This is a genomic window from Desulfoluna sp. CYM3A (assembly GCF_056829965.1).
In genome coordinates this window covers 3813977-3928846 of sequence record NZ_CP186556.1, presented here as the reverse complement: position 1 = coordinate 3928846, position 114870 = coordinate 3813977, and the positions used below count along the sequence as shown (strand labels likewise).

100 protein-coding genes and 10 pseudogenes (2 of these 110 only partly in view) are annotated in these 114870 nt (G+C 58.2%); 33 read left to right on the top strand and 77 right to left on the bottom strand.

The genetic code is table 11. From position 1 onward, the window contains the following. The 8 genes and pseudogenes from cas8c to ACOYW1_RS19950 all read right to left on the bottom strand — a co-directional run. A pseudogene (gene cas8c, locus ACOYW1_RS19985) lies at nucleotides 1–915 on the bottom strand (type I-C CRISPR-associated protein Cas8c/Csd1); it reaches 430 nt to the left of the window's first position. Nucleotides 916–1092: 177 nt separating this feature from the next. Further along, nucleotides 1093–1610: pseudogene (gene cas5c, locus ACOYW1_RS19980) on the bottom strand (type I-C CRISPR-associated protein Cas5c). A gap of 232 nt (nucleotides 1611–1842) precedes the next feature. After that, entirely contained in the window at nucleotides 1843–2133 is a 291-nt protein-coding gene (locus ACOYW1_RS19975; RefSeq protein ID WP_482419437.1) for a hypothetical protein, read from the bottom strand. Continuing rightward, nucleotides 2126–2515 (bottom strand): helicase-related protein, encoded by a 390-nt coding sequence (locus tag ACOYW1_RS19970; protein WP_482423778.1) that lies wholly within the window; start codon nucleotides 2513–2515, stop codon nucleotides 2126–2128. The genes ACOYW1_RS19975 and ACOYW1_RS19970 overlap by 8 nt, the downstream gene beginning before the upstream one ends. Nucleotides 2516–2776: 261 nt before the next feature. Beyond that, nucleotides 2777–3916 carry a CRISPR-associated endonuclease Cas3'' gene (locus ACOYW1_RS19965; RefSeq protein ID WP_482419436.1) on the bottom strand — a complete coding sequence of 380 codons (1140 nt, stop codon included), beginning with the start codon at nucleotides 3914–3916 and terminating at the stop codon, nucleotides 2777–2779. Between the two features lie 509 nt (nucleotides 3917–4425). Beyond that, nucleotides 4426–4800, bottom strand: a complete 375-nt coding sequence (locus ACOYW1_RS19960; RefSeq protein WP_482423777.1) for a WYL domain-containing protein — start codon at nucleotides 4798–4800, stop codon at nucleotides 4426–4428. Then, nucleotides 4789–4899: pseudogene (locus ACOYW1_RS19955) on the bottom strand (WYL domain-containing protein); the annotation flags it as partial. The pseudogene ACOYW1_RS19955 and the gene ACOYW1_RS19960, both read right to left, overlap by 12 nt. Before the next feature lie 268 nt (nucleotides 4900–5167). Continuing rightward, nucleotides 5168–5437: a hypothetical protein gene (locus ACOYW1_RS19950; RefSeq protein ID WP_482419435.1), complete on the bottom strand. Its 270-nt coding sequence runs from the start codon at nucleotides 5435–5437 to the stop codon at nucleotides 5168–5170. A 2261-nt stretch (nucleotides 5438–7698) separates the two neighbouring features. Between ACOYW1_RS19950 and ACOYW1_RS19945 the strand changes: the two genes are divergently transcribed. After that, nucleotides 7699–9525, top strand: a complete 1827-nt coding sequence (locus ACOYW1_RS19945; protein ID WP_482419434.1) for a heavy metal translocating P-type ATPase — start codon at nucleotides 7699–7701, stop codon at nucleotides 9523–9525. Between the two features lie 9 nt (nucleotides 9526–9534). On the opposite strand, the gene ACOYW1_RS19940 is transcribed toward ACOYW1_RS19945, so the two are convergent. The 15 genes and pseudogenes from ACOYW1_RS19940 to ACOYW1_RS19870 form a co-directional block, all read right to left on the bottom strand. Beyond that, the gene (locus ACOYW1_RS19940) at nucleotides 9535–10050 is read right to left on the bottom strand and encodes a nucleotidyltransferase domain-containing protein (RefSeq protein ID WP_482419433.1); all 516 of its coding nucleotides are present in this window, start codon (nucleotides 10048–10050) and stop codon (nucleotides 9535–9537) included. Beyond that, nucleotides 10047–10474: pseudogene (locus ACOYW1_RS19935) on the bottom strand (nucleotidyltransferase substrate binding protein). Before ACOYW1_RS19935 ends, ACOYW1_RS19940 begins: the two are co-directional and overlap by 4 nt. A gap of 107 nt (nucleotides 10475–10581) precedes the next feature. Beyond that, nucleotides 10582–11397 (bottom strand): hypothetical protein, encoded by an 816-nt coding sequence (locus tag ACOYW1_RS19930; protein WP_482419432.1) that lies wholly within the window; start codon nucleotides 11395–11397, stop codon nucleotides 10582–10584. Nucleotides 11398–11410: 13 nt separating this feature from the next. Continuing rightward, nucleotides 11411–12286, bottom strand: a complete 876-nt coding sequence (locus ACOYW1_RS19925; protein WP_482419431.1) for a hypothetical protein — start codon at nucleotides 12284–12286, stop codon at nucleotides 11411–11413. 138 nt (nucleotides 12287–12424) lie between these two features. After that, a complete protein-coding gene (locus tag ACOYW1_RS19920) occupies nucleotides 12425–13975 on the bottom strand; it encodes an asparaginase domain-containing protein (protein WP_482419430.1) in 1551 nt (516 codons plus the stop codon). A 52-nt stretch (nucleotides 13976–14027) separates the two neighbouring features. Next, nucleotides 14028–14768: a hypothetical protein gene (locus ACOYW1_RS19915; RefSeq protein WP_482417506.1), complete on the bottom strand. Its 741-nt coding sequence runs from the start codon at nucleotides 14766–14768 to the stop codon at nucleotides 14028–14030. 547 nt (nucleotides 14769–15315) lie between these two features. Continuing rightward, on the bottom strand, nucleotides 15316–16491 hold the full coding sequence (locus ACOYW1_RS19910; RefSeq protein WP_482419429.1) for an FMN-binding protein: 1176 nt from the start codon (nucleotides 16489–16491) through the stop codon (nucleotides 15316–15318). 360 nt (nucleotides 16492–16851) lie between these two features. Further along, the gene (locus ACOYW1_RS19905; RefSeq protein ID WP_482417504.1) at nucleotides 16852–17148 is read right to left on the bottom strand and encodes a hypothetical protein; all 297 of its coding nucleotides are present in this window, start codon (nucleotides 17146–17148) and stop codon (nucleotides 16852–16854) included. A gap of 22 nt (nucleotides 17149–17170) precedes the next feature. Next, nucleotides 17171–18454 (bottom strand): reductive dehalogenase, encoded by a 1284-nt coding sequence (locus ACOYW1_RS19900; RefSeq protein WP_482419428.1) that lies wholly within the window; start codon nucleotides 18452–18454, stop codon nucleotides 17171–17173. A gap of 461 nt (nucleotides 18455–18915) precedes the next feature. Continuing rightward, nucleotides 18916–19119: a hypothetical protein gene (locus ACOYW1_RS19895; RefSeq protein WP_482423880.1), complete on the bottom strand. Its 204-nt coding sequence runs from the start codon at nucleotides 19117–19119 to the stop codon at nucleotides 18916–18918. Nucleotides 19120–19197: 78 nt separating this feature from the next. Further along, nucleotides 19198–19413: pseudogene (locus tag ACOYW1_RS19890) on the bottom strand (AAA-type ATPase lid domain-containing protein); the annotation flags it as partial. Next, nucleotides 19409–20299, bottom strand: a pseudogene (locus ACOYW1_RS19885) (sigma 54-interacting transcriptional regulator); the annotation flags it as partial. The pseudogenes ACOYW1_RS19890 and ACOYW1_RS19885, both read right to left, overlap by 5 nt. A gap of 42 nt (nucleotides 20300–20341) precedes the next feature. After that, nucleotides 20342–20551, bottom strand: a complete 210-nt coding sequence (locus ACOYW1_RS19880; RefSeq protein WP_482417501.1) for a helix-turn-helix domain-containing protein — start codon at nucleotides 20549–20551, stop codon at nucleotides 20342–20344. 69 nt (nucleotides 20552–20620) lie between these two features. Further along, nucleotides 20621–21163, bottom strand: coding sequence for a DUF2975 domain-containing protein (locus ACOYW1_RS19875; protein ID WP_482419427.1), 543 nt, complete (start codon nucleotides 21161–21163; stop codon nucleotides 20621–20623). Nucleotides 21164–21475: 312 nt separating this feature from the next. Further along, entirely contained in the window at nucleotides 21476–21739 is a 264-nt protein-coding gene (locus ACOYW1_RS19870) for a winged helix-turn-helix transcriptional regulator (RefSeq protein WP_482423776.1), read from the bottom strand. A gap of 208 nt (nucleotides 21740–21947) precedes the next feature. Between ACOYW1_RS19870 and ACOYW1_RS19865 the strand changes: the two genes are divergently transcribed. Next, nucleotides 21948–22502 carry an NAD(P)H-dependent oxidoreductase gene (locus tag ACOYW1_RS19865; protein WP_482419426.1) on the top strand — a complete coding sequence of 185 codons (555 nt, stop codon included), beginning with the start codon at nucleotides 21948–21950 and terminating at the stop codon, nucleotides 22500–22502. A 300-nt stretch (nucleotides 22503–22802) separates the two neighbouring features. On the opposite strand, the pseudogene ACOYW1_RS19860 reads toward ACOYW1_RS19865, so the two are convergent. The 9 genes and pseudogenes from ACOYW1_RS19860 to ACOYW1_RS19820 form a co-directional block, all read right to left on the bottom strand. Next, nucleotides 22803–23303 (bottom strand): annotated as a pseudogene (locus ACOYW1_RS19860) (small multi-drug export protein); the annotation flags it as partial. A 237-nt stretch (nucleotides 23304–23540) separates the two neighbouring features. After that, nucleotides 23541–24818: a double-cubane-cluster-containing anaerobic reductase gene (locus tag ACOYW1_RS19855; RefSeq protein ID WP_482419425.1), complete on the bottom strand. Its 1278-nt coding sequence runs from the start codon at nucleotides 24816–24818 to the stop codon at nucleotides 23541–23543. Nucleotides 24819–25177: 359 nt separating this feature from the next. Then, complete coding sequence (locus ACOYW1_RS19850; protein WP_482419424.1) at nucleotides 25178–26335, bottom strand: double-cubane-cluster-containing anaerobic reductase; 1158 nt, start codon at nucleotides 26333–26335, stop codon at nucleotides 25178–25180. Beyond that, nucleotides 26332–27306, bottom strand: coding sequence for an ABC transporter permease (locus tag ACOYW1_RS19845; protein WP_482419423.1), 975 nt, complete (start codon nucleotides 27304–27306; stop codon nucleotides 26332–26334). Before ACOYW1_RS19845 ends, ACOYW1_RS19850 begins: the two co-directional genes overlap by 4 nt. After that, nucleotides 27303–28049, bottom strand: a complete 747-nt coding sequence (locus tag ACOYW1_RS19840; RefSeq protein ID WP_482419422.1) for an ATP-binding cassette domain-containing protein — start codon at nucleotides 28047–28049, stop codon at nucleotides 27303–27305. Before ACOYW1_RS19840 ends, ACOYW1_RS19845 begins: the two co-directional genes overlap by 4 nt. Nucleotides 28050–28135: 86 nt before the next feature. Beyond that, on the bottom strand, nucleotides 28136–29041 hold the full coding sequence (locus ACOYW1_RS19835) for a substrate-binding domain-containing protein (protein ID WP_482419421.1): 906 nt from the start codon (nucleotides 29039–29041) through the stop codon (nucleotides 28136–28138). A gap of 45 nt (nucleotides 29042–29086) precedes the next feature. Beyond that, a complete protein-coding gene (locus tag ACOYW1_RS19830) occupies nucleotides 29087–29536 on the bottom strand; it encodes an acyl-CoA dehydratase activase (RefSeq protein WP_482423775.1) in 450 nt (149 codons plus the stop codon). 5 nt (nucleotides 29537–29541) lie between these two features. Continuing rightward, a complete protein-coding gene (locus tag ACOYW1_RS19825; protein ID WP_482419420.1) occupies nucleotides 29542–29844 on the bottom strand; it encodes a BadF/BadG/BcrA/BcrD ATPase family protein in 303 nt (100 codons plus the stop codon). Nucleotides 29845–30033: 189 nt separating this feature from the next. Further along, nucleotides 30034–31140 (bottom strand): GGDEF domain-containing protein, encoded by a 1107-nt coding sequence (locus ACOYW1_RS19820; RefSeq protein ID WP_482419419.1) that lies wholly within the window; start codon nucleotides 31138–31140, stop codon nucleotides 30034–30036. 591 nt (nucleotides 31141–31731) lie between these two features. Here ACOYW1_RS19820 and ACOYW1_RS19815 point away from each other — a divergent pair. Next, on the top strand, nucleotides 31732–33030 hold the full coding sequence (locus ACOYW1_RS19815) for a BamA/TamA family outer membrane protein (protein ID WP_482419418.1): 1299 nt from the start codon (nucleotides 31732–31734) through the stop codon (nucleotides 33028–33030). A 113-nt stretch (nucleotides 33031–33143) separates the two neighbouring features. On the opposite strand, the gene ACOYW1_RS19810 is transcribed toward ACOYW1_RS19815, so the two are convergent. The 3 genes from ACOYW1_RS19810 to ACOYW1_RS19800 form a co-directional block, all read right to left on the bottom strand. Beyond that, nucleotides 33144–33794 (bottom strand): hypothetical protein, encoded by a 651-nt coding sequence (locus tag ACOYW1_RS19810; protein ID WP_482419417.1) that lies wholly within the window; start codon nucleotides 33792–33794, stop codon nucleotides 33144–33146. Nucleotides 33795–34060: 266 nt separating this feature from the next. Further along, a complete protein-coding gene (locus ACOYW1_RS19805; RefSeq protein WP_482419416.1) occupies nucleotides 34061–34441 on the bottom strand; it encodes a hypothetical protein in 381 nt (126 codons plus the stop codon). Nucleotides 34442–34476: 35 nt separating this feature from the next. Further along, the gene (locus tag ACOYW1_RS19800) at nucleotides 34477–35688 is read right to left on the bottom strand and encodes an NADH:flavin oxidoreductase (RefSeq protein ID WP_482419415.1); all 1212 of its coding nucleotides are present in this window, start codon (nucleotides 35686–35688) and stop codon (nucleotides 34477–34479) included. Between the two features lie 429 nt (nucleotides 35689–36117). On the opposite strand from ACOYW1_RS19800, the gene ACOYW1_RS19795 reads away from it, so the two are divergent. The 14 genes and pseudogenes from ACOYW1_RS19795 to ACOYW1_RS19730 all read left to right on the top strand — a co-directional run bounded on the left by ACOYW1_RS19795 (nucleotide 36118) and on the right by ACOYW1_RS19730 (nucleotide 55257). Continuing rightward, nucleotides 36118–38034 carry an ATP-binding protein gene (locus ACOYW1_RS19795; protein ID WP_482419414.1) on the top strand — a complete coding sequence of 639 codons (1917 nt, stop codon included), beginning with the start codon at nucleotides 36118–36120 and terminating at the stop codon, nucleotides 38032–38034. A 12-nt stretch (nucleotides 38035–38046) separates the two neighbouring features. Beyond that, nucleotides 38047–39819 carry a sigma 54-interacting transcriptional regulator gene (locus ACOYW1_RS19790; RefSeq protein ID WP_482419413.1) on the top strand — a complete coding sequence of 591 codons (1773 nt, stop codon included), beginning with the start codon at nucleotides 38047–38049 and terminating at the stop codon, nucleotides 39817–39819. Between the two features lie 403 nt (nucleotides 39820–40222). Further along, nucleotides 40223–42223, top strand: coding sequence for a methyl-accepting chemotaxis protein (locus ACOYW1_RS19785; protein ID WP_482423774.1), 2001 nt, complete (start codon nucleotides 40223–40225; stop codon nucleotides 42221–42223). A gap of 290 nt (nucleotides 42224–42513) precedes the next feature. Then, on the top strand, nucleotides 42514–43842 hold the full coding sequence (locus tag ACOYW1_RS19780; protein ID WP_482419412.1) for a sigma-54-dependent transcriptional regulator: 1329 nt from the start codon (nucleotides 42514–42516) through the stop codon (nucleotides 43840–43842). A 491-nt stretch (nucleotides 43843–44333) separates the two neighbouring features. Further along, nucleotides 44334–46208, top strand: coding sequence for a hypothetical protein (locus ACOYW1_RS19775; protein WP_482419411.1), 1875 nt, complete (start codon nucleotides 44334–44336; stop codon nucleotides 46206–46208). 18 nt (nucleotides 46209–46226) lie between these two features. Beyond that, nucleotides 46227–46571 (top strand): STAS domain-containing protein, encoded by a 345-nt coding sequence (locus ACOYW1_RS19770; protein WP_482417478.1) that lies wholly within the window; start codon nucleotides 46227–46229, stop codon nucleotides 46569–46571. Further along, entirely contained in the window at nucleotides 46571–46927 is a 357-nt protein-coding gene (locus ACOYW1_RS19765) for a response regulator (protein WP_482419410.1), read from the top strand. Before ACOYW1_RS19770 ends, ACOYW1_RS19765 begins: the two co-directional genes overlap by 1 nt. Before the next feature lie 24 nt (nucleotides 46928–46951). After that, nucleotides 46952–48997 (top strand): chemotaxis protein CheA, encoded by a 2046-nt coding sequence (locus tag ACOYW1_RS19760; protein ID WP_482419409.1) that lies wholly within the window; start codon nucleotides 46952–46954, stop codon nucleotides 48995–48997. Then, a pseudogene (locus tag ACOYW1_RS19755) lies at nucleotides 48966–51665 on the top strand (methyl-accepting chemotaxis protein); the annotation flags it as partial. The gene ACOYW1_RS19760 and the pseudogene ACOYW1_RS19755, both read left to right, overlap by 32 nt. Before the next feature lie 496 nt (nucleotides 51666–52161). Continuing rightward, complete coding sequence (locus tag ACOYW1_RS19750; RefSeq protein ID WP_482419408.1) at nucleotides 52162–52668, top strand: chemotaxis protein CheW; 507 nt, start codon at nucleotides 52162–52164, stop codon at nucleotides 52666–52668. Between the two features lie 14 nt (nucleotides 52669–52682). Continuing rightward, complete coding sequence (locus tag ACOYW1_RS19745; protein WP_482419407.1) at nucleotides 52683–53588, top strand: CheR family methyltransferase; 906 nt, start codon at nucleotides 52683–52685, stop codon at nucleotides 53586–53588. Between the two features lie 14 nt (nucleotides 53589–53602). Then, a complete protein-coding gene (locus ACOYW1_RS19740; RefSeq protein WP_482419406.1) occupies nucleotides 53603–54490 on the top strand; it encodes a chemotaxis protein CheB in 888 nt (295 codons plus the stop codon). Further along, nucleotides 54390–54677 (top strand): CheB methylesterase domain-containing protein, encoded by a 288-nt coding sequence (locus tag ACOYW1_RS19735; RefSeq protein WP_482419405.1) that lies wholly within the window; start codon nucleotides 54390–54392, stop codon nucleotides 54675–54677. Before ACOYW1_RS19740 ends, ACOYW1_RS19735 begins: the two co-directional genes overlap by 101 nt. Beyond that, nucleotides 54670–55257 (top strand): chemotaxis protein CheD, encoded by a 588-nt coding sequence (locus tag ACOYW1_RS19730; RefSeq protein ID WP_482419404.1) that lies wholly within the window; start codon nucleotides 54670–54672, stop codon nucleotides 55255–55257. The genes ACOYW1_RS19735 and ACOYW1_RS19730 overlap by 8 nt, the downstream gene beginning before the upstream one ends. A gap of 157 nt (nucleotides 55258–55414) precedes the next feature. On the opposite strand, the gene ACOYW1_RS19725 is transcribed toward ACOYW1_RS19730, so the two are convergent. Next, nucleotides 55415–56281: a YitT family protein gene (locus ACOYW1_RS19725; protein ID WP_482419403.1), complete on the bottom strand. Its 867-nt coding sequence runs from the start codon at nucleotides 56279–56281 to the stop codon at nucleotides 55415–55417. A gap of 353 nt (nucleotides 56282–56634) precedes the next feature. Here ACOYW1_RS19725 and ACOYW1_RS19720 point away from each other — a divergent pair, with 353 nt between their 5' ends. Then, the gene (locus tag ACOYW1_RS19720) at nucleotides 56635–56946 is read left to right on the top strand and encodes a CC/Se motif family (seleno)protein (RefSeq protein ID WP_482419402.1); all 312 of its coding nucleotides are present in this window, start codon (nucleotides 56635–56637) and stop codon (nucleotides 56944–56946) included. 190 nt (nucleotides 56947–57136) lie between these two features. Here ACOYW1_RS19720 and ACOYW1_RS19715 read toward each other — a convergent pair whose 3' ends face one another. The 15 genes from ACOYW1_RS19715 to ACOYW1_RS19645 all read right to left on the bottom strand — a co-directional run bounded on the left by ACOYW1_RS19715 (nucleotide 57137) and on the right by ACOYW1_RS19645 (nucleotide 69106). Further along, entirely contained in the window at nucleotides 57137–57268 is a 132-nt protein-coding gene (locus ACOYW1_RS19715; protein ID WP_482419401.1) for a hypothetical protein, read from the bottom strand. After that, nucleotides 57265–57957 (bottom strand): class I SAM-dependent methyltransferase, encoded by a 693-nt coding sequence (locus ACOYW1_RS19710; RefSeq protein ID WP_482419400.1) that lies wholly within the window; start codon nucleotides 57955–57957, stop codon nucleotides 57265–57267. The genes ACOYW1_RS19715 and ACOYW1_RS19710 overlap by 4 nt, the downstream gene beginning before the upstream one ends. Before the next feature lie 294 nt (nucleotides 57958–58251). Then, a complete protein-coding gene (locus ACOYW1_RS19705; protein ID WP_482419399.1) occupies nucleotides 58252–59148 on the bottom strand; it encodes a linear amide C-N hydrolase in 897 nt (298 codons plus the stop codon). Nucleotides 59149–59520: 372 nt separating this feature from the next. Continuing rightward, on the bottom strand, nucleotides 59521–60120 hold the full coding sequence (locus ACOYW1_RS19700) for a hypothetical protein (RefSeq protein ID WP_482419398.1): 600 nt from the start codon (nucleotides 60118–60120) through the stop codon (nucleotides 59521–59523). Between the two features lie 293 nt (nucleotides 60121–60413). Further along, nucleotides 60414–61193: a hypothetical protein gene (locus ACOYW1_RS19695; RefSeq protein ID WP_482419397.1), complete on the bottom strand. Its 780-nt coding sequence runs from the start codon at nucleotides 61191–61193 to the stop codon at nucleotides 60414–60416. A gap of 491 nt (nucleotides 61194–61684) precedes the next feature. Continuing rightward, the gene (locus ACOYW1_RS19690) at nucleotides 61685–62233 is read right to left on the bottom strand and encodes a dTDP-4-dehydrorhamnose 3,5-epimerase family protein (protein ID WP_180140356.1); all 549 of its coding nucleotides are present in this window, start codon (nucleotides 62231–62233) and stop codon (nucleotides 61685–61687) included. A gap of 121 nt (nucleotides 62234–62354) precedes the next feature. Next, nucleotides 62355–62957, bottom strand: coding sequence for a flavin reductase family protein (locus tag ACOYW1_RS19685; RefSeq protein WP_482417464.1), 603 nt, complete (start codon nucleotides 62955–62957; stop codon nucleotides 62355–62357). Nucleotides 62958–62966: 9 nt separating this feature from the next. After that, nucleotides 62967–64034 (bottom strand): FmdE family protein, encoded by a 1068-nt coding sequence (locus tag ACOYW1_RS19680; protein WP_482419396.1) that lies wholly within the window; start codon nucleotides 64032–64034, stop codon nucleotides 62967–62969. Nucleotides 64035–64328: 294 nt separating this feature from the next. Continuing rightward, on the bottom strand, nucleotides 64329–66011 hold the full coding sequence (locus tag ACOYW1_RS19675) for a TonB-dependent receptor (RefSeq protein ID WP_482419395.1): 1683 nt from the start codon (nucleotides 66009–66011) through the stop codon (nucleotides 64329–64331). Further along, nucleotides 65917–66387, bottom strand: coding sequence for a TonB-dependent receptor plug domain-containing protein (locus ACOYW1_RS19670; protein WP_482419394.1), 471 nt, complete (start codon nucleotides 66385–66387; stop codon nucleotides 65917–65919). Before ACOYW1_RS19670 ends, ACOYW1_RS19675 begins: the two co-directional genes overlap by 95 nt. Before the next feature lie 120 nt (nucleotides 66388–66507). Then, nucleotides 66508–67104, bottom strand: a complete 597-nt coding sequence (locus ACOYW1_RS19665; RefSeq protein WP_482419393.1) for an FmdE family protein — start codon at nucleotides 67102–67104, stop codon at nucleotides 66508–66510. 263 nt (nucleotides 67105–67367) lie between these two features. Beyond that, nucleotides 67368–68087 (bottom strand): energy transducer TonB, encoded by a 720-nt coding sequence (locus ACOYW1_RS19660; RefSeq protein WP_482419392.1) that lies wholly within the window; start codon nucleotides 68085–68087, stop codon nucleotides 67368–67370. Continuing rightward, entirely contained in the window at nucleotides 68084–68494 is a 411-nt protein-coding gene (locus ACOYW1_RS19655; RefSeq protein WP_482419391.1) for an ExbD/TolR family protein, read from the bottom strand. Before ACOYW1_RS19655 ends, ACOYW1_RS19660 begins: the two co-directional genes overlap by 4 nt. Next, nucleotides 68491–69009, bottom strand: coding sequence for a MotA/TolQ/ExbB proton channel family protein (locus ACOYW1_RS19650; RefSeq protein WP_482419390.1), 519 nt, complete (start codon nucleotides 69007–69009; stop codon nucleotides 68491–68493). The genes ACOYW1_RS19655 and ACOYW1_RS19650 overlap by 4 nt, the downstream gene beginning before the upstream one ends. Continuing rightward, nucleotides 68948–69106: a hypothetical protein gene (locus ACOYW1_RS19645; RefSeq protein WP_482419389.1), complete on the bottom strand. Its 159-nt coding sequence runs from the start codon at nucleotides 69104–69106 to the stop codon at nucleotides 68948–68950. Before ACOYW1_RS19645 ends, ACOYW1_RS19650 begins: the two co-directional genes overlap by 62 nt. A gap of 113 nt (nucleotides 69107–69219) precedes the next feature. On the opposite strand from ACOYW1_RS19645, the gene ACOYW1_RS19640 reads away from it, so the two are divergent. Then, nucleotides 69220–69447 (top strand): hypothetical protein, encoded by a 228-nt coding sequence (locus ACOYW1_RS19640; protein WP_482419388.1) that lies wholly within the window; start codon nucleotides 69220–69222, stop codon nucleotides 69445–69447. A 1-nt stretch (nucleotide 69448) separates the two neighbouring features. Here the strand turns inward: ACOYW1_RS19640 and ACOYW1_RS19635 are convergent, their stop codons facing one another. From ACOYW1_RS19635 to ACOYW1_RS19615, 5 genes are all read right to left on the bottom strand, one after another. After that, on the bottom strand, nucleotides 69449–70015 hold the full coding sequence (locus ACOYW1_RS19635) for a methyl-accepting chemotaxis protein (RefSeq protein ID WP_482419387.1): 567 nt from the start codon (nucleotides 70013–70015) through the stop codon (nucleotides 69449–69451). Further along, nucleotides 69912–70757 (bottom strand): methyl-accepting chemotaxis protein, encoded by an 846-nt coding sequence (locus ACOYW1_RS19630; protein WP_482419386.1) that lies wholly within the window; start codon nucleotides 70755–70757, stop codon nucleotides 69912–69914. Before ACOYW1_RS19630 ends, ACOYW1_RS19635 begins: the two co-directional genes overlap by 104 nt. Next, nucleotides 70732–71430: a PDC sensor domain-containing protein gene (locus tag ACOYW1_RS19625; RefSeq protein ID WP_482419385.1), complete on the bottom strand. Its 699-nt coding sequence runs from the start codon at nucleotides 71428–71430 to the stop codon at nucleotides 70732–70734. Before ACOYW1_RS19625 ends, ACOYW1_RS19630 begins: the two co-directional genes overlap by 26 nt. 717 nt (nucleotides 71431–72147) lie before the next feature. Further along, entirely contained in the window at nucleotides 72148–72501 is a 354-nt protein-coding gene (locus ACOYW1_RS19620) for a DUF805 domain-containing protein (RefSeq protein WP_482419384.1), read from the bottom strand. 294 nt (nucleotides 72502–72795) lie between these two features. After that, nucleotides 72796–73140: a hypothetical protein gene (locus tag ACOYW1_RS19615; protein ID WP_482419383.1), complete on the bottom strand. Its 345-nt coding sequence runs from the start codon at nucleotides 73138–73140 to the stop codon at nucleotides 72796–72798. Between the two features lie 300 nt (nucleotides 73141–73440). On the opposite strand from ACOYW1_RS19615, the pseudogene ACOYW1_RS19610 reads away from it, so the two are divergent. Then, nucleotides 73441–73779: pseudogene (locus ACOYW1_RS19610) on the top strand (LysE family translocator); the annotation flags it as partial. Between the two features lie 44 nt (nucleotides 73780–73823). Beyond that, nucleotides 73824–74192 (top strand): LysE family translocator, encoded by a 369-nt coding sequence (locus ACOYW1_RS19605; protein WP_482419382.1) that lies wholly within the window; start codon nucleotides 73824–73826, stop codon nucleotides 74190–74192. Nucleotides 74193–74394: 202 nt separating this feature from the next. Here ACOYW1_RS19605 and ACOYW1_RS19600 read toward each other — a convergent pair whose 3' ends face one another. The 7 genes from ACOYW1_RS19600 to ACOYW1_RS19570 form a co-directional block, all read right to left on the bottom strand. Next, nucleotides 74395–75267, bottom strand: a complete 873-nt coding sequence (locus ACOYW1_RS19600; protein ID WP_482419381.1) for a DUF7973 family transport facilitator — start codon at nucleotides 75265–75267, stop codon at nucleotides 74395–74397. A 773-nt stretch (nucleotides 75268–76040) separates the two neighbouring features. Further along, entirely contained in the window at nucleotides 76041–77240 is a 1200-nt protein-coding gene (locus ACOYW1_RS19595; RefSeq protein ID WP_482419380.1) for a hypothetical protein, read from the bottom strand. A 9-nt stretch (nucleotides 77241–77249) separates the two neighbouring features. After that, nucleotides 77250–77897, bottom strand: a complete 648-nt coding sequence (locus ACOYW1_RS19590) for a flavodoxin family protein (protein WP_482419379.1) — start codon at nucleotides 77895–77897, stop codon at nucleotides 77250–77252. A 278-nt stretch (nucleotides 77898–78175) separates the two neighbouring features. Then, nucleotides 78176–79561: a hypothetical protein gene (locus ACOYW1_RS19585; protein ID WP_482419378.1), complete on the bottom strand. Its 1386-nt coding sequence runs from the start codon at nucleotides 79559–79561 to the stop codon at nucleotides 78176–78178. 268 nt (nucleotides 79562–79829) lie between these two features. Further along, a complete protein-coding gene (locus tag ACOYW1_RS19580) occupies nucleotides 79830–80177 on the bottom strand; it encodes an outer membrane lipoprotein-sorting protein (protein WP_482419377.1) in 348 nt (115 codons plus the stop codon). Further along, nucleotides 80134–80607 (bottom strand): outer membrane lipoprotein-sorting protein, encoded by a 474-nt coding sequence (locus ACOYW1_RS19575; protein ID WP_482419376.1) that lies wholly within the window; start codon nucleotides 80605–80607, stop codon nucleotides 80134–80136. Before ACOYW1_RS19575 ends, ACOYW1_RS19580 begins: the two co-directional genes overlap by 44 nt. After that, nucleotides 80604–83333, bottom strand: coding sequence for an efflux RND transporter permease subunit (locus ACOYW1_RS19570; protein ID WP_482419375.1), 2730 nt, complete (start codon nucleotides 83331–83333; stop codon nucleotides 80604–80606). Before ACOYW1_RS19570 ends, ACOYW1_RS19575 begins: the two co-directional genes overlap by 4 nt. Before the next feature lie 470 nt (nucleotides 83334–83803). On the opposite strand from ACOYW1_RS19570, the gene ACOYW1_RS19565 reads away from it, so the two are divergent. Both ACOYW1_RS19565 and ACOYW1_RS19560 read left to right on the top strand, forming a co-directional pair. Continuing rightward, entirely contained in the window at nucleotides 83804–85363 is a 1560-nt protein-coding gene (locus tag ACOYW1_RS19565; protein WP_482419374.1) for a sigma-54 interaction domain-containing protein, read from the top strand. A 273-nt stretch (nucleotides 85364–85636) separates the two neighbouring features. Further along, nucleotides 85637–86842 (top strand): SPL family radical SAM protein, encoded by a 1206-nt coding sequence (locus ACOYW1_RS19560; RefSeq protein ID WP_482419373.1) that lies wholly within the window; start codon nucleotides 85637–85639, stop codon nucleotides 86840–86842. Nucleotides 86843–86982: 140 nt separating this feature from the next. Here the strand turns inward: ACOYW1_RS19560 and ACOYW1_RS19555 are convergent, their stop codons facing one another. The 3 genes from ACOYW1_RS19555 to ACOYW1_RS19545 form a co-directional block, all read right to left on the bottom strand. After that, nucleotides 86983–88701: a methyl-accepting chemotaxis protein gene (locus ACOYW1_RS19555; RefSeq protein WP_482419372.1), complete on the bottom strand. Its 1719-nt coding sequence runs from the start codon at nucleotides 88699–88701 to the stop codon at nucleotides 86983–86985. A gap of 335 nt (nucleotides 88702–89036) precedes the next feature. Continuing rightward, entirely contained in the window at nucleotides 89037–89597 is a 561-nt protein-coding gene (locus ACOYW1_RS19550) for an NADAR family protein (protein WP_482419371.1), read from the bottom strand. 316 nt (nucleotides 89598–89913) lie between these two features. Further along, nucleotides 89914–90807, bottom strand: a complete 894-nt coding sequence (locus tag ACOYW1_RS19545; RefSeq protein ID WP_482419370.1) for a LysR family transcriptional regulator — start codon at nucleotides 90805–90807, stop codon at nucleotides 89914–89916. 442 nt (nucleotides 90808–91249) lie between these two features. Between ACOYW1_RS19545 and ACOYW1_RS19540 the strand changes: the two genes are divergently transcribed. The 3 genes from ACOYW1_RS19540 to ACOYW1_RS19530 all read left to right on the top strand — a co-directional run bounded on the left by ACOYW1_RS19540 (nucleotide 91250) and on the right by ACOYW1_RS19530 (nucleotide 95637). Next, complete coding sequence (locus tag ACOYW1_RS19540) at nucleotides 91250–92665, top strand: coniferyl aldehyde dehydrogenase (RefSeq protein WP_482419369.1); 1416 nt, start codon at nucleotides 91250–91252, stop codon at nucleotides 92663–92665. Between the two features lie 81 nt (nucleotides 92666–92746). Next, a complete protein-coding gene (locus ACOYW1_RS19535) occupies nucleotides 92747–93928 on the top strand; it encodes an iron-containing alcohol dehydrogenase (protein WP_482419368.1) in 1182 nt (393 codons plus the stop codon). A gap of 173 nt (nucleotides 93929–94101) precedes the next feature. Next, nucleotides 94102–95637 (top strand): arylsulfatase, encoded by a 1536-nt coding sequence (locus tag ACOYW1_RS19530; protein ID WP_482423773.1) that lies wholly within the window; start codon nucleotides 94102–94104, stop codon nucleotides 95635–95637. 114 nt (nucleotides 95638–95751) lie between these two features. Here the strand turns inward: ACOYW1_RS19530 and ACOYW1_RS19525 are convergent, their stop codons facing one another. Further along, complete coding sequence (locus ACOYW1_RS19525; RefSeq protein WP_482419367.1) at nucleotides 95752–96357, bottom strand: amidase family protein; 606 nt, start codon at nucleotides 96355–96357, stop codon at nucleotides 95752–95754. Nucleotides 96358–96420: 63 nt separating this feature from the next. Further along, nucleotides 96421–96966, bottom strand: a complete 546-nt coding sequence (locus ACOYW1_RS19520) for an amidase family protein (RefSeq protein ID WP_482419366.1) — start codon at nucleotides 96964–96966, stop codon at nucleotides 96421–96423. A gap of 610 nt (nucleotides 96967–97576) precedes the next feature. Here ACOYW1_RS19520 and ACOYW1_RS19515 point away from each other — a divergent pair. Genes ACOYW1_RS19515 through ACOYW1_RS19505 form a run of 3 tightly spaced genes read left to right on the top strand, consistent with a single transcriptional unit; the run spans nucleotide 97577 to nucleotide 99877 of the window. Continuing rightward, nucleotides 97577–98029, top strand: a complete 453-nt coding sequence (locus ACOYW1_RS19515) for a hypothetical protein (protein WP_482419365.1) — start codon at nucleotides 97577–97579, stop codon at nucleotides 98027–98029. Further along, nucleotides 98013–99365, top strand: a complete 1353-nt coding sequence (locus tag ACOYW1_RS19510; RefSeq protein ID WP_482419364.1) for a lipoprotein N-acyltransferase Lnb domain-containing protein — start codon at nucleotides 98013–98015, stop codon at nucleotides 99363–99365. The genes ACOYW1_RS19515 and ACOYW1_RS19510 overlap by 17 nt, the downstream gene beginning before the upstream one ends. Further along, nucleotides 99293–99877, top strand: coding sequence for a DUF7840 domain-containing protein (locus ACOYW1_RS19505; protein ID WP_482423772.1), 585 nt, complete (start codon nucleotides 99293–99295; stop codon nucleotides 99875–99877). Before ACOYW1_RS19510 ends, ACOYW1_RS19505 begins: the two co-directional genes overlap by 73 nt. On the opposite strand, the gene ACOYW1_RS19500 is transcribed toward ACOYW1_RS19505, so the two are convergent. Together ACOYW1_RS19500 and polA are read right to left on the bottom strand one after the other, a co-directional pair. Continuing rightward, entirely contained in the window at nucleotides 99868–101094 is a 1227-nt protein-coding gene (locus ACOYW1_RS19500) for a hypothetical protein (RefSeq protein WP_482419363.1), read from the bottom strand. The two genes, ACOYW1_RS19505 and ACOYW1_RS19500, sit on opposite strands and share 10 nt — an antisense overlap. 471 nt (nucleotides 101095–101565) lie before the next feature. Beyond that, nucleotides 101566–104248 (bottom strand): annotated as a pseudogene (polA, locus tag ACOYW1_RS19495) (DNA polymerase I). Nucleotides 104249–104530: 282 nt separating this feature from the next. Between polA and ACOYW1_RS19490 the strand changes: the two are divergent. Beyond that, nucleotides 104531–104974, top strand: a complete 444-nt coding sequence (locus ACOYW1_RS19490; protein ID WP_482419362.1) for a CoA-binding protein — start codon at nucleotides 104531–104533, stop codon at nucleotides 104972–104974. Continuing rightward, a complete protein-coding gene (locus tag ACOYW1_RS19485; protein WP_482417438.1) occupies nucleotides 104940–105170 on the top strand; it encodes a hypothetical protein in 231 nt (76 codons plus the stop codon). Before ACOYW1_RS19490 ends, ACOYW1_RS19485 begins: the two co-directional genes overlap by 35 nt. A gap of 108 nt (nucleotides 105171–105278) precedes the next feature. On the opposite strand, the gene ACOYW1_RS19480 is transcribed toward ACOYW1_RS19485, so the two are convergent. The 7 genes from ACOYW1_RS19480 to priA all read right to left on the bottom strand — a co-directional run bounded on the left by ACOYW1_RS19480 (nucleotide 105279) and on the right by priA (nucleotide 112732). After that, nucleotides 105279–106571, bottom strand: coding sequence for an NCS2 family permease (locus ACOYW1_RS19480; protein ID WP_482417437.1), 1293 nt, complete (start codon nucleotides 106569–106571; stop codon nucleotides 105279–105281). A 348-nt stretch (nucleotides 106572–106919) separates the two neighbouring features. Continuing rightward, nucleotides 106920–107513, bottom strand: coding sequence for a BamJ family beta-barrel-assembly machinery protein (gene bamJ / locus ACOYW1_RS19475; RefSeq protein WP_482423771.1), 594 nt, complete (start codon nucleotides 107511–107513; stop codon nucleotides 106920–106922). Between the two features lie 250 nt (nucleotides 107514–107763). Next, a complete protein-coding gene (locus tag ACOYW1_RS19470; RefSeq protein WP_482419361.1) occupies nucleotides 107764–108078 on the bottom strand; it encodes an HAD family hydrolase in 315 nt (104 codons plus the stop codon). After that, nucleotides 108011–108409: an HAD family hydrolase gene (locus tag ACOYW1_RS19465; protein ID WP_482419360.1), complete on the bottom strand. Its 399-nt coding sequence runs from the start codon at nucleotides 108407–108409 to the stop codon at nucleotides 108011–108013. The genes ACOYW1_RS19470 and ACOYW1_RS19465 overlap by 68 nt, the downstream gene beginning before the upstream one ends. 161 nt (nucleotides 108410–108570) lie before the next feature. Continuing rightward, nucleotides 108571–109272: an OS_HP2 family (seleno)protein gene (locus ACOYW1_RS19460; RefSeq protein WP_482419359.1), complete on the bottom strand. Its 702-nt coding sequence runs from the start codon at nucleotides 109270–109272 to the stop codon at nucleotides 108571–108573. Between the two features lie 211 nt (nucleotides 109273–109483). Beyond that, a complete protein-coding gene (locus ACOYW1_RS19455) occupies nucleotides 109484–110056 on the bottom strand; it encodes a YfcE family phosphodiesterase (RefSeq protein ID WP_482419358.1) in 573 nt (190 codons plus the stop codon). Nucleotides 110057–110323: 267 nt separating this feature from the next. Beyond that, a complete protein-coding gene (gene priA / locus ACOYW1_RS19450; RefSeq protein WP_482419357.1) occupies nucleotides 110324–112732 on the bottom strand; it encodes a replication restart helicase PriA in 2409 nt (802 codons plus the stop codon). 613 nt (nucleotides 112733–113345) lie between these two features. On the opposite strand from priA, the gene upp reads away from it, so the two are divergent. Together upp and ACOYW1_RS19440 are read left to right on the top strand one after the other, a co-directional pair. Continuing rightward, the gene (gene upp / locus ACOYW1_RS19445; protein ID WP_180140408.1) at nucleotides 113346–113972 is read left to right on the top strand and encodes a uracil phosphoribosyltransferase; all 627 of its coding nucleotides are present in this window, start codon (nucleotides 113346–113348) and stop codon (nucleotides 113970–113972) included. Between the two features lie 165 nt (nucleotides 113973–114137). After that, nucleotides 114138–114870, top strand: the 5' portion of a protein-coding gene (locus tag ACOYW1_RS19440; RefSeq protein WP_482419356.1) for a uracil-xanthine permease family protein. It continues 542 nt past the right edge of the window; 733 of the gene's 1275 nt are visible here — the first part of the coding sequence; the start codon lies at nucleotides 114138–114140; its stop codon lies off the right edge, out of view.

Sequence of the window (114870 nt, the reverse complement as noted above, 5' to 3'; positions counted from 1 at the left end):
AGGGCCACTCCATCCCGCAAGGCCCGTAAAATCGAGCGCACCTTGGCCGCTGATTGCCGGTCTTCCCGGATTCTTTTGGGGAACCTTTCGGGTCAGGCTCGTTGGTGACATCAAAAAAAGAGGCCAGCAGATCTTCTTCAGGTGCCTTTTTCTCTTGCCCAAAACACCGTGCTGGTGTCCCCGATGGACAAAGTCCGTCCGTTTTCACGGCGCAGCAGGTAGTTCAACGCCGTGGTGTATGCAAAGGCAACAGTTTCGCCCACCGGCGCGTTGAAACTCTGCTCTTTGCCGTAGGATGCAAAGGCATCAAGGTTAAAGGATACAATGGCGCACCCTGCGGGCTGCCCCCCGGAGACGCCTTTGATAGGGGGGGTGGAGCCTTGCAATGGGTTCCACCTCTCCTGTGACGAGGCAGGGCGCTTCATAGGAGCCATCTTCCTCTTTATCCTGCAGCGTCTGCCAGAGCTCCAGCACGTCCGGGTATTCGTGGACCGGCCTGTCATCGCCTTCCAGCCAGAAGATCAGGTTCTGATCGAGGAACTCCTCTTTTAACTCCAATGCCTCAGCCTGCTCCGGTTCCCATGCCTCCAGAAAAGCAGCCAGCTTTCTGACCCGGGCACAGGATGTGTGCCCGGCGATATCCTGGTGCTTTTCCTTGAACGCATCAAAGGTCATGCGGCTGCGCTGGGGTTTTCCCTTGCCGTCCACCCCGAGGACATACCCGGAATTATCCCAGAGAAAGTTGGGAACAATGGATGTGCCGGAACGCTTCACTGCGGCAGGTACGATCTTTTTGACAGGCACGACTTTTTTGCCTTGGGTTTCCCGTAAATCCCGGATGCTTTTGAAATGTCCCTCCGCACTGACCATCACTGCAAAGGAGATCTTCTCTTCGCTGAACCCGGGCCTGGGCATGGAGGCTTTCGGGTCTGCCACCATGCGCTCATAATAGTCGGTTAACGCCGAGAGAATCATAGCCGCCTTCTTTTGCCATGGGCGGCGTCAATGACCCCGTCCGCCATAGTGGGGCGGTAAATTGAGGTGTCATCTGACAGAGTAAAATGGATGGTCGGTGGACATCCAGCCAATGCTTTAACCGTCCCGCCAGCTTGAAGAGGCTTCCCTCGCGCCAGCTTCTGCCGCCGAAGCCCGGACATCCCCTGGGCCGTCAAAGCGCGCCAGAGTTATCGCACGGCGTTTGAAAATATCCATGTGCTTGCCGGGGTTGTCTTCGGCGCCCGCTTTATCCGTCATGTCGAAATCGGCCCCAATGATGTACGCCACATCGCGAAGTACCAGGGCGGCACGTTGCTGGCGCTCGTCTTCAATGAACTGGTGAACGGCCTTGCCGCTTTTCATGGCCGACTTGGCCGAAGCAGCGGAGGCTTTGCCTTTCAGCTCGTTACGCCGTACCGAATCAAACCGCACGGGCTTCAAGACATGGATTTTGTCCACCACCCAGGAGATGGCGGGTTTCCGTGGATGGCCTCCAGGATCCCTCGGGCGGCCGAAGGGGTCATCACATCGTAGCTTACCCGCTCCACCTTCATCTCCGGTCGGGTAAAACAGGCGTAATCGCCCCATACCTTCAACTTGACACCATAACCCATAGATCCTCCTTTGTTATCCACGCCACACGGCGGCAATACAGGGTAAACACGATTAAATAATTCCCGAACCCGCGTTCCAGTGGGTGGGGTCTTCCGAACAGAGCCCGACGTCCTCTCTGTACCCGATGCCTTCGCGGGCCACGTAAAATTGATCTCTCAAGGGCACCACACCTCCCTCAAAAAGGGCTTCCAATTCCGTTTTATAAACACGTACAGTGTAGGACTGGAGTTGTCATAAGTGCCCGATATGTCCTGGGCATACTCCAGTTGACGCGCCCAAGTCCCTGGCCCGTTGGTCCCACTCCACAATGACGGGACGTTTGGTTTCAATGAACCGATACCGATCGTTGATGACCACAAAAGGAAACGAGGTGGGGAGTTTGAGGCCGATATTGGGTTCGTACAGGCATTTCATGACCTCTTTTTGGTCAAGCCCTTCAAACTGGTAGAGCCGCCGGAAAAAGGCGGAGACAGCCTCGCCAGCTGAATGGGCGTCGTGGGAGGCGGCTATCTCTTCAAACACCTCGGCTCGCCGCTGAAACCCCGGTGCCCTTTTTGGGCATGCCAGTTTCGGGCCGGAATACGTAGACTTGTCCTGTGGGGCGCTTGCCTTCCCGGTTGCATCGCCCTGCGGCCTGGGCAACGGAGTCAAGGCCTGCCACAGCCCGATACACCGTCGGAAAATCAACATCCACACCGCATTCAATGAGTGAGGTGCTTACCACCCTGCATGGGAGGCCTTTTTCAAGGCATTTCGATATCTTTTGGAGAATTTTCCGTCTGTGGGCCGGGACCATACGGGCGCTTAAATGAAAATTTCCCTCTTCTTTGCCAAGGGTGTCATACAGGGTGCGCGCATGGTTTCTGGTATTGACAATGCAGAGCACCTGATGTTCGTTGCGCAGTCTCTCGGCAATCTCTTCATCTGAAAGGGTGCCGAGCCGGGTAATCTTTGTTCTCTCAAAGGTCCTGAAAAGGTCCTTTTTCTGTTGTTGGGATAATCTGCCCGAATGGCCCCTTCAGGAAATCCGCAGGTCAGGCGGCCCGATTGTTCAAGGGCGGGCTGGGTGGCCGTGCACAGCACCAGGGTGGAATCATCGTTGGTTGCAAGCTGGCGCAGGGCAGTCACCGAAGGTTGAAGCAGGGGAAGGGGGAGCATCTGGGCTTCATCGAGTATCACCACACTGCGGGCAATGCTGGGGAGTTTTCGGCATCGGGAGGACCGGTTGGCAAAAAGGGACTCGAAGAATTGCACCGAGGTGGTCACCACCCAGGGTGACGTCCCGGTTCTTCCATGGCAAGACGGAACCTGACGGCTCCCGCGATGTCCGGGTGGTCGTCTCCTCCTTCTTTCTCTCATCGGGGTGAAGGTCGTTGCAATGATGCTCCAGCACGGCATCCTCCCCCAACGCCTTGCGAAACACATCGGCATTTTGTTCGATAATACTGGTGTAGGGGATGACATAAATCACCCGCCTCAACCCATGGGTTTTGGCGTGTTCCAAGGCGAAGGTAAGTGATGAAAGGGTTTTTCCTCCCCCTGTGGGGACGGTGAGGGAAAAGAGGCCTGGTTGTTGTTCGGATGCCTCGCGGCAATAATTCAGGATCTCTTGGCGCGCCGTATTGATGGGGGTTGGTTCTGACTTTTGCAACAAGGTGTCCATGTGCTGGCGAAGCGTTTCCGTCATTTCAGGGATGCCGGGCCAGGGGCTTCTCAGCATGGATTTTTCGGGGGAGCAAAAGGCCTCGGTGTCCAGAAAGTCAGCATCCGTCAGGCAGCCGTAGATCATGCGCACAAAAAAACTTAAGGTGAATCCCGCTGTTTCCTTGTCCATTTTCAGTCTTGGAGGAAGTGCGATTTCGGGAAGGGGGACTTCGTTTTGCCACCCCTCCACAGGCGGGATCTCTCTTTTGGCCAGACGATTTTTCAAGGACCCGTGATCCGCCGTCGTATGACCGCCGTCGGGCAGTCCCCCATGGTGCCCGGCGATGACATAGGAGAGCAAGGTGGCAAGACACTCCCCATGGTCGCCCATGGCCTCTTTCCAGAAGACGACAACCGCTCGAGACCCTGCCGTGGAATGATCCACCCTCCCCTTGGATGTTTCAAGGCTCCGTTGAAATTCGTGAGAAAATTTACCCAGGTCGTGGAGTAGCCCGGCCCATCGGGCAAAGTCTTCCCCGCCGAAACAGGCGGCCCTGTCGGCGGCAAGGTCGGCTACTTGTATCAGGTGGTCAATCAACGGTTGCCAGGTCGATGGGGCATTGGCAGTCGTGTGAGCATAGTAATGAATTTTGTTTTTCATGATGCTTCAACTTTCTATCAATTAGGTTGATGTCTTGTTGTAGCCAGCTTACAGGGTTACTCCGTCAAAGCTGGTTGCATCGGTGAGAAATTTTTTTTCTTGTGTGCCTTTCCAATACAATATGGCATTTGCCCATCGATATATGGATAACTGATAGGTCTTCGTCAGGCTAAAAAAGCTATAGCCAAATATGAAAAGAATAAACACTAAAACAATCTCGGCTTTTTTTGTTTCAACGCAGCATCGGATTTTTAAGTTCATTCTCCTTTTAGCATACATCAATTGAAATAATATTTTTGGTAAACCATACCCTATGCCAAATGGGACCAAGAGGCATAGAGCATAGCATACATTCAATTGTTTCAATCCACTCCGTAGCTTGCAGGGGAACCATTGCCAACATTCAATGTTTGGTAATTCCTGAGAATGGTAATCTCGAAGTTTCAGTGTGTCAAATGTTTGTTTACATTCAATTGAAGTGTGAGTGGTTAAGATGTTGATTTTTATATTTAAAAAAGTGAGTGTTTTTGTCTGTATATTTGGTCAATTTTTGCGAATTCCCCTCGGATTTCCTGCCGGAACCATTTCGGTGCAAGCACTTCCACATCCGATCCCCACCCCAGAACCCAACGCCTCACATCCCGGATGCCCCGGGTTGTGAAGGAGAGCTCTAAGGTGCCATCGGGTCCGGGCGTGAGGGTTTGTCCGTTTACCCAGGTTCTCTCGGCGGCGTATCGGGCTTGTGCCTTGGAGAACCGAAGGCACACAGTGATCTCACCGTCGTCAATGATACCAAAGGTACGGGACAGGTAATCGCCTGGAGAAAACCCTTTGGGGTAGCTGTACTCCTGCCCGGTTGCGCGGACTTTGTGGATGCGTTCCACTGCGTAGGTTCGGAAAGCGCCTTCGGACCTTTTCTGGGCGATGAGGTAGAGTCCGCCCGACTCCTCAAACAGGTGAAGGGGGTTGATGACCACCTCTTTATGGGTGTCGGTGGCAAAGGCGTGGTCGGTAGCAGTTTCAGAGACTCTCGGGAGACGATGGCTTCGGTTACGGTCACAACCGGCTCATGGGTGGCGTAATTTTTTTCGATCAGGGGCTTGGTCACCTTGAGGTGGCGCATACCGTCCAGGGCGTCGGTGAGTTCTTTGGGATAGAAGTACGTGAGCTTGGAGAAGAGCGACTTCAGGAGGCGCTCCATGTAGGTACCTTTGAACACCGGGTCGTTTCGGTTGAGAAGGTAAAGGCACATCACCTCCTGGTGGGTGAGGGTGAGATTGGGGATGGCGGTGTTCGGGGAGTTTTTTCACATGGGGGGCTCCGGTGCCATCGCTTTTCCCGGGCGCCCTGGGGACGATCCTTGTAGATGGGGAACTCCATTTCCTCCATGTTGTGGAGAATCCGTTCCACGGATCGGCGCTTCACCTTCAGGGCTTCTGTCAGTTCCCGGATGGTGGCTCCAGAAGGGGTGGAGAGCCGATCCAATGCCTCGCAAATCTGACGCACCTGTTTCCCTCTCATAAGCACTCCTTACTCTTTATTTCTTTGGCGAAAAAAATGAGTTAACGTGTGGCTTGGAAATAGAGGTATCAAAACGGGCCTTGCCTTTCCAGCACTATTTTCACCTGGTGAGTGATGACTATTTAGGTTGGCAGGACGTGGCTGTTTTTACCTTGTGGTAGACTGATTTTCCATCGATGCGGTAAGGCTGGGGTGTTGAGTGGAAGGGGCGTTCGGTATTTATTCTATAGTTTTGGAATAGGTAAGGCTGAGATATAACGGCAAAAAAAGTGTTGACACCCAAAAAGGATCGCATTTTAGGGTGGGGCGTAATAACTAGTTATTGTGACGTTCATGATGCAGCCCGACAGGATGCGGCAAACACCCTGCCAGGCCTGACCAAAAACAACCTTCACAGGAGGTCGTCATGGCTACGCGGTTTTTTACACCACCACCAAATCCATTTCAAGTCGTATTTCCTCATCCCGCGGCACCCCGCACACTTTCAGTGGACATTACAGACTCACCAGATGGCCAATGAACACGATCGTTTCTGATTGACGGCGGGGAAGGCGCGTCTTCGGATTTCTACGCGTTCTCTAACAGACCTGTGAACAGGCGTGTTGCGTTGTTTACTTCTTCCTGGCCTCACCGGAGGCGCGTATTCCCCATGTCTGATTTCAACGTTTGTTTGTCCATGTGTTGAGGCATATCGATCCTTAGAAAAAACCTTTTTTGGTGCGTTCGTCTTCCTTTCGAGACGGATGGCGAGCAAAAGGTAGTAAATAGAGATAGGTAGATTCGGGAACGTCGTGTTCATACAAATCATTATTCATGGCACATTTGCTTTCTGCCCAGCAATGTAAACCCCAAAGGAGATCACCATGACTTCATGCGATAGCCAATCCGCTCCGGCGATGTTCTGGGGGCGGAAATCGTTGAATTGTGCGACTCCATCAAAGATATCCATCGCCTTCTAAGATCTGTGGGGGCGTTTTTCAATGAACTGGAAGGTGCCGAAGACCCCGGTGGAAACGGTCTCCAGATCGATTTCAAACGGTGGGGGATTCGCACCATCACCGAGGACCTCTTGGCTGGCATACGATAAGTATCGATCGCATGGCCGCGATTTACAAAGAGGAGCAGGAGAAGATGAAGGGCCGAGGGATCCGCAGGTGACAAAAGACCTGCCTGCGAGTCCATGGGGATAAATAGTCGATGGCAAACGAAAAGCCCGCTTTCGATCCAGACGATGTATGCGGGCTTTTGTTATACACACTTTCGCGAGGGGAACAACAAATCGTGGGGTGTGGCTCCCGCACAACAAAGAATGTTAATCCACGGACAATACTCGCTTTGCACAGGTAGCGATTCACTTGGTTTCAGACCACGCATCCGCAAAGAAGAATCCACTCGCTGAACGTTTGTATAAACGGTCTGTTGCCATCACAGTTTCAATCCACATCTGCACGGGGAGCGACGAGCATTGCGACTATTTGATACAGGAGATTGACAGTATCAACCCACGCTCCCGTAGGGTGAGCGACTTGCCTCCCCTCCCGCTCCCTCCTCACCCAAGAGGTTTCAATCCACGCTCCCTTACGGGGAGCGACCGAAGCGAAGTGCTACGTTGCCATCAAGTTTCAATCCACACTCCCGTACGGGGAGTGACTGTTCTCGTAGAACCGATTCATTTCAAACTGAAAACCAACTGCACAGCGCGAACTTTCTGCCACGATATACCGATGGGGTGATTTGACAATTTTATGTGGTGAAAGTTCTTTTGTTTCATATTGTTACGCAATTGCGAACCCCTTTGGGCTAAAAGGCGCATAAACCTTGTCAGTTGAGGGGCTGCCTCGTCTTTGGAAAAACGAGCTTGGGGTTCGCGATATCACCGCATGGGCAATGGCGTTCGGTTGGTTTATCTGTTGTGAACGCAAGCGCATACATCATAAGTAAATCGAGGCCCGGTTGCAACACGGTTTTTTGGGAGGACATAAAAGGACAGTGGGCGAGGAACTCCAGTGATCGTAGCCAGAAAAAGAACAGGGTCTGTTCGCTGTTGATCTGCGTATGATCCTGATTGAGCGGGCTTTATAGATAGGGTGTGTGGCGCTGCAAATTTTTTTAGTTTGATTTTCAAAACACTTGATCTTCAAATGAATGGCCGGTATAGAGAGGGTGTGCCGGGATTGTTTTTCCTGCGCCGGCACAGATGACATGCATGTTCTGCGACGATAGATAAGAGAGAAAACAGACCGCGAAAAAGAGGAAAAGCTATGATCGGACGGTATGCAAAACTCAATGTGTATCAGGAGATTTTTAAATCATCGGATTTTATCCGTGTGGCGGGCGGGGCGCTTCTGATCCCCGTGGCCCTGTTGACGGGCATGGTGAACCAGCAGGGGCTGGTGGCCTCGTTGAACCTGAGGGACCTTGTGCTTATCCTGTCGGTGGCGCTGAACGGCCTGCCCATTATCGTGGACGCCGTCAAGGGGATCATGGCCCGGGAGGTGAATGTGGACGAGCTGGTGAGCATCGCCATCATCGCCTGCATGCTCACGGGCAATTTTCTGGAGGCTGCCGTGGTCAGCGCCATCATGGTGGTGGGGGCACTCATTGAAGAGGCGGTGAGCGACAGCGCCCGGCACGCCATCGAAGAGCTGGTGGAGATGACCCCGGCCACCGCAACCCTTGTCAAAGAGGGCGGCGAGGTGCAGGTGAAGGTGTCGTCCATCCGTCAGGGGGACCGGCTGGTGGTGCGAAGCGGCGAAACCATCGCCGTGGACGGGGTGATCCGTGAAGGGGCCACCTTTGTGGATGAGGCCGCCATCACCGGGGAATCCATTCCGGTGAGCCGTTCGGAAGGGGACGAGGTCTACGCCGGGACCACGTGCGTTGACGGGTTCGTGACGGTGGAGGCCCTGCGCGTGGGCGAAGATTCCACCTTCGGAAAGATCGTCAAGATGATCCAGGCCGCCGAGTCGTCGAAAACCCGGAGCGCCCGCATCGTGGATGAATATGCCAAGTGGTTCACCCCGGTGATCCTGGCCGGTGCGGTGCTGGCTTTGCTTATTACCGGGGAGATCTCCCGGGCCATTACCGTCCTTATCGTGGGATGCCCTTGCTCGTTTCTGCTGGCCGGGCCCGTGACCACGGTGGCCGCCATCAGCCGTGCGGCCAAAGAGGGCGTGCTGGTGAAGGGAGGCGGATTCCTGGAGACCATGGCCGGTGCCGATGCCCTCTTTTTCGACAAGACCGGCACCCTCACCAAGGGGGAGCCTGGCGTGGTGGAGGTTCTGCCCCAGGGGGACAGGCAGCCGGAAGAGCTCCTTGCCATGGCAGCGGCTCTGGAGACGGGAAGCGCCCATCCCTTGGCCCATGCGATCCTTGCCAAGGCAACCTCTTTGGGCTGCTCTGTTCCTGTTGCCCGGGAAATCCAGTCTGAGGTGGGGCGCGGCGTCTCCGGCAAAGTAGGGGACGCCCGGGTTGAGGTAATCTCCAGCGGTGCCAGGGGCGAGACGGGCCTGACCACCGTGGAGGTACGCGTGGACGGCGAGCTCTGGGGCTACCTCGGCATGGATGATGAGGCCCGACCCGAGGCCCAGGAGGTCGTCCGGGCTGTGGAGGCCAAGGGCCTCGGGGATGTGCGCATCCTTTCCGGGGACCGGGAACCGGCGGTCCGGCGCCTGGCAGACCAGGTGGGGATCTCCCGGTGGCACGCCGGGTGCAAGCCCCATGAGAAGCTGGGCCTCATCGAGTCCCATGAAGGCTCGGGCCTGATTTTCGTGGGAGACGGAGTTGACGCCCTGAAAGCTGCAGGCACCGGCATCGCCATGGGCCTCCGCGGATCGGACGTGGCCTTGGAGACCGCCGACATCGTGCTGATGAACGACAAGCTGGAGACCCTTCCTTTCCTCGTGGACCTCAGCCGCAGGATGAGTCGCACCATCAAGGTCAACATCGCCCTGAGCTTCGGCATCAACCTTGTGGCCGTGCTCCTGGGCTTTGCCGGGGTGCTCACCCCCATCCTGGGGGCTGTGGCCCACAACATCGGGTCCATTCTGGTGGTGGGGCTTGCCGCGTCATTGAGGTATGCAAGATAGGGAGATAAGTTAACTCAGCCTGCATCTGCTGGTTATCAGGGTATTGAGGTGAAAAACGACATCTGAAGCTCTCTTGCCTTGCATATGAGTGCACCCGACTTGTGTAATACCCGGGTTAAACCCATGGCTGTCGAGTAACGATTTCACATTGGCCTGTATCGGGTGTCTGGTTACGACAGATGAATCAAAACGGGTGGCGTGCAGCTTATGGGGAGGCAGTTTTTCGTAAATGGCTTTTCCGACACGATGGATGTGGGACTTCAGGGCGGGGCTTTGAAGGGTATTGTAGTGGATTATGTCGAAAAAGTAGGGGGATGAGGGTCTCTTCTTCAAGAATATCCTTAAGCTTGAGGATCTCTTCGGGGAGACCCCTTTACCTTTGACGGCGAGGTCTATATTGGACGCTGCTTTTTCGGTCCCTTTAGCACGTGATCCGAAAATCAGAATGGATTCCACATTCGGGAACCGTGCAGCAGCATTCTGGATGGCCATGATTTCCGATGGTTTTAATCCGAACCGTTTCATGGCGTGATCCTGGCCTGCAAGGTTGTGTAGAGTTTGGCGAGGTTGGGGAAGTAGGCTCTTCGAATACGTCGTTCAATCTCCTTGGCTGTGGATTCATCATAGGTGTGCACGGTCAGATTTCTATCTTTTAATGCGTTAAGCCAGGTTTCACCATCCTCGATCACTCCGGACTGAAGGCTTGTTTAATGGCTGCCCGGGGGCTCTGTATATCATATCCTTCCGCGTCCAGATAATCCTTCATCACCTTCCATGCCAACTCAAAGGACATCTCGTAGAACTGGATGAGCCCAGCCCGCTCAAGCCGTGACGGTTCATCGACGGCAACAGCGGCTTTTAACTCGGCAAAGGCTTTCTCAAATGCTCGAAACGCTGAATCCAGCGGATATCTCCGGCGTCTTTTGTGGTCATGTGGTCTCCTGTCCAAGTGGTGGCATACGTTTTCTTTTTATACCCTATATGGGCTGTGAATATCCACGGGTGATTTCGTGGTGATGCCGGTGGACGGAGATATCCGCATGTGGGAAGGGTCGATCACCCTCCGTGGGTCTTGTTCCAATTATCCACAAACTGCGCCGACTCCTTCAGGGTGTCCACGAACCACGGCACCTCCCATTCGGGGGTGCTGGAGTAGGTGTGGAGGATCTCATCGTCGGTCATGGAGAGGATCTGGGTCCAGTTGTCCTGGTTGGCGGCGTTCACCAGGCGGGAGATGAGGGCGTCGTCAAAGGGGCGCGTGGATTTCCACAGCCACACCGGCGGGTAGATCTTCATGCCGAAGACGGCAAAGAGGGTCTGGACGCCACCGGTGGGATCCCGTTGTTCCGGGGTGAGGTTAAAGGCCTGGTTGCTGACCACCATGGTGGTCAGGTCCACCCCAAAGTCGTCACGGTGCTCTTGGTTGGGATCGCCCTGGCCCAGGCTGAGGGTGACCTGTTCCACCCACCAGCTCGGCTTGTCCGCCGGTGCGTTGTATCGGAAGTTATCCAGGGAGTGGGTCATGAGCCACCCCATGAGTGTGTGGGTGTTGTCGTTGGAGGCCTCGGCCAGGGGCGGGTTGCCCCCCTGGCCCCAGATGTGGACCGGCCCCACGAAATGGGCGCCCACCAGGTTGAAGAAGTAGTCGTATCGCACCTTGCGGGAGAGGTGGGAGAGCATGACGATCTCCTGGTCATCGGCGTTGCGACCGGCCATGACCACGATGATGCAGGAGGTGGCGCTGTCCGAGTAGAGGTATTTTTTGTCTGTGTCGTTGAGGCGAACCAGGCAGTAATTGTCCTGGCTGACGTAGTGAAACCCTTGGGGAAGGGTCGTGTTGGGGGCGGAGGCGGTGCGTTTGAGGGTCAACATGGCTCTGGTCTCCTTATTTGGTGATGGTCATGGTTTGCCACGGTTTGGTCCGGGGGTTGCCGTTGATGACGTATTCGCACATCAGGCCGTTTTCCTGGGTGCTGAAGATCACCGAGGCCTGGGTGTAGAACTCACCGGGTTTGACTGCGACCCGGCAGATCGATAGCTCGGTTTCGCCGAAGTACTGGTCCCGCAGGAGCTTGTGGATGCCGTCGTGGTTGGGTTGGATCAGCAACAGCCTTTCTGCCCGCTCCAGGCGCAGGAAGGTGCTCAGGTTCATGGGGTAGGTGACGGAGGTGTTGAAGAGGCGACAGTTGTTGGTGTTGGCAAAGTAATCGGCCTTGGGGGAGAGGGTCAGGACCTCGGGCTTCCCGGTCTGGCCGACCACATCGCCCAGGCCGTTGAATTTGAAGTTGCCGACGGGGGAGTACTCCATGTAAACAGCCTGGCTTGTGTCGGAGAACATGGCGATGTCTGCCGACTCAAAGGGCCCCGGGTTTTCGGTGTCGCCGTTTAAGTAGAAGTCCGCCAGGGAGTCGGCCGCATCCTGGGCGTTGTCGTAATCGGCCACGGCCTTTTCGTAGGCCAGGAACAACGAGTCCACGGAGCTGTTCGACCCCTGGTAGGTGTTGGTGCGGACCAGGCGGAACGGGGAGTTGCTCTGTCGTGCCGTGAGTTCACGCGTGTAGTTGTCCGCGGCGGTGAAGGTAACGCCGCTCGTATTGCCTCCGGCCCACAGGCCCGGTCTGCCCAGACGGGTGAGGGCCAGGTAGGTCCCGGCTTTTCCCTGTCGCTCTTCCGGGGGATAAAAGGTGGTGGGGTCGGTGAGGTCGCACTGCTTGAAGGATCGGACAACGGATGCATCAAACACGGTTCCAATGGTGCACATGGGGTTCTCCTTTTATGGTTGGGGTGGGCGGAAAAAAGCGGGACCCCGGGCCCCGGGAGCAACATGCCCGGACCCGGGGGAAATGCCGGGTGCAACGGTCAAAACCCCGGTAAAAAGGCGTCACCGGGGGGGCGTTTGTCATCGCCTGCGGGCCATGGTGGAGAGTAGCAGGATTTCGGGTACCGACGGCACGGCAGCGGCCGCAGCCTCTGTTGACGGGTCGTAGATGGTGTAGAACACCTGGTTTGTGTCCATGTTGTACAGCGCCAGGGAGCCGTCGTTTCCGAGCTGGAGATAGGCGTTGTGGCCGATGGTGGCGGTATTGGTGGCCCAGAGGGGCGTGTGGCTCATGTCGTAGAACACCAGGTTGTTGTCGGACTGCATCACCAGCCTGCCCTGGGCGCCCATGTCCTGGTGCCAGACCAGGGTGGGGTTGGAGGCGTCGCTGACGTCGTAGATGGCCAGGGTGCCGTCGGTGGTGTTCTGGAACTGGAAGTTGCCGTTGATGGAGAAGAGGTTTTCCCCCGGAGCCAGGTAGGCGTTCTGGTACCCTGAAATGGCGTAGTAGGGGGTGAGCTCTCCGGCAAGGCTCTGGCCCATGAGGTTCTCCACGTCGGCCATGGCCATGGACCATCTGGCAAGGAGCACGATGAGTTTTGCAAGGCCCGCGATGGGGGTCATGTCGTGGCCGCTGATCACCCCGGCCTCCTTGAGCCATGCCCCGGTGGCGTAGGCGTTGTAGTTGACGTCCCCTGCCAGTACCTGGGTGCAGTCCACCAGGATGATGCCATCATCGTGCATCTTCCCGAGGAGGGTCTGCATGGTCTGGTAGCTGGGGATGTTGCCCTCGCCGTAGGCTTCGAAGATAATCCCGGCAAGGGGCGGGGAGACCTGGCTCAGCTGGGTGAGCATGGAGGTCATGAGGGACGGGTCCCCGCCGGTGTCTTCGTTGTAATAGGCAGGGAAGATGAGGAACTGGATGACCGATTTATTGGTGATATTGGCGGCGATGGTGGCAAGGTCCGCCCCCACCTGCTCGTAGTTGGCGTCGAGGGCGTCGGATCCCGGCAAGGGCAGGAGGAACTGGTTGTAGAGGGTGGGCAGGATGCCGAACTCTCCCAGGGCGGGGAAGTTGGGTGAGGAGAAGGCCACAAACTCGCTGGCGTTGGTTTTGACCACCCGGTTGCCCCGGTAGAGGGTGTCGGCAAAGTAGAGGCACACCTCGTTGACTCCCATGGTGAGGAACTGGACGCTGCCCAGGACGTTGCGCAGGGCGTCGGTGTTAAAGAGAAAGGGATAGGCCGAGGGGTCGCTCCCCTCCTGGACGAACAGGGGGAGCTGGGAGCCCGTCACCGTGATGGGCTTTGTGGTCCCGGGCAGGAGGAAGGAGAGGGCCGACGAGGTCCAGGCCATGGTGTCGGTGCCGTGGAGGACCAGAAAGGCGTCGTAGTCCTTGTAGTTGTCGAAGATGTTCTGGGCGATCATCACCCAGCCCGAGGGCTGCATGTTGGTGCTGTCCAGGGTTTGGTCGAAGTAGGCGATCTCCACGTCGGTGATGGCGGTCTGGCCCGTGATCATGGGGGTGACCTGGGCGTTGAAGGCTGTCTTGAAATCCTCGCCGGACATGGGCGCCAAGGGCGTTCCCACGGAGCCGATGGTTCCACCGGTGTAAAGGATGTAAAGCTTCATGGTGCGATGTCTCCTTTGTTTTGATGCCGTTGGTGTGAATGGCTTTCGCCGGTCAGATGATGTCCACCCCATCGCGGGGCACAAACATGTAAGCGTAGAAATCGTAGCTCACCACCATCTCCCGGGTGTCTGTCTTGCTGATGGGGCCCTGGTTTACCGTCCAGTTGGCCGTGGCAGGATCGGTGATGGGGTTGCCCGCGAAATCGAAGTCCGTGACCTGGTCGGAGCCATCCTTCTGGGACCACGTGGAGGTGGCCAGGTCGTCGCAACGGACCCAGTGGTAGTCGCCGGTCCATCCGATGCCGGGGTCTGCCTCGGAGATGAGCAGGGCCACGTAATGGCCCGGGGCCTCATCTTTCGCGTGGGAATAGACCGCTTCAAGGGTTTGCCCCACCATGGACAGGCCGTCCAGCTCGGCCCCGTATGCCACATCCGAGCCCGTGAATTTTTTGGGGAGGGTGTAGCCGTTGAGACGCCCCGGCTGGGGAAACGAGTTGCTGGCGATGACGCAGCCGTAGGCGTAGCAGTTGTTGTTGGGCTGGTATTTCGCGGACATGAAGTAGCCTTTGCAGTCATGGGGCGGGTCGTAGGCGGTGGATTTCCCGAACACCGTCGGGGCGTACTGCGGGACGCTGCCGACGCCCTCCACAAAGACATAGTTGGGGGCGATGACATGGTCTTGCGGGGCTTTCTCTCTGAGGATGTGGAACTTGCTGTTCGGGTGAACGACGCCACAGAATTTAAGCCTTCCGACGCCAGTGGCAGCGTCTGACTGCATGGATGATGAACTCATGGGACCTCCTTTTCCAAGGTGGGCCCGGCCCCTTGTGAAGGGCAAAAGCCGGGGCGCAGGCCGTTGACAGGGCGCGGGAGCAGGTTCATGGCCCCTGCAACGCTCAAAGGGTGACGGGGCGCTTGGGCTGTTCACGCGCATGGTTGTTGGATGTCTTGCGGGCCTTGTCTCGGCTGCGAAAGAAGGTGCTGGGATGGGTATGGCTCCGGGGACGTGACGCGACCGGGCATCAAAGGCCGGTGACGATCAGTGTACGGGCAGGCCATGGCCTTCATACGCTGGGGTGTTGGTGGGATGCCGTTGGGGCTCTTGTGGGGATTGACTGTAAATAAGATGTGTTGCAGGCCAAAACGATCGTTTCACAGATCGGTTGAAAAATCAAGCGGGAGAACAGGCAAAAAGGGTGAAAAAAGAGTGTGTTGCGCAAAAGGCTCGGAGGGCGTTGGCCTCCGAGCCTTTTGCTTTTTATTGAGCTTACAGGTGGGTGAGCAGGCTCATCAACAGGAGCCCGTGGACGAGGAGGGCACCGGTGAGGATGGCGATCTCTTTAATGTGTGGGCGTTTCATGGCGTGCCTTTCCCATGCGGGGTTGGATGGTGATGCCCTTGGTGACCGTCTTGCGAATCCCTGCCGCTTTTCTGAAACAGACTCCGGCCGGGCAGAAGAACCGGCACCAGAACCGGGGAATGACAAACGACCCTCCCAGGGCCAGGGAGACCAGGTACCACTGCACGGTGGTCCCCTTGAGGCCGAAGAGGGTGGCAAAGGGCTCGATGGCCGCGTGGGCGGCGTTGCCCGTAGCAAAAGCCACCATCAGGGCCAGCCAGGTGAGGCCCAGGGCCCCGGCCCTCAGGGCTTCCTGAAGCTTTTTCGGCACCGTGACCCGTAGCCCGCCGGTGCGGGCGATGAGCTCCTGCAGGGCGCCGAAGGGGCAGAGCCGGGTGCAGTAGAGGTTTTTTCCGGAAAGGGCCACCAGCACAAGGCTTCCCGGCACCAGAAGCCACCAGAAGAGGTCGTCGCCGATGAAGGGGGCGTGCCCCATGAAAAGGGCCGCGATGTTGGAGACGGACACGGGTCGGTTCATCATCACCCCCAGAAAAAAGAAGCTGAGAATCAGCAGGGGGACCCTCGCCTTGTTGACCTTGAACCGGGCGCAGGCAAAGGCTGCGGCAAACAGGGCCAGGAGAAGGAGTTCATCCCTTCCCACGTGCCACGGGGCTGTTCGTTCGGGGCCCTTGATGCCCAGGATGTCTTCGCCGGCAAGGGCCATGGCATCGCAGGCCGCTCGGGTGATGGCCTTGGACGAGATGGTGGCCCCGCTTACCGCGTCGATGTTTTTCCCGATGCTGGGAAGCTCCCGGGGCGTTTTATCCGCGAACTGATCGAAGAACCCGTTGGAGCCAAGGTAGTCGAAAAACAGGGGCGTCTCCCGGTGCTCCGGCACCAGGACCTCGGTGAGGACGAGTTTGGGCGTCATCACCGCGGCCACGGTCATGGGCCCGCCCCAGCCCGTGGTGCGGGAGGGGTAGATGAGGTAGCGGGTCTCGCCGTTCTCCATCACCCGGTACGCCTCGGGGGAGGTCCCTGTTTTTTCCACGGCAGCCGGGGCAAAATGGTCGCTGAGGAACTGGATGGTCTTGTTTTCCCGGCTCACCCGTCCGTAGGCCAGGGCCCCTGCCAGGGCAAGAACGCCAAGGAGTGTGAGTGTTTTTTTGATGCTCATAAGTCTCTGTCTCTGGTCGATGTACTCGCCATATGCAGGTTTTTCCACCTGCCTGGCGGAGGCCTGCCTTCTTTAACCATTTCTTCTCGCTTCCGGGCTCTGCCGGGAGTGTCGCCTGCAAGGCTCCGCCTTGCAGGCGTGAAGCATGGCGGCATCATGGCTAAAAGTTGCAGGGGCAAGCGATCTCAATTGTGGAGGCAGAGCCTCCGTGGATCATTCCCAGGCGGAGTCTGGGAGTAAAATGTCTAAAAAAACGTTGCGGTTATATCCCTCATTTACCGCGCGCTTCAACTCATCAGGGCTGGGCGGCAAATGGGGCTGCTTGGTGGTGCCCCCACCTTGCCGCCGAAGGCCTGCCCTTTAAGCCGACTCCTTGCCGGTTGTGGGCAGCTTCTTCCAGGCCATGCCCCCTAAGAGGATCGCGGGCAGGCCGAAGAAGAGGAGGCCCATGTTGGCGGCCTGGTGTTCGTGTTCCAGGATGGAGCTGACGGACCAGGCCAGGGCAAAGAGAAAGAGAAAAAGAGAGAGCGCGGCGAGGACCAGGCTCTGGGTTCCTGCACCGCGTGTTTTTTTCAGGTAAACGATACCCATGATGCCCAGGGTGGTTAAGGCCCCGAGGATGAAAAAGAGGGTTTCAATGCCGTTGAATACACCCATGATGTCTGTCTCCTTGTGGTGGTTATGATTTCCAGAAACTGGTCACGGCTTTTTTGTCGAAGGAGTTGCCGTACCCGAAGAGTTTGTCCATCTCCCGCATCATGGAGTGGGCCGGGCCGGGCATGAGGTGGTTGATCTTGTCCACCAGGCGGTGATGCCAGAAATCGGGCTTGTTGTAGGGGCAGCTGGTGATGCAGGTGGCGCAGTCGCTTTTGGTTTTTCCCCAGGCCAGGAGGCATTTTTTCGCATCGATGGCCCATTTGGCCACCCCGGGGTTGTTGCACTCGTTGTGGACGTCAAAGGAGGGCTCCTTTTCCGTGGAGATGGCGTGGCCCGGGCAGGCGTCGGCGCAGCGCATGCAGGTTTCGCAGAAGTGGCGGACTCCAAAGCTCACAGGCTTGTCACAGGCCAGGTCCAGCTCGGTGAACACCTTGCCGATGCGCACCCGGGGGCCGTATTCGTAGGTGACGAGGATGCCGTTTCTGGCCGCCTCTCCAAGGCCTGCGGCCATACCGTAAGGAACGCTCAAGGCTACGTCGTTACCGGCAGCAAAGGCCTTGTAGCCGATGTTGGTGATGAACCGGCGCAGGGACGCACCGGTGATGGCCATCTGGGAGTACCCCTTGCCCACGGCACCGCCGGAGACACCGGACGGAGCTGTGGTCATGGCCTCGTAGTCCATCTCAAAGGCCATGACGATGACCGATTTGGGGGTAAAGGGCAGGTCCGGTGGCAGACTCTTTCCTTTTTGCGGGTTGTAAAAGGAGGCGTAGGTCCAGCGCTCGTCGTAGGGGGTGATACCCACCAGGTCGGCCCCCAGGAAGCGGGCCGCCTTTTTGATATAAAGGGAGGCCTCTTCTGCAGATGCAAAATCGTAGCGGTCCGGGGAGACCTCGTTGTCCCGGGCGTAGGCCACGGTGTCCGGGCTTGCCGTGGATGCACCGTCTGCGATGAGGGAGTCGATGTACCACCCGGCATCGGAGATGGCCTTGTCCAGAACGCGCTGCCCGAGATCTGCCGAGGTACTGCCCAGTTGCCCCAGGGCCTGGCGTCCTTCGGGAAAGGCACCTGAGATGGCCTGGCAGAAGGCGGTGTCTTTCTGGTGAAATCGTTTATAGACCGCCTTGTCGATGGTGACGGGCAGTTCAGGCAGCTCTTTTTTTGCGGTGGACCCCTTGGCAGGGCCCGCCGCGGCCTGGGAGGGCAGTCCGGCCATGAGGGCTCCGCCCGCAACGGCGGATGCGGCCCCGAGCTTCACAAAGTTTCGTCGCTTGAGATCGACCTTTTTTTCTTCTCCTGAATCCATGGATCCTCCTAAATACGTCCAGTGGTCGGACCCCGGCATGGGCTTGGCGTGTGACGGCGCCGTCCTGCCGGGGCTGTTTGTTTCCGGATTGGGTGCGCGGCCCAGACGTGCGTGGGGCGCTGCGATACGTCCGTAAGTCAGCATAAAGCATGCCGGGATGTGGGAGTTCTGTGGGGGAAAAACGCTAGTTGGTTAACATCATGGAGGATGTGTCTGCAGGTGGGAGACGGGGTGACCTTGATGGGTGAACCTTTGGGGATGATATTTCATCCTTGGGATTTAATGTCGTCGTGAGGACGGGCTGTGGCTGGTCGCAACGCATGTGGCTTATGCCTCCGGCGCTCCGGGCTGGGCAACGAAAGGAGAGGCAACCGGAACGTTTTTGCGGAGCTTTTATCAAAAAGCGACCCGCCGGAGGCACTGAGCCTTAAATGTCTTTGCCCTGGGGGCCTAATTCCTGGTCACGGCCCGAGGCGTTGGGCCTGGGGGATGTCTGCCAGTTTATTGATTTTGGACATCAGGGTGCGGGGGTTGAGTTTCATGATTGCCGCGGCCCCGTCCGGTCCGAACACCTTGCCGCCGGTGGTGGCAAGAATCGATGCGATGTACCGGCGCTCGTTCTCTTCAAAGGAGAGGGGCGCGTCCGGGGCGTCGGCGGTCGGCACCGAGGCAAAGGAGATGCAGGTCGGGTCCAGGCTGTCGTCGGTGCTGAGGATGCAGGCCCGCTCCACCACGTTCTGGAGTTCCCGAACGTTGCCCGGCCAGTGGTAGGCCCTGAGAATATCGGTGAATGCTTTTGGGACAGTCTTGGGCTTTCGGTTGAGGGTGGCGCAGAAGTTTTCCGTGAAAAATTGGGTGAGAAGGGGGATGTCCTCTTTGCGTTCCCTTAAGGGAGGGGTGGGGATGGGAAAGATGCTGAGGCGGAAATGAGGATGCGGATCGATGTCCCGTGCGCACAAGGCTCGGAAGGTCCCGGTTGGTGGCTGCGATGACCCGTACGTCCACTTTGAGGGTGTCGGTGCCGCCCAGCCTTTCGAACTCGCCTTCCTGGAGCACCCGCAGGAGTTTGGCCTGGATCTCCAGGGACATCTCCCCGATTTCGTCCAGAAAAATCGTCCCTCCGTCGGCCAACTCGAACCGGCCGGGTTTTTTCGAGTGGGCCCCGGTAAAAGCTCCGCGCTCGTGGCCGAAGAGTTCCCCTTCCACAAGCTGGGCAGGCAGGGTGGCGCAGTTTACCTTGACGAGTTTATTTGCGGCCCTGCCGCTCAACTCGTGGATCTTGCGGGCCACCAGCTCCTTGCCCGTGCCGGTCTCCCCGGAGATGAGGACCGTGGTGGGGGTGGGGGCCACGCTGCAGATGAGCCGGAAGAGCTCTCCGGTGGCCCGGCTCTGCCCGATGAAATCCCGGAAGACCTCCCGGGGTTTTTCGGAAGGGTTCGCCGGGTCGCCTTCGGTGTCATGGGAGGGGTACTTTTCCTGAAAGGCCCGGAGCATCTCCGCAAGGCGCACTGTCTCCGAGAGGTCCGTGAAAAAGGCGCACCCGAAGTCCCCATGGCCTTCATCGGCTCCGTAGACCAGGACCTTTACGGGGATCACCTTGCCGTGCTTGGTAAACAGATTGTGCAATGTCCCTGCCCCTGGATCGTCCCCGTAGTAGGAGCCCCGCTCTTTCTGGGTGTCCAGAACAACGAATTTGTAGAGATAATTCCCCTCCAGTTCCTCCGGGGCGTACTCCAGTTTACGGGCGGCGTATCGGTTGACGCGGATGATCTTGCCGTCGGCGTCGTGCCAGACAATGCCCACCGGGGCGTGGTCAAAGGAGAAGAGGGTGCGTTGTGATTCCATGCTGGTTTCGGTCGTGCGCTGCGATTCCATGGCGGTGCCGTGTTACTCCGATTCTTTGAATTCCAGGATATCGCCGGGCTGGCACGACAGGTGCTCGCAGATGGCATCCAGTGTGGACAGGCGAATGGCTTTGGCCTTGCCGGTCTTTAAAATAGACAGGTTCTGTTCGGTGATGCCGATGGCCCTGGCAAGCTGAACGGATTTCATTTTGCGCCTGGCCAGCATCACGTCTAAATTCACGATAATGGGCATGATCTCTCCGGTTGGGTTTGTTTACATCACATGGGGCTGGCCCTGCCGCCGCAGGCTTGGCCCGAATCCTTATACCGTGAATTGGCTCTCTTCGCTAAGTGCTCTTCCTTCATCCATGACCCAGGCAATGAAAAAGACGATGCCGGCCAGAACCAGGGAGGTGAGTTCCGGAGAGCTGAACCCCACGCTGATGACCCGCTCTCCGGGTGGGTTGCCCATGGTGAAGATCACGCTCTTGGCCGATTCGTAGAGGATGGAAAAGACTACCCAGAGCACCAGGGCCTTGGCCGTGCTTCGAAACAGCCGCACGTGTTCAAAGGAGAAGATCTCTCCCTTGTTGTAATAGGCAAACAGCTTGCGGAGGTTCATGAGCCCGTAGGTCAGGGCCGAAAGGGGAAGCAGGCTGCAGAGAAGGCCCAGGGCCCGGAGAGAGGCGGGCAGGTGGTTGGGGATCAGCGGGGTGGCCGTGGTGTTGACGTTGATGATCTCGTTGGGCAGCTGGTTGATGAAGATCCAGTACAGGAGATAATACAAGGGAATGGCCACCATGAAAAAGGTGATGAGCAGGTGAAACCGCTTACTGTGTTTTTTGATCTTTGACAGGTTGTCCACAACAGGCCTCCTTCGGCGGCTATTAAGTAAATATCTATGGAGTTCTTATACATCAATCATTTATTATCGAAAAACGATAAGTGACGGTAGCGTAATGTCTCTATGTGTGTCAATCATTTATTATCGATTTTCAATAATAAAAAGGCCGGGACATAAGACCGGGGTGAGGACAAACGGCTTGCGTTGGAGGGATGGCGCGGAAGGGGAGGCAACTGAAACGGTTTTTGCGGCTTTTCACGGTGTTGACGGTTTCTACACGGGAAGCTGAACGGGAAGATGGGCTTTTTAATATGGCGTAGATTGAGTCTTTTGTTAATGCTTTGGGTGTGTTTGGTGGATCACTTTTATGAAATATCGGGATTGGGAAGGGTGGAACCCCACTCCCTGAGGGCCAAAATGATGGGCTTGACGGGTTCGGCCATGGGCGTGAGGCTGTATTCCACCTCGGCAAGGCTTATAGACCTCCCGGTGGATGAGGCCGTCGTTTTCAAGTTCCCGGAGCTGTTTGGTGAGCATGCGCTGGGTCACCGAGGGCATGTGCTTTCTCAACTCACCAAAGCGTTTTTTTCCCGTCATCAGGTGGTAGAGGATGATGCCTTTCCACTTTCCGCCGATGATGCCGAGGGCTTGTTCTACGGGGCAGTTGGGTGCTCTGTCGGCCATCGTCGTACCTATGGTATACAAATGGATACTCTGGGGCCAAAACTGTACCTCTGACCAAAAGATACTTTGTCCTTAGGTTGGTTGTCAACACACAAACGACATCTTTACGGAGGACGATTTCATGAAAAAACAAGAGATTCTCGACGCCTTTATGTTCCGGCACGCCTGCAAGGAATTCGACGCGACGAAAAAGATATCCGAAGAGGACTTTTCCTTTATCCTGGAGACAGGGCGCCTCTCCCCCAGCTCCTTCGGCCTTGAACCCTGGCATTTTCTGGTGATCCAGAACCAGGCCCTGCGGGAGACCCTGGTGAAGGTGGCCTGGGGCGGACAGAAGCAGTTCCCCACGGCCAGCCACCTGGTCTTCATCCTGGCCCGGAAGAGTCACTTCATGAAATACGACAGCGAGTATGTCGACAAATTCATGGTAAACGTCCAGAAGCTGCCACCAGAGATTGTGGAGATGCGCAAAGGGTTTTACGAGGCCTTTCAGTCCACGGATTTCAACCTGCTGGAGAGTGAGCGGGCCATGACAGACTGGGCCACCCGGCAGACCTATATCCCCCTTGCCAACATGATGACCGCAGCAGCCGTCATCGGGGTGGACAGCTGCCCCATGGAAGGATTTGACCGGGAGAAGATGGACACGCCGAGAGCTGGGCATGGACAGGGATAAATTTACACTGGCCTGCGCCGTGGGCTTCGGGTATCGCAAGGAGGCTCCCATGGCAAAGACGCGCCAGGAGCTGGAGGCGGTCACCACCTGGTACGAATAACCGGCAGCCGGGCACCTGATCACGCTGGCAATGATCAGGTACCCGGAATCCCTTTTTACCCTTTGATGTAGAGGATAAAGTTTTTGATTTCTCAATCGGGGCACCACGATGACCACGATGGCGATGAAGATATACTGGATAACCTGAAACCGGTCATTTAAAAAATCGAAACCGTAGAACCAGATTCCGATGGCGGTGAGGGTGCCCAGGAGGGTGGCGGACAAATTGCGTACCAGGCCCAGCCGCAGCATGTACCCGATGATGGAGCCCATGACCGGGCCGGTGACGGGCAGGGGGGCCATGACAAAGAGGAAGATGCCGATCCAGCCGTAGGGCTCGATTTTGTCTTTGTGCTGCAGGGCCTTTTCGGTGAGGCGGTCCATGGCGTTCATGATCCACGGGATCCTCAGGTAGCTCTTGGTGCTGAGAACGAACCCTGCGTAGGTGAAGCAGACGATGAGCACCTCGATGTAAAAGTTGTAGCCGATGGACATGGCGGGCCCCATTCCCGCGAAGATGCAGAGTCCCACACCGGCTGCCCGTCCCCCGAAGGTGTGGGCCCCGAATACGAGGATCAGGGTCTCGGCTTGCTTGTAGTCTGTGAAGGCGCAGTATCCAAGGTACCCCAGGAGCAGGACGGTCAATAGACAGCCCAGAAGCAGGATTTTGAATTCTACGGAGTTAACAAGGGTGTGTTTCATGGTGAATCTGCACCGTTATATTGGGTGGAGGGTTCAGACGTGTGACGGGTAGCACACAGATAGGTAACTTCCAAAAGAACTATGCTGATGTTTTTATCACACCAATAGCCCTTTACCAAGGGATAACGACTCCTGTCCGAGGGTGTTACCTTCGAACTCCGGGCAGAGGCGCAAAAAGGCCCGCTTTCATCGATGATGGAGGCGGGCCTTTTTTTGTTTTCGCGTCATGATGGGGTTTTACTGAGCAGCCCGCGAAAAGTTCTCCACGCGGGTCTTGAGCTGTCCCATGTCCTCCTGGCTGTAGTCGGTCTCAATGCGCAGGGTGGGCAGGTCCGTCTCTTCCAGCTCTTTTTCCAGGGGAATGGCCTCCATGGCGTAGGGCTGGCAGAAGTTTAAGGTGTACTGAATCACGCCGTCGGCCTTGGATTTTGCGGCCAGCTCTTTGATGTGGCCGGAGCGTTCGGCGTTGGGGGTGAAGATGGCACAGTCGATGGCAAGGTAGCGGTCCACCAGGGCGTCCAGAAGGCCGTCCATGTCGTCTGCGGAGTCGTCGGTGAGGTTGCGGCAGCCGCGCTCGCCCACGCAGGACTCTTCGGCCACGATGACCGCACCCGAGGTCTCGATGACGGCGGGCAGCTTCCAGTTGGGAACGGCCATGGGGCAGCCCGAGACAAGGATGCGGGGGGTGCCGTCGGGGACCACGGAGGTCTTGTCCGCGATGCGTGTCTCCAGCTCATCGCACAGGGCGTTGACCGCATCGGTGAAGCGGACCGGGTCGTCGTAGAAGAAGACCTGGTTGGCGATGAGGGCGTCCAGGCCGGAGATGGGCAGCACCGGGTTGTGCCGCAGGGCGGCAAGGCGGGCCATGGCCTTGCGCTTGTTGTTGACGATGGCGATGCCTTTTTTCAGGGCGGTCACGTCAATGGTGTTGCCGGTGAGGGCCTCCACCGCCTCTTTGTAGCGGATGAATTCCGCCTTTAAGAGGGCCCGGCCTTCGTCTGATTTTACCTGGGGCAGGTCCATGACGTAGAGGTTGTCGGCCAGGGTCCCCAGGGTTTCATAGGCCTTCTTCTTGCCGTCGCAGGTGTTTTCCCCCACCACCAGGTCCGAACACTCCAGGTAGGGGCAGACTTTGGCCAGCTTGAAGCCCAGGGAGGATTTAATGAGGGCGCATGTGTTTCTGGGCAGGTATTTTTCCACCTCGTCCATGGCAAAGTCGGCGCCGGAGCAGAGCCCCACCTGGATGGCCTCGGCCGCCAGGGAGATCTCTTCGGGCACGAAGACGCAGTAGCAGCCGATGACTTTTCGGCCTGTGGCCTGTGCGTCCACGAGTTCCTGAATGCGCTGGCCGTGGACTTCGCTCATGACAAAGTCAAAGTATCCCATTTTTTCGGGGCGGTTTTCCTGGGCAAGGTAGATGTCGCCGTAAGCCTGGCCCAGCACGCTGAGCAGGGCATCGTGGGCCTCGATGTCAAGGCCGAGGTCTTTCCACATGGGGGTGTGATCGGTGGTCATGGAAGCTCCTTTGGGTTGGGTGTTCATGTCTTGTCAATATTAGGTGAAAAAAGCAGGCCACCAGGGGCGCGAATGCTTCCGGCCTTCGTTCCTCAGGCCGATCACATTCGCTGACGGGCTGCGCCCATAGGTAACGGAGGTCTTGCTGTTTTATGCGTGTAAGGGTTACAGCGCCTGCCTCCAAGAGGCACGCTACAGGTCTCTTTTGATAATGCCCGAACAATCTCCAGCTTGGGTCGCGGGCATAGCCCGCCAGCAAATGCGTGGGGCGAGGAACGAGCCCCGGAGCATTTGCGAACCTGGGGTGCAGGGGCTGTAGCCCCTGCCCGCCGGAGGCATGCTTTTGTTTTTTTACCCTGTTAAATCATTTCCAAAAACGCTTCCACGCGGATCCTTATCTGCTCGGTGTCTGACGGGGAGTAGCCGGTGTTGACGTGGAGGACGGGGATGTCGCACTCGTTTTCCAGGGTTTCCGCCACGGTGGTGTGTTCCACGGTGTAGGGGTGGCAGTTCTGGAGGGTGGCGTCCACCACGGCGTCGGCGCGGAACTGGGTGACCAGGTCTTTGAGCAGGTCCAGGCGCCTGGTGTTGGGGCTCATGCAGGCGCAGGGGGTGCCCAGGTAGTGGTCGGCCAGGGCGGTGACCATGTCGGTCTCTTTTTCCACGGGGCGGAAGATGCTTTTAAGGCCGCCGCAGTGTTCCTGGGCCACCACGAGCCCACCGAGTTCTTCCACGAGTTTGAGGACCTTGTCCGATCCGCTTCCCATGGGACAGCCGGTGACCAGCACCCGTGGCTTTTTCTTGCCCTGGGATTCCTCGGGGGCGTTGGCCAGGATGGTTTGAAGGAGGTCGTCCAGCATGGCGTTGTAAGCCGGAAGGTCCACGGCCACGTTGCGGGACTCCATGAGCATGAGTATCTCGCGACCTGTCAGGGGCGGCACGGGCCCTGCCATGAGCTTGGAGATGGCCATGAGGGCTTCGTTGCGCGTGTTGAGAAGATCTGTCTGTTCAGCCAAGGCTTCGTCGGTGATGACGCGCCCTGTGTGGTCTTCGATGAAGGCCTTCAGTCGTTGGACTTCGCTGCGCCAGAACTCTTTGGCCGGGGCGCTGTCCGCTGCGTAGGGTAGTTGCATCACGTGGACGGGTTTAAGGGACGCCATGCGCTCGAACATCTTCTTTTTGCCGTCGCAGGTGGTCTCCCCGATGATGACGTCGGCGGCCGCAAAATAGGGGCAGGTGTCGGAGAGGGCAAAACCGTAGCTGGATTTGATGAGGGGGCAAAGGGCTGCGGGGAGCTCGGTTTCGGCCACGGCGATGGGCTTTTCGTCCTTGCCGCAGAGGCTCACCGGGATCATGCCCGCTGCCCGGACCAGCTCTTCCGGGGCAAAGGCGCAGTAGATACCGGCCACCTTGATGCCGTTTTCCGGGGCTTCGGCCAGGTGGCGCTGGCAGTGTTCGGACAGGAGGGTAAAGGGTTTCAGGGCCGCTTTGATGGCCGGATGGGTGGTACGGGTCATGACTGTTTTCCTGAAGATGGGGTGAGAAGGGCGTGGACGGAGACCGCGCCCATGATAACGACACCGTAGACCATGCGGGTCCACAGGCCAGAGAGGCCGATGCTGATGATGCCTGCCTCGATCATGCCGATGATGATGGCTCCCATGAGGGTGCCGTAAATGGTGCCTGTGCCGCCGAAGACCGAGGTGCCTCCCACGAAGACGGCGGCAAAGACGAGGAGCATGTACCCCTCGCCCTGGGTGGGCCACCAGCTGGCCATCTCCATGCAGACCATGGCGCCGGAGAGCCCGGTGACCATGCCCATGAGCACAAAGACGCCGGTGCGGACCTTGGCCGTGGGGATGCCCATCATGCGGGCGGCTTCGGGGTTGTCTCCGCAGAAGCGCAGGTGGTCCCCTGCCACGTGGCGGTTTAAAACCAGCCAGAAGAGGCCGGTGAGCCCGGCAAACCAGACCGCCTGGGCGGGCAGGAATTCAAACCAGCGGCCCACCATGAGGTGGTGAAGGGCGGTTTCCCTGATCTCGGGCATGTTCACGGCCAGGCCTCCTGCCAGGAGTACGGTGGCCCCGCGCCAGAAGAACTGGGTGCCGATGGTGGCGATGATGGCGGGAACGCCGAAGCCCACCACCAGCAGGCTGTTGAGGCATCCGGCAAGGGCGCCCACGGCAACGGCCGCCATGAGCCCTGTCACCGGGTTGCCGGTGATGGCAAAGACCTTGGCAAAGGCAAAGCCGCAGGCCGCCATCACCGCCGGAAAGGAGAGGTCCATCTCGCCCGTGATGATGACCAGGGTCATGGCAAGGGCGATCATGCCTGCAAAGGGGATGGTGGAAAGGTAGGCGATATAGATCCTGCCGTGGAGAAAGGTGTGGGGGGCAAGGGCCATGAAGCCTGCCAGCAGCACCGCAAAGATCAGGGTAATGGCCCATTGCACGGGGTTGTTGCGCAGAAAAGAGGGGATTGCGTTCATATCAGGACCATTTCATCAGGGTTGCCATGGAGGATTCCGGGGTTTCGTCGGCCTTTCAGCTCGTGCACCACCCGTCCGCGCTGGAGAAAGAGGAAACGGTCGGCCACGTCATGGACATGGTGGAGGTTGTGGGAGACGAAGATCCCTGATTTCCCCTCGGTCTTGAGGGCCTTTGCAAAGCCCAGCACCTTGTCCACCTCTTTGACGGCCAGGGCCGTGGTGGGTTCATCCAGGATCACCACGCTGGCGTTGAAGTACATGGCCCGCCCGATGGCAAGGCCCTGGCGCTCCCCGCCGGAAAGCACCGAGACCGGGGCGTCGGCAGAGAGCCCCGCCCCTTTGAGGCCGATGATCTTTGTCAGGACCTTCATGGCCTCTTTTTTTTCATGGGACACCCGGATCATGCCCAAAGGGTTGGTGCGGTGGCGCCCCATGAAAAAGTTTCGCCAGATGGGCTGGGATTCCCCCAGGGACTTGTCCTGGAACACGGTCTCGATGCCCATGTCCCTGGCGGTTTTTACGGTGTGCCTGCCCGGGTCCACGGCGGCCCCGCCGATGCGCATGGTGCCTTTATCAAAGGTCTCCACACCGGAGAGGATTTTGATGAGGGTGGATTTCCCTGCACCGTTGTCCCCGATGAGTCCGATGATTTCGTTGTCATGCAGGGTCAGGTCGACGCCGTTTAGTGCGTCCACGTGGCCGTAGGACTTGGTGATGCCGGACAGTTCGATAAGGGGCGCCATAGGACTCTTACCTGAGCCCTTTTTTCGCCAGGGGCGCGATGAGGGAGAGGTTGTCCGCTCCAATGAAGCCGCCGCCGGTGTCGATGTTAAGGCCCGAGAACCCGTATTTTTCGGTGAGGGCGATTTGGAGCACGGAGAAGTAGCCCAAAAGGAAAGGCTGGGCGTCTCCGATGAGGTCCACAAAGCCGTTCTGGATGGCTGTTGCCGTGGCAGGGGAGAGGGAGATTCAGCAGCGTGGTCTCGTCGGGCTTTACGGCTGCGGCTCTTAAGAAATTTTCCATCTGGGCGGTGAGGGCACCGTGGTCGATGACCATGAGCTTGCAGTCCGGGTGGGAAGCCAGGTAGCCGGTGACCACCGGGGTGCCAAGGGAGGGGTCCTTGTCGATCTCCGGGGAGATCTCCAGGTAGTCCACGGTGACGCCTGCGCCTTCAAGGACTTCAAGGATACCCACGGCACGGCGGCCACGGGTGGGCAGGCGCTTGAGGCCCCAGACAAAGGCCCGGTCCCCTTTTTTGAGGCGGAAGCGCTGAAGGCACTCGTTTGCCATGCTCTTGCCCTGGGTGTAGTTGTCCGGGCCGATGAACCCGAACCCTTCGGCCTGGTATTTGCCTTGGGTTTTGGGAAGCGGGGTGTCCACGGTGGTGACGAGGATGCCGCTTTGCCGTGCTTCATTGATGAGGGGGGCAAAGGCCGAATCACCGGGAAGACCCATGACAACAATGCCCGTGGGCTTTTCGGCCAGGGCCTTTTTGAAGTTTTCGATCATTTTTTCCGGGCTCCAGTCCGAGTAGACGAAGCTGATGCGTGCGCCGATGTCGCTGGCTGCGGCTTTGGCACCGTTATATACCACGGTGTTGTACGTGCCGCCCACGGGGCCGCCGGTGTCGAACCAGATGTGCATGCCGTTGCCGGTTTTTGGCATATTCGCGGCCGAGGCAAGGGGAACGGCGGTGAAAAGGAGCAGGGCAAGGGTCAGGAGTCGCTTGATCATGTCGTGTTTCCTTATTGTTTATGTGTGTGTGGGCGGGAGGCCGCCTTACTGCTGATCGTCTGCGAGAAGCGCTGCGCCCAGGGCCACCACGGTCTGGGGAGAGTCCGGGACCACCACCTCGGTGTTGAGGGTGTCGGACAGCAGGGCTCGGATGCAGGGGTTTTTGGCCACGCCCCCCACAAAGCACAAGGGGCCGTCCAGGCCCACGCGGCGGATCATGGAGGCGGCGCGCCGTACCACGGATTCGTGGAGGCCCCGGGCGATGTGCACGGGTTTTTCACCCTTGGCCAGAAGGGAGGTGACCTCGGATTCGGCAAAGACCGTGCACATGCTGCTCACCTCCACGGTCTTTTCGGCTGAAAGGGCCGCGTCTCCGAAGGTTGACGGGGAAAAGCCCAGGTTGTCGGACATGATCTCCAGAAATTTTCCGGTGCCTGCGGCGCAGCGGTCGTTCATCTCGAATTTGACTACCCGGCCTTTTTTCCCTACCCGGATGCCTGCTACGTCCTGACCGCCGAGATGTCGAGGATGGTGGAGACCTCGGGGTAGAGGTGAAAGGTACCGGCGGCGCAGGCCTTGATTTCGGTGACGGTGTCGGCTTCCATCTGTTGCTCGAAGAGGGTGCGGCCGTAGCCGGTGGCCGTGAGCCGGTGCGGGGTCATGCCGCTTGTGGCCAGGATCTCCCGGGCGCGGGTCATGGGCTGGAAGCCGGTGTCTGTGGTGGCTGTGTGGGTGAGGGTGCCGTTTTCCAAAAGGACCAGTTTAATGGTACGGGAGCCGATGTCGATGCCTGCAGAGATCATGGGGCCATCCTGTGTCTGTCAAAAAAAACATGTCGCCTGTCCGTTTAAAGGGCAGGTTTTGTGTGCGATGGATTGCGATGGGTTTGTTTTGTATGTGCAGGAAAGACGGGCGTCAAAGAGATAATATTGATGGGGACGGGGGGCTGCTATCGAGATGTTCTATTGCAAGCCTCGGGTGGGTGTGGTGCTTTACGCTGCGGCGTGGATGATGCGGTTTCGGCCCTTGGCCTTGGCACGGTAGAGCTGCATGTCCGCGTCGCGGATGAGGCAGGAGAGGTCGGCGTGGTCCGGCTGCAACTCTGCGGCCCCGATGCTGATGGTGACCAGGACCTCCCCGTTGTGAAAGGGGGTGTTGCAGACCGTTGTGCGGATGCGTTCGGCCGCAATGAGGGCCTGGCGCAGGGTACATTGGGGCAGAAACACGATGAACTCTTCTCCGCCGAGCCTGCCGAAGGAGTCCACCTCCCGCAGGGCATGCTTGCACCGGGAGGCCACTCCGGCCAGGATCAGGTCGCCGGTTTGGTGGCCGAAGGTGTCGTTGAAGCGTTTGAAATGGTCGATGTCCACCATGAGAACGGAGCCCGGCGTGTGGAACCGCCTGGCGGATTTAAAGAAGAACTGTCCCATCTCAAGGACCTTTCTCCTGCTGAATACCTGGGTGAGCTCGTCGATTTCCACCAGGTTCCTCAGCTCGGCAAGGGCTGAAAATTCGCGTCGTTTGGTTTTCTCCATGTGGATGAAAAAGTAAATGCCGCAGCAGTTGGCCAGGCAAAAGGAGAGGATGGTGGTGGACATGGAGGTAAAGGGCAGGGGCGTGAAGAAGATCATGGCCGCGATGTACAGCACCGAGCCGCCCAGGCCGCCGATAAGTGGGGCGATGAGGCGCGGGGGGAAAAAGAGATAGCAGATGAGCACCACAAAGGAGGTGGCGGAGATGGTCATTGTGCCCGTGACGGGGGCCTTGAGGATGAGCTCGATGATTTCCGTTCCCATGACCACAGACATGTATGCGCAGACCGTTGCCGTGTGCCGGACGAGATCTTTTTTGTCGAGGTAGAGCTGATAAAAGGCGGTGAGTCCTGCCATGGCTGCAAGGGCCCTGCCTGCCAGAAGGATGTTCAGTTCGGGGCCCACCCCGAGCTCACAAAAATCAGCGAACCCGGCAAGGAGGTAGATAATGGCGGTGACGGCGTATACAAATTGCATTTTGTGCTTGATGCGGGGCCACTGCTCGTCCCGGAAGTGCTTTTCTGTTTCAGGGTCCTGAAATTCACCCATCCAATTGAACTGTGCCATAACTCACTTTCACTCATCAATGCGGGGCACCCTTTTTATCCTAACGGGGGCGCCAGGAGCCGGATAAACCGCTGAGTTCAGACTCAGAACACTGGAAAAGAACGCGGCACAGGGGAACAGCCCCTGCCGGGGACCGGCCGTGGGGTCAACGGGGGGTGCTGATTCGGTCAGTGTTTATGGTCCGGACTCATGTCTACTTATATATCAGTATCGGATTGTCCCGTGCTCATTATCAGTTTTCAGTGAAAATTTAAAGGGGATTATGTCCGTCGGGATGGGGGACGGGGTGTGGAATGGTACCCGCAGGTGCCGGCCTTGGGACTCGGTATCCTCCTTTTGCTTGTTTCTGCGGTATGTTTCGAAAATAATTCAATGTTTTTTGATCGCGATGGTGTAGGATAAGAGATCCGGGGCCGGGATGTCGATCCCAGTTCCGCGGGATCGCCCGCCTCGCTGTGGTTGCAAGCCTTTTAAGGAACCATCAGGACACGCCATATGTATACCAGCCGCGGACCGGGCAAGCCGTTCCAGGCATTTTCCTCCGCGCCCTTTGTTGCGAACACATCACCCAAGCAAGGACTGGCCCAGATCATGCGTATGACGCTCCTTTTTCGATGGGTTCTGGTGGGATGGCTCCTTTCTGTCTGTATGTGGTCCCTTTGCTCTGGGGACGAAGCGTCCCTGGTGCGGGGGACGGCTGACTCCCTTGGCACCATCAGCATTCCGTACGGGTTTTACAACGACAGTTTTGGTTTTGCGGTGGGGTATGTGCACAGTGTCACCGGTTATCCCCAGAAGCAGGCCGGGCTCCTGGGCACCGCCATGGTGGGGACCCAGGGATCGGCCATGGCCATTTTGTACGGGCAGGACATCCTGCTTCCTAACACGGAGCGGTTTCTGTTCGATCCCATTGCCTCGGTGGGGTATTTTTCAGACAATGAGAGCTATATCGACGGGAATCCCAATTTCACCGGGGAGCGGGCGGGGAGCAACGGGTCCGACAAGGACAACTTTGTCACCGGGGACGGGTGGGATAACTACTTTCGGCTTCGGTTCCAGTATCTCTTGCCCATCGCCGGGGGCAAGGTGGTCTCCTTTGACACCGTAGCCCTGAAGGAGGGGCTTCCGGTCTTGAAACCCAGGGAGGAGCCGCGATGGAACCCGCTGTCAAGCGGCAAGATCTACCTTGAGCTGACCCCTTTCTACCGGTCCCAGCAGGTGGACGGTGACGATATCGAATCCAACCTGAAGACCAACGGCCTTGATGTGGGGGTGTTCTGGGACAACCGCGATTTCCATCAAAACCCTTCCTGCGGAAATGCTCTGAATCTCCAGTTGTCCCGAGACTTCGGGTGGCTGAACAGCACCGAGTCCTGGACCACGGTCTCCGCCGAATACGACCACTACATCCCCTTATTCCTTTCCCCTGCGTTTCGCCAGTCGGTTCTGGCTTTAGATGCCTGGACCGCCTACTCCCCATCCTGGAACGAAATCGAAAACGGGGTGATCGAGAATCGCCCTCCGGCATTTTCAGGGGCCACCCTGGGCGGTGAATGGCGGATGCGGGGCTATCCGTCGAATCGTTTCAGCGACAAGACCGCCGTTTACTACGCCGCCGAGCTTCGGATGATTCCGTATTGGAATCCCTTTGAGGGCTGGCCCTGGCTCCAGCATTACGTGGGGGTGGCCTGGGTGCAGTTCGTCCCCTTTGTGGAAGTGGGCAGGGTGGGGCCCTCCTGGGACCTGTCCGAGCTTCATTCGGACATGAAGGTTGATGTGGGCCTGGGATTCAGGGTGTGGGCCAAGGGGATCGTGGCCCGGGTGGATGTGGCGGTTTCCGAAGAGTCGGTGGGGGTGCAGATGATGGTGAGCCAGCCCTTTCAATTTTGAGCCGGGCGGCTTTGCGGATAAATTGGTTTTCTTATCCTTCGGGGCAAGGCAGGGCGCACCGGGTTCCCCATGGTGCCATGGGGGACCCGGTGCATGGCGGTGTCATCGGAACGTCAGGGCTTGGGGCAGTCATGGGGCGTCGCCTCTGCGGTCTCTTTCAATGCCTCAAGATCCACGGTGGGGAAGGGCATGATGTGAACCTGGGGCTTGGTTGTGTCGGACTGCGGCGGGGTCTCCTGGCTGATCACTTTGTTTTGGATTTTTCCGGTGTTCCGGTTGATGGTGTACCTTTCGGTGGTGCCGTCGGAGTAGATCCGTTCCCTTTCGATGACCTTCCCTTTGAGGGTATCCACCTGGGTGTATTCACGGGGGGCATCCACGGGCTTTGGTGGCTCGGCATGAGCATACGGAACCCAGGACCGGGCACCCGTCTGTTCGGTGGGGAATGGAAACCACTGGGAGTAATTGCCGTACTCGGCAAAGATGTCGCCGCCCTCATAGATGGAGAGCTTCATGTTGACGGTTTTGTGGCGGGTCTTGATGGGCACCGGAATGGTGACGATGGGCGATTTCCCGAAGTTGTCCGAAAACAGGCGGTTGTTGATCTGTTCCGACCGGGTTTTGGGAAAATTGATGAGGGATTTGTAGATGTCCAGACCGGCGTTGACCAGGGAAGGGATCACGAGAAGCACAGCCGTCAGCCCGATGATCCAGTTTCGCATATCGGTCCAGAGGGATGGGGAGGAAGAGGCATGATCGTTCATGGATCGCTCCTTTCATTTAACCCGGATATTTCACGAGTCGAGTGCACCCATATTCAAGGCATCAGAGCTGCAGATGTAGTGTTTTACCTCAAAGCTCTGATAACGCAGAAGATGGGTGCACTCGGCTCGCCCGAAGGGTGAGAAAATCAAACAGCAAACGCTGATTTACATTTTGCATTTTCAAAATAGCAGACACTTTTATCGTAGATGGCTAAAATCATAGTGTTTTTTCTTTTGGGCGGTTGTTTTCTCATGAAATGTCCGGGCTAAGATCGGGCACTGAACTCCTTCAAGATTTGATCCAACGCGTCGGGGTCGCTCTGGCTGAGGCTTTCCAGGATCCTGCGGGCGGCCGTCCGGGTGGCCACCCTCATCTCTTTTTTTATCTTTTCCGTATCCTGTTGAACCACCATGAGATCCTTGAATGCGTCCTTGCTCTGTGTTTTTTTTCCCCCCTCCTCCACCAGGGAAATGAGGACCTCGGTGATGAGGCCGAGCTGCCTGCCGTAGGACGCTTTGCTGACAATGGCCTTTTCCATCCGGCCGTCTCCGGCTTCTGCGGGGATGGCGCCGAAAAAAACATCGGGGTCGATGCTCTGGACGACATCTCCGCTCCAGGGATAGTTGATTTGAGGGTACGGGATCATGGTGAGGCCTCCTTCAGGTTGGGTGTTAGTCCGTTTTATTTGTACCTGCGATTCAGCCGGGAAGGCCGTTGCGGTAGCAGGCCGAGGGCAGTTGGTTCGTGGCAGCTTTGTTGCGATCCATCGGTTGCAGGAGATGCGTGGCAACGTCGTTTTCCTTTTTCCTTGAGGCGGTTGACAAAGGCGGGCTGCCGGATGAGGGGCCGTGCAAGGGCGATGAAGTCGGCGTGGCCTTCCGCAAGGACGGTTTCCATGTGCGTCTTGTTGCGCATGCCCCCCACGATGACCAGGGCCATGTCTCCGGCGCACTCCTTCACGGCTTTGAGGTCTTCCAGGCTCCAGCCTTCGATGAGGTCGCGGGTTCCTTCCAGTTGTTTCATCAAAAGCCATCCCACCGGTTTTTTCCATGCGGGCAGGGCCCGGACGATCTCCTTGACCGGGACGCCCCCGCGCCAGCAGCTCATGTGATCGTAAAATTTGACACCGGTTGTCAGCTCCAGGCCGTTGACCCCTGAGTCCCTGAGCCACTCTGTGTAGGTACGGGCCAGCTCCAGGGTGATGCCCTGCTGCGGGGTCAGGTCCCGGGAGTTCATCTTCACGAGGATGGGGATCTCTTTGGAGACCTTCTCTTTGATGCCGGTGATGATCTCCTGCATGATGCGGAACCGGTTTTCGGGGGAGCCGCCCCAGCGGTCTTTCCTTACGTTGAAAAAGGGGCTGAGGAACTGGTTAAGGAGGTCGCCGCCCCCGGCGTGGAGGTAGATGAGGTCGGAACCGGCTTCCACGGCCCGGCCCGCTGCCGCCACAAAGACGTCCACGGTCTCTTGCACCATGGCATCGCTCATTTCGTCGGGCTTGATGAAGTAGGATGGGTCCCGCCTGATGCGGGACGGGCCCAGGGGGTTGCGACCGATGAGGTGTTTTTCGGTCTGGCGCCCGGCGTGGGAGATCTCAAAGGCGATTCTGGCTCCGTGGGCGTGGACGGTGTCGGCCAGTTTTTTGAGGCCCGGGACCATGGCGTCACTGTGGATGCCCGCCTGCCGTTTCTGTGCCCGCCCCAGGGGGGAGGCAAACATGTAACCGGTGCAGATCAGGCCCACCCCGCCTCTGGCCAGGCGTTCATGGCAGGCAAGCATGTCGTCGCCGATGGAGCCGTCGGCCTCGGCCAGCCCTTCATAGACCGGTGCTCTGACAAACCTGTTTTTGATTTCAAGGGATCCGATTTTTCCTGGCGTGAACAGCAGCGACATGGGCGATCCTTTCGGGTGGTGTGCAGGCCTGCTCCGGGGGCGGAGTCGCATCACTTCATATGGGAACCGGCGGCACCGGATCGGAAGAACTGCGGGACCGGCCGGGGATTAAGGACGGGCCGATAAATTATTAAGTAAAACAGGACATGGGGGGTTGCTTGCAACGGGTAAGAAGGAAATCAACAAGTCATTAACGAACGGCCTTTAAGGATGACTAATCATGAATGATTTCAAATGCGGCTGTCAAGTGGCAATGAGACCACCGGAGAAATTCGCGATGGGGCAGCGGGGCCGGAGGGCCCCTGAATTCATACCCTGAGCGGGATGGCCGTGGTTTCGCTTGTGAGACATTGGTGGTAAGTGTCATGGGGATACCGGTCCACGATACGGCATCGACAATGTGAACGCGAATATCAGTCGGAGGTTTTCTTGAAAGGGACGGCGACAATCAGCAGGGGCGGTGCGAAGATGACCGAAGGGACGGCCATCGTCATCGGGTCTCGGCTGTTCCTGGCATTTTTGTGTGTGATCTGTTTTATGGTCTGCCTGGGGTTTGTGGGGGTCTACAACGTCAAAAACGTGATGCGGACCGTGGAGCTCGCCAACGACAGGATCCTGGAGCTCAAGATGATCCAGGGCCGTTTGAACCACGCGCGTATCTATATCTATGACCTGGTGAGCCCCGGGGACCGAGAGCAGATCGATTGCATCAAGGCCCAGTTCAACGCGGACATGGACTCCATCTCGGAAACCATCGACACCTACGGGTTGCCCAGGGATACCTTTGACTCGGCCCGGGCCACCTACGACCGGATCATCCGCCTGACCTACGGCGAGGCGGGCATGCATGCCGACAAGGTGCTCCGGACCCTCTCCAAGATCGAGCATGAGCGCCTCTCCGTTCTCTTTGATGAAAAGGTCTCGGCCATCATCGCCAGGCTTCAGTCCCGCATCATCTCTGCCTACCATCGCGCCATTGCCTTGACCGTGGTGCTCTGTTCCATGGCCCTTGTCACCCTGACGGCGTGGGTGTTTTTTCTGGGGAAGCTTCTGGCCGAGAGGAAACGCGCCGAGGAGATGCAGCACCGGTACCTGGAGCGCCTGGACCTTCTCCACCGCATGGACCAGTCCATCCTGGGGGTGCGATCCCCGGATGCCGTGGCCCAGGCTGCCATGCATCACATTCTTCATATGGTGCCGTGTGACCGGGCCACTATCGCGACCTTTGATGCGGAGATGGGTACCGGGACCCTTCAGGCCATGTATTCGCGGCAGGAGACCGAGATCGGCGCGGGGCTCTGCATGCCCCTCTCCTCTTTTTACGTGTCTCCGGCCATGACCCGCGGGGAGCCCCTGGTGATGGAGGACATGGCGACCTCGGAACAGGATTCCGATGTGGCCCGAAAGCTTGCGCTGAGGGGAATCCGGTCGTGTGCCGGGGTTCCCATGGTGATCGAGGGGCGTATGATCGGGGCCATCTATGTGGGCAAGGAGCGCCCCGGGGGCTTTCTTCCGGAGCACCTGGACATCGTGACGGAAGCGGCAAACTCCCTGGCCACGGTGATCTACCATGCCCAGCTCCATGCCGAGATCCTTAAAAACACTGGGGAACTGGAGATGCGTGTGGAGACGCGGACCCGCGAGCTTGCCGCCGCCAACCGGGCCCTGGTGGCGGCCAACCGAGAGCTGGAGGCCTTTTCCTACTCGGTGTCCCACGATTTGCGGGCCCCTTTGCGTCGCATCGATGGGTTTTGCCAGGCCCTGGAGGAGGACCACGGGGCTCGTCTCAGCGCCGAAGGCACGGCTTGCCTGGGCCGGGTGCGCAGGGCCGCCCGTCACATGGCGGGCCTCATCGACGACATCCTCCATCTGGCCAGGGTGACCCGCTGCGAGATGGTCACCGAGCCCCTGAACCTCTCCAGCCTGGTGGTGTCCACACACAAGGAGCTGGATCGTCAGCATCCCGGCCGGGCTGTGGAACTCATTGTTGCTCCGGGGGTGTCGGGCCAGGGGGACCCCCGCCTCATCCATATTCTCTTTGCCAACCTCATGGGCAATGCCTGGAAGTTCACGGCACCAAAGGAAAATGCGGTTATTGAGTTCGGCACCCTGGGGAGCCGGAAGCATGGAAAACCGGTCTATTTTTTCAAGGACAACGGGGTGGGGTTCGATATGAAAGGGCAGGACAAGCTGTTCAGGCCGTTTCAACGGCTCCACTCCGGCGATGAGTTCCAGGGCTCGGGGGTGGGGCTGGCCACGGCGCAGCGGATCGTGCACCGCCACGGGGGAACCATCTGGGCGGAGAGCGCTCCAGGCCACGGCGCCGCGTTTTATTTTACCCTTTAAGGACAAACCCGGATGAACAACCCATTGAACGTGCTCATCGTCGAGGATTCCGAAGACGATGCCTTTCTGATTATACGCAGGCTTCGAAAAGACGGGCTTCGTCCCCATTGCGAGCGGGTGGACGGCGAGGCGGAGATGCGCGGGGCCCTTGCCTCCCGCCGCTGGGACGTCATTATCTCCGATTACGACCTGCCGGGGTTCGGGGGCATTGAGGCGCTGGAGCTCTGGAAGGCGTCGGGCATGGACATTCCCTTTATCATGGTCTCCGGGGTGCTGGGGGAAGACGTGGCCGTAGAGGTGATGAAGCAGGGGGCCCATGACTACCTGATCAAGGATCGCCTGGATCGCCTCGTTCCGGCCATCGAGCGGGAGCTGCGCGATGCGGCCAACCGCAGGAAGCAGGTGGTGGTGGAGCGGGCCCTGGACCGGAGCGAGGTACAGTACCGGCTCCTCACCGAGCAGATCGCCGACGGCATCTCCCTGACCCAGAACGGGCAATACCTCTTTGTCAACAGTGCCTTTGCCGAGATTTTCGGGTACCCGGACACCGAGTGCCTGGTGGGGCGTCAGGCCTTTCACCACCTTGTGGAGAAAAAGCGTGAGGCCGTGCTGACCTGGGTACGCCAGCTTGAGGAGGGCAAGGGGGGGCCGGATTCCTTCCAGGGACAATGCATCGGGGGGGACGGCAGGGCGTTCTGGGTGGGGGCCAATCTCCGGGTCATTACCTGGCAGGGGAGCAACGCCGTGCTGCTTACTGTACGGGACATCACCGAGGTCAAGGAGAAGGAGCGGCGCCTGGAGGAGGAATCTGCCCTGCTCAGAACGGAAAACAGGCTCCTGCGCTCCTCCATGAAGGATCGCTACCGCTTCGGGGGCATGGTCGGCAAGTCCGTGCCCATGCAGCATGTCTACGAGCTGGTGGCCAAGGCCGCTTCCACCGACGCGGGCGTGGTGGTTTACGGTGAGTCCGGCACGGGCAAGGAGCTTGCGGCCAGGGCCATTCACGACATGAGTGATCGCCGGGGAAACCACTTTGTTCCGGTGAATTGCGGGGCCATTCCCGAGGAGCTTCTGGAGAGCGAGTTTTTCGGGTACGCCAAGGGGGCTTTCAGCGGGGCCCACGGCCACAAGCCGGGGTACCTGGATCACGCGGACGGCGGCACCCTGTTTTTAGACGAGATCGGAGAGATCAGCCTGAACATCCAGGTGAAGCTGCTCCGCGCCATCGAAGGCGGCGGGTACTCTCCCCTGGGGAGCGTGGCCGTGAAAAAGCCCGATATCCGTATCATTGCTGCCACCAATCGGGACCTGGAGGGCTTGGTGCGAGCCGGTTCCATGCGGGAGGATTTTTATTACAGGATCCACATCATCCCCATCTACCTGCCCCCGTTAAAGGAGCGGCGGGAAGACATCCCCCTGCTGGTGGAGTACTTCATCAACGCCCAGGGCGTGGGGAGTAAATCCGCCGTGATGGACGGCCGGTCCATGCATGCCCTGCTGGAGTATGGATGGCCCGGGAACATCCGTGAACTTCAGAATGTGGTGCGGCGATACCTCACCCTGGGGACCCTGCAGCTTGAAGGGGCGAATTCCATGGAGGCCGCGGGGACAGTGGAAGAAGAGGTCCGGGACCTGCAGGCGGCCATGAAGTGCCATGAAAAGAAGCTGCTGCTCATGGCCCTGGAGAAAAACCGGTGGCACAGGGGCAACACCGCCAGGTATCTGAACCTTCCCGCCCGTACTTTCTATAAAAAAATGAAGGACCATCAGCTGAATTCTGCATGAATTGTGCAAAAAACGGCAGTATCGGTGAAGTGCTGTTATTTCATGGGGATACCGTCAGACTCTTTTCTGTTGTGCCATTTCTTGCACCTGCATGGGCTTCCCGGCGTGCATGGGCTCCCCTTGATTTACCTTGAAAATGAGGCGGTTCCGATATCTGCGGCGAGACTGGCACCCCTTGTGCAATGAATCTTTTGCATCGGCGGGGCGGTGAGCCGGATGATTCCACCGGGTGAAACCTTTGAAACGTCATCCATACGTTTTGCAAGGGGACTCCCTCTTCTTGTTTCCTTCTTGTTTTGCAGCGGAACACAAACCACCTACACCACCGTACATTACTTTGTGCTCATCGCCCCGGCGACTGTTTTTTTGACTGACTTTTTTGTCCGGGGACTGACGTTTGAAAGTGACCATCAAAGGCAAGATCATCGTGGCCTGCGTGATGATGCTTGCCGTATCCATTGTTTCAATCTGCGTGATCACGGGGGCGAGGCTCACAAAGAGCTCCCTTGCCCTGTTTATCCAGGAATCCAGTGACGAGCTCAGGCAGGTGGACGAGACCATCGCCCTGTTGATAGACGCCGTGGCGGCGGACGCAGCCATGCTGGCCAGGGACCCTCGCCTCCTCAAAGACGACAACAGCCTTACCTCCTACCGTCACACCAGCGACCCCACCCCCATGACGCCCCTTGATAACGGGGGGCTTGAAGCCGATATTTTTCGGTATTTCCAGACCATGCTGGACACCCATCCCGCCTATGGTTCCCTCACCTTCGGGACGCGTTACGGCGGGTATGTGCAGTGCCCTGTCAGTGAGAGGAAGCCCGGGTACGACCCCACCACCCGGGGCTGGTACCAAAGCGCCCTTGCTGATCCTGGGCGGGTCGTTATGACCGACCTGTACAGGGCCTCGGACGGCGAGGCCTACCTCAGCCTGCTCAAGGCCGTCACAGGGGCCGGTGGCGAGGTCCTGGGGGTGGTGGCCGCCGACTTGAAGCTTTCCGGGCTTACGGCATTGATCGGTTCCGTCTCCTTTGGAAAGAGCGGGTACGTGGTGCTCGCAGACAAGACCGACACCATCCTTGCCAACCCCAGGCATCCTCAGATGAATTTTACGCGTCTTGCGGGAAGCGGTGTGGCGCTCTACGAACACATTGCGGACACCGCCTCGGGCCACCTGAGGGCCGACGGTGAGGGCGGGGACTACGATATCAATGTGTACACCTCCCCGCGGACCGGCTGGAAGCTCATCGGCGTCATCGATCACGGGGAGATTCTTTCCCATGCCCGGGGCATGCTGGGGACCCTTGCCGCTGTGGGGGCGTTTTTTTTCGTGGTGTCCGTCTTTTTCGCGTTTTTCCTGGCCGAATCCATGGTGCGGCCCGGTCGGCGTTCTTACCGGGGACTCAGGGAGATGGCCGAAGGCGAAGGGGACCTGGCCATGCGCCTGGAAGTACGGGGAAAAGACGAGATCGCCGAGCTCTCGGGCTGGTTCAACGTGTTCATGGACAAGATCCATGCGGTTGTAACGGACACGGCCTCCAACGCCCATGCCGTGGGCAGCGCCTCCGGGGATCTGCTGGGCATTTCCGAGAAGATGGCTTCCGGTGCGGAGGAGACGGCCCAACAGGCCCATCGCATCACCACGGCCTCCGTGGGCACCATGGAGAGCATGGACACCATTGCAGGGGCCATGGAGGAGACCTCGGCCAGCATGGCCATGATCGCCGCGGCCACGGAGCAGATGACCGCAACCATCAATGAGATTGCCCATCACTCGGCTAAATCACGTGAGATCTCCGAAAAGGCGGTGGCCAATGCCGGGAGCGCGTCGGATAAAATGGGCCGCCTGGGTGACGCCGCCGGAGAGATCGGGCACGTCACCGAAGCCATCACCGAGATCTCGGAGCAGACCAACCTGCTGGCCCTCAACGCCACCATTGAGGCGGCCCGGGCCGGGGGCGCGGGCAAGGGGTTTGCGGTGGTGGCAGGGGAGATCAAGGACCTCTCCAGGCAGACCGAGGAAGCCACAGGGGAGATTCGCGGCAAGATCACAGGGATCCAGGAGGGGACCCGTGAGGCCCTTTCCGAGATCGGGGATATCTCAACGACCATCCACGAGGTAAACGACATCACCCTGACCATTGCCACGGCCATTGAGGAGCAGTCGGCGGCGACCCGGGATATTTCGGGTAACGTCACCGAGGCCACGGAGCGGTTCAGGCAGGTCAACGACAGCATGGCACAGGTTCTGGCCGTCGTTCGTGAGATCACCGCCGAGATCGGACAGGTGGACGGGTCCGTGGATGAAATGAGGCAAAACAGCAGCAAGGTCAACTCCAGCGCCGACGGTCTGGCCCATCTCTCCGAGACCCTCTCGGCGGTGGTGGAGCGCTTCAGGCTCTGAAGCCCGGGGGAAAGAGCGCGAAGCCGCAAAGGCATTGCAGGGTGTGCGGCCGGGAACTGGTTGTCAGCGTTTTTTTAACATTTATGTTTGAAGATAATTTTAGTAAAAGATGACGATATCCGGGTCGGGTGTTGCGTTTGTATTAAGTACTGCAGACCGGGTTTGGGAGGCGTTCTTGATTAGGAAAAAAGATGGTAAGTCCGGGCGTGCCCCGGCTGCGGAGTGATGGGTGTGAGGTGACGGTGCAGGTTCTCGTTGTTGATTGCGGCTGTTCAAGGGACAATGATCTGATGAACGCGTTGGAGTGCTTCGGCGGTACGGCCGATTGTGTGACAACGGTGGAAGACGGGCTTAAAGCGGCGGCGACGTCCGAGGTGGAGCTGGTGCTTTTTGATGAAGTGGCGCCGGATGGCCACGGCGTGGATCCCGTGGCGGCCTTTCTGGATCTTCCGTCGGAGCCCGAGGTGATCGTCATCACGGAAAATGCCGACATGAAAAACGCGGAAGCAGCCCTTAAACACGCGCTGGATGACATGCAGAAGCCTTTTTCCAGCGATGAGCTGCTGCTGGTCATGGCCCGTGCTTCGGAGTATCGGCGGCGCAAGCTTCTGGCAAACAAAGAGGTGCGGTTCAACAGGGAAGGCATCGTGGGAAGCTCCCGCCCCATCCGAAAGGCCCTGGAGCTTGCGGCCCAGGCCGCGGAGTGCGACGCCAATGTCCTGGTGACCGGGGAGTCCGGAACGGGCAAAGAGCTGTTTGTCCGGGCGATTCATGAAAACAGCTCCCGACGTGAGAAACCCTTTGTGGTGGTGGATTGTGCCACCATTGCCAAGCCCCTGGCCGAGAGCATGCTCTTCGGGCACGACAGGGGGGCCTTTACCGGGGCGGACGCCAGCCGCAAGGGGCTCATTCGTCATGCCGACGGGGGCACCCTCTTTCTGGACGAGGTGGGGGAGATGTCCCTGTCCGTGCAGAAAAAGTTCCTGCGATTCCTTCAGGAACATGAATTTCGCCCGGTGGGATCGGATACGGTCATTACCTCGTCGTTCAAGCTCATCTCTGCCACGAATCGGGACCTGGATCGCATGGTCAAGGAGGGCTCTTTCCGTGCGGACCTGATGTACCGCCTCAAGGGCGTCGACATCGAGGTGCCTCCTCTGAGGGATCGCCGGGACGATATCAAAGCCATCGCAACCCGTTGCGCGGAACGGTTCTGCCAGGAGAGGTCCCTGCCGGAGAAGCGGTTTTCTCCCTGTTTTGTGGACACCCTGTTGAGTTACGACTGGCCGGGCAATGTCCGTGAATTGCTGGTTGTCATGGACAAGGTCCTTGCCAGTGCCTGGAACTACGACCTGCTCTACGATTTTCACCTGCCTCCCTTTGTCCGCCTCTCCCGGGTGGGCCACGCCATGCGAGACCGCGGGAGCAGGGGTGATCTCCGGGACTTGCCCAGTTTTCGAAAGCACCAGGCCGACAGCACCAGGGCGTACCTGCAGCGGCTGGTTCGTACGGCGGGGGGAGACAAGGACCGGGCCTGCCGGATATCCGGGCTTTCCAAGTCCTATTTGTATAAACTGCTCAAACAGCATGGTGTTGGCATGGGTGACGAGAATCGGTGACCCTGCCAATGACCTGATATTGTAACCTTTCCTTTTGTAGGGGGATTTTATTCTCTTATTTGAGAATGGTTCTTCCATAAAGGAATTTTTGCTTTTCCACGCCTGAACGCCGTTCAGGGTGTGTTTCATCCATGACTTAGCTTTCTCTCGCCTTGCCCTCTGGCCGTCTTTCATTCTCCGATAAAACAATCCAGGCAGGAAAAAACGCTCCGGCTGCTCTGGGGTTTGACTCATATTGTCTCTCTCGACAATGCGTTAACGTATTTTTGTCTGAGGTGGCCCTGGTTTTGCTTAAGAAAAGGGCGCAGACATGGCGAGAAGGAGCTGATGAGGCCAGCCGGTGGCTTGAAGGGGGTACCGGCGGCCTTGAGTACAGGGTGAGACAGGAAGGCGGTCCATGGCTTCCTGACAGAAAACGGGAAAGGGGTTGGTTTACGGTGGCACCCGCGTATCCATGGTGGAATTGATAACGGCTGGGTTTGGAGATGTATGTGAAAGATAGTGATAAGGCTGTTCTGGCTGTTGATGATGGGCAAACCGTGCAACAAGAAATTTTTCCGGGCGTCATTCGCCATGTGTCATCCGTAAAAGAGGGGCTTGAAGCCGCCAGTACGGGGTCCGAGGCCGACTTCATGGGGCTCGGCCAAGGGCTTCAGTCCGGTTACGAGTATGTGACGGTTCTGATGCGGGATGCGGTGGGCGTGGCTGAGCTCATCGGTGACGACAGCGGTGACCACTCCCTCAGGTCCGTCGGGGCCTCGGTGAACCAGTCCCTGGCCCTTCTCAAACGGTGCCGGGACAATGCCGTGTCCAAGTCCAATCCGGTGAAGGAGGTCCTGGGCTCCTTTGAACAGCTGGATGCGAGGCGGGGGGAGATTGACGGGGTGGCACGGTACCTCAGGGCCGTTGCATTGAATATTTTCATCGAGACCTCCCGGTCCGATATCTCCGACGAGAATTTTTCCGTCATCGCCGGAGAGATCAAGACCCTCTCCGAAGAGATGATCCGTGTCTCAAAGAGCATCCACGAACTCACCGTGGCCTCCAAAAACCGCTTCGAGGCCATGTTTACCGAAATCTCGGGCGGGATCGTCGAGATCACCGGTCTGGCCGACCTGGCCGAACACTCCGCTGGAAATTCCATTGAACAAATCGAAGAGCTCATGGGCTACTCTTTCGGCCTGGTGGAAGATGCCGAGCGCATGTCGCGGGGGATTTTCCGGGAGGTGGAAAAGATTGTGGTGGGGGTCCAGCTCCACGACTCCATGCGCCAGCGCATCGAACATGTCGTGTCGGGCCTGAGCGAAGTGGACCGGCTCTGCAACCCGGAAGCGGCCTGCCTGGAAGGCGGGCAGGGCCGCGCCGACGATGTGGCCACCGCCCATGCCCTCATCGGCCTGCAACGGGCACAGATCGAGCAGCTCATCGCCGATGTGGATGCCGTGTACGGCCAGACCCGGGTGGCCATGGAGGGGATCGTCGGGGACATCACCCAGTTGACCCGATACCTCACCAACATGGGGGATCCGGCCGCAGCCCGGGAGACCTCCAGGGACGCGTCGGAGGACCCCTTCGGCATGCTCTCCTCGGACCTCTCGAACATCCGGAGCCTGGAACGGCGGGGCGCGGACCTTGAGAGCCGGTTGGGGGAGATCTACCAGAAGGCCTTTGAGGCGGTCTCCACCCTCTCTTCGTTCACCGACGATTTGCACAACATCAGTCGGGAATCCCACAACAAGGCCCTGAACACAATCATCGCCGCCAACCACCTGGGCACCGAGGGGCGCTCCCTGTCGGTGCTGGCCAAGGAGATGAAATCCCTCTCAAACCAGGCCGAGGAGTCCATCGGCGCCGTGGAGACGGTTATCTCGTCGGTTGTGGACACCATCCAGGGTGTGGAGCTGGAGACGCTTTTCAACACAGGGGAAGATGATCCTTCCTCGGAGGCGGGGCGTCCCCTGGACAGCATCGTCTCCATGACCCTGAGTCTGTATGAGCAGATCAAGGAGCGCACCGCGGGCCTGCTTGAGGTCTCCACAAAGCTGATCACCACCTTTGCCAGGGCAAGGGAGGCGTTGACCTTCCTGCCCAGCCTCGTGGAGATGCTGACCCGTCAGAAGGACCAGCTGGATGAAGCCAGGGGGCTGCTGGCCCCCTGGGTGGAGGAGACGGCAACGGTCCGCATCCCGGAGCACTGCCTGGTGGACCGATACACCATGGAGACCGAGCGCAGCGTTCACATGGCCTGCATGGCCGGGGACACAGGCGCTGCCACGGCAGCTTCGGACGGGGGCGGTTCCTTCGGCTCCCAAGGGGCGGAATCGGGGGGCGACGATGACTTCGGTGACAATATCGAGCTGTTCTGATTCATGGAAGGAGGGCAAATGCACCACGAAGTGACGATGACGGGTACGGTTGCGGCCGTGACCCTTGAAGGCAGCGTAACAATCGCCCACGCGGCAGAGCTCAAAGAGCTTCTTGTGGATGTGGTTTCAGAGGCAACCGAGGTGGTTGTCCATATGGAAAATATATCGCAACTGGACCTTTCGGGTATCCAGCTGTTCTGTGCGGCGTGCCGGTCGGCGGAAGACGGGGGGACCAGGCTGCAGCAGGAACGGACGGACAGCGAGGTGATTCGCGAGGCCCTTGTGGAGGCGGGGTTCTACCGCCGGGGGATCTGCGCCGAGCAACGGTGCGAGACATGTTTTTGGAAAGGAGACGTATCATAATGGCTCAGACGATTCTTACAGTGGACGATTCGGCAAGTGTTCGCCAGATGGTTGGCTTTACCCTGAAAAACGCGGGTTACGAGGTGGTGGAGGCCGCCGACGGCCGGGAGGGCGTGGCCAAGCTGTCAACGTCAAAGATCGACATGATCATCACCGACCTCAACATGCCCGGCATGGACGGCATCGAGCTGATCCGCAAGGCCCGCGCCATGGCACCGTACAAATTCATCCCCATCATCCTGTTGACCACCGAATCCCAGGACGAAAAAAAGAAAAAGGCCGGGGCCACGGGGTGGATCATCAAGCCCTTCAAGCCCGAGCAGCTTCTTGGCGTGGTGAAAAAAGTGCTGAGGTAACCAAGGCTCATCAGGAGTTGCGTCATGGATGTACAAGAAGAAGCCTACAAAACGGAAGCCTATGAGCTGCTTGCCGAACTCGAAGCCTCGTTGCTGGAGCTTGAGGAATACCCCGAAGACATGGAACTCATCGGGCGCGTGTTCCGGGCCATGCACACCATCAAGGGGTCTGGGGCGATGTTCGGGTTTGATGCCATCGCCGCCTTTACCCACAACGTGGAGACCGTTTTCGACCTGGTGCGGGAGGGCAAGGTGTGTGTCACAAAGGAACTCATCAACCTCACCCTTTCGGCAGGGGACCACATCCGGGACCTTCTGGAGTCGGAGGAGGAGGGCGATGCTCTCCGGGAAGAGGAGATCATCCGTGCCTTCAGGGAACTGATCCCGGAGCCTGAGGGTTCCGTGGAGGCGGCCCCTGCGGAGGATGAGGAAGGGCCGGTTCCTTCCGGGGACCTGACCTCCTACCGTATCCGGTTTCGCCCGGATCCCGGGATCTTTGCCGGGGGCACCAACCCCGTTCACCTTATCGACGAATTGCGGGAGCTCGGAGAGTGCAGTGTGGTGGCCCACACCGACAAGATTCCCCCCTTATCGGAGATGGACCCGGAGTCCTGCTACGTCTTCTGGGACATTGTCCTCACCACGGACCAGGCCGAAAATGCCATCCGGGACGTCTTCATCTTTGTGGAGGACGAGTGCGAGCTTGTCATCGGGCGCATTGATGAGGACGACGCCGAGGACAGGATTGGCGAGATCCTCCTCAAGCGGGGGGACCTCTCCGAAGAGGACCTGGACAAGGCCCTCAAACGGCAGAATCTGCTGGGGGAGATCCTGGTGGCGGAGAAGGTCACCAGCCAGGCGGCGGTGAGTTCCGCCCTCATGGAGCAGGATGCGGCAAGGAAGCAGATCTCCAGGCGAAAGGAGGAGGCCCTTGCCACCAGCATCCGGGTGTCGGCGGACAAGCTCGATGACCTGGTGGACCTGGTGGGAGAGCTTGTTATCGCCCAGGCCCGCCTCAGCCAGAAAGCCATTGCCGCCAACGACGTGGACCTGGTCTCCATTGCCGAAGAGATCGAGATGCTCACCGGCAGCCTCCGGGACAACGCCATGGGCATGCGCATGCTGCAGATCGGGACCACGTTTTCCACGTTCCGGCGCCTGGTACGGGATCTTTCGGCCGAGCTGGACAAAAAGATCGAGCTCACCACCTCCGGTGAGGAGACCGAGCTGGACAAGACGGTCATCGGGCACCTCAAGGATCCCCTTGTGCATATCCTTCGCAACAGCATCGACCACGGCATCGAGTTGCCCGACGAGCGCGAAGGGGCCGGGAAGAAGCCCTTCGGCACCATTCACCTTGCGGCGGAGCACTCCGGCGGCAACGTGCTGATCCGTATTTCCGACGACGGGCGGGGCCTCGATCCCGAGGCGATCCGTCAAAAAGCCCTGGAAAAGGGGCTGATCCTGCCGGACGCCGACCTGACGGACAAGGAGATCAACAACCTGATTTTTGCCCCGGGGTTTTCCACGGCCAGTCAGGTCTCGGACATCTCCGGCCGCGGGGTGGGCATGGACGTGGTGAAAAAGAGCATCGAGCAGTTGCGGGGCACCATCGATGTGGACAGCACCCCCGGCGTCGGCACCACCATTACCCTGAAACTCCCCCTGACCCTTGCCATCATCGAAGGGTTGCTGGTGACCCTGGGAGAGGGCTTTTTTATCTTTCCCCTCACCGCTGTGGAGGAGTGCGTAGAGCTGCCCCCGGATGAGGCGACCCGGGAAACCCGCTTTTTAAGCATCCGCGGCGAGCTGGTGCCCTATATCCGGCTCCGGGAAGAGTACGCCGTGGATGCTGCCAAGCCCGACCTGGAGCAGGTGGTGGTCATGGAAGCCGGCGGCCAGCGGGTCGGGGTGGTGGTGGATTCCGTGGTGGGCAGCCAGCAGGCTGTCATCAAAAAAATGGGGAGCGCGTTTAAAAACGCCCCGGACATCTCCGGGGCCACCATTCTCGGCAACGGTTCGGTGGCCTTGATCGTGGATGTCAACAAGTTGTTGGATTCAAAGCTGTGAATCGGATTTTCTTAAGATAAAGGAGTTCCAGATGCTTAAAATAAAAAACATCAGGCTGAAGCCCAAGCTGATCGGGTTGTTTTTACTCATCGGCATTGTTCCCATGGCCATCGGCGGGTGGTGGGCCGGACACCTGGCAAGCGAGGCCCTCACCGAAGAGGCCTTTAACAAGCTGGAGGCGGTGCGCGTCATTCGGGAAAGGCAGGTGACAAAGCTGTTTGACGGCCGCAAGGCCGATATCAGCGGCCTGGTGGAGTCCGTGGACGTCCTGAAGCAAAACGCCTTTGCAAAACTCAACGCGGTGCAGGCCCTCAAGGCCGGGGAGATGGAGACCTTCATCAACACCCTGGAAAATGAGATGGCCGCCCTGTCGGCGAGCGAGGATGTTAAGGGGTTTTACACGGCCCTCTCCGCTTACCGCGACGCTGCCAAGGCAGGCCCGGCCCAGCCTTTTCCCGTGAACACCGAGGCGTACCGAGCCCTGGTGAGCACCCACGGCGGGTTTCTTACCGAGTATCTCAAGCGGTCGGGTTACGATGATCTGCTCCTTTTAAGTGCCGATCACGGGCAGGTGATGTTCACCTGCGCCCAGGGCCCGGACCTGGGCACGAACCTGGTGAGCGGTCCCCAGAACCGGGAGGGGCTGGCACGACTCTGGGCCCGCGTGGTGGAGACCAAGGGCGTGGTCATGGAGGATTTTTCCGCCTACACCCCGGACCAGGGCCGACAGGTTGCTTTTGTGGGGGCACCGGTCCGAAATGAGTCGGGTTCGGTGGTGGCGGTGGTGGCCCTGAGGCTCTCGGAAGGGCCCCTGAACGCCATCGTGCACAGCCGTCATGGCATGGGAAAAAGCGGAACCACTTATCTTTTGGGGCGCCAGGGGGGCAAAACCCTGGCCCGAAGTGCCATCATGGCCGGCGGCGAGACCCTCTACGGCATGGGCCACGACTTCACCAGCCAGGTCACCGACTACATGGGCAAAGCCCTGGGTGGCGAAACCGGTTCCGGGGTCTACACCGACTCCACGGGAAAACTGACCATGGTGAGCTACAAGCCCCTTGATATCCAGGGGCTCAACTGGGCCATGATCTCCAAGGAGGACCTGGAAGAGGCCATCGCCCCCAGGCTCACCGGCCAGGTTGAGGACTACTACACCGGGTACCTCAAGAAGTTCGGGTACCAGGACCTCTACCTGATCCACCCCGAGGGCAACGTGTTCTATTCGGTGCAGAGACGGGCCGACTACGATTCCAACATGGTCTCCGGGAAATACGCGGGCTCCGGCCTCGGCAAGCTCGTGCGTCGGGTCATCAAAAACAAGGCCCTTCACATCGCCGATTTTGAGCCCTATGAGCCCAGCAACAACGAGCCCTGCTCCTTTATCGCCCAGCCTGTCATCAACCACAACGGCGACGTGGAACTCATCGTGGCCCTTCAGCTCTCGGTGAGCGCCATCAACGCCATCATGAACGAGCGCACGGGCATGGGGGAGACCGGTGAGGTCTTTCTGGTGGGGAGCGACCATTTGATGCGCTCGGATTCCCTCATCGACCCCGAAAATTATTCCGTTGCCGCCTCCTTTGCCAATCCGTCTAAAGGCAGTGTGGATACCCCTTCCGTCAAGCGCGCTTTAAACGGAGAGGAAGGCCGGATGCTGCGCAAAGATTATCGGGGCAAGTGGGTCCTCTGCAGCTTTGCCCCCGTTGATATCGACGGCATGGTCTGGGCCATTGAGGCCGAGGTGGAAAAGGCAGAAGTGGTGGCCCCCATCAACAAACTGCTGCTCTCCATCCTGATCATGGGGGTTGTCATGGCCGCCATCGTGGCCGTCATTGCCCTGGTGGTCGCAAGCGGTATCGTGACGCCGGTGCTCAAAGGCGTTGCCGTTGCCAAGGCCGTTGCCAAAGGGGACCTGGACGTCACCTCGGACGTGGACCAGAAAGACGAGGTGGGCGCCCTGTCCGATGCCCTGAACCTTATGGTCTCAAACCTCAAGGCCACGGCCAACCTGGCCGAGCGGATCTCCCAGGGGGACCTGACCGTGGATGTGGCTGTCCAGTCGGACAAAGACATCCTGGGCCGGGCCCTTACCCACATGGTGGACAACCTGAGCTCCACGGTCACCGACGTGAAGACCGGGGCAGACAACGTCGCCTCCGGCAGCGTGGCCTTGAGCTCTGCTTCCGAGGAGCTCTCCCAGGGGGCCACAGAGCAGGCAGCCGCCGCCGAAGAGGCCTCCAGTTCCATGGAGCAGATGGCATCGAACATCCGCCAGAACGCCGAGAACGCTCAGCAGACCGAACGCCTGGCCATCCAGGCCGCAGGGGACGCGGAAAAAGGCGGGGTGGCCGTTGGCAAGACGGTCTCGGCCATGAAAGAGATCGCCGAGAAGATCTCCATCATTGAGGAGATCGCCCGCCAGACCAACATGCTGGCCCTGAACGCGGCCATCGAGGCGGCCCGTGCCGGGGAGCACGGCAAGGGGTTTGCCGTGGTGGCCGATGCCGTGCGAAAGCTTGCCGAGAGGAGCCAGTCTGCAGCAGCCGAGATCGGGGAACTCTCCTCCTCCAGCGTGGAGGTGGCTGAGCGGGCCGGGGAGATGCTGGATCGCATTGTCCCGGATATCCGCAAAACCGCCGAGCTGGTTCAGGAGATCAGCGCCGCCTCCAACGAGCAGAACACCGGGGCCGAACAGATCAACCAGGCCATCCTGCAGCTTGACCAGGTAATTCAGGAGAACGCCTCGGCGTCCGAAGAGATGTCGGCCACCGCCGAAGAGCTGTCTGCCCAGGCCGAGCAGCTCCAGGAGGCCATCGACTTCTTTACGGTGAAGCAGGTGGGGGAATCCGCTAAAACCAGAAAGCCCGGCAAGCCTGCGGGCATCAAGATACCCTCCAAGGCGGCCGAGAAAGTGGCTGTAGCACCGGCGGACAAAGGGCTGGGCCGTCGACCCGGGGTGAACTCTCGGACCCTGGGAGCGGCTCCGACGGGGACGCCCTGGACGACGAGTTCGAGAAGTACTAACTCGGGCATGGATCAACACCACCGTTTGACGATGCGGGTCGCCTTTCCGGGTGCCGCGCCGGGCGCGACGCACCGGAAAGGCCCTGCTCCCCGAAAGCCCAGGGGGCAGGCCCGCACCGTGAAACGGGTTGACGAGAGATATGAAGATTATGACCATCGAAGGGATCACAGAGACAGGCCGCTTCCTGGCGTTCATGCTCCACGGGGAGGTGTATGCCCTGGACATCATGCAGGTCCGGGAGGTGCTGGACTACACGGAGATCACCACCGTGCCCAGGATGCCGGACTTTATGCGGGGCGTCATCAACCTGCGGGGCGGTGTGGTGCCCGTTGTGGACCTGCGGCTCAAGTTCGGTATGCCGGCAACGGAAAAGGGCGTCAACACCTGCATTGTCATCATGGAAACCGACATCGACGGGGAGCGGGCCCTCATCGGCGCCCTGGCCGATTCGGTGCGGGAGGTCCTGGACCTGGAGCCGGATCAGATCGAGCCGGCCCCGCGCATCGGCACGCGCCTGAAGACAGAGTTTATCAAGGGCATGGGCAAGAAAAACGAGGAGTTTATCATCATCCTCGACATTGACAGGGTCTTTTCCGCCGACGAACTCTCCGGGGTTCAGGAGACCGGCCTTGCGGCCGAAGCCTAAAGGACCTGACGCCCATGAACCTCACCAGAGACCATCTCCCGGGGACCGACCGGGGAGAGGAGCCGCCCATGGCCTTCAAACGTCGCAGGGCCTCGTTTCATCCCCATCTCTCCACGCGGGATTTCAGGGTTCTTGCACGCTTTATCCACGGGCGGTTCGGCATCAAGGTGCCGGATGTGAAAAAAGGGATGATCGAGGCGCGCCTCTGCAAGCGTTTGAGCCGCCTGGATATGGGGTCCTACGCCCAGTACTGCGACTACCTGTTCAGCCCCGAGGGCATGGAAAAGGAGCTCTCGCACTTCATCGATGAGGTGACGACGAACAAAACCGATTTCTTCAGGGAGGCGAATCACTTCACCTGCCTGGTGGATGAGGTCCTGCCCGGCATCATGGGCTCGCGCCGGGTGGGGGCGGGACATAAGCTGAAGGTCTGGAGCTGCGCCTGCTCCCGGGGGGATGAGCCCTATACCCTGGCCATGGTACTGAGCGAGTTTGCCCGGAGCAATCCGGGGTTTGACTTCTCCATCCTGGCCACGGACATCTCCACCCGCGTGCTGGAGGTGGCTCGCAGGGGTGTTTACGACGCCTCGGAGATCGCCCCCGTGCCCCTGGCTCTGAGGAAAAAGTACCTATTGAAGAGCAAGGACCCCCGGCGTCACCAGGTGCGGATCGTGCCCGGGTTGAGGAAAAAAGTGATGTTCCGGCAGCTCAACCTCATGGACTCGGAGTACCGCCTTGACCGGGCCATGGATATCATCTTCTGTCGCAACGTGACCATTTACTTTGACACGGAGACCACACAGCAGCTGATGCTGAGACTCTGTGACCGGCTTGCACCGGGTGGGCACCTGAGATCCGGCATCGGAGTTCCTGGACTGCAAGATGCTGCCCCTGGTCCCGGTGGCGCCCACCGTTTATAAAAAAGTGAGAACGCATGAAAAAGAAGGTACGGGTTCTGGTTGTTGATGACTCCGCCCTGGTGCGTCAAACCCTGTGCGAAATCCTCGAAACCGATGAGGATATCGAGGTGATGGCCACGGCCTCGGATCCCTATGACGCCGCCCGAAAGATGAGGGCGGCGGTGCCCGACGTCATTACCCTGGATGTGGAGATGCCGAAGATGGACGGCCTCACCTTTCTGGAAAAACTGATGGCCCAGCACCCCATCCCCGTGGTGCTGTGCTCCAGCCTGGCGGCGGAGCAGTCGGCCACGGCCCTGAAAGCCCTGGAACTCGGGGCTGTTGAGATCATCCGAAAACCCACCCTGGGCACCAAGGCCTTTCTTTCGGAGTCCCGCATCCAGATCTGTGACGTGGTGAAGTCCGCGGCCCTTGCCCATGTGAAAAAGGCCCCGACCCTGCGGTCGGTGGAGCCGAAGCTCAGCGCGGACGCCGTCCTGTGCAAGTCCACCCGGGCCATGCTGGAGACCACGGAAAAGGTGGTTGCCATCGGGGCCTCCACAGGGGGCACCGAGGCGCTGCGGGTGTTTTTAGAGCAGCTGCCCGCCGATGCCCCGGGTATGGTCATCGTCCAGCACATGCCCGAGCACTTCACCAAGGCCTTTTCCAAGCGCCTGGACTCTTTGTGCCGGGTGTCGGTGAAGGAGGCCGAGAACAAGGATCCCGTGATGCGGGGGCGGGTTCTCATCGCTCCTGGCAACGTCATCTTTGTTGAAGCGAAGCGGAGCCCGATACCACGTGGAGCTGAAAGAAGGGCCCCTGGTGTCCCGCCACCGGCCGTCGGTGGACGTGCTCTTTCGTTCTGCCGCGCGGTACGCAGGGAAGAACGCCGTGGGGGTCCTGATGACCGGCATGGGGGATGACGGGGCCAAGGGCCTGCTGGAGATGAAGCAGGCAGGTGCCGTGACCATCGCCCAGGACAAGGCCTCCTGCGTGGTCTTCGGCATGCCCAATGAGGCCATCAAGCTGGGGGGCGTGGACCGGGTCGTTTCCCTGGAGCAGATCTCCGGGGTGGTCCTGGCATGCTGCGCCGAGACCCATCATGCGTGAAAAGGCCGTCATGCCATGCGGCACGGGGGCTGTGAAGCGGGTGACTCTCTCCATCGGGGAGTACTACGCCAGCTGCGAGCCAGCCGTGATCTCCACCCTGCTGGGGTCGTGCGTTTCGGTGTGCCTCTTCGACCCCGCGTCCCGGGTGGGGGGCATGAACCACATCCTGTTGCCCGGACGGGCCGACCTGACGCGGTTCAACCTGTCGGCACGCTACGGGATCAACGCCATGGAGCTTCTCATCAACGCGGTCATGACCCGGGGTGGGCAGCGCAACAACCTCCGGGCCAAGGTTTTTGGCGGGGCCAGCGTCATCCCCGGCCTCATTGAAGCCCAGGCCGTGGGCAAAAAGCTCTCGGAGTTTGTCCTCACCTTTCTGGCAAACGAAGGCATCCCGGTGGTCAACCGGGACCTGGGGGGCGTCTACGTCAGGAACCTTATCTTCCATACCCGCACCGGGGACGCCTTTCTCAAGAAGAGCCGTTCCATGAAGTCGGCCCAGCTCCTGTGGGAAGAGCGCAAAAAGGCCGAACAGATCCGGGCCTCGGTGAAGGAGCCCACCCGGGTGACTTTGTTTTAACCCGGATGTTTCATGGGAAAACAAACACCCAAAATGAAAACCATAATAGACAATGGGCACGTAGCGATAACGTATTCTGCTACTTCGAAGCTTGGGATCCAGCCCGCACAAACCATCAGCTTTCGAGGTGGCTCACCTCGCCGCCGGAGGCTCCCCATTACCAATGAGGCTGGTTGCCCACGCGGGGGTTCATGACGTCTAGGGTTTCGGTGACCACCACAAAGGCCTTGGGGTCCACTTCCCGGATGATGTCCTTGACCCGGCCCAGGTCCCGCAGGGTAATCACCGCATAGAGGATTTTTTCGTCCCGGTGCGAATAGGCCCCTTCCCCGTGGATGATGGTCAGGCCCCGCCTGAACTCTTTGAGCATCCGTGCCGAGAGTCCCTCCCATTTTTCCGAGATAATCAGCACGATTTTCCGGTGGCTCGTCCCCATGAAGACAACGTTGAGGACCTTGGCGTTCACGTAGAGAAAGACGATGGTGTAGACGATGATGTCCAGGGTGGAGAGGACATAGGAGAGGATCACCACCAGGATGTTCAGGGCAAGGGTGGTGTTGCCGAGGCGGATGGAGAACCGTTTCAGCAGGAGCACCGACAGGATGTCCGTGCCCCCCGAAGAACCGTAGGACTTCAGGATAATGCCCAGGCCCGTACCCGAGAGGATCCCCGCCATGAGGGCGTCGAGCATTTTGTCGTGCAGGGGGATGGGGACGCTGATGAAGTGAACGCACAGGGAGAAGATGGTAAGCCCCAGGAGGCTGTACAGGAAAAACCGTCGTCCCACGTATTTCCAGGCCACGGCAAACAGGGGAACGTTGAACATCAGGTAGAAGAGGATAAAGGGGATTTCGGGGAACTGGTAGTGCAGAAGCAGGCCCAGGCCCGTGATGCCGCCTGAGGGGAAGTGGTTGGGGATGAGGATTCCGTTGATGGAGAGGGCCGACAGGCAGCTTCCCAGGGTGAGGAGGCACACATTTCTGGCAACGTCTTTTCCGGTGATTATCCAGGCTCGGTCAGTCATGGCTCGGTGGTTCCATTTCATACTCAGGGGCAACGATGGGGGCTCTGAACAGGGCCGTTGCCCGGCCCTTTTCAAGGGGGGAGCAACGGAAGATGGGCTGGTATATACAGACGGTTTCGGGCAATGGAAAGGGGAAAGAGGGTTGTTGTCGCAACGGTGTTTGGGGTTTTTGTGTAACTATCTGGATTTAAATCTGTTTTGTGGATAAGTGAAGAGCCCTTTTTTTCTTTGAAGGGAGGCATTTTGCCTTGAAAAAGGGGAAGGCGTTTTCTTTTTTTGCGTGTGTGCCTATAATCAGCTCTCGCAGGATTTGTCCTTGAGGATTACACCCCTTGATGCAGGAGAGACCTTTTATGTTTGAGATCACCCCGGACGCACAGGACTACATTGTCAAAAAGGGTCGTGAGGTCACGGTCTGGATGGAGACCCACCACGCCTCGGGGGGCTGATGCGCCATGCGGCAGGTCACCACCCGCACCCCGGCGGTCCGTCGGGGAACCCCATTGCATACTGAGTCGTATACCACCACCCGGGTCTCCGGGATCACCGTCTGGCATCCCGAGGGTATGGAACCCGAGGATGGCGTCATTACCATCTCCCTTGAAAAGAAGTGGATTTTCAGGGAGCTTGTGGTGAGGGGCGTGGGGGCGGTGGTGATAAGTTAAGGGCTAAGGGTGAAGGGCGAAAGGGCCAATGCATTTAAAAATGCAGTTGCCTCCGGCGGGTCGCTTTTTGAAAAAAGCTCCGCAAAAACTTTCCGGTAATCAAAACCTGTTTGTCAAACTTTTCAAAAGTTTGGCCCCCGGCAGGGCCGCCGGAGGCTTTTTACGTTGTGTCGGAGGGGGCCGGCATGGGCTATTTTTTTCGCGCCACCACGAAAATCCGGGTGCTTTTTTCCATGACGGGCGGAGTCGATGTTGCTTCTTTGATGATGGGCATGGCGCAGCGTTTTCCCATCTCCCTTATCAGCTGGTCTTTTGATCTCAATACGCCCTCGTAGACGGCCAGTTGCCTTTCCTTCCAACCTTCGGTCTCTTTATAAACTTGGACCTTACGGAATATCCTGAATCAGCAAGCTCACCTTTGTGGTCGCTTGGCGTAAAAGGGATATTTCCGTCCCAAGACGTAAAAACAAGGCGTGCTCCTGGTTTCAGGATACGTGCAATTTCGGCGAATGCTTTGTTTCTATCCGGCGTAAGCCACAATGCATCGCTAGATGGCAGCGGCGCATTCTCTGTTTCCAAACCGGTGTCTTCAAAAGTACCGGTTTTAAACTCAGCTCTGCCATCCAATCCGAATTCTTGGATCCGTCGTGTTGCAGACGTAATCGCCTCTTCGGATATATCGATACCTGTCAGACTTGCCTTCGTTTTACGTGCGACCCACATGCCCGGACCGCCACGGCCACAGGCCAGATCGGCAAAGCAATCGCCCTCTTTAAGCTTGGAAAAGTCAGCCATATTGTTCAAGTCGGTCAACGTGACATAACTGAAATTATCGGTATCTTCCGGGAACTCATCACCAAAGGCGTCTTTTACAATGCTCATAAATTGGCTGCTTTTATTCTGCCCCTGGTAAATCGTATTGTACGCTTCTTTAAACTGCCATTTTCCATACGATAAAAAGCTGATCAACGACATCATTACCTGCTTTAATCCGTGTTTAATTGTATTCACTTGACCTCCTTGCATGACAGACCGGAAAAATCGTTTCATGACGCTCTCACTGCGACATGTCAGCGTACCTCCGGCTGGCCCCCGGAGGCAGGGTTAAAGGGTGTGGTTGCCAATGATGACGGCATGGTTCTACTCTGCCGCCTTTTAGCCCGGATATTTCATGATAAAACGATAGAAAAACAGATGAATAATTCACGATTGCAGACTGTTACCTGAAAAACTCAGGTGCTTGGGGAATGCAAAATGTCATTCGTCGTTTTCTGGTCGTTTTTCTGGCCCTTCAGGGAATCCGGGTTAGATGGCTTGGCTTATCAAATCTGAGATCAGAAGACCGTCTTCATCCAAGGGACGCCTGGTTTTGGTTTTAAATCCGCGAAAGGTCTCGATGGTGCCCTCCATGAGGGAGACCTTCCAGATTTTGGAAAAGTCAGCGTGAAAGGCGATGTAGACATCGCTGGTAGCCGGGGCAAAGACCATGGAGCAGGCGGTGGAGTGCATCGGGTCCCTGTCCTGGGCCTTTTCAAGAAGGGTGAGCCCGTTGTTGACAGAAAAGTCCGTTTGGGACGTTTCGAGGTATCGGCAGGCGATTTTATAGCGCCAGTCTCCGAGCCCCTTGGCCTCAGTGTACTTTATCCCCTTGAGGGTGTGGTTGGGGAAGTTGGCCATGGCGATATAGTTGCCGGTCATGTGGCTGAGGATGTTTTGTTTTTTTCCTGTTTCAACAACCATGGCCCTGCCTGTCATATCCGCAAAGAGGGTATGGATGGTGACCCCCTTGAGCTGGATCAGGTGGGTACCATTGCACGCTTTTTCGATCTCTTTGACGGTGTGGACACGTTCCGGCATGGTGTTGAGGAGGTACAAGGGCAGGTTGCCCTCTCCGGGTTCGGGTGGATTGAGATCGAAGGGATGCAACTCCTGGCAGGCGTAGAAGAGGCCTTTGCTGTTCATGCCGCCGGTGTTGGCGAAAAAGCGCTGCTTGCCGAGCTGCTTTTCAAAGGCGAGGTGGAAGGTGCGCAGGTCTCCGTTTGTGACGATGCGAAGTTTCATGGGGAATCGGGCATAGTCGAAGTTCATGCCGTAGATGGGTTGGGGGGTGTAGACGGCAAAGCTGGTGCAGGCAAGGGCCGTTCCTGAAGCGCACAAAAGGGTCAGGCCGGTAATAAGAAGGGAACGGGTAAGACGTTTCATGGGGTCTCCTTGTGATGCGGTGGCTGTTAAAAAAAAGTGATGGGCTCCTGTTTGTCTGGGGCGTGGGGAGTGCCCTGTAAACGGTATTTTCTTGAATCTGTCGCACCGGTGATGGCTTAATAAAGTTGATAGGTGCGAAAGGCGGCTATTTGCCCGGGCTTCTGCTTACTGTGGTCTGCGCGCTCGGGTCAAAATTAATATCTGCAATTCAATTATGATAGTATTAAGGTGGGGCGTGATGACTTGTCAAGATTATTTTCGCACTTGTGTGTAGCTTTTGGTGTGCTTGGTCGCACCAATAGGCGGTGATGAGGCTTGGCCGGTGTGACCGGATGAAGGTGTGGGGCGAGCGGGAGGTGGTGTGGAACGGGGCTAATCGGCATCCCGGGTGGCGGCTTGAAACAGGGCCTCCAGGCGGCTCTCCCGGGAGAGCAGGGCCTCGATCTCTTTGTAGTAGGGGGGCTTTGTGTCGCCGGGTGTAACAGCTGACAGGAGAGGGTGGTTCTCCTGTGAGACGCCCTGGTGGTTCTTGGAGGCCACGGCGTCCTGCTCCATGGCGCAGAGCTCGGTGACCATGGCGGCGATGTGCTCAGCATAGGGGGCCAGGTGGGGGGCCTGGGCGGAAAAGGCCTTGAGGCTGCTTTTGATCTGACCGGTGAGGAGGGTCAGGGTGTCCAGGGCCTCTTTGCGCCGCTCCATGGCATCTTCAAGGACAGCGCCGAAGAGAAAGGGGGCCAGGTCCACGAGGTGTCCCTGGGTGGCCCCGGCCTCATCGGAGAGGGTCTTGATGAGGGTCTGGGACAGGGAGGAGATGCTGTAGGAGATTTTGCGTTTCTTAGCATCTTCGCTGGATTTGAGCATGTCGGCCAGCTTTTCCGACAGGTGGGGCAGGCCCCGTTTGTTGGAGAGGACGGCGTCGGTGAAATCCGAGCTGGGTTGTCTGCGCGCTGTTTTTTTTGCGTTGTCTTCCATGGGGGCAACCCTCCGTGTGTGGTGCCGTGTGGTGGGGAGCCCTGTAGGGTGTTATCAAGGCTCCCCGGGTGTCTGCAAAGGTCGCAACGGACCGTCCCGGGCTGGTTAAGCAATAAACCAGGCCCCCTTGTTTTGCAAACGGATTTTCGAAGGGCTTTTTCCTGTGGGCACTTCCGGTCAAAAAGGGGGGGCACCTCTCCCGGATCGTTTATGGGAAAACGGCTAATCGTGAACACGTATGATGTTATCTTGGCTATGGGGCACTCGCTCGAGAACTGCCCGGGCTAACTATGTCAGACTTCGGGGCGCAGGATTGCCTCCAGGGTTAGGCAGACACGTTTGGCCTCCTCTTCGTCTCCGGCGCAGCCGATCCAGCACTCCCAGGCTTCGTCGTCATCTTTCCAGGAAGTCCCGTCGGGCTTGGTCCCCGGGGTGCCGTTGGTGTCGTAAATCCGTTGAAAGAGCATGGCCTTTTTGAGGAAAGCCTCTTCGGTGTCCTCGCCGCCCCGGTTGCGGTAATCGGGGTAGAGGGTGTCGGCCACGCGAAGGTAGAGGCCGCGTTTGAAGTCCTGGACAAGGCGGGGCAGCGCCGCATAAATCCAGGGGGCATTGCGGCGCGCCAGCTCGCTGCGCAGGTGACCCTTGCTTTCGGCAAGGCCTGCTGTGAGCTTGCGGGAAAGCATCTCCATGTCCGGGGACCCGCTGTCCCCTGCAGGGACGTACCCGGTACGCCAGGTGGTGAACTCATCGGTAATGCCCTGGCGGAGGGCGTTGTCCGGGATTTTCTCTTCAAGGGCTTCAGGGGACAGGGCGAGGTCGGCCGGCAGGTCGATGAGGGCCTCTGTGACGCTCCAGGGGTATGCTCGGCCGGTGGCGGGGTCCACGGCCTGCTTTTCGGTAAGGTAAAGGATCTGGAGTGCGACCCGAAGGTCCTCGGCGACAACGGCGCGCATGCCCCAGGCCCGGGTCACCGGGGGGCGCTGGGGAAACATGCCGCGGGCGTTGAGATCGAAAACGCAAGGGGTTCGGTAAGGGGGCTGGTAAAGCACGAAGAATCCCCGGGGTGTATGCATGATGAGCTCCTTTTGGCTGTGGTTGTATCTGTTCAGCTCCAACAAACAGCCTCCGGCGGCCCTGCAAGACCGATACGTTTTAAACATTTAACGAACAGGTCTTCAACGATGTGGACCGGCCGAAAGTTTCCACATAACGGACATTCAGCCGGAACGTTTTTGCGGCGGTTTTTTTTAAAGCGATCCGTTGGAGTTATTCCGGTTAAAGTCAAGCGAATCCCAAAGTTCTTCATCGTGTTTTTAGAAGGAGTGAAATGGGCCTCTCCTGCAAAGACGGTTGCCAGATGTCACACATCCCGCGAATGCCCCGATAACGTTGCATAATGGCTGCCTTCATGCATTCGCCATAGGGTTTCCAGGTGCCCCCACCTGGCCGCCGGAGGCCTGCTTTCTGCATTCACTTTAACCATAGAATGCAACTGAACAGTTCTTCCGATTTTTTACTTCCGGGCATGGTGCACCCAGGGCACCATGCCCGAGTCTTTACGCCGTTACTCCAGGCGGCATTCCCAGTCGTAGGGGATGATGTCGTTGTCCGTGGGGCTTAAGCGGCGTTCATCCACGTTGTCCGGGTCGTAGTAGACCGAGGGCATGCCGATGACCAGGGAGATGCCGCTGCCGATGTTCTTGGTGCCGTGGAAGATCCCCGGGGGGATAAAGACGGCCCGGGGGTTGCGCTCTCCCATGAAGATTTCGTTGAGCACTCCGTACGTGGGGGAGGCTTCCCGGTAGTCGTACAGCACGAGCTTGATCATGCCGGTGACGCAGACCAGGTGGTCCTCCTGCACGGAGTGGAGGTGCCAGCCCTTGACCATGCCGGGGTGGGAATACGAGGCGATGGCCTGCTTGATTTCCCCGGCGTTCATGGACTCATCGTTAAAGCGCATGATCTCCATGAGGTATCCCCTCTCATCGGAAAAGACATCCAACGATTTGATGACGACTCCCTCGATGAGGGACTCGCCGTAAAAACCAGGGAGGGTCTGGATTCTGGGGCGGTCCATCTCGTCGTATTCGTTCATGCTCAGAACCTGGGCCATGGTGTCTCCTTTTTTGTCAATGGTCAGTTATAAGTCGTCAGCTCAAAAAAAGCTGCCTCCGGTGGCAAGGTGTGCCACCTTGAAAGCTGGTTGCGATGAAACCGAGTCTGTTTTATTGCCGCTACCCTGCTGTGCTGACCGGGTCCACGCCCGACGGGAACATGGCGGAAAAGGGCTCGAAGCCCTTTGTTTCCCGGATGGTGCAGAAGTGCATGCCTTGTTTGCTGCCCGTCATCATCAGGGGCGCTGCGGCCATGGGGTCCAGGTGAAGGGTGTCGTCCAGGACCCCGTCGGCCACCTCCAGGTGCAGCACCTTGCCCATGACAAGGCTGTATCTCTCCTCCTTGAACTCCTTTTCCAGGCGGCATTCCATCCAGGCGTAGCATCCCTTGATGCCCGGAGCCTTAATGGTTTGGGAGGGCTTTTCCGAAAGATTCGCAACGTCGAATTCATCGATTTCAGGGGCGCTCATCCGCGCTGTGGGGATCACCTTGTCTTCGAGGTCGGCGCCGGGCAGATTGATGACGAATTCTCCGGTGTCCCGGATGTTTTTCAGGGTGTCGCGGTTTTCGGCAGAGGCAAAGCAGATGAGGTCCAGGGGCCTCAAGACCGGCATGATGCAGGAGTAGGGGGCGATGTTCCGCACCCCGTCTGCGCTTACGGTGGAGATGAAACTCACGGGAAGGGGCATGATGCCTTCCCGCATGAACGGTTTTAAGATCATGGGGCCTCCTTACCACTCGGTGTCTTTGCCGAGGATGACGGCCAGGGGGTTGGCCCCCAGGCGGGTGAGACGGTCGAAATCCCCCTGGGAGGAAAGTTCCACGGTTTTGTGCACCGAGAGGAAATCTTCGGGGGCGTGGGGATTCTGAAAGACGTAGCGGTTGTAGCAGGCGTGGAGCCAGAGGTCTTTGTGCCAGTCGAGTTCATCCGGTGAAAGCCCGAGGCTTTCCACAAAGGCGTCGGTCTGCCATTGATAGCGCAGGACCGTGGCATCGCCTTTCTGGGTGGCTTTGTTGAAGCGGATGATGACGCCGCCGATGTTTTCCCAGGAGCCTTCTGCGGTCTGCCATGGGCGCCTGCTGGGATAGGCCATGGAGAGGTAGCGCCTCTTGCCCGGGGTGAGGTTGAGGGCATGGGTGATGTAGTCGTCCTGGCACCAGGTGGGAATGCCCATGTAGGTGTAGGACTCGCCGTCCCGCAAGGGACGCTGGTCCAGGATGAACCCTGCGGTGAAGTAGCCGGAGGCCACACCGCAGCAGAAGTGATCGTGGAAGAGGGCGGCCTGCACCAGGGACTCGGGGATGCCGTCGTAAAAGGCGTTGGCCAGGGTGGCCACGGCAAAGGCCCGGGAGCCCAGGATCCTGGTGAAGGGCTCAAAGGAGGTGCCCACGCCCACCCACAGGTTAAACACCTCCGAGGCCTCCAGCTGGTCCCCGGTGGCGGTGATGGAGACCGCAGCGAGCTCCTCCGGCCCTTTTTGATGCACGAAGACCATGAACAGCGGTTCGTCGCGCCGGGCGTGGACGCTCAAGAGGTTTCCCGTGCCCCTGCCCATGGCGCTCAGGCGGGTCACCGTGTCCAGGATTTCTCCCGTGGGTTGGCCCTGGTGGTCCACGTATCCCGCGTTGGTCACCAGAGCCAGTCCCTCGTCGGCCGGGGAGGCGGACAGGGTGGTCATGGCCAGCATCAGGGCCTGCTGCCCCAGGGTGGGCTGGTGCCCTCCCATGGCATGGGCCGACAGGGCGCTCAGGCCTGTTGCAACACACCAGACAAGCATTGCGATACACCATTTTTTCATGTTTTCTCTCCTTTAGGCATGCGTTGATTACAACTAACGATTCATCTCAACATGGTCTCCGGCGGGTCGCTTTTTGAAAAAAGCTCCGCAAAAACTTTCCAGTAGCATCCCTCCTGTCGCCCAGCCCCAATGGTCTGAGCGACAGGAGGAATTTATGGGTGTTGGTTGTTATGTCGGGCGAAGCCCGAGCCGAAGGCCCTTGCGCTTTGGCCGAACGAGGAACAAAGCGCAAGGCGATGTGCTTCGAGGTGGCTCACCTCGCCGCCGGAGGCAGGTTTTATCCGGCGGATAGCTTTAAAACACCGCGCTCAGCCCCACGGTGTAGGTGGCGTCGGGCATGGGGTAGCCGGCCTCTTCTTCGTACTCTTCGTCAAAGAGGTTGTCTGCCGAGGCCAGAAGGCGCCAGGTGGTGATTTTGTTGTGGAAGAGCCTTATGGAAGCATTGAGCCCCACCACGGTGTAGGCGTCCAGGGTTTCAGGGGTGGTTTCTGTGAGGTGGTCCCGCTCGCCCACGTGCCGGACAGAGATCCCTGCGGTGAAGCGGTCGTCAAGGCGGTAGTCGAGGCCTGCGTTGGCCATGATCTCCGGAAAATCCGGGATCTGGCCTTCCAGGCGGTTTTCCCTGTCCCAGGGATCGCCTTTGGTGTCGCCTTCCTGCCAGGTGAGGTTGCCCCAGGCAAAGAGGTTAAAGGGCAGGGGGGCGGACAGGGCAAGTTCCGCGCCCTGGATGGTGACCTCTTCGATGTTGTAGATGACGGTGCCCGTGCCCGGGACCATGGTGGAGGCGATGTAGTCGTCGATGTCGTAGTAGTAACCCCGGATCTCGGCAGTGATGGCGTGGGCGATCTCCTGGGTGAAGCCCAGTTCCGCCTGTCGGGCCTCTTCCACGGCAAGCTCGGTGTTGAAAAAGCCGGTGCTGCGGTTGAGGTACCACCAGAAGTACTCCGGCGAGGTGGGGTAGCGATGGGCGATGCCCAGGCGGCAGGAGAGCTCGCCGCCCTTCCAGGGCCGGAAGGAGAGGGCGGCCCGGGGGGCCAGGTTGGACTCCGAGAGGTCCGTTGGGGTGGCTGCGGCGGGAAACCCGAAGGCTTCCGGGGCGATGGCATCGGCCTTGAACCACTCCTGGCGCAGGCCCGCCTCAAGGGTCCAGCGTGGTGAGACGCGCCAGGTGTCCTGGAGGTAGAGGGCATGGGTGTCGATGACCTCTTCCTGGCCCTTGAAACCCTCTTTGATGAAGGCGAAATAGGGGGAGTGGATGGAGCCGTTGAAATAGCTGGTGTCGATCTCGGTGACCGTCTGGTCTCCCCAGCCAAGGCTCCGGGTTTCGCCCCCGGTCTCGATGGTGTGGTTGCCGAAGGTAAGCTCCCCTTCGGCCTGGAGGGACCAGTTGCCCGGCTCGGCTTCGGTCTCCCGTTTGTAGATTACCTTGGAGGGGTCGGCGGCGTCCACGTAGGTCTCTTCCCGATCCTGGCTCCAGGTGAGGTAGTCCAGGCGAAGGTGCCCGCGTTGGATCTCTTTTTCCACCCAGGCGGTGACGCGGGTGTTTTCATCTTCGGCAAAGCTGCCGTCCCCCCAGGTCTGGGCGCCGTTGATGAGCCTGCTGGAGATTGAGGGGCCGCCCAGCTCCCGCTCGTCTGCGTCGGGCTCTCCCCCGTCGTAGGTGGGACTGTTCGGTCGGTTGTAAACGGGCATCCCGGTTTCGTATTTGCTCCAGCAGACCCCGGCCCCTGCGCTGAGGCCCATGGGCAGGTTGACCGAGAGGTCCAGCTCCCCGTGGTTGCGGTCCACGGTGTTGTTTCTCAGGAACCCGTCGGTTTCGTAGTGGCCCCCTGAGACGAACCAGCTTCCGTAGTTGTTGCGCCCCATGTGGGTGAGGACCTCTTCATGGGTGGCGTCGCTGCGATGAAGGCCCGCGGATTTCGGTCTCCAGCCTGTCCGGGGATCGGGTGGATCTCCACCACGCCAGGGTGTTGCCATACTTGGCGGGTACGGCGCCTTTGTAGACCCGCACGCTCTCCACGCTGTTGGGGTTGAGGGTGCTCCAGTCCACCGGGCCGTTGCCGTAGGAGCCGTCGCGATGGATGGGAACGCCGTTTTTCATGATGCGAAGTCGGGTCTCGTCAAATCCGCGCATGCGGAGTTGGCCGCTTTCGTTGCCCGAGACGGCTGTGCGCCGCAGCTGGAGCCCGGGGATCCGGATGAGGTCCTCCAGGACGGTGTCGGACACGCTGGGCTGCTCCATCTCTTCTCGGGTGACGATCTCCGGCTTGGCGGTGACAGGCCGGGGGGCCTGAACCGTCACGTCCTCCAGGGCCAGGGGGGCGGAATTGTCCAGGCCGTCGGACCATGCCATGCACGGGACCACCAAAAGGGCCAGGCACAAGCTTGTCAAACCAATCTGTGTTGCGTGTTTCAAGGGATTACAAAGCCTCCGTGTTGGGTGAGTGAAAAGGGTTGCCGCATTGCCCGGAGGTCAGGCGCTGCGGCAGGTGAGGCAGAGGACGTTGCCGTCAATCTCTTTGAGCTTGGAGGCCATGACCGGTTCGCCGCACCGGTGGCAGAGGGCGGACGGTTCGATGACGGCCTTGGGAGGGATGGCCGGTGCAACCGTGGTCATGGAAAAGATGTCGCTCCAGGGCATGCGGAGAATCTCCTCGGCGCGCTGGTTGTGGAGTCGCCAGAACTCCTTGTGCTGGGCCTCCGTGGCATTGCCCTGGCCCATCACTTTGTCCATGAGGGCCCGGTGCGCGTCGGAGAGCCTGATGGCTCCGGGCTTGAGACAGAGCCGCACCGAGGCCTTCCTGTCCCGGCTGATGAAGGTCATGGCCACCTTGCCCACGTCATTATAGATAAAATTGCCTTTGCCGAAGGTGCTGCCCGAGATCACCTGCACGGCGTCGGCGCAGCAGGCGTCGGTCTCCAGGCAGGAGACCACCTCTTCGTCATGGGACCGGTCTACGCCCAGTTCCTCGAGGCCTGCACGGGCCGCCACAATGCCCAGGGCCAGGCCCGGGCAGAGGTGGCCGTGAAAATCCACGCATCGTCTGACATCGTCTTCCAGAGTGTTCATGGTGTGTCCTCTCTTCCGTTTATCGTTGCCGTTTTTAAGGCCTCGGCATGCCCGAGAAAAAAAGCCCGGGCCCCAGGCCCCGTTATCGGTGGTGCGGGCGCAGTTCTCCCGCATCGCTTGGTGCGACAAGTTGGGTCATCATGGATTGACGAAGGGAGGATACGGATGGTAGGAATAATCCGGGCCCTCCCTTCGGGGAGAGTGTCTGATTCTTAGAAGGAGGCAGTCCTCATCTCTTGCCGGAGCCGGACTGTCTCCTTTTTTTATGTCAGTTCAAAACACAGGGTCACCTCCAGGCTGATGGGTTCTTTTTGCATGGCGCCGGGGATCACCGGGAACGGCGCGGCGGAGAGCACCGCCTTTTTGGCCGCCGTGTTCAGCATGGCAAACCGGCTGCCTCGGATGATGGTGATCTTCTGGACGTCCCCTGTGGGGGAGAGGACAAACCGCAGCCGTACAGCCCCTTCCATGCTCTGCCTTCTGGCCCGTTGCGGGTAGGTTTTTCGAGACTCGATGCGATGGCGCACCTGCGCGGCATAGAGGTTAAGGAGCTCCGCACGGGAGGGCCCGGACATGTCCACCGCAGGGCTTGATGGTGGTGTGTCGGCAGATTCTGCATTCGCTTCGGCGGCAGGGGTCGTGGGCGATGCCTCGGCCACACAGGTGTGCTGGGGAGGCTTTGGGACCGGTGTGCTTTGGGCCACCCGGGGCGCTTGGTCCGGCGGGCGCATCACGGGCGTTTCAGGGGATGCTTTGACCATGCGGCGTCTTTTGACGGGGCGCTCTTCTGGGGGCGGAGCCGTGTGGGGTTTTGGGGCCTTGGGCCCGGACTTTGTCTCTTTCTGAAGGGCGAGAAGCTCGAACTCCCCGGTTACGTGGAGTTTCTCCGCCTCAAGGCTTTCCGGTCCCCGGATGCACAGGATGGCTGCGTGGAGAAGAAGGGAGAGGGCCAGTGTGCATGTGGTCTGGGTGTGCTTTTTCATGGCTCGGTCTCCGTGGCCAGGCAGAAGCTCGCGGCCCCCACGGCCTTGGCCAGGTCCATGACCCGGACCACGCTGTTGACTTTGGCGCCCCGGTCGGCGCGGATGACCAGGCGCGTTTCAGGGGTCAGGTCCGGTGCGGCCTTCAGGGCTTTCTCCAGCTCGGAGAGGGTGATCCGGCTTCCTTCCCAGAGGTAGGCCCCGTCTTCGGTGACGGCCACCACCAGGTCCCGCGGCAGGGTCTGTACAGCCTCTTTGGCCTCGGGCAGTTTGATGCCGATGCCTTCGTCCGTCATGAACCCCATGGTGAGGAGAAAGTAGATGAGGAGCATGAAGACCATGTCGATGAGGGCCGTCAGGGGCGGCTGTACCGATCCGGTTTCTGCTCCGGTGTCCGCAAGGTCGATCATGGGGCGCCCGTCCCTTTCAACTCTTTTAAAAAACGGACCATGCCGCGTTTGAGATAGGCTTCCTGACTCTCTTTGCGGGTCACAAGGTAGCTGTGGGCCACCATAACGGGCAGGGCCACGGCCAGGCCCAGGGCCGTGGTGAGCATGGCCTCCCAGATGCCTCCGGCCAGGGCTGCGGCATCCACCTTGCCCCCGGTCTGCTGGATGACCATAAACGCCTTGATCATTCCGGTGATGGTGCCCAGAAGGCCCAGCAGGGGGGCGATGTTGCCGATGGTGGCCAGGAGCTGCAGCCGGGATGCCAGCAGACGGCTCTCCAGGGCGTAGGCCTCGCGGATGGCGGCCTGCTGCGTGGGTTCATCGCAGTTTTGTACGGAGAGTACTTCGGTGAGCAGGCGCCCCAGGGCGCTCCGGGTGTGGTGGGAACGGTCGGCGCTCCGGGGCGCCTGCTGCTCAGTGGGCCGTCTTGCACAGGGCCTCCACCAACCCGCTATCGTGTGTGCGGAGCCGGGCAAAAAAGAGCCAACGCTCCAGGAACACGGCCAGTGCCACCACCGAGCAGAGCCCGATGGGGATGACCAGAACACCGCCTTTCAAGAGAAACGACACCATAGGAACCTCACCTGCTTCCCGCGCCATGCGGGCAAACAATAAAAAAAGCCACGAAATCAGGGCGAACTAGAATTCGCCTGCCTTCGTGGCTTGGTTGGCTTGATGCGTAATGTATGTGTACGGAAACGAAAAACAGCTTAGGGACGGCGATAAAACATCTCATCTTCCTGATGAGTATTGAGTACAAAACAATTGTTCATACTTTGATAACCCTGTCAACAGGAAAAAAGAGCCGTATTCCGGGCCACGGCCGCCATATCTCCATGTCTGCCACCGAAAATCCCAAGGGGCAGATGGCGGAGACAGCGGCCTCCGGAACGGAATCTGAAAGCCTTTTGTAAGTTATATCTTGAAGTTGTCGGCTATTTCTCCCAGCTCTTTGGTGAGGGCGTTGAGCTCTGTGGCCCGGGTCTTGACGGCTGCGCTGATCTTCGTGACTCCTTGTGAGGAAAGGGTGATATCGGAGATGGTCCGGGTGATGCTCGTCGAAGCATCCCTGCTGGTGGTTACGCGGCGGGCGGTGTCTTCGATGCCCTCGGATGCCCGGGCAATGTGTTCGGCGATTTCGGCGGTCACGCTGGATTGCTGTTCCACGGCTGCGGCGATATCGGTGATGGTTTCGTTGACGGTGGTGATGATGTCCGCGACCTCATCGGCACCTTGGGCTGCGTCCCTGGCGAGCCCCTGGACCCCCTCGATTTTTCCCCTGATGTCGTCTGTGGCCAGGGCTGTCTGTGAGGCGAGTTCCTTGATTTCATGGGCCACCACGGCGAATCCTTTTCCCGCTTCACCGGCCCGGGCCGCCTCAATGGTTGCGTTGAGGGCCAGGAGGTTGGTCTGCTCTGAGATCTTGGTGATGACGTCGGTGACCTTGCCGATCTCTTCGGCGGCCAGGGTCAGGTCGTGCATGGTGTCCGAGGCTGCCCGGGTCCGGGAAGCGGCTCTGGAGACCGTTGTGGCATTCTCGGCATGGGCTGAGATGCCCGTGGCCGTAGCGGCCATTTCGTCGATGGCTGCGGCGACCCGTGCCATGTTGTCCGTCGACGTCTACAATCATTGCTGCTCCCTGCTCAAGGTCTGATTTCATGGCGTTGGCCGAGGTCAGAACCAGGCCGGAGCTTTTGGACGTCTCTTCGGCGTTGGACGCAAGTTCCGAGGAGATGGAAAGCAGACCTCCTGCCGAGCTGCCGAGGGCGTTGGTGCAATGGCTAAACTGTGTGATGATGCCCTGGAGTTTGTCGATGAAGACATTGAACCATCGGGCAAACCGGGCCGGTTCATCCCGGGAGTCCACCTGGAGCCTTCGGGTGAGGTCTCCTTCTCCTTCGGCAATGTCTTTAAGCTCTTCTAAGGCGGCGTTGATGGGGCGAGCAATGCCACCGGACAGGAGGACAATGGCCCCCACCACCAGGCAGGCAGAGATCAGGCAGGAGACAAAACCGATGCGCCTGATCTGCCGGACATCTTTACCGAGGGTGGCCAGGGGCACGCTGATGGCAAAGGACCATGGGGTATCGGCCTTGCCGATGCGCAAGGGGGAGAAGAACATGTAGGCTCCGTGGCCATATCCAGCCTGGGTGCCGGGCAGGGCATACTCCTTTCCCTTGCGGACGGCGGCGAGGATTTTATTTCGGTGCCCCGGCCTCGGCAAGGCTCGTCCCCGTGGACTCCTTGTCGGGATGGGCAATGACTACCCCGTTAGATTCCACCAGCACTGCGTGGCCGGTGTTAAAGGGCTTGATGGTGGAGATGGCCCGCTCCAGCTCAGTGAGGGCAATGTCGATGCCCACGACGCCGATGACCGCTCCGTTTTCCTTGACGGGCACGGCAACGCTGGTCATGAGGATGTTTCCCGTATCCTCTTCGGCATAGGGCTGAAGAACGGTCTCTTTTCCCGATACCTTGGCGAGCTGATAGTACTCGGCCTCGGTGTAGTCGTCGTTGACGGTGACGGCAACCCTGCCGTCTTCCATGTACCAGTATGGGTAGTAGATCCCCGAGTCGTCGTGCCAGGTGGTGTTGGCGTAGTGCTTGTCCCTGCCGTCAAGCCTGTTCGGCTCAAAGATGGCCCAGATGCCCAGGTAGCGCTTATCATCCTGTAGCAGGCTTTTGAGCATGTCATCCAGCATGTTGCGATCAACAGCCGGGCGGTGGCGGACCACCCCTTCCATGATCCGGGCCAGGGTGCGGGTGTCGTCCATGGCCTTGTCCAGTGCGCGCTGCATTTCACTGCCGTACCGGTATGCGATCTCTTCGACTTTTTCACGGGCCTCTTCGCGAGGGTCGTCCCCCGGCCTTGTATGTGATATAGAAAACCGCGGCAATAAACGGAATCAACGCCACCGAACAGAACACAACCAGCATTTTTCGTCTTAAGCTGTTTTTGCCTAAACCCATCTTTTCCCCCTGCCGCCTGGCGTGCTCCCTTCAAAGGGAGGGCAAGCCGCCTCAAGCCCGACGGTGTGCGGAAAAACTGGCGGGCTTGGGCAGATGACCCAACGGCCTGTTTGCTCCGTGGTCTTGTGCAGTCATGTGGCGGCGCTTCAACAGGGCTTCTTTGCCCTGTTTCCAGTCCTGGAGCGCTTTAACGCCCCTTTGTTCGTAATGAAAAAAACATGTGCTTTGCTGAAATTGGCGCAAGGGCTCGGGGGGCTCACACAATTCGTGGAGAATGTGGGCCGGGGTGCCGTGGGGCGTTGCATGCAGATGATGTGGTCTTACCATGTGGGTGCCTGACATATCTTAAATAAAAAACCGTTTCGGGCATCGGTGATGACCCTTTGCTGTTTTTAAAACTGATATATCGGCACGAACATTAGAATACCTAAATTAGGTTTGCGTGATTCGGCGTGGGAGAATACGTTGTTTTGCATGGCATCTCACTGCGTTTGATGGGGCTATGGACAAGATTTCGTGGGAGTAGGCGTAGCAGGGTGCCCGGATGCGTTGGTCAGGAGGTGGCCACCGTGTGGGGAGCAACCGGGGTGTGGAGAGCGTATCGCAGATACGGGCCCCACCCCGGTCGTTTTTTTTAGTGGGGATCAGGCCGCGGCTGTTTTTGGATTCGGGCCGGACGGGTTCCCCTCATTCATACTGTCTGTGATCAGGTAGATAAGATAGATCATGGCACCGAGGAAGGGGACTATGTTGATGGTGATCCACCAGCCGCTTTTGCCGATGTCGTGGAGGCGACGTACGCTGACAGCAAGGCTTGGGAGGAATAGGGCAAGGCAATACAGGCTGCTCAGGAAAGCCGGGCCTCCGGTCGCCAAATCTATGAACAGGAGGAGGACAGCGATCAGGGTGCTGATGAGAGCAAACATCCAGTATTCTTTTCTTCGGGCTCGTCCGGTGAATACCGCATACTTTTTCAGGACTTCGATAAACCATTTCATGGCTTTCTCCTTAGGTGGTGGTCTCGTTTCTGTGGAATTGTGTGGGGGCCCATATCATGGGGAACTTTATCGTGTGGGGCTCCTGGGGGGGCTGTGTTTAGTCTCGGATCGTACTCGTTTGAGTAGTGATGATCAATAGATAATTGCGACGGAATGAGTAAAATGTGTGGGGGTGGGTTGTTGTCTGCCGGGTCGATATAGCTGTGGCGGCGGGCTGTTGAAAGGTGGGGGAGGCTGGGATGGGTGTTCTTGATTGACGGATTTGAGAGTAAAGTTTCGGAACGCGAGGGTACGCTATTTTTTAGATGCCATGCCGATGTCCGGGAATGTCACGGTGATGATCTCGTAGATGCTCGTGGCAATGACCGCGACGAACACCATCATGGCCGTGACGAGGATCATTCCCCCCGCCTTTGTGCTCAGGATGTGCATTGTTTCGGCGGCTTTGACGGCCAGGGGCATGGTGAACCAGCCGATGAGCGCAGCCAGGATCACGGCAAAGACGATGCGGGCCTTGTTGGCACGCACGCCGCTGAACAACCCGAAGACAAACACGGCCAGGGCCAGCACCAGGGCTGCCACGGACAGGGTGCTGCTGACCTCGGGCCAGGCAAAATTGACGATATGTTCGGACGACATGGTCAAACTCCTTGCTGGAAGGGTTGGGTTTGGGAGACGGCGCGCAGGGTTGTTGCATTGAACGGTTCGGGATGGCGTGGATTGTCTGTAACTATCTCATGTGGTTGGGTATAAATCAAGTTCTGTCGTTTCGTTCGGACGATTGAGCCAGAGAAAGCGTCCCCTTTGGCAGGGGTGCCCTCAGTCCTGATTGAAAAAAGGGTGGTGTTGAGATTTGTACTAATGATTGTGAGATAAATATCGCGTTAATATATCTTTTTGTTGACTGAGTCAGAATAGTCGGTCAATCCTTTGGGTGTAATGGCGCAGGTCGCAAGGCCTTTGGAGATGGGGTCAATAGCACTATTCCGGCCGATTGCCCACGGTGATTGGTCGGGTTGGTATACCAAAAAAACAAAAAGGCAGGTGGTGATGGCGTTTGAAATTTGGGTGGCTTTTGTGGTGACGGCATCGGTGGTTCTGGTGGTGCCGGGACCCACGGTGGTTTTTGTGGTGGCAAAGGTGACGGACCTGGGGCTCAGGAGAAGTGTTCCTGTTGCTTTTGGGGTGCTGGCCGGGGACCTTGTCTGTATGTCCCTCTCCCTGGTGGGGGTGGGGCTTGTCCTTGCCACATCCGCCGTTGCCTTTTCCATCGTCAAATGGCTGGGGATCGGTTCTGTCGGTTATCTGTCGGCGTGGAGATCATGGCAAAGGCCAGCAGGCGCCGTATCACCGAGGTCGATCAATCTGTGGTTCTGTCCACAGGCCGTAAGAGCACACGGTCCTTGTTTTTTAACGCTTTTCTGCTCAATACCCTTCATCCCAAGGGGATAATCTTTTACTCCTCCTTTATGCCTCAATTCGTCTCCGGCGACTCATCCGCAACTCTTCAGTTCCTGATCATGGGCGTGACTTTTTTGGGCCTTGCCGCCTTGAATCTTCTCATGTACATGACCATGGCAAGGCAGCTGAAGCGGATTACGGGGCCTGGGCGGGCTCGTACGGGAAGGTGGGCAGGCTATGTCTCTGGAGGCATCCTGATTGCAACGGGGCTGTGCGCCGCGGCCATGTGATTTTTTTCCCTCTTTCGTTAACCCGGATTATTCACGGGTTGAGTGGACCCACAGAGCAGCAGATGTTGTGGCTTACCTTAACGTTTTCCATGAAATGTCCGGGGTAAGGGATGGTATGCCCCTCCGTGCCGCCTGTGGTGTGTGTGTCAGCGGTCGGAAGGGGCATACCTGTGTGTCGGGGCCGGTCCTTAAAGAGGGCCGTTTAGAGTCCCAACATGGCATACACCCCGTTGTTCTGGAACACGATGGACAGGGTGGTCATGGTAAAGATAACGAAAGCCGGGGGGTCGATGTGGGTGTCGCCCCAGGTGTTGAAGAGGTTGCCGATGATGTCCCAGAGGATGGCGGAAGCTACCCCGAAGATCGCTCCCCAGACAACGCTTCCGCTGGCTGCGGCGGCCACAGCCGCGGGCATGACGATGTGGTGGGTCACCGGTACGTTGAGGCCGAACTGGCCGAAGAGAAGGCTTGCGGCGGCAAGGCCGAAGCAGAGGGGGATCCCTGCGCCGTTAGCCACCTCAAGGGCGGCGTAGGCTGAAAAGGTTCCTGCACCCAGGCCGATGAGGGCCAGTTGAAGGGGGGTAAGGCCGTCTTTGGGCTTAAAGCGGGATTCATCGCTGGGGACCTGGCCAAAAAGGCCGCTGGAGCCAAAGAGGAGGCGGCTGGCGATGCCGGAGAGCACGACGGTGAGGCCCACGGTGTCCGTCCAGTGGCCCGGCATGGAGACCAGCAGGTTGATGAGATAGCCGCCGATGCCGAAGATGCCGCCGACCAGAAGCACGTCGGGCCGGTTCAGGCCCATGAGCGCGTTGTTGAGGTCCTTGCCCTCGCCGTTGATCTCACCTTTGCTGGCGGCATAGGCCGCCGCTGCAACACCGGCTGCAAACCCTCCCACATGGGGACCCCATACACCAAAGGAGATGGTGGAGAGAAAGTCACCGGAACCCGATGCCGCTTGAATGAATACCCCGCCCAGGACAAGGAAGCCCACGAGGGAAAATGAGGTGGCGGCCCCAAAGGCTGCGCCTAAAATACCGCTGGCAAATGAAATGAAAACACCCGTTGCTGAAAACATAATGACTCCTTTGTTGCATGATTCTGTTCATAAAGACCGATCCATGCCGGGACCCTCTCCGTTGCGTGGCGGATAGGTTCCTGCCCTCCGGATGGAGGATTCCCGTCCCCTGGGATGGAGGAAGTGAAGGGCGGGACTCCGGGGGCAGGAAACGGTACCTTGAGTGGGTTCGCACCCAATGCGTTTACGCTGAATGGGTTTTGGCGATGACGCTTGCGGGGTTCTGGAACCACGTGTGGTGTGCTCCCCGCTCAGGTACCGTGCCGTGCATCCGGCAGCTGATCTGATCGTGAATCGAGCTTATAGTCGCACTCTTTTTGGTGTCAAATATCCGGGGGGCGTTGCGGGTAGATCATTGATTTTGCTGGGTGATATGAAAATGAACGCGGGCTAAAACATGGAATGGGTGGGGTTTGCGCGGGCTTAAACATATGGTGTATTTTCAGTCGCGGGTAAAAACGTCGCTTTGCAGTGTGTTTGCGAGATGGAACGTGACGTGGGGAATAGGAAATACAGGCTAACGGCCTCCGTCTTTGGGGAGCACGCCCGTAAAAAGAGGCAAGGGCCCCTCAAAGGGATCGGTATACTTTATGGGACACGGGTGATGTGAGTGGACAAAGGGCGGGGAGATATCTTGGGTCGTAAAACCTGTGGGAAATAGTAGGTTATGGGCGATAACGGGTCATTGGGAGTGGGTGTTTGGGGATGTATAGGCATTTCAGACAGGCATGAATACCATTCACGGTCTTTTCACTCTTCGGGAAATATCCGGGCTAGATTTTTTCCTTTAACGCCTTTTTGAGCCTGATGTTCTCTTCGACGAGTTCCCGGATTTTCGGATCCGAAAAAAAGGGGCGGAGCTGAAATGAGGTTTCCGGGCACGCCTCTCCCTCAAATCCGCCGGTGTGGTTGATCAGGCGGATATACCCGAGCTTTCGCCTTTCGGTTTCAAAGACATGGCGGATGTGACTGAGGCGGGACTCGGCCTCGATGCGTATCTCTGCGTCTGTGATGCGCTTGCCGTCGAGGATTTTTTTCACTTCGTAATCCGTGCGGATGATCTCCATGGCCGCCAGCTCGTCCAGGGCCTGGCGCACCGAGGCCATGTTGTCCCTGAACCGCCTGTTTTTAAGGATGCCCAAAGGAAGCAGGTCGCTGAGGCGCAGCACAGCCGGGTGGTCTTTTTCAACGGGCACCAGGCACAGCCACCGAAAAAGCCATCGGGAGAACCCGGAACGGCAGGCCATGAAGGTCTCGTAGTCGACACCGGCCGGGGAGGTGGAGGAGACCATGCGGAACACCTCCGGATGAAAGACGCACAGGCATCGCCGACGGGACTCCGGGCCCTTGGCCTTGTCGATGTCCCATAGCACCGAGGTGAGGATTCCCCCCCTGGCGATGGAGCGTTCCTTGGTATTGACGGTCAGCTGAGCCCCGCACAGGATCAGGAGCCCCATTTTCAGCTGGTCGAAGGAGTAGGTGTGGTTGGAGCGCATCAGCTCCCGGCGGAGGTCGTAGAGGGTAAAGAAGACCCCGGCAGAGTTGTCCACGACAACCCCAGCCCCTTGGGCAAACCACCTGCGGAGGACCGTTTCAATGAGCTCCTCCTTCAACCCGGGGAGAAAGGAGCGGGTGCCGCTGCCGTCGGGGATGACGGCCGGCTGGATGCTAAGCTCGTAGGGGACGCTGCCCAGGGAAAACGAGAGGTTCACGGGGTTGGCATGGCCACTGGCGTCCCGGGCCACCTTCTTAGAATAGGTAAATCTGGGAAGCACATCAAAGGGGGCGCTCATGTGGACCAGGCCCGGATCGATGTTGTGGGGGGCAGACCACAGAGTTGCCGAGACGGGCCGCTTGGACAAAAATGCTTTGGCAAGTCGCCCTTCGGCTCGGCTCCTGCGCGGTGCATGGGGGGCAGGTGTCGGACGCTGGATGATGATGTTTCGGGAGCCAATTTTCTTGATGACGTCCATAGGGGGCCTTTACGACTCGGCAACGGCCTGGGCCAGGGTGGTGCCCAGCTCAAAGGCTTGGGCAAGGGTATCTTCCTTCTTCTTGATGTCACCCCTGCCGAAGACGTTAAGGACGGGGAGCTCTCCCACGATGTCGTAGCCCAGGGCTTTGAGGGGAAGGCCCATGGCCTCCATGGTGAAGCCCATGTCCGCTTTGGTCTCCTGTTCGCAGATCCCCACGATCACGGCCTTTCTCCCCTGTCCGCCGAGCTGGCTCGACCAGGGGCCGGGTCGCTCAGAGGTGAAGTTGTAGAAGCAGTAAAGCCGGTCGATGAAGGATTTCATCCACGCCGTGATGTTGTAGTTGTGGGTGGGGGAGATCAGTACCAGCCCCCGGGAGGCGATGATGTCCGGGTAGAGAAGGGACATGCCGTCTCTCTGGCCGGTGCAGATGCGGTCTTTCCTGCACCGCTCGCAGCCGATGCAGGGGGAAAACTCTACGTCCCTCAGGTGAATTTTTCGGGTGGCCGAGCCTTGCTGGCTTGCTCCTTTGAGGACCTGGGTCAGCAAAAGGTCTGAGTTTCCCTTTGCCCTGGGGCTGGCCCCGATGCCCAGCACAGCGGGTTCCGGGGTGTGGGTGCTGATGTTTTTAAACAGTGGGTCGTCAAAATACCGCATGGTTTGTCCTTGGGATGTAACGATGGGCCAACGGGGTTGGCGGGTTGACATAAACGTCTTGGCGGCTCACCTCCGGGGGTGGGGCCGGACAGGGCCGTTGTCTGGCTTTGGCCGTTCAACCCCGCAACCATAAAGGAGATGGGGCTATAAATCAATGGCCCACAGAGGCCGAACCAGGGCTGACGCATTTCGTTTTTTGCTTTCAGAGGGCCTGCCGGGACCAAACTTTTGCCAGTATCTATGCCTTGACTACCGAAAGGCTTTTGCGGAGCTCCTTTTTAAAAGCGATCCACCGGAGGGGCTGAGTTGTTAAATGGCTTTTCCACTCGGCGGGGAAAAAGCTGACCCGCACCCGCAAAAACCGGAGGTGCCCATACACCCCGGGACGTGTTGCCCGCAGGCCCTCGGCCAACGTCCCATCCAGGCCGGGCGCTCCACTTCAGCCAAGGGCTGAAGGTGGCACTCGGATCGTTGACGTTTACGATGGAGTAAAGTGAGATGTCCGTCAGGTCCGTTATGGGGTAGGTAAGCCCTAAGTAGAGGGTGTCTTTGTTGGATGTGATGATTTCACCGGTTAAATAGGCAAACCTGTCGTTGAGGGTCATGTCGTCGGGATTGTCCCTTCCCTGGCCGAAGCGCAGGTATTCGAAAAGAACATAGAGCTGCCAGTCAAAGGTGTAGTCCATGCCCAGGAGAAACCGTTCGTGGCTTTTTCCGGCCCGTGAGAGGGTGCCGGGATCCACGGGCTCGTCGATGAAGGCGTAGCCGCCCTCCCCGTGGAGGCCCACTCCGGCGATTTCCCCTGAGAACTCAGCGGCCACAAGGTCCCAGGTGAAGTCTATGGACTTTCCGTTTCCTTCCCAGTCGATGCGGGTGTCGGTGAAGCGGGTGTACTGCAGGGCCAGGTCCCAGCCGTTACGGTAGTGGGTGAGACGCATCTGGCCGTCTGTGTGGCGGTGGTCCTCATCGGTACGGGCCGTCAGCTCCAGCTCGGTGACGGGGGACAGGCCAAGGATAAGCATGGCCGCGTCCTGGCCCCGGGTTTCGTAGGTGGGGTCCAGGGGATCTTTCCTGTTGAAGAGGTCGATGGGGTTGTAGGCGTAACCGGTGCCCGAATAGAATTTGTGTCGCCCTACCCGAAGGGCGGCCCGGGGCACGGAGAGGGTCACAAAGGCCTCCTGGACATAGGCATCGGTTTTGTCCACCTCTTCTGTGTACGCGTCCCTTTGGCCTTCGGGGATCGTGGCCTTGTCTTTTTCGGGGAGGTAGTCGGTGAGGCGATAGGTGCGTTCCCCTGTGTTGGCCTCCCCGATGAGGCCCAGGCCGAAGCTGGCATGGGGAGACACCTCACCGCTTGCGTTCAGGCGCACTTTGGTGTTGTTCAGGATGTTGACGGAGTCGTCTTCTGTCATGTGCTCACCATTGAGGGTGTTTTCCACATACCCGCTGACGGTGGGTGAGAAGCCGGGGCCTGTGTTGGGCTGACCTGAGTCCGTTTCTGCCCCCGGCAGGGGCATGGCAGCGCCTCCCCCGGGCAGGGGAACTTCGTCTCCCAGTGACGGCCCGGGGAGAAGCGCGATGCCTGCTGCATATATAAGGAAGAGGGCCGCAAGGCGGATTGTCGAGCCGGCACGTAGTGAGCCGGGGCTTGCTGGGTTCTGCATGGGTGTGTCCTTCTAACCCGGATATTTTACAAGTCAGTGCACCCATCTTCAAGGCATCAGAGCTGCAGATGTAGTTGTTTACCTCAAAGCTCTGATAACGCGAGAAGATGGGTGCACTACGGCTCGCCCGAAGGGTGAGAAAATCAAACAGCAAACGCTGATTTACATTTTGCATTTTTGAAATGGCTGACATTTTTATTGTAGCTATATGAAATCATGCTTTTTTCTTGACTGGTTGTTTTCTCATGAAATATACGGGCTAACAAGTTTAGCGTTTTCGGGGGTTAAAGAGGCAACTGGGAATCTTGGCCCCGAAGAGGATGCGTTTGAGCTGGTTGACGGTTTCGGTTCGGTCCTCGAGGTTGGTCATCACGACGGTAAAGGGGACGGTTTTGGTTTCGGCCCCTTCGCTTGCCGGGCAGGGAACGCGCCGGATGTCTGTAGCCGTCATCCGTTTAAAGGGCGCGTTTTCTCCGTTTTGGAAGTAGTCCACCCGTCGGGTGACAAAATCGCTGGTCGAGATCCAGGTGCGGATCTTGTCGTAGCTCGGGCCCTCGGGGGTGGGGATCAGGTCAAGGACAAAACAGTCGTGGCCGTCCTGGGGCTCTTGGCCCACAACGAGGCCAGCTGTCTCCGCTGAGGGTTCCCCCGGCCTGGTCTTCATAGGTGAAGTCCGACCCCATGATCTTCTTTTTCTTCATGTGGCTGCCCAGCTTTCGGGTCCGCCGGGTTTCGGCGTTGAACATCCAGATGTTGTCCCCGTCGTCGGTCATGAGGATCTTCTGGCCCTTGATGTCGGCAGGGGTGAGGTATTCGGCCAGTTGGCGGTCCCCGTTTTCCCTGGCCCAGGCCCGGACCCCCAGGGTCCGTTTTGCCCCGCTTGTGGTGGTGATCACCTGATCGTATTCGGAGTAGGCGGACCGGTACCCTTCAGCAATATCGGCCTTTCGGATGATGTCGGCGGCGTTGTCGTCCCCGGGGGCGGCACCGAGGGCCTGGGCAAGGACAACAAGGAAGGTACAGGTTAAAAAAAGGATCTGTTTCATGGTGAGTCTCCCGTTATTTTGTTGGAACACAAGGCGATGATCGCCGGCAGGAGGATGCAGGATGCCAGCAGGCAGAACCCCACCCCTGCAAAGAGGAGGAAGCCCAAAGAGGCCATGCCCCGCATGACGTAGAGCATGAGGCTGCCGAAACCGATCATGGTGGTCAGCGAGCTCAGGATCACGGCCCGGCCCACGGAGGCCACGGCTTCGGGCAGGCGGTCCGGTCCTTCCTTCAGGGCCCGATGCAGGATGTGGACCCCGTTGTCCACGCCGATGCCCACGATGACGGTGAGGCCGATGACGTTGATGTAGTTGAGCTTCTGGCCAAACACCCAGAAGAGGCCCGTGAGCAGGGAAAGCCCCGCCACCAGTGGGATCATGGGCACAAGGCCCCTGCCCAGGGAACGAAAGTCGGCAAAGAGTACGCCAAGGATCACCAGAGCCCCTAAGATAAAGGCGATACGCCCTTCGCGGATCATCTCCGTGTTCATTTTGAAGATCATCTGGGAGGTGCCGGTGACGGTCTCGGAGGTCCGGGTCACCACATTCTGGAACACCTCCATCTCCGACTTGCGGTAGAGGTTCTGCTTGGGGAAGATGCGAACGAGGTAGCCCGGGGCTTCATCGCTGACGTAGCGGGCGTGATATTTTGGCGGGACCTGGGCCAGGGTGACCGGCTCATCGCGCACAACGGCTTTTTTCACCCGGGCGGTCAGGGCCCCTTGAAAGAGGTCTGCCAGTGTGCCCACCGAGGTCCAGTCCACGAGGTCCGGATCCTTGTAGCGAGTGGTCAGCTTAAAGAGCAGGCCGTTATCCCGGGTACCGCGCCCGGCCACCAGGCGCCGGGTCTTTTCCACCACCCGGTCCTGGCCGCCGGTGATAGACAGGGCCTGGATTTCCACCAGGTTGGCCCACAGGCGGTCCAGCTCATCGGCCAGGCGGGCCTGCAGAAATGGGGTGGCGTAATCATGGAAAGGTCTGTCTTGACGGCTGTGGGCTCGCAAGGCGTGGATGAAGGGCCGGTTTTTCTCCGCGTCCGGCCTGCTCACCCACCGGGAGATGTCATCGACGTCACCGATGGGCCTCTTTTTCTTCAGCTCTTTTCGGTACGCCCGGGATGCTTCCACATCCGGTGCGGTGAACCAGCTCACCGTGGGGGATACCTTGAACCTGTCCACGATTTCGTCCTGGAGGGCCACGGAGCGCAGGCCCTTGGGTTCAAGCTCCATGAAGTTCCACTCCCAGGTGAGATGGGCGGCGGTAAAAAGCCCTGCCGAGATCAGGAGCACGGACACCCCGGTGATCCATTTTCTGTGTCTGGCCACCTGCCGCGTGACCGGATTCAAAAAAGCGATTTCCCGAATTTCGGGGATGGGCTTGCCTTTATTAATCCGTCCCTGGGCATAGGTGAACATCAGGGAGGGCAGCATCCAGAAGACTGCGGTGAGCTGCACCAGCACCCCGGCCCCAGCGCAGAACCCGAATTCGTATATGCCCCTCGTTTCGGCAACCATGAGCATGAGAAAGGCGATGGCAGATGTCACGGCACCGGTGATGACCCCTGTGCCGGTTCCCTCGACGGAGAGCCTCAGGGCCGCCTCCGGGTTCCGGCCTTTTTTCAGCTCCTCGAAGAAGCGGCTCACCAGGTGGATGGAAAAGTCGATGCCCAGACCCAGGAGCACCACCATGATCATGACGGTGATGATGTTCATGGAGCCCAGCACCAGGCCGATGAGCCCCATGGTCCAGATGATTCCCGCGACAATGGGGGTAAGGGCGATAAGGGGGATCATGGCGCTTCGGAAATTCCAGGCCAGAAGAAGGAACACCAGGCCAAAGGCCAGAAAGGTCAGGGCTTGGGTCTGGGGGCCCACTGCGTCCATCTCGTCCCGGTACACCGGGATCAGGCCCGTGCGCTCCATGCGGTAGTCCGGGTACCGGGCCTGGATGGGGGCCAGGAGCGACTCAACCCGTTTGTCCACCAGGGGAACGGTGCGGGAGTCATCCGAGGGTACGGCCGAGGCCACGAAGACAAGGGACATGGTATTGTCCAGGGAGAACATGTAGGGGCGGCCCACGGTGAGGTCCCGCACCACCCGCCGGATGCGCCCTGGGTCTACGGAGCCGGAGGCCGCTGACAGCAGGGTGTCGGCCAGCCCCTGCACCGCATCCAGGGAGGCCACGATTTCCCGCTCCTTGGCCTGGACGTTTTCGCTGTCCGTGTACTCCCGCTCAAAGTCGTCGTTGAGATGGGAGAGGTAGGGCAGGAGCCTGGGATCCCGCAGCAGGTCGCGGAACCGTCGGGCATCCTTGGGCTTGGCCAGCCAGAGCATGTGCTCATTGACCCACTCATCCGGGGATCTGCCGAAGACGTGGCGGGCGTACCGTTCACTTTGCTTGATCTCGTCCAGGGTGGCGCCGGGGGGCGCGAGCATCTCTGCTTCGAGAATGGCCGTCACCTCGTCGGTGATCTGTTCGAGGGTTGCCTCATCAGGGCCGCTGATGGCAACAATCATGTTGCCGGGCTGCAGAAAGGCCCGGTCGATCATCTTGTATTCCATGACCTTCGGGTCCGACTCCGGCAGGAGGGAGGACCATCGGACATCCAGGACGATGAGTCCGGCGGCCCACACCGACAGGCCGGTGAGGGCAAGGGTGAGGCCCCAAACGACTCGCCGGTGGCAGAGGGTCAGGTGCATCAGCAGGTTAAGGAGTTTGTCGCGCATTGTGTCATCCTTTCGGCATGGCCGAGGTGAGAAGGGCCGCGGTGGGCCCGGTTAGGGCTATGCCCTAAAATAATAATACATAACGATACTCCACCTTAAATTCGTTATGTGTCGAAGCAACGATCAAAAAATCATGCTGAGGACTTATGGGATGATCCCGTCATGTGTAATTTATTCGTGACAAGGTCCTTACGTAAAACGGCAGGCATCCGCCGGAAGATCCCTTCAGGAAGAGGGCGGTGCTGGTGATGCTCCGCTTCTTTTGACAGGTATGGCAAAAGCCATGCCATGGAATCGGGCTCAGAAATGTGCTTTGATTCTGGGTGGTTGCTTTTGGGTGTTGTTTTCTGGGGCAGGGATGTTGCGTAAAACTGTTTTATATGAAAGATGTTTCCTTTCTTAAATGGCAGTTTTGAAGTAAACTTTTAAATAAGACAGTATGTAGCCCTAACCATATTAAGGAAGAGACCATGGCCGTGGATGAAAATGTATTTTTCCGTGAAGCGACGTTGAGGCTGTGCAGCAGCCTTGCCATTGAAAAGGGGATGTCTGCCTGCCTGGGACATATGCGAAACCACATGCCCGGCCACAAGCTTTTCCTTGAGTGCTACGAGCCGGACCTCGGGGCGCTCAGGACCATGGCCATGGCCACGGAGGACGAGGGAACGCCCTGTGATGTCCTCACTCCCATGGAGGCCCTCACCCTGGACGGCAGCATCGAGTCTCCGGCTCCTTCGGACCTCAATCGGGTGTTCTGCGTCAATCGGCCCCAGGAAGATCCCCTTTCCCAGGTGTTGCTCAAGCGTTTCCAGGAGCCGGAAGAGTGCTCCATCCTCTGGATTATCCTTGCGGTAGAAACCCGGGTGATGGGAGCCCTGACCCTCATCGCAAAGGGTGTGGACCGGTTTACCGACGAAGATGCCCGCCTCTTTGCCCTGCTGCGAGAGCCCTTTACCATCGCCATGTCCAACACCCTGGAGCATCGGCAGGTCTTGAAGCTGAGAGACCTTTTGGCCGATGACAACCGGTATTTCCAAGACGAGATCGGGCGGATCACCGGCGAGGAGATCATCGGGGCCGACTTCGGGCTCAAGGGGGTCATGGAGATGGTGGGACAGGTGGCCCAACTCACCAGCCCCGTCATCCTTACCGGGGAGACAGGGGCGGGCAAGGAGGTCATTGCCCGGGCCATCCATAACCTGTCCCCAAGGCGCCGGGGCCCTTTTATCAAGGTCAATTGCGGGGCCATTCCCGAGACCCTCATGGACAGCGAGCTCTTCGGTCATGAAAAAGGGGCCTTCACAGGGGCGATGGCCCAGAAGCGGGGGCGCTTTGAGCGGGCCGACGGCGGGACGATTTTCCTCGATGAGATCGGCGAGTTGACCTTAGAGGCCCAGGTGAGGCTCTTAAGGGTGCTCCAGGAAAAAGAGTTCGAGCGGGTGGGAGGAACCCGGCCCGTGCGTGTGGACATCCGGGTTATTGCCGCTACCCATCGCGATCTGGAGTCCATGATCCAAGACGGCCGCTTCCGGCAGGACCTTTTTTACCGACTCCAGGTGTTTCCCATTCCCATTCCACCCTTGCGGGATCGACTGGGGGACATCCCGGCCCTGGTGCAGCACTTCATCACAAAAAAAAGCCGGGAGATGGGGCTCGGGATGATGCCGTCCCTTGCCACGGGGGCCATGCACCGACTCAAGGCTTACCCCTGGCCGGGCAATGTGCGGGAACTGGAAAATACGGTGGAGCGCGCCCTGATCCTCTCCAAAGGCACACCCCTGGATTTTCCGGAGCTGCATCCTTCGCCCTCAGAAGAAGGTACTCAGCCCCTGGCGGTTCAGGGGGGAGGGGATCTTGAACTGGACCGGGTGATCGCTACGCATATCGAGGCCGTCTTGGAGATGACGGGCGGGCGAATTGAAGGGGAGGGGGGTGCAGCAGAGCTGCTGAAGGTGAATCACAGCACCCTGAGGCACCGCATGCGCAGGCTCAAGATTCCCTTTGGCCGAGGACGGCGCCGAAATTTCTGAAGCACTGGGCGTCATCGGGTAGAAACAGAACCCAAGGCGATGCCTCCGGCGGGTCGCTTTTTGAAAAAAACTCCGCAAAAACGTTCCGGTAGACTGTTCGTTATGTTGAAACACTCGTTTCGCCAGACGCTTTGAGCCGGACCTGGCCATTCGTAAGGGCTGTTTCTCAAACGTTTTAAACGTTTTTTTCCCGGCAGGGCCGCCTGAGGCAAAATCTAAACGCCTTTGCCCTGCCCACTGGCGGGAACCCCTTTTTTTCGGTATAACGACGCCATGACATCCACGAAACTTACACAGACGGCCCTTTTTCATAAGCTTCCCGAGGCGCAGCAGCAGTGGCTGCTCGCCATGGCCGAGGCCTATGCCTTCTCTTTTCAACAGCTCAAGATGCTCACCGAGTACAGTGCGGATCTCATCTGCTGGCGCGTGGGGGCCCTGGAGCAGTTTTATCGCCCGGAGGCGGTGGGCAAGGCCAAGGGAAAACAGGCGGCGTCAGTGGTGTTCCAGCAGTTTCGGGAGGGGTATGAGGCCCTGAAGAACGGGAAGAAAAGGTACGCTGGCGATGAAGGCTTTTCGGCTGCAGAACGGAAATTCCCTGATGAACAGATGGTTGAGGTCCCTTTAAAAGGGAATATCATGGGGCGGTGCCCGGTGGCCTCGGAAAAGACGCGCTGCTGTAACCTCACCACCCTGGATGCGGTGCAGCAATGCGGCTTTGATTGCAGCTACTGCTCCATCCAGTCCTTTTATCATGGAAACCAGGTGCGTTTTATCCGGGATCTTGTCTCCCACCTGGAGACCCTGGATCTGGACAAAGAAAAGACGTATCACATCGGAACCGGCCAGTCCTCGGACTCCCTGATGTGGGGCAATCGCTTCGGGCTGCTGGATTCCCTGTACCGGTTTGCTTCGGCCCACCCCAACGTGATCCTGGAGATGAAGTCCAAGAGCGGCCGGGTCGATTATTTCCAGGAGCACCGGCCCCCGGCCAACATGGTCTTTACCTGGTCCCTCAACACCCCCACGGTGATTCACCACGAAGAAAAAGGGACCGCCTCCCTGGAGACACGGATCGCAGGGGCCCGGAAGCTTGCCGATCACGGCATTCCCGTGGGGTTTCACTTCCATCCCATTGTCTGGTACGAGGGCTGGCGGGAGGACTACCTGGCGGTGGTCTCCCGGCTGGTCGACTCGCTGAAGGAGGTGGTCATGGTCTCCCCTGGGGCTCCTTACCTTATCAGCGGCGCTCAAACGCATCCGGGAGCGCATGCCGGACAGCTCCATCCTCCAGATGCCCATGGAAGAGTGCGCCGGGAAATTGAGCTACCCCCTCTCCATCAAAGAAGACCTGTTTTCAACGGTGTACCAGGCCTTTCCCCAGTCCTGGCACGAGTCCGTTTTTTTCTACATGTGCATGGAGCACATCGATCTCTGGGAACCGGTGTTCGGGCGCAGCTACGACTCCAACGAAGCGTTTGAGGCGGACATGATCAAGACCTACCACGAAAAAACAGCCCGGATCCGTCAGGCCAACCCATAGTCAGGCCGGTTTTCCCTCATTTCAAAACAAAAAAGCCCCCGGCAGGAATGCCGGAGGCTTTTTCGAGTTGCCATTTTTCTTACAGCTTAAAGGCGCTGACCAGGTCCTGGAGTTTTTCGGCCATCTCTTTTAATCGCTGGGAGTTGTGGCTTACCTCCGAGCTCTGGGTGGAGATGGCGTTGGCTTCCATGTTGACATCGGCGATGTCCCTTGCAATTTCCGTTGCCACGGTGGAGGCCTGGGCCACGTTTTCCGTTACTTCCAGGGTGCCCCGGGAGGCCTGGGAGACGTTGTCGGCGATCTCCCGGGTGGTGGCTGTCTGCTCTTCGATGGCGGCGGCGATGGTGCTGACGATGTTGTTGACCTCGCCCACCACGTTGGAGACCTGATGGATCTGGGAGATGGTGGAGTCCGTGGAACTCTGGATGGCCTGGGTCTTTCCCTTGATCTCTTCGATGGCGTCGAAGGTCTGTCGGGCAAGCTCCTTGATCTCGTTGGCCACCACGGCAAACCCTTTTCCGGATTCCCCTGCACGGGCCGCTTCAATGGTGGCGTTCAGGGCCAGGAGGGTGGTCTGCTCGGAGATGTCCGTGATGACATCGGTGATCTTGCCGATTTCGCTGGCAGCCGAGCCCAGTTCCCCGACTTTTTCCGAGGCCCGCGTGGCTTCGTCCACCGCGTCTCCGGTAATGTTTCGGGCGGTCTCGGTGCTTTCGGCAATCTCGTTGATGGTGGCGGTCATCTGTTCGGCGGCGTCGGCCACAAGGCTGACGTTGGTGGCGGTCTCTTCCACGGCCGCAGCCACGGAGTTCATGTTGGTGCTCATCTCTTCGGAGGCCGCGGCCACGGTGCGGGACCGGTCCGCGGTGTTGTCCGAGCTTTTGGAGAGGGTGCCGGAGATACCTTCCAGCTGGGTGGATGCCTCCAGGAGCCGGTTCCCTTCACCTCCGATGTTTTCCATCATGTCCTTGAGCCTCACCACCATGGCGTTGAGGCGCCTCATCATGCGGCCCATTTCGTCGTTGCTTTTCACCGGGACCGCCCCGGAGAGATCGCCCTGTTCAATCTCCTTGATGAACCGGCCGGTGGCGGCCAGGGGAGCCAGCAGGCTCTTTCGGACCATGAGCCAGGAGATGAGAAGGATCAGGGCCAGGGTGCCGAAGGTGAGAAAGGCCACGTTAAGCTTTGCCTTTAAAAGCTGTTGGTTCGTCTCGGCCAGGGACATGGTGAGTTCAAAGGCGCCGTGGACCTCTCCTGCTTTCCATCCCTCCTTGATGCCGCCCAGGGGGTCCTTGGATCCCCGGGGCGATCCGTGGCAGACCATGCAGTCTGAGGTGAGCTTGATGGGCCGGAAATAACGGATTGCATCGTCTTCGATGACGATTTTCTCGGTAAGGCCCTTGGCCTTGATTTCAGCCAGGATCTCTTTTTCAAAGGCGTTGGGTTCGTTGGCCCTGTTTCGGGGGGAGATCTTCGGCACCCGGAAGGTATACCCGGTGGAGTCCGCGTTCAGCTTAACCATGTCGATGGCGGTGACCACCGGTACGGCTTCGATGAGTTTTGCTTTGGGGATCTCGTCAAAGGGGAGGATGATCCCCTGGGTGAGCTTGTGTGCCATCTCGTTACGGGCGGCCTCGGCCATCAGGACAATGGCCCGGCTTTTTTGCACCATGCCGTCCACAGCGCTGTTTCGAATGTCGGAAACCCGCAGGACACCCAGGATAAGAGCGATGACCAAAGGTCCCAGGGTCGTAATAGCGATGATTTTCCACTTGATGCCGATATCTCTGAATGTCATGGGCAGTTCTCCATTGAGACGTTGGGAGGTTTCCTCCACAGGTGTTCCTCCCTTAGAACGAAAAAGTAAGGAAAAAAAGTTAACACAGTGTGGCTGATGAGGCAACCATACTGTGTTGATCAGAGCTGTGGGCGTGATTCTGTATTTTGATGTCAGGAAAGGTATTACGGATTTTTTTGGCTGGCTTTTGGACAGGATATCTCGTGTGGTGTTGTGGTGGGACACATGGATGGTGTCGTGTAATGCATTACCCGTCGGCGAGTCGTTTCTGGGAAACCAGATCAAAACCCGCCGTCACCCTGGGGACGCCGCAGGCTCTTTTTCAAAGCGGAGGGTCATGATTGTCTCAGGAGCGATCTTACGCTCATGAGGGCGAAACCCAGCAGGTTAAGGCCCTTCCAGCTCTCCGGGTCCCCGCAGAGTGGGTCTTCTTGGGCAAGGCCGATTCCCCAGATGGTATCCACCGGGCTTGCCTCCACCAGAATGCGATCTTCTGTGCCCAGAAGATATGCTTTCAGTGCGTCATTCTGTTCGAATTTTGCTTTGTTTCCTCGCACCACAATGTCGAAACGATGCCGGTTCCACTCTGCTTCATGGAAGTTCTTGATGCTGCGGCCCCATTTTTTTGCTTCGCGGGGGTGTGCGCATTCGATGATGTTGCGCCGCATGGCCTCGTCATTGAAAAGCCGCGCTTTTTCCGCCATCATGTAGACTTCCGCCGACGTGTAGCGGATGCCGTCCAGGTCAAAGGGGGCCTGCCACCACTGGCTGAAGCACTGCTTGCCTGTGCGACCGTCCTTTCTTGGCTGATGTCCCCAGAAGAAGAGGTAGTCGAATCGCTTTCCTGCCCTTACCTCTTTTTGCAACGAGTCAATATCAAAGATTTTTTCATGCATAAGACAGTTTCTTTCCTGAAGAGTGATCAATATCGGGTCCAAGATATCGTTTATATCAACATCCCGCCCCAGGCAAGGTGAATGGTTGCAGGGTCAACACATTTAAACATTCAGTTGCCTCCGGCGGGTCGCTTTTTGAAAAAAGCTCCGCAAAAACGTTCCGGTAATAAAAAAAAGAAGAGGGGGCCATGCCTTGTAGGGACGCATTCCTCCAAAAAAAAACTGTTTGTCAAATTTTTCAAAAGGTTGGCCCCCTGCAGGACCGCCGGAGGCAAAAATTTAAATGCGTTAAGCCTGTGAATGGTTGGCGCTTTGCTCACCGATGGTCGAATTCAAATTCGATCTGGCCCAGAAGGTCAAGGAAGCGGCGCGTCTTGGCCGGAACAAAGGCTGCTCCCGGATAGAGGGCGTACCAGGGATAGGGGGACAGCTGGTACCCTTCAAGGAGCCTCACCACCTCACCGGTTTCGAGAAGGCTCCGGTAGGGCCACATGGGCGCCAGGGCAATACCGAACCCCTCCACCACAAGATCCCGAATGGCGGTGAGGCTGTTTACCGTGAATTTTCCGTCCGTGACGTGGACCCGTTCCCGTTTTCCCTGGCGGTGCAGTTCCAGGGGAAGCTCCCGCTGTTGCTTTGAAAAAAGCAGAAAATGATGGTGTTTGAGATCCTGGGCGGTTTGGGGAGGCGGGTGGGTTTCAAGGTAGCCCCTGGACGCAACGAGGATCATGGGCATGTCCGCAAGTTTTTTGCACACGAGGTTGGAGTCGGGGAGGTCCCCCACGTGAATCTCCACATCAAAGTGGGCGGTTGGGGCTTCGGCGTATCCGCTGTTGAAGCGAAGCTCCACCCTGAGCTCCGGGTATTGTTTCACCATGTCTTTCAGGACCGGCACCACAAAGGCCTGGCCAAACTCCAGGGGCGCGCTCACCCGAAGGAGGCCCTGGGCCGTATCGGCCACGCTGGAGACCCTGGACTCCAGGGTGGATTGCTCATCCACCAGCCTGCGCATGCCTTCGTAATAGAGAAGGCCGGTTTCCGTGGGCGTGGAGCGGCGGGGAGAGCGTTGCAACAGCTTGACCCCCAGGCGCTCTTCCAGGGCCATGACCTTGCGGCTCACCGCTGACGGGTCGGTGCCCAGCTGTTCTGCCGCGGCCTTGAAGCTTCCGGCCTCCACCACCCGCAGGAAAATCCGTTCCGCAGATTCCATGCATTCCTCCCTGAAGCGATATGTAGTGCTCCACGTGTCCTTGCCGGGTTTCCCAGCACAGCCACCGGCGCTGTGGTGCTGGAACCCTGAATCTCTACCCAGGATTGTAAATTTTGCAATGTTAAAATGCAATAACAGGGACTACATGAATGGTAATTATTTCAGTATCCTTTAGCCCAAGTTCGGACTGGGGCCGGGGCATGGGCATCGCATCCTGTGGGTAGGATGCCATTGAACCTGAGCGCTGGTTCCATCCATTGACAGAAAGATGATGCAGGTTGTTTTGTGTGGGTTAATAATTTAATATAATTGAAGAAACCTCGAGTGAAGTGCGCGAGGTTATCCCCTCGTACCTGCCATTTCGTGCCCAATCACCGATGAACCTGCACGTAACGAAACATCATTTTCGAAATGAATACCCCAAAAAGGAGCGTTCAGACCCATGGACATTCAACAAGAGATAAAGAAAATGGAGACCACCCTGGTCACCATGAAGCAGGCCTTTGACAGCAGCCCCATGCCAAGCCTTGATGCGCGGATCGAGATGCTCAAGAAGCTGAAAACCGCCCTGGTGGCGTACACGGGGGACATCAGCACCGCCATGAGCGATGACTATGGAAAGCGAAGTGAGCTGGATACGCTTATCGCCGATATCACCCCCTGCATCGGCAACATCAATCACACCATCACCCACCTGTCTGAGTGGATGGCGCCTTCCAGGAGAGACCCCGGGCCCCTTCTCACCACGTCATCCGTGGAGGTGATCTATCAACCCTTGGGGGTTGTGGGCATTGTGGTCCCGTGGAATTTTCCCGTTATGCTCTCCATCGGGCCTCTCATTTCCGCCATTGCCGCAGGTAACCGCGCCATGCTCAAGATGAGTGAATTTACGCCCCACACCAACAAGGTCCTCGCAGAGATGCTGAAATCGGTGTTTGATGACAGCTATGTGAGCGTGTTTGAAGGGGAGGCCGAGGTCTCAGCGGCCTTTACGGAACTGCCCTTTGATCATATCCTGTTCACCGGGTCCACCACGGTGGGGCGCCATGTCATGCGGGCGGCTGCGTCCAACCTGACCCCGGTGACCCTTGAGCTCGGCGGGAAATCACCGGTGATCGTGGGTGAGGATGTCTCCATGGAGATGGCGGTGGAGCGGATTATCTACGGCAAAAGCCTTAACAACGGCCAGGTTTGCGTGGCTCCGGACTATGTGTTCCTGCCCGAGGGCATGCTGGAATCGTTTGTTGCCGAATACAAAAAGCAGTACGCAGGCCTTTTTCCCCAGGGAGTGGATTCCGAGAACCTTACCTCCATGGCAAACACCCGTCAGTTCAAGCGCATTGAAGGGCTTTTAAACGACGAACAGGAAAAACAGACCCGCATCGAACCTTGCCACGGAAACAGCATGGACAGCGCCAAAAACCGACTGGTCACCCACATGGTTGTGGATCCGGCAAGAGACGCCAAGGTCATGACCGAAGAGATCTTCGGCCCGTTGCTCCCCCTGATCACCTATGGGGATGTTCAGGAAGCCATAGACCATATCCAGGGCAACCCAAGGCCCCTGGCCCTTTACCTGATGACCCATGACGAGGCCCTTCAGCAGCGTGTGAAAACCACGGTTCATTCAGGTGGGATGTGCATCAACGACAGCGTGTTTCACCTTGCGGTGGATGATGCCCCCTTTGGCGGTATCGGTGCGTCGGGAATGGGCAACTATCACGGGTTTGAAGGTTTTCTGACCATGTCTCATTCAAAAACCGTGATGACGTCGGGAACGGAACACAACATAAAGCATCTTTTCGCAAGGGAAGACAATGAGTTCAAAAAGGCCGTAATGGAGGCCTTGTTGCGATAACCGGCAAGTGGACCGGTAAAGAAAAATAAGCCCTTCACCCAAATCCATGAAGGGCATTTAAATAAATCAGGAATAGAAACAATGAAGTCTCACCCGTTTGATTACCAGATGAAAACCATCGTTCACGCCAGGGAAAACGGCATTGAAAATGTGCCCTCCCTGTTCCGGCACATGGGCGCAAAGCGCGTTGTCCTCTTCTCCGACAAAGGCCTTGAGGCCTTTGGTGTCGTGGATAGGTGTGCCGATATATTCAACCGCCAGGCAGATGTCACCCTTGCCGGCACGTTTACCGCCATTGAACCCGATGCAGCCTGCCGGAACATCAATGAGGCCATCGCCTACGCAAGGGATTGCGGGGCCGATGCCATCCTGGCCGTTGGGGGAGGAAGCGTCATCGATGCTTCCAAAGGGGTTAAATATGCTCTGGACAGGGGGCTCTCCGACATTCGCATAGCCATCGCTGGTGGTGGCAGGCTGGAGGTCTGGCCGGAGTCTCAGGGCTTTGATACCCCCCATATCGCCGTCCCCACAACCGCAGGCACCGGCGCGGAAGCTTCTCCCATTGCCGTTTTTTTCAACGAAGAAGAGAACATCAAGGCGAGTCTTGTGGTTTCGGGCCTTGAGGCGGATATCGCCATTCTGGACCCAGGCATGACAACCGGGCTTCCCAAGGGGCTTACCCGCTCCACGGCCTTTGACGCCCTGACCCATGCCGTGGAAGCCCTGGTCTCGCCCCTGAGCAACAGCTTTACGGACGCCTATGCCATGCAGGCGACACGCCTTATTATCGACAACCTGCCCAGGGCATTGGAGGCACCTGGGGACACAGCGGCCCGGGGTGCCCTGTTGCAGGCCAGTACTATGGCCATTTCTGCCTTTTACTCTTCCCTCGGTGGGATTCCCATCCACAACTGCGCCCACGCTTTCGGGGCTGTGGGGCATATTCCCCATGGGGACGCCAACACGGTTCTGATGCCCGTTGTTATCGAAGCCTTGCCCGAGTTTTATCAGCCGAAAATCGGCAAGCTGGCTTCAGCCCTGGGGCTGATGCCCGAGGCGGACGATACCCGCACCCTTGCGTCGGTGGTGGCGTTTTTGAAAGACTTTCAGCAGAGAATCGGGGCCGACACCACCTTTTCAGCGTGGGCCCTTGATGACGACCAGAAGAATCGAATCATGGAGACCGTAAAAAAAGATATGGCTTACCAGTTTTACGCCATCCGTGACGAGAAAATTGCTCAGATTGTCAACGGGGTGGCATAGCCCGGGCGCAGAGCGCCTCCATCCAAAGACAGACATCGTGGCTTGTGCCATGTGCCGGTTTCATGAACACGTAACACGTACTCATTGAAGGACCAAGAACCCAACCAAGGGAGGAAGGTACAATGACGCTTAGTTTACGCGGAAACATGAGGACAGGTGTACTGGTCACCGTGATGGTTGTGATAGGACTGGCGGCGCTCTGGGGGCTTGCCCATGGGGAAGAAGCGCAAAAACCCAATATTGTCATCATCTGGGGGGACGACATCGGGCAGAGCAATATCAGCGCATACACCAAAGGCCTGATGGGCTATCGAACCCCCAACATCGACTCCATCGCCAAGGAGGGGATGCTCTTCACCGATTATTATGCTGAGCAGACATGTACCGCAGGGCGCGCTGCCTTTATCATGGGGCAGAGTGTGTTCCGAAGCGGGCTGAGCAAAGTGGGGATGCCCGGCGGCGATCTCGGCATGAACAAAGAGGATCCCACCATTGCAAGGCTTTTGAAAGCCCAGGGGTATGCCACCGGGCAGTTCGGAAAGAACCACCTGGGTGACAAGGACGAGCATTTGCCCACGGTTCACGGGTTTGATGAATTTTACGGATCGTTGTACCACCTCAATGCATCGGAAGAGCCTGAACTGCCCGACTACCCCAAAGATCCGGAGTTTATCAAGAAATACGGCCCCAGGGGGGTGCTCTACTGCCTTGCCCTGCCCAATGGCAAGCAGTCCATCGAGGATACGGGGCCCCTCACAACAAAACGCATGGAGACCATCGATGACGACGTTGCCGAGCGGTCAGCCCGATTCATCGAAAAACAGCACAAAGCAGGGACGCCATTTTTTGTCTGGGTCAACTTTACCCACATGCATTTTCGTACCCACGTCAAACCTGAGAGTCTGGGCCAGTCCGGCAGGTGGCAGAGCCCCTACCATGATGCCATGATCGACCACGACAAGAATGTGGGGACGGTCCTCGATAAACTCGATGAACTCGGTATCGCAGACAACACCCTCGTTTTTTACAGCACGGACAACGGAACCCATATGAACACCTGGCCCGATTCTGCCATGTCGCCTTTTCGGGGTGAAAAAAACGCAAACTGGGAAGGGGCGTACCGGGTACCTGCCATGGTGCGGTGGCCCGGAAAAATCGAAGCGGACTCGGTGTCCAACGAGATCATGTCCCACATGGACTGGATGCCCACGCTTCTGGCCGCAGCAGGGGTTCCCGACATCAAGGAGAAGTTGAAGAAAGGCTACAAGGCCAATAAAAAGAAATACCGCGTGCACCTGGACGGCTACAATTTCCTGCCGTACCTGACGGGAAAGGAAGAGAAAGGCCCCCGGGAAGAGTATTTCTATTTTTCCGATGATGGGGACCTGCAGGCTCTGCGGTACGATAACTGGAAGGTGGTCTTTGCCCAGCAACGTGCGCCGGGAACCATGCTCGTGTGGGGCGAGCCCCTTGTACACACGCGCATTCCGTGGCTCTACAATCTCAGGACAGATCCTTATGAGCGTGCCTCCATCACCTCCAATACCTATTGGGACTGGTGGATGGATCACGCTTTTCTCCTGATTCCCGCCCAGGGGTATGTGGAAAAATTCCTGGCGACCTTCAAAGAGTTCCCTCCCCGTCAGGAAGCAGGCAGCTTCACCATCGACAAGGTAATGGAAAAGCTCAAGTCCCCCAGCAGTCCGTAGTGCTTTCTATATGATCTGATGCGTTACATGGTATGGCGTTAAAAAGCGGCCCCAATCGGGCCGCTTTTTTGTTTGGCGTAACCCATGACAGCAGAAGGGGAGCATCCCGTAACGTCAGTGACCGACGCACCGGGTGTAGAGGTCGTTGCACAGGGCCATGAGGGCTGTGTCCTGACCATACCCGGCGACAAACGAGAGGCCCACAGGGATTCCGTCTGCCTCTGCCACGGGCATGGTGATCTGGGGCGCGGATGACATGCCTGAGATGGCGTTGACGCCCATGGCTCGCGGGATGTACTCCCCTTCGTAGAACGCCGGGGTGATCTCCGAAAGCCTGGGGGCGGGGTCCACGGTGGTGGGAAAGCAGAGGATGTTCCCGTCGCTCAGAAAATTGTTGAGCTGGCGCTGGAAGGTTTGCCGAAGCGTGAGGCGGCGCTGGATATCCTTGCGGTCCGAGCCTTTGGCATACGCGTGAAGGGCGGACTCCACCCCGGGGCTCAGGGTTGGCTTTTCATGGGTGACCCAGGCACCGAAGGAGTTCCAGATCTCAATGGAGAGCAGGTATCCCAGGTTTTCGAAGAGCCAGCGCCAGTTGACATGGGGAGCTGTGATGTCTGCCATGGTGGCGGTCCGGGTGGGGCAGGTTTCAGCCAGTTTTTTGCGAATGGGCGTAAGGGCGCTGCAGATCTCCCCGTCGGCCAGTTGAAACAGATCCTCCACAAAGCAGATGGTCGGGCGGGGTGTGGCAGGACTGCGGGGCCCCGTTGGCCAGGAGAACCCTTATCACCTTTTCCAGCACCTCTCCGGTGCGGGCCATAGCGCCCACGCCTTGTAGGACGGTGCCAGGGGGAGTACCCCGGACAGGACGAGGCCGTGGGACGGCCGTGCATCCCCAGATCTGGATCGGATGCGGAGCCTGGACTGCATCCCTGCGTCCGTGCCCAGGGGAATCACCTGTCCCCCTGCCACCGCCGATGCGGAGCCGCTGGAGGATCCTCCGGGAATTCTGTCCGGGGCCTTGGGGTTTACCGGGGTGCCGTAAAAGGCATTGACCCCCAGAAGGCTGTAGGCCAGCTCGTCGGAGATGGTTTTTCCCTTATGGGTGGCTCCGGCCCCCAGGAGCTGTTCCATGCAGATGGCATGGGCCGCCGCCTCGGTGGAACGGGTCTCTTTCCATCCCGGGCTTCCGTAGCCCGTGATCTCGCCGGCCACGTCCATGTTGTCTTTTAAGGCAAAGGTCAGGCCGTCCAAAGCCCCGGCGGCGTATGGTGCGTGGGTGGTGTTGTTGACAAACGGGTCGGTCCGGTGAATGGGCATATTGGATTTCATGGCAGGGTACCTCATATTCGAGATGCATTTTTGTTTTCTGCGGTCGCTGGGGAGAGCCTTGTCTTTTTCGGTAAACAGATCCCGATGGTAGTCGCAATCAATGCGTTTGACAACCTCGCATAGAGCCAATAAAGCGGGATGGCAACTTTTATTTAGAAGGCGTTTATGGACGCGCTCGTTGTTTCTGTGGGGTGTTACATTATACCCGTGGGACGTCACATGCTATGGAACAAAAAACAGGGCGATTGAACGATGGCTGAGTCTGTTTGGTATACGACGCAACGGCTTTTTTTTGCACTGTGGGTGTAAGTAAAGTGTGATGCCTATAAACTTTGTTGGAGAGACTTGGTTTTTTAAGTAATTTTTTTTGAATGTGGATGTCTTTGATTGTATTTACTGTTTTTGTTATGTGTAGTTAATATGGTGCGTCTGAGACTATTGCTTTTCTGGTATTTGGTTAAGAGCTTTATTTCTCACAGCGTCCTTAGGATTTGGTGGAGATGTTTGGGTTGACACTAATGTTTATGTTCATCTAAGTATTGCTGGTTTGATTGGCTGGGGTTTGCTTCGTTAATCGTATTTCTAATATTACCGCAAAAGGATTTTTGAAATGAGCTTGGTACCAAGAGAAACGTATTTTGTGCTTTTTCTGTTCTGTGTTTTTAATTTTTGCAGCTGTGCAACTGTTTTTACAGGAGAGTCGGCGAACATCTCACTCAATACCCCAGACGGAAAAGAGGCTAACGTTGAAGTCATTTCCGCATCAGGAACCCAAAATATAACCATTCCTTCTTCCGTTATGGTTAAACGGGCCAAAAGCCCTGTCCTTGTGCGTGTGACCGATGAGACGTGCGAACAGACAACCGTAAACGTTGCCCAGCAAGTAAATGTTCCTTTTTACGCCAATTTTCTTTTTGGCCTGTTTGGGACGACATCAGCAGGGGTGGATGCATCAACCGGATCAATGTGGACCTATGATGAAAACGTCGTTGTCCCTGTGAAACGAAAAGACCTTGCCAAGATTCAGTACAGCGCAAAGATAAAGAATGAGAATCATAATTAAAGGTGTGTGTGTTCTGGCAGTGGCATTCGTAGTCGGGTTACCCGGCAATGCCATTGCCGAGCATAAGAATGTCAGCAATACTACTTACCGCTTGCACGAAAAAGCAAAAATAAAAAATCTATCCGATCATCCTTTCTGGCACATTCTCATTCACTATAAAAGTAATCGCTTTTTGATCCGGGACTCGGCTTTTTTTGTCTCTTCCAATGGCTGTCGTTCACCCGAATCTGAGTTGAACGCATGCATTGAGGCTTTTTTTGGGGAAGACTTGCTCGAGAATACATTTTTATGCCGGTTTCCTGCTCGCTATCTTTGGCTGTGCCGCCAACTGGATATCGTTCCTTCAGCATTCACCTGCCCCGAACTCAAAGCCTTTATAACGAATTTGTCAGCCCAAAAAATATCCATCGTATACACTTCCGAAAGCTTTAAATATGTTGGAAGCATGATGGGGCACCTGTTTTTGAAACTCGATGGTGAGGACAGCCGCGGAAGACGATCGCATGCTGTGGGGTTTTGTGCTGTGTTGCCTGACAATAGTACATTTTCTATGTTCTATGACGCACTTTTTTCACACCTGGACGGTCGATATATTCTGACCTCATATGACGATGAAGTAGAAAAATACTGCTATAAAGAACAGCGCAATATGGTTGAATTGCCTTTGGACTTGAGCATGGAGCAGTGCTCACTTCTCATATGCCACCTATGGGAAATGAAGGGGATCAATGTAGGGTATAATTTTATTTCCTATAATTGTGGGGCAGGTATTCTTGACCTGATCCAAGCGGGATACCCCGATTCCGTGAAGATCAGTCGATTCGTTCAAACGCCAAAGGGGATTGTTAGGGCGATCATGTCGACTAAGCATGTCGGCGAAGTCTATTTCAGACCAACACTCGAGTACACAATAAGGCAGATATCGGGGCACCTCAGTGCACAGGACAAGGCGTTGGCAGCGTCTGTAATGAAAAACCATGATTTGACAGTGTTGGATCGCATTTCTGATTTGTATGAAAGGCAAATGGTTTTGATCTTGCTGCGCTCAGAGCTGATATACCAGGTGTTCACAAGCAGGCATGAGAAAGATAACAACAGACAGGATCTGTTGGATGCAATCAATGCCTCAATTGACCCACGCGTTGAACACGCCGTTTTGAATGGGCAATATTCCGAATTTAAGAACCGATTTAACACCAATGGAGCCTCAAGCTTTTCTTTTGGGGCTGCCTACAAGGGGCAGCTCCTTATTCGCTTGTTGGCATATCTCCTGTTTACAATTGCTTATCTTCTGATAATTCGGAATATTTTAAAGAGTTCCGGTTTAAGTTACTGAGTACTGAGCTTGATTACTTTGTAAAAGACCGAGAGTTGTTTGTTCAGGAATTTGATGTGGTTGACTTTAAGGCATATGTCCCCTTTAAACCCTCTGTTAAAGGATCTTCTGCAGAGGTGAAGCTTTCATTTGAGCAGGAAGGGTTGGAAGGAGAGAAAAACAAGCTGTACCCTCACATGGTGCTTGGGCTTGGGCGGACAAAGGCTCTCTGCTATGACCAGTATCAGTACTATGGTTTTCTTCGTGTCGGCGACGCGTATTTTGATGACAGAAATGTGGCTTATGTGGGGCCAGAAGTCGGTTTTTTTGTGAAAAACAGGCGTGTGAAAGTAAACGGCTCCTTAGAGCGAATCATCAGTACGGCTCACTACAAATATGAAACCAAGCTGAGGGTCGCCTGCTCTTTTTTTACAGGGAAAAGTCGGGATGTATCTATGGCAGCGACTCTTTTTTCCGACGACTCTGGACATGAGACAGCTCAAGCCAGTGTTTCCTGCACTGTTCACTTCTGAATCGTTTTAAAGTGAACCAGGGCTTCCCGGAAGCTGACGCTCAGCCGCTCCTTTTCCGTGAGCAAGACAAACCCCATGTTTTGGGCCTCTTTTTCAATATCGGCCATGTGAAGGGCGCCCCAGGGCACGATGAGGGTGTCGTAACGGGGCAGGGCCTTGGCCATCATGGCGACCACGGCCTGGTTCCTTCGGGTGAAGATGTCGTAGGTGATGTCGGCCAGGATCGATTCGTCATCTGTCTGGGTTTCGAGCCAGGCGGTGTACCCCCGCCATGCGCCTGCGGGTGAATCGGCCTCGGAGAGGACCTGGGCCAGGGTGTTGATGAAGGCCACGGTGGCCGGGGAAGCCTCGGAGAGGTCGATGTCTGCGGAGACAATATGGGGTTTGTGGGCCGCCTCATCCGGTGGCGCAAGGGGCTTGAACTCGTCGGAGACGCTGGTGGCGTCCAGGGTCATGCGCTCCTGGGTGTCGAGGCCCAAAAGGGTTCCCAGGCTGTCGTAGGAAAAGTGGGTTCTGAGGAGCCCCTGTCTGTCCGAGACCCCTTCGGCAAGGATCAGGGTCCTGCCGTTGGTCATGGAGTTTCCGATGTCATGGTAATAGGCTGTGCGGCCGATGTGGATCATGGGAATCAGGCGCAGGGTCTTTCCGTTTTTCCCGTAGGTTTTTTCGTTCATGTAAAGGCCGGTGAAGCTGATGCGCATGAACCCGTTGGTGCGGGCCTCCACAAAGGCAGAAAAGGCCGAAAGCCCCATGAAAAACAGAAGCACGGGAACAGCCAGGGTGGTTACGGATACATACACTATGGTGTTTTTTGCGCTGAACCAGGGCCTTTGAAACATGGAGGGGCTCATGAGAAAGGGGTGGTCCGATTGATGCCCAATGGCCCGGAGCCCAGCAAGGCCGATGCCCAGCTGCCCCAGGGCCATGAGAATGCCGAACACTCCTTCGGGGATGTACCGGGGCGCGGGCCAGAAGAGGAGGCCTCCCCACAGGGCATAGGCCGCCATGGGCAAGAAGACTCGCTTGGGAAGTCGTCGGTCCAGGCCCATGACCATGAAAATAAGTACGGAGAGAAAAAGGACCAGATATGCGAGGACATTCCTGGGCTGGACGAGCAGGTGCATCCCGCTTACCGCCAAAAGGAGTTCGTCCAGGACGGAGATGGCCCCGTCGGCCAGGAAAAGAACCAGAAAAAGATTGGCAAAACGACGCATCATGGGGTGCGGCCTTTTATCGTGGTTTTAGAAGCATGAAAGGAGAGGCCGCCGGTAACTATCCAGCTCAAAAAAGCCTCCGGCGGGTCGCTTTTTGAAAAAAGCTCCGCAAAAATTTTCCGGTAATCAAGGAGCTCATCTCCAGCCCCGCAGGGGTCGAAGATAAGCGCTTTGATAAATCGAAAAATAAGGTAACTATTCAGTTGCCTCCGGCGGGTCGCTTTTTTGCAAAAAAAAGCTCCGCAAAAAACGTTTCTACGCACCTGTATCTTCGTTTTAATCGCCCTTCAGGGCGATTAAAACGAAGTACGGGTGCGCAAAATGGCGAAATTGTTTCGGCGGAGCCTATAAATTATTACTTGAGACCTCTTTGTCAAACTTTTTAAAAAGTTGGGCCCCCGGCAGGGCCGCCGGAGGCATTTTTATAACCTATAACCTATAACCTATGACCTGGTGTGCCTATAACCTGCCCTTTTAGTGCGCCTCGTTCCAGTTGTCTCCCACCTCGATATTGACGGACAGGGGCACGGCAAGCTCCCAGACGTTTTCCATGGCCTGCTGCATGAGGCCCTTCACTTCGTTTACTTCCGCTTCCGGGGCTTCAAAGACGATTTCGTCGTGGACGCTCATGATCATGCGGGTTTTCAGCTCTTTCTCTTTGATGATCTCGCTGCAGCGGAGCATGGCCAGCTTGATGAGGTCGGCGGCGGTACCCTGGATGGGGGTGTTGACCGCAGAGCGCTCGGCAAACTGTTTGACGTTGCGGTTGGCGCTGGCGATCTCGGGCAGGGGCCGGATACGCCCCAGGAGGGTGCTTGTGGTTTTTGTCTCCCGGGCCTCTTCGATGCAGGTGTCGATGAACGTTTTTACACCGCTGTAGCGGGCAAAGTAGTTTTCGATGAAGCTCTTGGCCATCTTCTGGGTGATGGCGAGTTCCTTGGAGAGGCCGTATGGGCTCATGCCGTACATGATGCCGAAGTTCACGGCCTTGGCCTGGCGGCGCATCTCCCCGGTGACAAAGAGGAGGTCGCAGTCGAACATTTCGGCGGCGGTGCGTTTGTGGATGTCCTCGCCTGAGTTGAAGGACTCGATGAGGATGGGGTCCCCGGAGCAGTGGGCCAGGAGGCGCAGTTCGATCTGGGAGTAGTCGGCGGCGATGAGTTTATTCCCCTCTGCCGGAACAAAGGCCCCGCGGATCATGCGGCCCTCGTCGCTTCGCACCGGGATGTTCTGGAGGTTGGGGTTGGAGCTGCTCAGGCGTCCGGTGACGGCCACGGTCTGGTTGTAAGAGGTGTGGATCCGGTGGGTGGTGGGGTGAATCAGGCCCACCAGGGCGTCGGCATAGGTGCTCTTGAGCTTGGCCAGGGTCCGGTACCGGATCACCTGGGCCGGGAGGTCGTGCATGGCGGCCAGGGCGGTCAAGACCTCTACGTCCGTGGAGTAGCCGGTCTTCTTCTTGGTCTTTTTCTGGACGGGCAGCTCAAGCTTTTCAAAGAGGATGGCTCCGAGTTGCTGGGAGGAGTTGATGTTGAACTCTTCCCCTGCAAGGCTGTAGATGGACGCTTCGATGGTCTCCATCTCGGTTTCAAAGGTCTTGGAGATGGTGATGAGGGCCTCTTCATCCACGGCCACGCCCGTGTGCTCCATCTCGGCCAGGACATGCATCAGGGGCATTTCCATGGTGTCGAAGAGCCCGGTGAGGTTTTTCGCCTCAAGTTCTTTTTCAAACTCCTGGGCGAGCATCAGAGTAATGTCAGCGTCTTCGGCGGCGTAGGGCACGGCCTGGGAGAGGGGGACCTCGGAGAAAAGGAGCTGGTTCTTGCCCTTGCCCGCCACCTCTTCGAACTTGATGGTCTGGTGGTCGAAGAGCTCCAGGGCCAGGTCGTCGAGGCCGTGGGAGCGCCGGGTGGGGTTGAGGAGATAGGAGGCCACCATGGTGTCGAAGGCGATGCCGCGAAGCTCGATGCCCGCGCCTTTTAAGACCAGCAGGTCGTATTTGATATTCTGGCCGCACTTGCGGATGGCCGGGTCTTCCAGAATGGGCTTCATGACGGCAAAGACCGCCTCTTTGGAGAGCTGCTTGTCGGACTCCAGGCCCGTGTGGCCGAAGGGGATGTAGTACGCCTCGTGGGGCGTCACGGCAACGGAGATGCCCACCACCTCGGCCAGCATGGGGGAAAGATTTGTGGTCTCGGTGTCCACGGCCACCAGGGGGGCATCCTTTATCTTTTCCGCCAGCTCTGCCAGGGCCTCTTCGGTGAGCACGGCGTGGTAGGCTTTGGTCACCTTTTTCTGCGGGGCGCTGAACATCTTGATGTATTTTTTAAAGCCCAGCTCCTTGAAGAGTTCTAAAAGGGTCTCGCCGTCGGGCTCGGGAACCACAAGGGCCTCTTCGTCAAAGGGGAGGTCGGCGTCGGTCTTGATGGTGACCAGGTCCCGGCTGATGAAGGCCAGGTCCTTGTTGGTGATGAGGTTCTCTTTCTGCTTCTTCTTGGTGATGGTCTCCACCTGCTCGTAGAGGCCGTCCAGGGAGCCGAACTCATTGATGAGGGCCGGGGCGGTCTTTTTACCGATGCCCGGTACCCCGGGGACGTTGTCCGAGGTGTCTCCGGTGAGGGCCATGATGTCGGTGACCTGCTCGGGCCACACCCCGAGTTTTTCCTTCACCGCGTCCCGGTCCAGGTAGACGTCCCGGGCCGGGTCCGAGATAACACAGGTGTCGGTGACGAGCTGCATGAAGTCCTTGTCCCCGGTGACGATGACCACCTCAAAACCGGCGGCCTCGGCTTTTTTGGCCAGGGTGCCGATGACGTCGTCGGCTTCCAGGCCCTGCTGCTCCATGGTGGGGATGCGGTAGGCCTCGGCCACCTTGTGGACAAAGGGGATCTGGGCCCTCAGGTCGTCGGGCGTGGAAGATGCGCCGGTTGGCCTTGTACTCTTCGTACATCTCGTGGCGGAAGGTGGGGCCCTTGGCGTCAAAGCAGATGACGGCGTGGGTGGGAGCAAAGTCGTTCATCATCTTGACGATGATGTTGGTAAAGCCCAGCACCGCGTTGGTGGGGAGCCCTTCGGCGTTGGTCAAAGGGGGAAGGGCGTGGAAGCTTCGGTATATGTATGCACTGCCGTCGATGAGGTAGATTTTTTTCTTGTCGGTCATGGTCTGGATGGCTCCGGGTTCATGGGGCGAGGCCTGTTGACAGGGGCCTTGGGTTGCATTACGTTCAGCATCTGATATCGCGATGTGATCATGCGGGCCGATGCGTCGGTATGGCGATGCCCCTGCGGGGTCTTTATTATCGGGACAACCCTTGCACGGCGTTGGTGACGTGTCGGATTGTGTGGGGTTACGTGTCGATGAGGTCATTGCGCGGAAAAACCCGCTGCAATGGCGTATACCTACCATGAAAAGGGCCAAACGGCAAACACCCGGAGGTGAACCATGGCAGAGAAAAAAGGCGAGATCCTCATCTCGGACCGGCAGATCAAGGACGTGCTGGAGCGTGCAAAAACCATCGCGGTGGTGGGGCTTTCACCCAAGCCCGAGCGGGACTCCCACGATGTGGCCAGGTACATGCAGGAAAACGGGTACGTCATCATTCCCGTGCGCCCGGCCCAGAAAGAGATCCTGGGGGAAAAGGCGTATAAAACCCTTGATATGGTGCCGGGCCCCGTGGACATTGTGAATGTGTTTAGAAGAAGCGAAGACGTCATCCAGCATGTGGACGAAGCCATCGCCGTCGGGTGCAAGGTGTTCTGGATGCAGCTCGGCATTGAGAACAGGGAAGCGGCTGAACGTTTGACAGATCACGGCATCGACGTGATCATGAACCGGTGTATCAAGGTGGATCATGCCTCGTACTTCAAAAAGAATATCCTCATATAAGCGAAAGAAACTCAAAGCCCAGGAATCGCCCTGCCACTGCTGCGGCAAAGGCGAGCTCCCCTTTGCCTGGCGCTGCCGCTGCGGCTTTACCATCTGTCAGGACTGCATGGAAGAGAACTTCTGGGGCATGACCTGCAACGGCATCACCTGGGAGTGCCCGGACTGCAGCGCACAGAACGGGTTCGGGAATCAGTGAGACAGGTGATAGGCTTATAGGTCATAGACCATAAGCTTATAGGGAAAATAAAAAAGGGAGCGACCCGCAAGGCGGGCGCTCCCTTTTTTCGTTTTTATGCGGCCTGCTCTACATGAAGAACTTGAGAACAAAGATGGCGGCGATGATGTACATCACCGGTGAGACCTCTTTGGCCCGTCCGGAGAGGACCTTTAAGATCACGTAGCTGAGCATGCCGAAGACGATGCCCTCGGAGATGCTGTAGGTAAGGGGCATCATGAGGAAGGTGATGAAGGCCGGGAGGGCCTCGGTGGCATCGTCTAAGTTGATGTTCTTGATGGGGGAGAGCATGAAGAAGCCCACCATGACCAGGGCCGGGGCCGTGGCTGCGCCCGGGATCATGAGAAACAGGGGCGACATGAACAGGGCCACGAAGAAGAGGCCGGCGGTGGTCAGGGAGGTGAGGCCGGTGCGGCCGCCCTCTGCCACGCCAGAGGCGCTCTCCACGTAGGTGGTGACGGTGCTGGTGCCCATGCAGGCGCCGAAGGTGGTGCCGATGGCATCGGCAAAGAGGGCCTGCTTGGCCCGGGGCAGGCGGCCCTTTTCATCCAGGAGTCCTGCCTTGGCGCCCACGCCCACCAGGGTGCCCACGGTGTCGAACATGTCGATGAAGAGGAAGGTGAAGAGAACCACGGCCATGTCCGTTGTAAAGAGCTTGGAGAAATCGAACTTGAACATGATGGGCTCAAGGGAGGGGGGGGCGGAGAAGAGCTTCAGCCCTTCCATGTGGGTGACGCCCAGGGGGATGCCCACCAGGGTGGAGACAAGGATGCCTGCCAGCAGGGCCCCTTTTTTGTTCATGGCCAGGAGGGTCCCGGAGACAACGATACCGATGAAGGCCACCCAGACGGCATGATCGCCCATGTTGCCCAGGGTGACGAGGGTGGCATCGCTTTTGACGATGACGTTTGCCCCTTTAAGGCCGATGAGGGCGATGAAAAGGCCGATGCCCACGGAGACGGCGTTTTTGATGGAGAGGGGGATGGCGTTGATGATGGCCTCACGCACGTTGAAAAAGGTGAGGACAATGAAAATAAGGCCTTCGATGAAGACCGCGGTGAGGGCCATCTCCCATGAGTAGCCCATGTTGAGGACCACGGTGAAGGCAAAAAAGGCGTTCAAGCCCATGCCCGGGGCCAGGGCAAAGGGGAGCTTGGCCACCAGGGCCATGACAAGGGTGGCCACCAGGGCGGACAGGGTGGTGGCGGTGAAGAGGGCCCCTTTGTCCATGCCGGTGGCACTCATGATGTCCGGGTTGACGGCCAGGATGTAGGCCATGGTCATAAAGGTGGTCAGGCCTGCGATCACTTCCGTCCTGACATCGGTTCCGTTCTCTTTGAGCTTGAAAAAGTTTTCCAGCATCTTCTTAGTAACCTTCCTGGTGGTTCACACATATCCCTGACGCGGCGGACAGGGCTCAACATTTGCCAGGGCCTTGTGCTGGGCCGTGGCATCACTCCTTGAATCCAACATGGCGCGTCCCCGGTGAGTGCGTGGTCAGCCGGGGCCTTCCTTTAAAAAAAAGAGTGCCGGTATTATGAAACCCTTGGATTTGCATGATACCGGCACGAGCTTTCTATACCACTATGTGAGCGGCAGGGAAAAGGCATTTTTTGAATGTGTTATCCCGTCAAGCAAGACGGTCCCCCAGCCGTGCCTCTCTCAGGTGGTGGCATAGGAGGGCACGGGGCAGGGGGGGAGGTGCTCCCGTTATTCGGCAGCGGGAACGATCTCCAGAAGCTCCATCTCGAAGATGAGGGCTTCGTTGGGACCGATCTTGGGACCGTTGCCGTTGGGGCCGTAAGCCAGGGTCGGGGGAAGGTAGAGCTTCCACTTGGCACCGGTCTTCATGAGCTGAAGGGCTTCGGTCCATCCGGCGATGAGGCGGTCCACCTGGAAAACGGCGGGCTCGTTACGCTTGTAGGAGCTGTCAAAGACGGTGCCGTCCAGAAGCATGCCTTTGTAGTGGACCTTCACCTTGTCGGAGGCCTTGGGGGTGGCGCCCGTGCCCTTTGCGATGACCTCGTACTGGAGGCCGGACTCGGTAGTGGTGATGCCCTTCTTGGTTTTGTTTTCGGCCAGGAAGGCGTTGGCTTTTTCAAGGTTGTCCACGGTCTGCTTGATGCGTTTGGCCTGCATCTTTTCAATGGCCGTGGTTTTGGTCTGGGTCATCTCTTCAGGGGTCATGAGGGGCTCGGTACCGTGGAAGCCGTCCTGGATCCCTTTGATGAGGGCATCAATGTCGAGCTCAAGGGCATTGGCCTTGAGGTTGGTGCCGATTTCCATGCCGATGGTGTAACCGATCTGCTCATCAAAGGATTCGAGGTTTTTTTTTCTTAGCTCTCGGTGGCAGCGGCGGCCACGAAAGCCAGGGTTATGATGAGAGCAAATGATGCAGAGATCAGGTTTTTCTTCATGAAGGTGTCCTTTGGTTTACAAGTCGTTGGTTGGGATTCCCGTCGCAAAAGGGATCCGGGTGACGTTGGTGTCAAAAAAAACGGTTGTTGAACTGTTCGTCTTTCACGTAAGCGGGGTGGCGCCGGGGAGCTTTGATTCAAGCCATGGGCAACCCCAGCATCAAGGGGATTTCCCCAAGGCGTTCCATGTGGGCGTCGGCCGGAAGGTCCGGGTTGCCGAAGGCCACAAAGGGGACCCCGGCGGCCTGGGCTGCCAGCTGGTCCGTGCTGGAATCTCCGATGTAGAGGATCTCGTGGGCCGACACCTTGAAGTGGTCCATGATGCTGTGGAGCTGGTCCGGGGCGGGCTTGGGGTGGGCCACAGTCTGGGAGGTGACCACCAGCTCAAAGAGATCCGAAAGGCCGTAAAACGTCAACACCGCGTCCATGGTGTTGGACCGGTTCGTGGCCACGGCCCGCTTGCATCGGGGCGAAAGGGCCGTGAGAACGCGGATCAGGCTCGGTTACTATCTTCATATGGGGAATCAGGGAAGCGTAGTCAAAGGCGGCGGTGGCGGCGCGCACCTCGCTTAAGTCCACGCGTCCCTCAAACAGGTAGGCCAGGGCCTGACTGACGGTGGCCATATGGACGTACCGGAACTGCTCGTCGCTTAAGGGGGGCATCCCGAACCGGTCGAGGATGGTGTTGTAGTAGATGCGGTTGGTCTCTTCGGTGTCGAACATAACGCCGTCACAGTCAAAGGCAACCACTCGGATGGCTTCGGGGGTGATGTTTGATTTCATGCCTTAAAAGCCCGGGCGTAGCGGGCCTTCCATAAATTAAGTGTCGGGGCCTTTGGTTATCCGTGGCATCGGGGGATGCCCGTGGAGAGGCGAGTCGTGGTGGTACCGGCCGGGCATTGCGGGGATTACCGCGGTGCCCGACGGCGCTCATGGCTTTTTTGTCAGGCTTTTTTCCGGATGTACAGGGTCACCTGGATCCTCATCTGGGGACGAATATCGCTGTCCGTATCGATGTCGATGGTGCTGGAATAGCGCCCGCTTTTGCTTGTGACATTTTTCACGGTGAGTTCATACTCACGGCCGGTCTTTCCCGCCACCTCTTTAACGTCCACGGTGATGAGCTTCGGGTTCACGGGATTGGCAGAGAGGAGCTTGAAGGGATACTCCTTGCTGGGCACGATGCGTACCTTGGCCGTGAGCTCCTGACCCTCTTTGCCGATGAGCCGAACCTGGGACGGAGTGATGGTGACGACTTTTTCCACATGGCCCCTGAAGATCAGGGAGGTGGTCTGTCGTTCCGAGTCATCGATACCCACCTGGATGCTGCGCTTGAAGTCCCGTCCGCCGTAGCCCCTGGTGTTGCCGATGATTGTGATGATTCCGCTGCCGCCTGGCGCGATTCGCTTCGTAAACGAAGCGGCGGTGCAGCCTCAGCCGGGCCGGACCCGAGTGATGCGGAGTTCTTCGGTACCTTGGTTCTCTACGGTGTACTCGTGCTTTATGCGTTTGCCCTCCGGTGCGGAGCCGAAGTCAAACTGGGCTTCGGGAATATGGAGAACAGGCCCTTCGGCCTGTTCGGCAGCCGAAAGGGGCAGGGCGGTGCAGAGGATGAAAAGCACCAGCGCCACTAATTTTTTGTACATGATGTCACCTCAGTGTCGAACGTTGCTGTCGTCGCGTGGGGACGAAGGGGATGAGCGTGAGGGCTCGGGCAGCACATAACCTTGCGGCTCGTCCATGGAAGCCGGGGTTTTGTCGATACGTTGTGTCGGCTGGTATGTATCGTATCCCCCAAAAGGGCGGAGGATGTGCGGTTATATTTTGCGAGAGCACGGACTCGTTGCGTATCAGGTATCAGCATCGGCGCATAGTGTATGTTTCTCGCCGGGTGTTGTCAAGGTGAAGGGCGGCCTTGGCGTGGTTGCCCAGGGCATGGGGAAAGGTGACTTTGCGGATGGTTCCCTCGGCTGTGTCGAGGAGGGCGAAACTCGGATCGCCGTTGGAACCCATGATCTCCCCGGGGTTCAGTAGGGTGGATCGCCCAAGCTCTTCCCGGTGCCAGGTGTGGGAGTGGCCGCAACAGACCAGGTCGAAGTCCCCGGTGGCGGCAAAGGCGCGCCCCACATCGGGCTGGTGGGTAAAGGCAATGCGCAGGCCCCCCAGGGTCACCTTGCCCACGGTCTCGTGGAGCTGGATGTGGTCAAGGTCCCGATAGGCGGCCCGGGCCAGGGTCAGGACGCTGCCGTCGTTGTTGCCGAGGACCCCGTGGACCGGGATGCCCGCCTTGTCCAGGCGCCGGAGCATGAAGGGGGCCACAAAGTCCCCGCAGTGGATGATGGCCTCGGCTTCGGCTTCGGCGATGAGGTCAAGGGCGGTCTTCAGGTGCCAGATATTGTCGTGGCTGTCGCTCATGATGGCGATGCGCATGGTGTGTTCCTTTGATAAAATGTAACTATTCAGCTTATGGTTGCCTCCGGCGGCCCTGCCGGGGGCTAAACGTTTGCCTGATTTTATAAAGGCGGGTTTAACAAACAGGTTTTAAAAAATCTTTTTGAGTGAATTTTTACTTTAAAGGCGGATGTGATTTGACCCGAGGAACGAGGGGCAAAACACATCCGCAACCTGCTTTCAAGGTGGCACACCTTGCCGCCGGAGGCTGTTTTTTTTGAGCTGAATAGTTACGATAAAATAAGATTATCCCAGTGCATAGGGGTCCACGTCAATGGTGACGGAGACATTGGAAAATCCCCCCTCCTTGCGAAAGGCTTCAAGGGCGTCTGCGGCCATTTTTTTCATGACGGAAGGGGACTCTCCTTTGAGGAGGATCTGCCAGCGGTAGCGGTTCATGGCGCGGGTCAGGGGCGCTTCGGCAGGGCCCATGATGGCAACGCCGGTGTCCGGGCGCCGGTCCCAGAGGAGCCCGGAGAGCTTCTGGGCGGCTGCGCGGCTGCGCTGGCTGTTTTTGTCGGCGATGCGAATCAGGATGATCCGGGTAAAGGGCGGGTAGGCCAGGGCGCGGCGAAACCCGGTTTCGTGGGTGTAGAAGGCGTCGGCGTCGTGGTCCACGGCGCAGCCGATGGTAAAGTGATCGGGCACGTAGGTCTGGAGAATCACCCGGCCGGGCTTGTCGCCCCGGCCCGCGCGCCCGGCCACCTGGGCCAGGAGCTGGAAGGTGCGTTCCCCGGCCCTGAAGTCGGGCAGGTTCAAGGCGGTGTCTGCGCAGATCACGCCCACCAGGGTGATGTCGGGGAAGTCGTGGCCCTTGGCGATCATCTGGGTGCCCACCACGATGTCCACCTGTTTTTCCCGGACCCCTTTGAGGATCTTAAGGAGGGAGCCGCGCCGGGCCGTGGTGTCCTGGTCCATCCGTGCCACGGTCTTGTGGGGGAAGATGTCCTTGACGGCCTCTTCCACCTTTTCCGTGCCGCTGCCCAGGAGCTTGATCTTGTTGCCGTTGCAGATACGGCAGTGGGTCTTGGCCGGTTCAAAGTAACCGCAGATGTGGCAGCGAAAGGCGCCTACGCCTTTGTGGAAGGTCATGGAGACGTCGCAGTGACGGCATTTTAAGGGCTCGCCGCAGTGGGCGCAGATGGGCGCGCCGGAAAAACCACGGCGGTTTAAAAAGAGGAGCACCTGCTCGTCCCGGTCCAGGGTCTGGGTCATGGCCTCCACGAGGCGGGGGGTGAGAAAGGTGTGGATGCCCGGCAGGTCCTTGTATTTCTTTAAGTCCACCACCTCGATCTCGGGCATGGGCTTTTTGTTCACCCGCTTGGTGAGCAGGACCTCTTTGAACTTGCCGGTGGTGGCGTTCCACGCCGATTGGATGGAGGGCGTGGCCGAGCCCAGGAGCACCACGGCCCCTTCCATGCGGGCCCGCACAGCGGCCAGGTCCCGCGCGTTGTACCGAAGGCCGCTCTCCTGTTTGTAGGAGCCGTCGTGTTCCTCGTCCACCACGATGAGGCCGATATCGGTGAGGGGGGCAAAGATGGCCGAACGGGCCCCGATGACCACGCTGACCCGCTTCTCGGCGATTTTCACCCACTGGTCGTAGCGCTCCCCGTCGGAGAGGCCGCTGTGCAGGACGGCGATGCGGTCCCCAAAGCGGGACTTGAACCGGCGGTCGGTCTGGGCGATGAGGGCGATTTCAGGCACCAGCACCACAGCCGTCTTCCCGGCGGACAAGGCCTCTTCCACCAGCCGCATGTAGACCTCGGTCTTTCCGCTGCCCGTCACCCCTTTTAAAAGGAAGGTGGCATACCCCTCTTTGAGCTGTGCCGACACCGTGGAAACCACCTTCTGCTGCTCGTCGGTGAGGGGCGGCGGGGTGTCGGGCACGATCTCTTCTCCCAGGGGGGATCTCTCCACCCGGTCCTCGAAGAGGTGGACGAGTCCCATCTCCACCATGGGGCCCAGGGTGCTCTTGGCCGAGGGGAGCTTTCGGTTGAGGTCGGACCGGGCTGTGGCGCCGTGGACGCGCAGGAAGTCCAGGAGAAGCTGGCGTTTTTCCGTGACCCCTTTTTGGGGGAGGGGGCCGAAGGCCGCCTCGGCCAGGGTCTCCATCTTGGCCCGGGTGCGTGCTGTGCTGAGCTCACGGGTCACCGTGATCCATCCCTTTTTCTCAAGGGCCTGTATCTGGGCGCGGGGGACGGGCGGGTCTGCGTCGATGAGCTGTTTCAAGGGGACCGGTGAGTTTATCAGCAGGGCAAGGAGCTCTTTGTCCGCCTCCGGGCAGGCCGGGTCGCCTGCAGCGGTTTTTCCGCTGTCCGTGAGGGAGGCCACCTGCCGGTCCACCACATTGAGCCCGCCGGGCAGGGCTGTTTTGATCACATCCCCCATGGGGGCCATGTAATAGTCGGCAATCCACCGGAACAGGGGAACCATGGCCGGGGTAAACAGAGGGCAGGGGTCCAGGGTGTCCAGAATGGACTTCACCTGAGGTGCAAAGGCCGTGATGTAACCTGTCACCGTGCGCCGGCCAAAGGGCACGAGGACCCGGGAGCCCACGGCCGCGTGGGCACGCAGGTGATCCGGCACGATATAGGTGTAGGGTCCGGACAGGGGCAGGGTTACGGTGACCTGGGCGTAACAGGTGGCGTCGGGCATGGAACTCTCGGTAAGGGTAAATAGGCGGCCCGGCGTTTCTGGCTCACGGGGCGGGCCTTGGGTTGTTGATGTCGCCCCCACTATAATGATGCCCTTAAAAAATGTCACCCCCCAAAGCGAAACAAAACGGATTCGCGGATACTCTACTCTTTGTTCCTTGGAGCATCACCTCTGCTGACGGGCTACGCCGTGGACAGAGGTGTGAGGGCTTCAAGCATTTTTATGTATCAAAGGGCTTTTCATGGCTAAAATGGCTTTAAGGTCTGTTTGTTTAAGGTTTCAAAGGTTTGTCTCCGACAGTGCCCCGGGGACAAAAACAGGTTGAAATCCCGGGCCGCTTTTTATATACTTCGTTGATTTTGCCGTGAGGTCAGGGCGGGGTTCGGATGAATCTTCTTGAAAGTCCGATGGGTTGTGGTTTTCGGCTGCGAACGTGTAAAGCGTAGCCATGGCCCGGGGGGATATGCGTCCTGCGGCCGCCACGGCAAAACATGGAGGGACCGGATGGCCGACCCGCGGGTCGGTGTTGTCCATAGATCAAGAATTAAGATCACTAAAATAGCGTGGCACGAAAGATCGCGTGGCACGAAAGCACTTGGCTTCAGGAGGATCCATGGCCGTACATATTGCAGAACACCCCCTTATCAAGCACAAGCTGGGCTTGATGCGAGCAAAGAATATTTCCACCAAAGACTTCAGGGATCTCTCCTCTGAGGTGGCCCGTCTTCTTACCTACGAAGCCACCAAGGATCTGGAGACCGAAGAGGTGGAGATCGACGGCTGGGCAGGTCCCGTAACCGTGGAGCGCATGAAGGGCAAGAAGATCACCATCCTCCCCATCCTTCGCGCCGGCCTCGGCATGATGAACGGCGTCATTGACCTGATCCCCTCGGCCAAGGTGAGCGTCGTGGGCCTCTACCGCAACGAAGAGACCCTGGAGCCCGTGGTCTATTATGAAAAGATGGCAGGGGAGATGGACAAGCGTATCGCCCTGATCCTGGATCCCATGCTCGCCACCGGCGGCACCCTCATCGCCACCATCGACATGCTTAAAAAGTCCGGTTGCACCAGCATCCGCGGCCTCTTCCATGTGGCGGCCCCCGAGGGCATCAAGCGGGTGACCGATGCCCATCCGGATGTGGACATCTATGTGGCGGCCGTGGATGAGCGGCTCAACGACAAAGGGTACATCCTTCCGGGCCTCGGTGATGCCGGGGACAAGATATTCGGTACCAAATAGTTCTATTGAGGGGCTTCGGCCCCTCTTTTTTTATGCCCTTTTTCGGCGGCCATGGGCCGCTTTCGTCAGAGGGCACCATAGATTTTGTTTGTTTTGGGTCCTTTCGGGGGCCTTTTTTATGATCTTTTTTCTATTTATGATGTGTGTGCTGATTCAGGAGGGGAAATGACAAGCAGCAGCAATAGCAGTTACCGGTTTAGCGTGAAGGATTCGTTTTTGGGGGCCCAGATGCTTTTCGTGGCCTTCGGTGCCCTGGTGCTCGTGCCGATTCTGACGGGCCTCAACGCCAACGTGGCCCTGTTTACCGCAGGGGTGGGAACCCTGATTTTCCAGGTGGTGACCCGGGGAAAGGTTCCGGTTTTCCTGGCGTCTTCTTTTGCCTTTATCGCCCCCATCTCCATCGGGGTGCAGCAGTGGGGCATCGCGGGCACCATGAGCGGCCTCATCGCCGCCGGTTTGTTTTATGTGGCCCTGAGCTTTCTCATCCGCTGGCAGGGATCGGCCATCATCGAGAAGGTGCTTCCCCCTGTGGTCACCGGCCCGGTGATCATGGTCATCGGTCTGATTCTCTCCCCCGTGGCCGTGAAGATGGCCACCGGTGTGGCCAACCCTGCGGCCATTATTCCCAAGGACGTTGCCCTGACCGTCTCCATGGCGGCCCTTGCCACCACGGTGCTGGTCTCTCTTCTGGGGCGTGGCATGATCAAGCTGATTCCCATCCTGTGCGGGATTGTGGTGGGGTATGTTGTTGCCCTGTTTAACGGTCTGGTGGATTTCAGCCCGGTGAGGGATGCCGCCTGGCTGGCGCTGCCCGACTTTACCTTTCCGGAGTGGAACTCCGCGGCCGTGTTCTTTATCGTTCCCGTGGCCATTGCCCCGGCCATTGAGCACTTCGGGG

Bases quoted from the DNA above. Each gene is read 5' to 3' on its own strand.
- ACOYW1_RS19590 (WP_482419379.1), bottom strand. From the start codon at position 77,897: ATGCGGTATTTTGACGACCCACTGTTTAAAAACATCAGCACCCACACC.
- ACOYW1_RS19850 (WP_482419424.1), bottom strand. From the start codon at position 26,335: ATGACCCGTACCACCCATCCGGCCATCAAAGCGGCCCTGAAACCCTTT.
- ACOYW1_RS19520 (WP_482419366.1), bottom strand. From the start codon at position 96,966: ATGAAATCCAATATGCCCATTCACCGGACCGACCCGTTTGTCAACAAC.
- ACOYW1_RS19765 (WP_482419410.1), top strand. From the start codon at position 46,571: ATGGCTCAGACGATTCTTACAGTGGACGATTCGGCAAGTGTTCGCCAG.
- ACOYW1_RS19870 (WP_482423776.1), bottom strand. From the start codon at position 21,739: ATGACGGGAAAAAAACGCTTTGGTGAGTTGAGAAAGCACATGCCCTCG.
- ACOYW1_RS19880 (WP_482417501.1), bottom strand. From the start codon at position 20,551: ATGCCCATTATCGTGAATTTAGACGTGATGCTGGCCAGGCGCAAAATG.
- ACOYW1_RS19825 (WP_482419420.1), bottom strand. From the start codon at position 29,844: ATGATCTCTGCAGGCATCGACATCGGCTCCCGTACCATTAAACTGGTC.
- ACOYW1_RS19780 (WP_482419412.1), top strand. From the start codon at position 42,514: ATGAACGCGTTGGAGTGCTTCGGCGGTACGGCCGATTGTGTGACAACG.
- ACOYW1_RS19810 (WP_482419417.1), bottom strand. From the start codon at position 33,794: ATGAACGATCATGCCTCTTCCTCCCCATCCCTCTGGACCGATATGCGA.
- ACOYW1_RS19845 (WP_482419423.1), bottom strand. From the start codon at position 27,306: ATGAACGCAATCCCCTCTTTTCTGCGCAACAACCCCGTGCAATGGGCC.
- ACOYW1_RS19655 (WP_482419391.1), bottom strand. From the start codon at position 68,494: ATGATCGACCTTGCGGACACCGGAGCAGAAACCGGATCGGTACAGCCG.
- ACOYW1_RS19615 (WP_482419383.1), bottom strand. From the start codon at position 73,140: ATGTCGTCCGAACATATCGTCAATTTTGCCTGGCCCGAGGTCAGCAGC.
- ACOYW1_RS19530 (WP_482423773.1), top strand. From the start codon at position 94,102: ATGGTTGTGATAGGACTGGCGGCGCTCTGGGGGCTTGCCCATGGGGAA.
- ACOYW1_RS19500 (WP_482419363.1), bottom strand. From the start codon at position 101,094: ATGATGCGTCGTTTTGCCAATCTTTTTCTGGTTCTTTTCCTGGCCGAC.
- ACOYW1_RS19685 (WP_482417464.1), bottom strand. From the start codon at position 62,957: ATGATCTTAAAACCGTTCATGCGGGAAGGCATCATGCCCCTTCCCGTG.
- ACOYW1_RS19770 (WP_482417478.1), top strand. From the start codon at position 46,227: ATGCACCACGAAGTGACGATGACGGGTACGGTTGCGGCCGTGACCCTT.
- ACOYW1_RS19900 (WP_482419428.1), bottom strand. From the start codon at position 18,454: ATGGATTCAGGAGAAGAAAAAAAGGTCGATCTCAAGCGACGAAACTTT.
- ACOYW1_RS19950 (WP_482419435.1), bottom strand. From the start codon at position 5,437: ATGAGAGGGAAACAGGTGCGTCAGATTTGCGAGGCATTGGATCGGCTC.
- ACOYW1_RS19480 (WP_482417437.1), bottom strand. From the start codon at position 106,571: ATGCTGGAAAACTTTTTCAAGCTCAAAGAGAACGGAACCGATGTCAGG.
- ACOYW1_RS19640 (WP_482419388.1), top strand. From the start codon at position 69,220: ATGTGTACGGAAACGAAAAACAGCTTAGGGACGGCGATAAAACATCTC.
- ACOYW1_RS19725 (WP_482419403.1), bottom strand. From the start codon at position 56,281: ATGACTGACCGAGCCTGGATAATCACCGGAAAAGACGTTGCCAGAAAT.
- ACOYW1_RS19740 (WP_482419406.1), top strand. From the start codon at position 53,603: ATGAAAAAGAAGGTACGGGTTCTGGTTGTTGATGACTCCGCCCTGGTG.
- ACOYW1_RS19925 (WP_482419431.1), bottom strand. From the start codon at position 12,286: ATGTGCACCATTGGAACCGTGTTTGATGCATCCGTTGTCCGATCCTTC.
- ACOYW1_RS19575 (WP_482419376.1), bottom strand. From the start codon at position 80,607: ATGAAACAGATCCTTTTTTTAACCTGTACCTTCCTTGTTGTCCTTGCC.
- ACOYW1_RS19540 (WP_482419369.1), top strand. From the start codon at position 91,250: ATGGACATTCAACAAGAGATAAAGAAAATGGAGACCACCCTGGTCACC.
- ACOYW1_RS19905 (WP_482417504.1), bottom strand. From the start codon at position 17,148: ATGGGTGTATTCAACGGCATTGAAACCCTCTTTTTCATCCTCGGGGCC.
- ACOYW1_RS19815 (WP_482419418.1), top strand. From the start codon at position 31,732: ATGCGTATGACGCTCCTTTTTCGATGGGTTCTGGTGGGATGGCTCCTT.
- ACOYW1_RS19595 (WP_482419380.1), bottom strand. From the start codon at position 77,240: ATGGACGTCATCAAGAAAATTGGCTCCCGAAACATCATCATCCAGCGT.
- ACOYW1_RS19910 (WP_482419429.1), bottom strand. From the start codon at position 16,491: ATGAGCATCAAAAAAACACTCACACTCCTTGGCGTTCTTGCCCTGGCA.
- ACOYW1_RS19700 (WP_482419398.1), bottom strand. From the start codon at position 60,120: ATGGAAGACAACGCAAAAAAAACAGCGCGCAGACAACCCAGCTCGGAT.
- ACOYW1_RS19535 (WP_482419368.1), top strand. From the start codon at position 92,747: ATGAAGTCTCACCCGTTTGATTACCAGATGAAAACCATCGTTCACGCC.
- ACOYW1_RS19455 (WP_482419358.1), bottom strand. From the start codon at position 110,056: ATGCGCATCGCCATCATGAGCGACAGCCACGACAATATCTGGCACCTG.
- ACOYW1_RS19665 (WP_482419393.1), bottom strand. From the start codon at position 67,104: ATGAACACTCTGGAAGACGATGTCAGACGATGCGTGGATTTTCACGGC.
- ACOYW1_RS19730 (WP_482419404.1), top strand. From the start codon at position 54,670: ATGCGTGAAAAGGCCGTCATGCCATGCGGCACGGGGGCTGTGAAGCGG.
- ACOYW1_RS19690 (WP_180140356.1), bottom strand. From the start codon at position 62,233: ATGGCCCAGGTTCTGAGCATGAACGAATACGACGAGATGGACCGCCCC.
- ACOYW1_RS19920 (WP_482419430.1), bottom strand. From the start codon at position 13,975: ATGAAGCTTTACATCCTTTACACCGGTGGAACCATCGGCTCCGTGGGA.
- ACOYW1_RS19510 (WP_482419364.1), top strand. From the start codon at position 98,013: ATGAGAATCATAATTAAAGGTGTGTGTGTTCTGGCAGTGGCATTCGTA.
- ACOYW1_RS19670 (WP_482419394.1), bottom strand. From the start codon at position 66,387: ATGGCATGGTCCGACGGCCTGGACAATTCCGCCCCCCTGGCCCTGGAG.
- ACOYW1_RS19695 (WP_482419397.1), bottom strand. From the start codon at position 61,193: ATGCATACACCCCGGGGATTCTTCGTGCTTTACCAGCCCCCTTACCGA.
- ACOYW1_RS19600 (WP_482419381.1), bottom strand. From the start codon at position 75,267: ATGTTTTCAGCAACGGGTGTTTTCATTTCATTTGCCAGCGGTATTTTA.
- ACOYW1_RS19675 (WP_482419395.1), bottom strand. From the start codon at position 66,011: ATGGCAACACCCTGGCGTGGTGGAGATCCACCCGATCCCCGGACAGGC.
- ACOYW1_RS19620 (WP_482419384.1), bottom strand. From the start codon at position 72,501: ATGAAATGGTTTATCGAAGTCCTGAAAAAGTATGCGGTATTCACCGGA.
- ACOYW1_RS19745 (WP_482419407.1), top strand. From the start codon at position 52,683: ATGAACCTCACCAGAGACCATCTCCCGGGGACCGACCGGGGAGAGGAG.
- ACOYW1_RS19585 (WP_482419378.1), bottom strand. From the start codon at position 79,561: ATGCAGAACCCAGCAAGCCCCGGCTCACTACGTGCCGGCTCGACAATC.
- ACOYW1_RS19545 (WP_482419370.1), bottom strand. From the start codon at position 90,807: ATGGAATCTGCGGAACGGATTTTCCTGCGGGTGGTGGAGGCCGGAAGC.
- ACOYW1_RS19805 (WP_482419416.1), bottom strand. From the start codon at position 34,441: ATGATCCCGTACCCTCAAATCAACTATCCCTGGAGCGGAGATGTCGTC.
- ACOYW1_RS19835 (WP_482419421.1), bottom strand. From the start codon at position 29,041: ATGATCAAGCGACTCCTGACCCTTGCCCTGCTCCTTTTCACCGCCGTT.
- ACOYW1_RS19855 (WP_482419425.1), bottom strand. From the start codon at position 24,818: ATGACCACCGATCACACCCCCATGTGGAAAGACCTCGGCCTTGACATC.
- ACOYW1_RS19865 (WP_482419426.1), top strand. From the start codon at position 21,948: ATGAAAAAACAAGAGATTCTCGACGCCTTTATGTTCCGGCACGCCTGC.
- ACOYW1_RS19565 (WP_482419374.1), top strand. From the start codon at position 83,804: ATGGCCGTGGATGAAAATGTATTTTTCCGTGAAGCGACGTTGAGGCTG.
- ACOYW1_RS19965 (WP_482419436.1), bottom strand. From the start codon at position 3,916: ATGAAAAACAAAATTCATTACTATGCTCACACGACTGCCAATGCCCCA.
- ACOYW1_RS19840 (WP_482419422.1), bottom strand. From the start codon at position 28,049: ATGGCGCCCCTTATCGAACTGTCCGGCATCACCAAGTCCTACGGCCAC.
- ACOYW1_RS19465 (WP_482419360.1), bottom strand. From the start codon at position 108,409: ATGAAATCAAACATCACCCCCGAAGCCATCCGAGTGGTTGCCTTTGAC.
- ACOYW1_RS19945 (WP_482419434.1), top strand. From the start codon at position 7,699: ATGATCGGACGGTATGCAAAACTCAATGTGTATCAGGAGATTTTTAAA.
- ACOYW1_RS19560 (WP_482419373.1), top strand. From the start codon at position 85,637: ATGACATCCACGAAACTTACACAGACGGCCCTTTTTCATAAGCTTCCC.
- upp (WP_180140408.1), top strand. From the start codon at position 113,346: ATGGCCGTACATATTGCAGAACACCCCCTTATCAAGCACAAGCTGGGC.
- ACOYW1_RS19680 (WP_482419396.1), bottom strand. From the start codon at position 64,034: ATGAAAAAATGGTGTATCGCAATGCTTGTCTGGTGTGTTGCAACAGGC.
- ACOYW1_RS19605 (WP_482419382.1), top strand. From the start codon at position 73,824: ATGGCAAAGGCCAGCAGGCGCCGTATCACCGAGGTCGATCAATCTGTG.
- ACOYW1_RS19550 (WP_482419371.1), bottom strand. From the start codon at position 89,597: ATGCATGAAAAAATCTTTGATATTGACTCGTTGCAAAAAGAGGTAAGG.
- ACOYW1_RS19760 (WP_482419409.1), top strand. From the start codon at position 46,952: ATGGATGTACAAGAAGAAGCCTACAAAACGGAAGCCTATGAGCTGCTT.
- ACOYW1_RS19660 (WP_482419392.1), bottom strand. From the start codon at position 68,087: ATGAAAAAGCACACCCAGACCACATGCACACTGGCCCTCTCCCTTCTT.
- ACOYW1_RS19485 (WP_482417438.1), top strand. From the start codon at position 104,940: ATGCCTCGTACTTCAAAAAGAATATCCTCATATAAGCGAAAGAAACTC.
- priA (WP_482419357.1), bottom strand. From the start codon at position 112,732: ATGCCCGACGCCACCTGTTACGCCCAGGTCACCGTAACCCTGCCCCTG.
- ACOYW1_RS19555 (WP_482419372.1), bottom strand. From the start codon at position 88,701: ATGACATTCAGAGATATCGGCATCAAGTGGAAAATCATCGCTATTACG.
- ACOYW1_RS19635 (WP_482419387.1), bottom strand. From the start codon at position 70,015: ATGCACGACCTGACCCTGGCCGCCGAAGAGATCGGCAAGGTCACCGAC.
- ACOYW1_RS19915 (WP_482417506.1), bottom strand. From the start codon at position 14,768: ATGAGTTCATCATCCATGCAGTCAGACGCTGCCACTGGCGTCGGAAGG.
- ACOYW1_RS19645 (WP_482419389.1), bottom strand. From the start codon at position 69,106: ATGGTGTCGTTTCTCTTGAAAGGCGGTGTTCTGGTCATCCCCATCGGG.
- ACOYW1_RS19750 (WP_482419408.1), top strand. From the start codon at position 52,162: ATGAAGATTATGACCATCGAAGGGATCACAGAGACAGGCCGCTTCCTG.
- ACOYW1_RS19800 (WP_482419415.1), bottom strand. From the start codon at position 35,688: ATGTCGCTGCTGTTCACGCCAGGAAAAATCGGATCCCTTGAAATCAAA.
- ACOYW1_RS19490 (WP_482419362.1), top strand. From the start codon at position 104,531: ATGGCAGAGAAAAAAGGCGAGATCCTCATCTCGGACCGGCAGATCAAG.
- ACOYW1_RS19705 (WP_482419399.1), bottom strand. From the start codon at position 59,148: ATGAAACGTCTTACCCGTTCCCTTCTTATTACCGGCCTGACCCTTTTG.
- ACOYW1_RS19930 (WP_482419432.1), bottom strand. From the start codon at position 11,397: ATGTTGACCCTCAAACGCACCGCCTCCGCCCCCAACACGACCCTTCCC.
- ACOYW1_RS19570 (WP_482419375.1), bottom strand. From the start codon at position 83,333: ATGCGCGACAAACTCCTTAACCTGCTGATGCACCTGACCCTCTGCCAC.
- ACOYW1_RS19820 (WP_482419419.1), bottom strand. From the start codon at position 31,140: ATGGCACAGTTCAATTGGATGGGTGAATTTCAGGACCCTGAAACAGAA.
- ACOYW1_RS19515 (WP_482419365.1), top strand. From the start codon at position 97,577: ATGAGCTTGGTACCAAGAGAAACGTATTTTGTGCTTTTTCTGTTCTGT.
- ACOYW1_RS19940 (WP_482419433.1), bottom strand. From the start codon at position 10,050: ATGAAACGGTTCGGATTAAAACCATCGGAAATCATGGCCATCCAGAAT.
- ACOYW1_RS19790 (WP_482419413.1), top strand. From the start codon at position 38,047: ATGAACAACCCATTGAACGTGCTCATCGTCGAGGATTCCGAAGACGAT.